Annotated in this window: 105 protein-coding genes, 4 tRNA genes and 1 pseudogene (1 of these 110 only partly in view); 60 read left to right on the forward strand and 50 right to left on the reverse strand. The window is 63.4% G+C overall.

Translation table 11 applies throughout. The features are described from left to right. From JG747_RS18530 to JG747_RS18555, 6 genes are all read left to right on the forward strand, one after another. Nucleotides 1–113, forward strand: partial view of an MFS transporter gene (locus JG747_RS18530; RefSeq protein ID WP_202359777.1) — the 3' end only. 1048 nt of this gene lie to the left of the window's left edge; 113 of the gene's 1161 nt are visible here — the last part of the coding sequence; its start codon lies off the left edge, out of view; its stop codon occupies nt 111–113. 78 nt (nt 114–191) lie between these two features. After that, nucleotides 192–2255, forward strand: coding sequence for a prolyl oligopeptidase family serine peptidase (locus JG747_RS18535; RefSeq protein ID WP_202359778.1), 2064 nt, complete (start codon nt 192–194; stop codon nt 2253–2255). A gap of 152 nt (nt 2256–2407) precedes the next feature. Further along, nucleotides 2408–2533 (forward strand): capsid protein, encoded by a 126-nt coding sequence (locus JG747_RS18540; RefSeq protein WP_080643747.1) that lies wholly within the window; start codon nt 2408–2410, stop codon nt 2531–2533. Between the two features lie 50 nt (nt 2534–2583). Continuing rightward, on the forward strand, nt 2584–3963 hold the full coding sequence (locus tag JG747_RS18545) for an aspartate aminotransferase family protein (protein WP_038647369.1): 1380 nt from the start codon (nt 2584–2586) through the stop codon (nt 3961–3963). A 138-nt stretch (nt 3964–4101) separates the two neighbouring features. Further along, the gene (locus JG747_RS18550; RefSeq protein ID WP_202359779.1) at nt 4102–4467 is read left to right on the forward strand and encodes a hypothetical protein; all 366 of its coding nucleotides are present in this window, start codon (nt 4102–4104) and stop codon (nt 4465–4467) included. An 85-nt stretch (nt 4468–4552) separates the two neighbouring features. Continuing rightward, complete coding sequence (locus JG747_RS18555) at nt 4553–5197, forward strand: cytochrome c oxidase assembly factor Coa1 family protein (protein WP_202359780.1); 645 nt, start codon at nt 4553–4555, stop codon at nt 5195–5197. 282 nt (nt 5198–5479) lie between these two features. Here JG747_RS18555 and mmsB read toward each other — a convergent pair whose 3' ends face one another. After that, nucleotides 5480–6364 carry a 3-hydroxyisobutyrate dehydrogenase gene (gene mmsB, locus JG747_RS18560; protein WP_202359781.1) on the reverse strand — a complete coding sequence of 295 codons (885 nt, stop codon included), beginning with the start codon at nt 6362–6364 and terminating at the stop codon, nt 5480–5482. A gap of 26 nt (nt 6365–6390) precedes the next feature. After that, nucleotides 6391–7557 carry an isobutyryl-CoA dehydrogenase gene (locus JG747_RS18565; RefSeq protein WP_019858667.1) on the reverse strand — a complete coding sequence of 389 codons (1167 nt, stop codon included), beginning with the start codon at nt 7555–7557 and terminating at the stop codon, nt 6391–6393. A 142-nt stretch (nt 7558–7699) separates the two neighbouring features. Here JG747_RS18565 and JG747_RS18570 point away from each other — a divergent pair, with 142 nt between their 5' ends. Together JG747_RS18570 and JG747_RS18575 are read left to right on the forward strand one after the other, a co-directional pair. After that, nucleotides 7700–8314, forward strand: a complete 615-nt coding sequence (locus JG747_RS18570; RefSeq protein ID WP_019858666.1) for a dimethylsulfonioproprionate lyase family protein — start codon at nt 7700–7702, stop codon at nt 8312–8314. Beyond that, a complete protein-coding gene (locus tag JG747_RS18575; protein ID WP_038647365.1) occupies nt 8314–9789 on the forward strand; it encodes a cobyric acid synthase in 1476 nt (491 codons plus the stop codon). The genes JG747_RS18570 and JG747_RS18575 overlap by 1 nt, the downstream gene beginning before the upstream one ends. 150 nt (nt 9790–9939) lie before the next feature. Here the strand turns inward: JG747_RS18575 and JG747_RS18580 are convergent, their stop codons facing one another. The 4 genes from JG747_RS18580 to JG747_RS18595 form a co-directional block, all read right to left on the reverse strand. Next, nucleotides 9940–10359 (reverse strand): VOC family protein, encoded by a 420-nt coding sequence (locus tag JG747_RS18580; RefSeq protein ID WP_027046941.1) that lies wholly within the window; start codon nt 10357–10359, stop codon nt 9940–9942. A 72-nt stretch (nt 10360–10431) separates the two neighbouring features. Beyond that, entirely contained in the window at nt 10432–11262 is an 831-nt protein-coding gene (locus JG747_RS18585) for a helix-turn-helix domain-containing protein (protein WP_019858663.1), read from the reverse strand. Nucleotides 11263–11363: 101 nt separating this feature from the next. Beyond that, a complete protein-coding gene (locus JG747_RS18590) occupies nt 11364–11534 on the reverse strand; it encodes a hypothetical protein (protein ID WP_080511798.1) in 171 nt (56 codons plus the stop codon). A gap of 51 nt (nt 11535–11585) precedes the next feature. After that, a complete protein-coding gene (locus JG747_RS18595; RefSeq protein ID WP_038647361.1) occupies nt 11586–12371 on the reverse strand; it encodes a TSUP family transporter in 786 nt (261 codons plus the stop codon). A 136-nt stretch (nt 12372–12507) separates the two neighbouring features. Here JG747_RS18595 and JG747_RS18600 point away from each other — a divergent pair, with 136 nt between their 5' ends. Both JG747_RS18600 and JG747_RS18605 read left to right on the forward strand, forming a co-directional pair. Continuing rightward, on the forward strand, nt 12508–12939 hold the full coding sequence (locus JG747_RS18600) for a TerB family tellurite resistance protein (RefSeq protein ID WP_027046940.1): 432 nt from the start codon (nt 12508–12510) through the stop codon (nt 12937–12939). A 34-nt stretch (nt 12940–12973) separates the two neighbouring features. Then, a complete protein-coding gene (locus tag JG747_RS18605) occupies nt 12974–13459 on the forward strand; it encodes an NUDIX domain-containing protein (protein ID WP_019858659.1) in 486 nt (161 codons plus the stop codon). Nucleotides 13460–13463: 4 nt separating this feature from the next. Here JG747_RS18605 and JG747_RS18610 read toward each other — a convergent pair whose 3' ends face one another. From JG747_RS18610 to JG747_RS18630, 5 genes are all read right to left on the reverse strand, one after another. Next, on the reverse strand, nt 13464–15086 hold the full coding sequence (locus tag JG747_RS18610; RefSeq protein WP_202359782.1) for an ABC transporter ATP-binding protein: 1623 nt from the start codon (nt 15084–15086) through the stop codon (nt 13464–13466). After that, entirely contained in the window at nt 15083–15952 is an 870-nt protein-coding gene (locus JG747_RS18615) for an ABC transporter permease (RefSeq protein WP_202359783.1), read from the reverse strand. The genes JG747_RS18610 and JG747_RS18615 overlap by 4 nt, the downstream gene beginning before the upstream one ends. Continuing rightward, a complete protein-coding gene (locus tag JG747_RS18620; RefSeq protein ID WP_069092359.1) occupies nt 15949–16896 on the reverse strand; it encodes an ABC transporter permease in 948 nt (315 codons plus the stop codon). Before JG747_RS18620 ends, JG747_RS18615 begins: the two co-directional genes overlap by 4 nt. 252 nt (nt 16897–17148) lie before the next feature. Further along, the gene (locus JG747_RS18625) at nt 17149–18627 is read right to left on the reverse strand and encodes an ABC transporter substrate-binding protein (RefSeq protein WP_027046939.1); all 1479 of its coding nucleotides are present in this window, start codon (nt 18625–18627) and stop codon (nt 17149–17151) included. Between the two features lie 124 nt (nt 18628–18751). After that, nucleotides 18752–20029 carry an acetylornithine deacetylase/succinyl-diaminopimelate desuccinylase family protein gene (locus JG747_RS18630; protein ID WP_064984075.1) on the reverse strand — a complete coding sequence of 426 codons (1278 nt, stop codon included), beginning with the start codon at nt 20027–20029 and terminating at the stop codon, nt 18752–18754. A 220-nt stretch (nt 20030–20249) separates the two neighbouring features. On the opposite strand from JG747_RS18630, the gene JG747_RS18635 reads away from it, so the two are divergent. The 3 genes from JG747_RS18635 to JG747_RS18645 all read left to right on the forward strand — a co-directional run bounded on the left by JG747_RS18635 (nt 20250) and on the right by JG747_RS18645 (nt 23448). After that, nucleotides 20250–20681 carry a L,D-transpeptidase gene (locus JG747_RS18635; RefSeq protein ID WP_019858653.1) on the forward strand — a complete coding sequence of 144 codons (432 nt, stop codon included), beginning with the start codon at nt 20250–20252 and terminating at the stop codon, nt 20679–20681. 282 nt (nt 20682–20963) lie between these two features. Then, on the forward strand, nt 20964–22229 hold the full coding sequence (locus JG747_RS18640; protein ID WP_244748131.1) for a carboxylate--amine ligase: 1266 nt from the start codon (nt 20964–20966) through the stop codon (nt 22227–22229). A gap of 1 nt (nt 22230) precedes the next feature. Next, nucleotides 22231–23448 (forward strand): NAD(P)-binding domain-containing protein, encoded by a 1218-nt coding sequence (locus JG747_RS18645; RefSeq protein ID WP_202359785.1) that lies wholly within the window; start codon nt 22231–22233, stop codon nt 23446–23448. Here the strand turns inward: JG747_RS18645 and JG747_RS18650 are convergent. From JG747_RS18650 to JG747_RS18700, 11 genes are all read right to left on the reverse strand, one after another. Next, nucleotides 23433–24089, reverse strand: coding sequence for a class I SAM-dependent methyltransferase (locus JG747_RS18650; protein ID WP_244748134.1), 657 nt, complete (start codon nt 24087–24089; stop codon nt 23433–23435). The genes JG747_RS18645 and JG747_RS18650 overlap by 16 nt on opposite strands. 334 nt (nt 24090–24423) lie before the next feature. Further along, nucleotides 24424–25410, reverse strand: coding sequence for a lipid A biosynthesis lauroyl acyltransferase (locus tag JG747_RS18655; protein ID WP_032921115.1), 987 nt, complete (start codon nt 25408–25410; stop codon nt 24424–24426). A gap of 13 nt (nt 25411–25423) precedes the next feature. Further along, nucleotides 25424–26452, reverse strand: coding sequence for a zinc-binding dehydrogenase (locus JG747_RS18660; RefSeq protein ID WP_038647345.1), 1029 nt, complete (start codon nt 26450–26452; stop codon nt 25424–25426). A 37-nt stretch (nt 26453–26489) separates the two neighbouring features. Continuing rightward, the gene (locus JG747_RS18665) at nt 26490–27761 is read right to left on the reverse strand and encodes a beta-ketoacyl-ACP synthase (protein WP_038647343.1); all 1272 of its coding nucleotides are present in this window, start codon (nt 27759–27761) and stop codon (nt 26490–26492) included. Nucleotides 27762–27808: 47 nt separating this feature from the next. Then, nucleotides 27809–28999: a beta-ketoacyl-ACP synthase gene (locus JG747_RS18670; protein ID WP_038647341.1), complete on the reverse strand. Its 1191-nt coding sequence runs from the start codon at nt 28997–28999 to the stop codon at nt 27809–27811. Nucleotides 29000–29055: 56 nt separating this feature from the next. After that, nucleotides 29056–29337, reverse strand: a complete 282-nt coding sequence (locus JG747_RS18675; protein WP_010909964.1) for an acyl carrier protein — start codon at nt 29335–29337, stop codon at nt 29056–29058. A gap of 233 nt (nt 29338–29570) precedes the next feature. Beyond that, nucleotides 29571–30713, reverse strand: coding sequence for a slipin family protein (locus JG747_RS18680; protein ID WP_019858643.1), 1143 nt, complete (start codon nt 30711–30713; stop codon nt 29571–29573). A 361-nt stretch (nt 30714–31074) separates the two neighbouring features. After that, a tRNA-Asn gene (locus JG747_RS18685) sits at nt 31075–31142 on the reverse strand. Nucleotide 31143: 1 nt separating this feature from the next. Beyond that, a tRNA-OTHER gene (locus JG747_RS18690) sits at nt 31144–31219 on the reverse strand. Nucleotides 31220–31448: 229 nt separating this feature from the next. Beyond that, nucleotides 31449–31997, reverse strand: a complete 549-nt coding sequence (locus tag JG747_RS18695; RefSeq protein WP_019858642.1) for a histidine phosphatase family protein — start codon at nt 31995–31997, stop codon at nt 31449–31451. A 98-nt stretch (nt 31998–32095) separates the two neighbouring features. After that, nucleotides 32096–35116 (reverse strand): caspase family protein, encoded by a 3021-nt coding sequence (locus JG747_RS18700; RefSeq protein ID WP_202359786.1) that lies wholly within the window; start codon nt 35114–35116, stop codon nt 32096–32098. A gap of 111 nt (nt 35117–35227) precedes the next feature. Between JG747_RS18700 and JG747_RS18705 the strand changes: the two genes are divergently transcribed. From JG747_RS18705 to JG747_RS18715, 3 genes are all read left to right on the forward strand, one after another. After that, entirely contained in the window at nt 35228–36178 is a 951-nt protein-coding gene (locus JG747_RS18705) for an AEC family transporter (protein WP_202359787.1), read from the forward strand. A 201-nt stretch (nt 36179–36379) separates the two neighbouring features. Further along, the gene (locus JG747_RS18710) at nt 36380–37837 is read left to right on the forward strand and encodes an NAD-dependent succinate-semialdehyde dehydrogenase (RefSeq protein ID WP_019858638.1); all 1458 of its coding nucleotides are present in this window, start codon (nt 36380–36382) and stop codon (nt 37835–37837) included. 91 nt (nt 37838–37928) lie between these two features. After that, nucleotides 37929–38951: an aldose epimerase family protein gene (locus JG747_RS18715; protein ID WP_202359788.1), complete on the forward strand. Its 1023-nt coding sequence runs from the start codon at nt 37929–37931 to the stop codon at nt 38949–38951. A 12-nt stretch (nt 38952–38963) separates the two neighbouring features. Here the strand turns inward: JG747_RS18715 and JG747_RS18720 are convergent, their stop codons facing one another. Further along, the gene (locus JG747_RS18720) at nt 38964–39884 is read right to left on the reverse strand and encodes a sugar kinase (RefSeq protein ID WP_202359789.1); all 921 of its coding nucleotides are present in this window, start codon (nt 39882–39884) and stop codon (nt 38964–38966) included. Between the two features lie 151 nt (nt 39885–40035). Here JG747_RS18720 and JG747_RS18725 point away from each other — a divergent pair, with 151 nt between their 5' ends. Next, entirely contained in the window at nt 40036–40485 is a 450-nt protein-coding gene (locus tag JG747_RS18725) for a FixH family protein (RefSeq protein WP_027046936.1), read from the forward strand. Nucleotides 40486–40492: 7 nt separating this feature from the next. Continuing rightward, entirely contained in the window at nt 40493–41692 is a 1200-nt protein-coding gene (locus JG747_RS18730; RefSeq protein ID WP_019858634.1) for a cytochrome-c peroxidase, read from the forward strand. A gap of 57 nt (nt 41693–41749) precedes the next feature. On the opposite strand, the gene JG747_RS18735 is transcribed toward JG747_RS18730, so the two are convergent. Beyond that, nucleotides 41750–42202 carry an Lrp/AsnC family transcriptional regulator gene (locus tag JG747_RS18735; RefSeq protein WP_027046935.1) on the reverse strand — a complete coding sequence of 151 codons (453 nt, stop codon included), beginning with the start codon at nt 42200–42202 and terminating at the stop codon, nt 41750–41752. A 163-nt stretch (nt 42203–42365) separates the two neighbouring features. Between JG747_RS18735 and putA the strand changes: the two genes are divergently transcribed. Further along, nucleotides 42366–45974 carry a bifunctional proline dehydrogenase/L-glutamate gamma-semialdehyde dehydrogenase PutA gene (gene putA, locus JG747_RS18740; RefSeq protein WP_202359790.1) on the forward strand — a complete coding sequence of 1203 codons (3609 nt, stop codon included), beginning with the start codon at nt 42366–42368 and terminating at the stop codon, nt 45972–45974. Between the two features lie 12 nt (nt 45975–45986). Here the strand turns inward: putA and JG747_RS18745 are convergent, their stop codons facing one another. The 4 genes and pseudogenes from JG747_RS18745 to JG747_RS18760 form a co-directional block, all read right to left on the reverse strand. Further along, nucleotides 45987–46301: an antibiotic biosynthesis monooxygenase family protein gene (locus JG747_RS18745; RefSeq protein WP_019858631.1), complete on the reverse strand. Its 315-nt coding sequence runs from the start codon at nt 46299–46301 to the stop codon at nt 45987–45989. Nucleotides 46302–46358: 57 nt separating this feature from the next. Then, nucleotides 46359–47387: a TonB family protein gene (locus JG747_RS18750; RefSeq protein ID WP_236952031.1), complete on the reverse strand. Its 1029-nt coding sequence runs from the start codon at nt 47385–47387 to the stop codon at nt 46359–46361. Between the two features lie 98 nt (nt 47388–47485). Beyond that, nucleotides 47486–47930: pseudogene (locus JG747_RS18755) on the reverse strand (hypothetical protein). A gap of 4 nt (nt 47931–47934) precedes the next feature. Continuing rightward, nucleotides 47935–50124: a TonB-dependent hemoglobin/transferrin/lactoferrin family receptor gene (locus tag JG747_RS18760; RefSeq protein WP_027046932.1), complete on the reverse strand. Its 2190-nt coding sequence runs from the start codon at nt 50122–50124 to the stop codon at nt 47935–47937. Between the two features lie 200 nt (nt 50125–50324). Between JG747_RS18760 and hemP the strand changes: the two genes are divergently transcribed. The 5 genes from hemP to JG747_RS18785 are packed head-to-tail and all read left to right on the forward strand — an operon-like array spanning nt 50325 to nt 54459. Further along, complete coding sequence (gene hemP, locus JG747_RS18765; RefSeq protein WP_019858627.1) at nt 50325–50531, forward strand: hemin uptake protein HemP; 207 nt, start codon at nt 50325–50327, stop codon at nt 50529–50531. Between the two features lie 22 nt (nt 50532–50553). Then, complete coding sequence (locus JG747_RS18770) at nt 50554–51615, forward strand: hemin-degrading factor (RefSeq protein ID WP_019858626.1); 1062 nt, start codon at nt 50554–50556, stop codon at nt 51613–51615. Between the two features lie 11 nt (nt 51616–51626). Continuing rightward, nucleotides 51627–52529 (forward strand): heme/hemin ABC transporter substrate-binding protein, encoded by a 903-nt coding sequence (locus JG747_RS18775; protein WP_019858625.1) that lies wholly within the window; start codon nt 51627–51629, stop codon nt 52527–52529. A gap of 11 nt (nt 52530–52540) precedes the next feature. After that, the gene (locus JG747_RS18780) at nt 52541–53644 is read left to right on the forward strand and encodes a FecCD family ABC transporter permease (protein ID WP_202359791.1); all 1104 of its coding nucleotides are present in this window, start codon (nt 52541–52543) and stop codon (nt 53642–53644) included. Nucleotides 53645–53667: 23 nt separating this feature from the next. Then, nucleotides 53668–54459, forward strand: coding sequence for a heme ABC transporter ATP-binding protein (locus tag JG747_RS18785; RefSeq protein WP_202359792.1), 792 nt, complete (start codon nt 53668–53670; stop codon nt 54457–54459). Nucleotides 54460–54613: 154 nt separating this feature from the next. Here JG747_RS18785 and rirA read toward each other — a convergent pair whose 3' ends face one another. Then, on the reverse strand, nt 54614–55075 hold the full coding sequence (rirA, locus tag JG747_RS18790) for an iron-responsive transcriptional regulator RirA (RefSeq protein ID WP_019858621.1): 462 nt from the start codon (nt 55073–55075) through the stop codon (nt 54614–54616). A gap of 312 nt (nt 55076–55387) precedes the next feature. Here rirA and JG747_RS18795 point away from each other — a divergent pair, with 312 nt between their 5' ends. From JG747_RS18795 to JG747_RS18805, 3 genes are all read left to right on the forward strand, one after another. Further along, complete coding sequence (locus JG747_RS18795) at nt 55388–56683, forward strand: DUF445 domain-containing protein (protein ID WP_202359793.1); 1296 nt, start codon at nt 55388–55390, stop codon at nt 56681–56683. Between the two features lie 100 nt (nt 56684–56783). Further along, nucleotides 56784–57212 (forward strand): phasin family protein, encoded by a 429-nt coding sequence (locus JG747_RS18800; RefSeq protein ID WP_202359794.1) that lies wholly within the window; start codon nt 56784–56786, stop codon nt 57210–57212. 258 nt (nt 57213–57470) lie between these two features. Continuing rightward, nucleotides 57471–57968: a MaoC family dehydratase gene (locus tag JG747_RS18805; protein ID WP_019858617.1), complete on the forward strand. Its 498-nt coding sequence runs from the start codon at nt 57471–57473 to the stop codon at nt 57966–57968. A 192-nt stretch (nt 57969–58160) separates the two neighbouring features. On the opposite strand, the gene JG747_RS18810 is transcribed toward JG747_RS18805, so the two are convergent. Further along, nucleotides 58161–59621 (reverse strand): MFS transporter, encoded by a 1461-nt coding sequence (locus tag JG747_RS18810; RefSeq protein WP_202359795.1) that lies wholly within the window; start codon nt 59619–59621, stop codon nt 58161–58163. Nucleotides 59622–59749: 128 nt separating this feature from the next. Between JG747_RS18810 and JG747_RS18815 the strand changes: the two genes are divergently transcribed. Then, on the forward strand, nt 59750–60640 hold the full coding sequence (locus tag JG747_RS18815) for a LysR family transcriptional regulator (protein WP_202359796.1): 891 nt from the start codon (nt 59750–59752) through the stop codon (nt 60638–60640). Between the two features lie 2 nt (nt 60641–60642). Here the strand turns inward: JG747_RS18815 and JG747_RS18820 are convergent, their stop codons facing one another. Next, nucleotides 60643–62061 (reverse strand): aminotransferase-like domain-containing protein, encoded by a 1419-nt coding sequence (locus JG747_RS18820; RefSeq protein ID WP_069092342.1) that lies wholly within the window; start codon nt 62059–62061, stop codon nt 60643–60645. A gap of 106 nt (nt 62062–62167) precedes the next feature. Between JG747_RS18820 and JG747_RS18825 the strand changes: the two genes are divergently transcribed. Then, nucleotides 62168–63031 (forward strand): DMT family transporter, encoded by an 864-nt coding sequence (locus JG747_RS18825; protein WP_038647307.1) that lies wholly within the window; start codon nt 62168–62170, stop codon nt 63029–63031. 21 nt (nt 63032–63052) lie between these two features. Here the strand turns inward: JG747_RS18825 and JG747_RS18830 are convergent, their stop codons facing one another. After that, a complete protein-coding gene (locus JG747_RS18830) occupies nt 63053–64093 on the reverse strand; it encodes a zinc-dependent alcohol dehydrogenase family protein (protein ID WP_202359797.1) in 1041 nt (346 codons plus the stop codon). Between the two features lie 207 nt (nt 64094–64300). Continuing rightward, the gene (locus JG747_RS18835; protein WP_202359798.1) at nt 64301–64762 is read right to left on the reverse strand and encodes a winged helix-turn-helix transcriptional regulator; all 462 of its coding nucleotides are present in this window, start codon (nt 64760–64762) and stop codon (nt 64301–64303) included. Nucleotides 64763–64861: 99 nt separating this feature from the next. Between JG747_RS18835 and JG747_RS18840 the strand changes: the two genes are divergently transcribed. Beyond that, the gene (locus tag JG747_RS18840) at nt 64862–66106 is read left to right on the forward strand and encodes an MFS transporter (protein ID WP_202359799.1); all 1245 of its coding nucleotides are present in this window, start codon (nt 64862–64864) and stop codon (nt 66104–66106) included. Between the two features lie 3 nt (nt 66107–66109). Here the strand turns inward: JG747_RS18840 and maiA are convergent, their stop codons facing one another. Then, on the reverse strand, nt 66110–66760 hold the full coding sequence (gene maiA, locus JG747_RS18845) for a maleylacetoacetate isomerase (protein WP_064984329.1): 651 nt from the start codon (nt 66758–66760) through the stop codon (nt 66110–66112). 11 nt (nt 66761–66771) lie between these two features. Next, nucleotides 66772–67470, reverse strand: a complete 699-nt coding sequence (locus JG747_RS18850; RefSeq protein WP_202362312.1) for a fumarylacetoacetate hydrolase family protein — start codon at nt 67468–67470, stop codon at nt 66772–66774. A gap of 226 nt (nt 67471–67696) precedes the next feature. Between JG747_RS18850 and JG747_RS18855 the strand changes: the two genes are divergently transcribed. After that, nucleotides 67697–68380, forward strand: a complete 684-nt coding sequence (locus tag JG747_RS18855; RefSeq protein ID WP_064984109.1) for a response regulator — start codon at nt 67697–67699, stop codon at nt 68378–68380. A 35-nt stretch (nt 68381–68415) separates the two neighbouring features. Here JG747_RS18855 and JG747_RS18860 read toward each other — a convergent pair whose 3' ends face one another. Continuing rightward, nucleotides 68416–69756, reverse strand: a complete 1341-nt coding sequence (locus tag JG747_RS18860) for an ATP-binding response regulator (RefSeq protein ID WP_202359800.1) — start codon at nt 69754–69756, stop codon at nt 68416–68418. An 18-nt stretch (nt 69757–69774) separates the two neighbouring features. Beyond that, nucleotides 69775–70911, reverse strand: coding sequence for an FIST signal transduction protein (locus tag JG747_RS18865; protein ID WP_019858603.1), 1137 nt, complete (start codon nt 70909–70911; stop codon nt 69775–69777). 314 nt (nt 70912–71225) lie between these two features. Between JG747_RS18865 and JG747_RS18870 the strand changes: the two genes are divergently transcribed. From JG747_RS18870 to JG747_RS18885, 4 genes are all read left to right on the forward strand, one after another. Beyond that, nucleotides 71226–71726, forward strand: coding sequence for a (2Fe-2S)-binding protein (locus JG747_RS18870; RefSeq protein ID WP_064984114.1), 501 nt, complete (start codon nt 71226–71228; stop codon nt 71724–71726). Between the two features lie 110 nt (nt 71727–71836). Beyond that, nucleotides 71837–74185: a xanthine dehydrogenase family protein molybdopterin-binding subunit gene (locus JG747_RS18875; protein ID WP_019858601.1), complete on the forward strand. Its 2349-nt coding sequence runs from the start codon at nt 71837–71839 to the stop codon at nt 74183–74185. A gap of 12 nt (nt 74186–74197) precedes the next feature. Next, a complete protein-coding gene (locus JG747_RS18880) occupies nt 74198–74995 on the forward strand; it encodes an FAD binding domain-containing protein (RefSeq protein ID WP_019858600.1) in 798 nt (265 codons plus the stop codon). A gap of 271 nt (nt 74996–75266) precedes the next feature. Continuing rightward, a complete protein-coding gene (locus tag JG747_RS18885) occupies nt 75267–76289 on the forward strand; it encodes an acyltransferase family protein (protein WP_202359801.1) in 1023 nt (340 codons plus the stop codon). Nucleotide 76290: 1 nt separating this feature from the next. Here the strand turns inward: JG747_RS18885 and JG747_RS18890 are convergent, their stop codons facing one another. The 3 genes from JG747_RS18890 to JG747_RS18900 form a co-directional block, all read right to left on the reverse strand. Continuing rightward, nucleotides 76291–76788, reverse strand: coding sequence for an SRPBCC family protein (locus JG747_RS18890; RefSeq protein ID WP_064984119.1), 498 nt, complete (start codon nt 76786–76788; stop codon nt 76291–76293). A 62-nt stretch (nt 76789–76850) separates the two neighbouring features. Then, entirely contained in the window at nt 76851–77339 is a 489-nt protein-coding gene (locus JG747_RS18895; RefSeq protein WP_202359802.1) for a GNAT family N-acetyltransferase, read from the reverse strand. After that, nucleotides 77336–78094, reverse strand: coding sequence for a copper homeostasis protein CutC (locus tag JG747_RS18900; RefSeq protein ID WP_027046922.1), 759 nt, complete (start codon nt 78092–78094; stop codon nt 77336–77338). Before JG747_RS18900 ends, JG747_RS18895 begins: the two co-directional genes overlap by 4 nt. Nucleotides 78095–78367: 273 nt before the next feature. On the opposite strand from JG747_RS18900, the gene JG747_RS18905 reads away from it, so the two are divergent. Beyond that, nucleotides 78368–78823, forward strand: a complete 456-nt coding sequence (locus JG747_RS18905; protein WP_019858596.1) for a carboxymuconolactone decarboxylase family protein — start codon at nt 78368–78370, stop codon at nt 78821–78823. A 101-nt stretch (nt 78824–78924) separates the two neighbouring features. On the opposite strand, the gene JG747_RS18910 is transcribed toward JG747_RS18905, so the two are convergent. Continuing rightward, nucleotides 78925–79356, reverse strand: coding sequence for a cupin domain-containing protein (locus JG747_RS18910; protein ID WP_038652857.1), 432 nt, complete (start codon nt 79354–79356; stop codon nt 78925–78927). Between the two features lie 228 nt (nt 79357–79584). Here JG747_RS18910 and JG747_RS18915 point away from each other — a divergent pair, with 228 nt between their 5' ends. Beyond that, a complete protein-coding gene (locus tag JG747_RS18915; protein WP_202359803.1) occupies nt 79585–79944 on the forward strand; it encodes a hypothetical protein in 360 nt (119 codons plus the stop codon). Between the two features lie 202 nt (nt 79945–80146). Here JG747_RS18915 and JG747_RS18920 read toward each other — a convergent pair whose 3' ends face one another. The 4 genes from JG747_RS18920 to JG747_RS18935 form a co-directional block, all read right to left on the reverse strand. Next, nucleotides 80147–80455, reverse strand: coding sequence for a hypothetical protein (locus JG747_RS18920; RefSeq protein WP_171880381.1), 309 nt, complete (start codon nt 80453–80455; stop codon nt 80147–80149). Between the two features lie 1324 nt (nt 80456–81779). Next, nucleotides 81780–82004 (reverse strand): hypothetical protein, encoded by a 225-nt coding sequence (locus JG747_RS18925; protein ID WP_019858589.1) that lies wholly within the window; start codon nt 82002–82004, stop codon nt 81780–81782. 283 nt (nt 82005–82287) lie between these two features. Next, a complete protein-coding gene (locus JG747_RS18930; RefSeq protein WP_148307390.1) occupies nt 82288–82485 on the reverse strand; it encodes a hypothetical protein in 198 nt (65 codons plus the stop codon). Nucleotides 82486–82658: 173 nt separating this feature from the next. Next, nucleotides 82659–82733, reverse strand: a tRNA-Asn gene (locus tag JG747_RS18935). A 222-nt stretch (nt 82734–82955) separates the two neighbouring features. Here JG747_RS18935 and JG747_RS18940 point away from each other — a divergent pair. The 6 genes from JG747_RS18940 (at nt 82956) to JG747_RS18965 (ending at nt 87271) form a co-directional block, all read left to right on the forward strand. Beyond that, on the forward strand, nt 82956–83243 hold the full coding sequence (locus tag JG747_RS18940; protein WP_019858587.1) for a hypothetical protein: 288 nt from the start codon (nt 82956–82958) through the stop codon (nt 83241–83243). After that, nucleotides 83212–83580: a hypothetical protein gene (locus JG747_RS18945; protein ID WP_202362392.1), complete on the forward strand. Its 369-nt coding sequence runs from the start codon at nt 83212–83214 to the stop codon at nt 83578–83580. The genes JG747_RS18940 and JG747_RS18945 overlap by 32 nt, the downstream gene beginning before the upstream one ends. A gap of 155 nt (nt 83581–83735) precedes the next feature. Next, nucleotides 83736–83809 (forward strand) — tRNA-Cys (locus tag JG747_RS18950). Between the two features lie 91 nt (nt 83810–83900). After that, a complete protein-coding gene (locus JG747_RS18955) occupies nt 83901–84569 on the forward strand; it encodes a protein-L-isoaspartate O-methyltransferase family protein (RefSeq protein ID WP_038647265.1) in 669 nt (222 codons plus the stop codon). Between the two features lie 179 nt (nt 84570–84748). Further along, on the forward strand, nt 84749–86134 hold the full coding sequence (locus tag JG747_RS18960) for a TolC family outer membrane protein (protein ID WP_027046920.1): 1386 nt from the start codon (nt 84749–84751) through the stop codon (nt 86132–86134). A 303-nt stretch (nt 86135–86437) separates the two neighbouring features. Next, nucleotides 86438–87271: a PopZ family protein gene (locus JG747_RS18965; protein WP_202359804.1), complete on the forward strand. Its 834-nt coding sequence runs from the start codon at nt 86438–86440 to the stop codon at nt 87269–87271. A 59-nt stretch (nt 87272–87330) separates the two neighbouring features. Here the strand turns inward: JG747_RS18965 and JG747_RS18970 are convergent, their stop codons facing one another. Beyond that, nucleotides 87331–87963 carry a bleomycin resistance protein gene (locus tag JG747_RS18970; RefSeq protein WP_019858581.1) on the reverse strand — a complete coding sequence of 211 codons (633 nt, stop codon included), beginning with the start codon at nt 87961–87963 and terminating at the stop codon, nt 87331–87333. A gap of 265 nt (nt 87964–88228) precedes the next feature. On the opposite strand from JG747_RS18970, the gene JG747_RS18975 reads away from it, so the two are divergent. The 5 genes from JG747_RS18975 to JG747_RS18995 all read left to right on the forward strand — a co-directional run bounded on the left by JG747_RS18975 (nt 88229) and on the right by JG747_RS18995 (nt 97053). After that, the gene (locus JG747_RS18975) at nt 88229–91012 is read left to right on the forward strand and encodes a valine--tRNA ligase (RefSeq protein WP_202359805.1); all 2784 of its coding nucleotides are present in this window, start codon (nt 88229–88231) and stop codon (nt 91010–91012) included. 359 nt (nt 91013–91371) lie between these two features. Beyond that, a complete protein-coding gene (locus tag JG747_RS18980) occupies nt 91372–92538 on the forward strand; it encodes an outer membrane protein transport protein (protein WP_019858578.1) in 1167 nt (388 codons plus the stop codon). A 390-nt stretch (nt 92539–92928) separates the two neighbouring features. After that, nucleotides 92929–94221 (forward strand): OmpP1/FadL family transporter, encoded by a 1293-nt coding sequence (locus JG747_RS18985; RefSeq protein ID WP_064984132.1) that lies wholly within the window; start codon nt 92929–92931, stop codon nt 94219–94221. Nucleotides 94222–94511: 290 nt separating this feature from the next. Further along, a complete protein-coding gene (gene ilvD, locus JG747_RS18990; RefSeq protein WP_038647257.1) occupies nt 94512–96236 on the forward strand; it encodes a dihydroxy-acid dehydratase in 1725 nt (574 codons plus the stop codon). After that, nucleotides 96223–97053, forward strand: coding sequence for a tetratricopeptide repeat protein (locus tag JG747_RS18995; RefSeq protein WP_019858575.1), 831 nt, complete (start codon nt 96223–96225; stop codon nt 97051–97053). The genes ilvD and JG747_RS18995 overlap by 14 nt, the downstream gene beginning before the upstream one ends. Before the next feature lie 49 nt (nt 97054–97102). Here JG747_RS18995 and JG747_RS19000 read toward each other — a convergent pair whose 3' ends face one another. From JG747_RS19000 to erpA, 4 genes are all read right to left on the reverse strand, one after another. Next, nucleotides 97103–97420 (reverse strand): hypothetical protein, encoded by a 318-nt coding sequence (locus JG747_RS19000; protein WP_038647255.1) that lies wholly within the window; start codon nt 97418–97420, stop codon nt 97103–97105. Between the two features lie 72 nt (nt 97421–97492). Then, nucleotides 97493–98287 (reverse strand): exodeoxyribonuclease III, encoded by a 795-nt coding sequence (xth, locus tag JG747_RS19005; RefSeq protein ID WP_202359806.1) that lies wholly within the window; start codon nt 98285–98287, stop codon nt 97493–97495. 7 nt (nt 98288–98294) lie between these two features. Then, nucleotides 98295–98687, reverse strand: coding sequence for a VOC family protein (locus JG747_RS19010; protein ID WP_019858571.1), 393 nt, complete (start codon nt 98685–98687; stop codon nt 98295–98297). A 4-nt stretch (nt 98688–98691) separates the two neighbouring features. After that, the gene (gene erpA / locus JG747_RS19015) at nt 98692–99039 is read right to left on the reverse strand and encodes an iron-sulfur cluster insertion protein ErpA (RefSeq protein ID WP_019858570.1); all 348 of its coding nucleotides are present in this window, start codon (nt 99037–99039) and stop codon (nt 98692–98694) included. A 76-nt stretch (nt 99040–99115) separates the two neighbouring features. Between erpA and JG747_RS19020 the strand changes: the two genes are divergently transcribed. The 12 genes from JG747_RS19020 to JG747_RS19075 all read left to right on the forward strand — a co-directional run bounded on the left by JG747_RS19020 (nt 99116) and on the right by JG747_RS19075 (nt 113370). Then, nucleotides 99116–100330, forward strand: a complete 1215-nt coding sequence (locus tag JG747_RS19020) for a deoxyguanosinetriphosphate triphosphohydrolase (protein ID WP_019858568.1) — start codon at nt 99116–99118, stop codon at nt 100328–100330. Between the two features lie 61 nt (nt 100331–100391). Then, nucleotides 100392–102149 (forward strand): arginine--tRNA ligase, encoded by a 1758-nt coding sequence (argS, locus tag JG747_RS19025; RefSeq protein WP_038647249.1) that lies wholly within the window; start codon nt 100392–100394, stop codon nt 102147–102149. 103 nt (nt 102150–102252) lie between these two features. After that, entirely contained in the window at nt 102253–105687 is a 3435-nt protein-coding gene (locus JG747_RS19030) for an SPOR domain-containing protein (RefSeq protein ID WP_202359807.1), read from the forward strand. A gap of 151 nt (nt 105688–105838) precedes the next feature. Beyond that, the gene (gene nagZ, locus JG747_RS19035; RefSeq protein WP_019858565.1) at nt 105839–106858 is read left to right on the forward strand and encodes a beta-N-acetylhexosaminidase; all 1020 of its coding nucleotides are present in this window, start codon (nt 105839–105841) and stop codon (nt 106856–106858) included. Nucleotides 106859–106921: 63 nt separating this feature from the next. Further along, nucleotides 106922–107725: a segregation and condensation protein A gene (locus tag JG747_RS19040; protein ID WP_027046916.1), complete on the forward strand. Its 804-nt coding sequence runs from the start codon at nt 106922–106924 to the stop codon at nt 107723–107725. Next, on the forward strand, nt 107722–108486 hold the full coding sequence (gene scpB, locus JG747_RS19045) for an SMC-Scp complex subunit ScpB (protein WP_202359808.1): 765 nt from the start codon (nt 107722–107724) through the stop codon (nt 108484–108486). Before JG747_RS19040 ends, scpB begins: the two co-directional genes overlap by 4 nt. 180 nt (nt 108487–108666) lie before the next feature. Further along, entirely contained in the window at nt 108667–108888 is a 222-nt protein-coding gene (locus JG747_RS19050; RefSeq protein ID WP_015317533.1) for a twin-arginine translocase TatA/TatE family subunit, read from the forward strand. Nucleotides 108889–108919: 31 nt separating this feature from the next. After that, complete coding sequence (gene tatB, locus JG747_RS19055) at nt 108920–109681, forward strand: Sec-independent protein translocase protein TatB (protein ID WP_202359809.1); 762 nt, start codon at nt 108920–108922, stop codon at nt 109679–109681. Continuing rightward, a complete protein-coding gene (gene tatC / locus JG747_RS19060; protein ID WP_202359810.1) occupies nt 109678–110553 on the forward strand; it encodes a twin-arginine translocase subunit TatC in 876 nt (291 codons plus the stop codon). Before tatB ends, tatC begins: the two co-directional genes overlap by 4 nt. 104 nt (nt 110554–110657) lie before the next feature. Then, on the forward strand, nt 110658–111962 hold the full coding sequence (gene serS / locus JG747_RS19065; RefSeq protein ID WP_202359811.1) for a serine--tRNA ligase: 1305 nt from the start codon (nt 110658–110660) through the stop codon (nt 111960–111962). Further along, nucleotides 111962–112720, forward strand: a complete 759-nt coding sequence (surE, locus tag JG747_RS19070; protein ID WP_202359812.1) for a 5'/3'-nucleotidase SurE — start codon at nt 111962–111964, stop codon at nt 112718–112720. The genes serS and surE overlap by 1 nt, the downstream gene beginning before the upstream one ends. Further along, on the forward strand, nt 112717–113370 hold the full coding sequence (locus JG747_RS19075) for a protein-L-isoaspartate(D-aspartate) O-methyltransferase (protein ID WP_064984145.1): 654 nt from the start codon (nt 112717–112719) through the stop codon (nt 113368–113370). The genes surE and JG747_RS19075 overlap by 4 nt, the downstream gene beginning before the upstream one ends. The last annotated feature ends 17 nt before the right edge of the window (nt 113371–113387 follow it).

Consider the following 113387-nt stretch of genomic DNA (forward strand, 5'->3'; position numbering starts at 1 on the left):
CGCTGGCCGGCAGCGCCATGGATATACTGGGTGCGAGAGGCCTGCCGATCACGCTTTGCCTCATGTGCCTGGCCCTGACGGTCGCGAGCCTCGCTGGTCGCGCGAAGGCCTAAATCCTTGGCTGCAACTCTTGAATATCGGACGCGGCATGTCGATGTTGCATGCCCAAGCATTGCCTATTTGGAGATTCCATGACCAAGCCCATCGCCAAGCCAGAAGCCGATACCGCGGACCCCTTCCTCTGGCTGGAGGACAGGACCAGCAAACAGTCGCTCGACTGGGTGCATGGCCAGAACGAGATCGCGGTTGGCGAATTGCAGGGCGATCCTTCGTATCAGGCGTCGTTCCAGACGGCACTCGACCTGATGACGGCCGAGGACAACATCGCCGTCGGCGCGGCTGTAGCCGGCCACGTCTATAATTTCTGGCAGGACAAGACCAATGCGCTCGGCCTGTGGCGCCGCACGACGGTCGCTTCCTACAAGACCGAGAAGCCGGTCTGGGAAACGATCATCGACTTCGACGAGCTTGCGGCGAAGGAGGGGATAAAATGGGTGTTCAGCGGTGCCAGCCGGCTCTATCCGGACTTCAGCCGCTGCCTGCTGTCGATGTCGCCGGACGGCGGCGACGCCAGCGAGATGCGCGAATTCGACATCGAAACCAGATTGTTCATCGAGGGCGGGTTCCGTGCGCCGGCTTCCAAGTCGGGTTTCGGCTGGCTGGACAAGGACACGGTCATCGTCTCGGCGGCGTTCGAGGAATCCGACAAGACCGAGTCCGGCTACCCGCGTGTGATCAAGCTCTGGAAACGCGGCACGGCGCTGGAAGAGGCGACGCCGATCTTCGAGGCGCAGAAAGACGATCTCGCCGCAGGAGCCGGCGTCGAGTTCGACGGCGAGAAGCGTCACGTGTTCCTGGCGCGGGCTATCAATTTCTTCGCGTCGCACAGTTTCCTGCATCTCCCATCTGGCGAAAACAGGCGCATTCCGCTGCCCGACGACGCCACCGACACATCGCTTTTCAAGGACCAGCTGGTGTTCGGGGTGCGCACGCCATGGATGGCACCGGATGGCACGGTGTGCAAACCGGACGGGCTCTATTCGCTCGATTTCGCGCACTGGATCGAAAGCGGCGGTTTCGGCGCCATCGAAACCTTGCTGGCGCCGGCGCATCGCGTGTCCATCGCCGGGCTCGCCAGAACGCAGGACCGGCTGTTCGTCAGCCTGATGGACAACGTGCGCGGCAAGGTTCTCGTCTGCGAGCGCAAGAATGGCGCCTGGTCGCTGAAGCCGGTCGCGTTGCCTGAGAACGGCACTGTCGGCATCAGCCATGCCGAGCGCTTCGGCTCCAGCGTGTCCTTCTCCTTCACGGATTTCCTGACGCCGAGCTCGATCATCTGGTCGGATGACGACGGCGAGACGCTTGCCACGGTGAAGTCGCAGCCGGCGCGCTTCGATGCCGCGCCGCTGATCTCGGAACAGTTCGAGGCGCGCTCGAAGGACGGCACGATGATCCCATACTTCGTCGTCCGGCGCCGTGACCAGAAAGGGCCGGTGCCTACGCTGCTCTACGGTTATGGCGGCTTCGAAGTGCCGCTCTTGCCGGGCTATGCCGGCGTGCGCGGCAGGCTGTGGCTGGAGAAGGGCAATGCCTATGTGCAGGCCTGCATTCGCGGTGGCGGCGAGTTCGGGCCCGCCTGGCACCAGGCGGCGCTGAAAGGCAATCGCCAGAACGGTTTTGACGATTTCGCCGCGGTGGCCGAGGACGTCGTCAGGCGCGGCATCGCGACGGCTGCCTCGCTCGGTATCCAGGGCGGCTCGAATGGCGGCCTGCTGACCGGCGTTTCGCTGACGCAGCGCCCGGAACTCTTCGGCGCCGTCATCATCGAGGTGCCGCTGCTCGACATGCTGCGCTACACCGAATTGCCGCCCGGCGCCTCATGGATCGCCGAGTATGGCGATCCGTCGAAGCCGGAAGACGCCAGGTGGCTGTCCGCTTATTCGCCCTACCAGCATGTCAGGGCGGGTGCCGCCTATCCGCCGGTGCTGCTGACGACCTCGACCGCCGATGACCGCGTCCATCCCGGCCATGCGCGCAAGATGGCGGCTCGCCTGCAGGAGGCCGGCCACGCCAGGACACTGTTCTTCGAGGAGACCGAAGGCGGCCACGGCGGACGGGGCGACCGCCGGCCGCAGGCGGCGCAGACGGCGATGAAATATGTGTTCCTACAGCGGGCACTGAGAGCCAAGGTATAAGGCGCGTCGCGACGCGCTTTATGCCTTTGTTTTCGTGCATGTCGTTCTCCTAAGACCGGGACCACCTTTGGGCGACATGCATAGAAGTATTCCGTCATGGGCCAAGCAAAGGGTGGTTCACCTCGGCCAGCCTTTGCTCTAAGGTGCCGGGCATGGCTCCTGCTATGATCTTTGTCTGCACGTTCGGGGTCGCGGTGACACCGTCGCCGCGCACGCTGCGCGCGGAGCTTTTGCGACTGTGCGCCCGCATCGGTTATTCGCCGCCCGCCAGCCTCTGATGCATTCGCCCCGGCGCCAGCCGGACTGAATCCAGAGGAAAGAATCAAACATGACCTATCAGAATTATTCGCTGAAGCAGCTTCAGCAGATCGACGCCGCGCACCATCTCCATCCCTTCACCGACCACAAGGAATTGCGTGAAGCGGGTTCGCGCATCATCACCCACGCCAATGGCCCGTTCATCTACGATTCCGAAGGGTTGGAATTGCTCGACGGCATGGCCGGCCTGTGGTGCGTCAACATCGGCTATGGCCGCGACGAACTCGCCGAGGCCGCCTACGCCCAGATGAAGGAACTGCCTTACTACAATTCCTTCTTCAAATGCTCGACGCCGACGCCGGTGCTGTTGTCCAAGAAGCTGGCCGAGATCGCGCCGAAGAACGTCAACCAGGTGTTCTACGGCTCCTCCGGCTCGGAAGCCAACGACACCGCCTTGCGTCTTGTACGCCACTACTGGGTGATCGAGGGCAAGCCGGAGAAGAACCGCATCATCTCGCGCAAAATGGCCTATCACGGCTCGACCATCGCCGCCACGTCGCTCGGCGGCATGGATGCCATGCACAAGCAGCTCAACGGGCCTGTGCCCAACATCGTGCATGTGATGATGCCCTATGCCTATGAGCTGGCGCTGCCGGGCGAGAGCGATCATGATTTCGGCCTGCGCGCGGCCAAATCGGTCGAGGACGCTATCCTCGAGGCCGGCGCCGACAAGGTCGCGGCCTTTATCGGCGAGCCGGTGATGGGCGCGGGCGGCGTCAAGATCCCGCCGGCGAGCTACTGGCCCGAAGTGCAGCGCATCTGCCGCAAATATGATGTGCTTTTGATGCTGGACGAGGTCATCACCGGCTATGGTCGCACCGGCGAGTGGTTCGCGGCCCAGACCTTCGGCATCGAACCGGACACCATCACCACGGCCAAGGCGCTGACCTCGGGCTATCAGCCGCTGTCGGCGCTGCTGGTCGGCGACCGCATCACCTCGACGCTGGTCGAGAAGGGCGGCGAGTTCAACCACGGCTACACCTATTCCGGGCATCCGGTGGCCTGCGCCGTGGCCTTGAAAAACCTCGAGATCATCGAGCAGGAAGGCCTGGTCGAGCGCGTCAGGAACGACACCGGGCCTTATTTCGCCAAGGCCTTGCAGGAGCGCATCGCCGGGCATGACCTGGTCGGCGAGGTGCGTTCGATCGGCCTGATGGGCGCGATCGAGATCGTCAAGGACAAGGCGACCAAGGAGCGGTTCCTGCCGTCGGGAAGTGCCGCGGTGACGGTGCGTGACCATGCCATCGCCAATGGCATGATGCTGCGCGCCACTGGCGACACCATGATCCTGTCGCCGCCGCTGATCTGGACCCGCGACACGATCGACATGGCCTGCGAGCGGATCGGCAAGGCGCTGGATCTGGCGCAGGCCGATCTGCGCAAGCGGTAAGGCGAACCTCGACCGGGCGTTTCTTCAGGGGAACGCCCGCCCTCGAGAAACATACTGCCTCCATGGGGAACAAACTTCACCCTCCGCGCGTAGTGTGTGGGGCGGCAGCCATCCGGCTGTAGCAAGGGGTTCATTTCCATGAGAAAAACCGGCAAGAGCCGACGCGCGCGAGAAGCGGCCAGCATCGGCGCTGACCTGATGTTGGCGCCGATGGTGGCGATGATGCGCCTGCCGTTGATGGCGATGGACGCCGGCAGCAGCCAGCCCTGGGGCACCGAAAGCGCGCGTGCGGTGAACGAGAAGACCGCGGCAATCGCCGAGGGCGCGTTCGCGGCGCAAATGTCCTTCCTGCAGTCGGCATCGCGATTCTGGCCGGAACTCCTTTCCGGTCGCACGCCGTCGCTGTTCAACGGCGTCGCGGCCGAACTGTCGATCAGCGCCGCGCTCAAGCCCGCCAGCCGCGCGGTGAAGGCGAATTTTCGCCGGCTGTCGTCAAAGGCTTGAAATAGACCCTGCCGAACTTTGATTTTGCGCATTGTCGAAATCATGGTCTAGAACCAATCGGCATACGCACCGATGGGGGGACATCATGGCCGGACAACCGCTCAACCAGCCGGCTGAAATCCCGGCCGAGCTCGACCGTTGGAACTGGGGTGCCTTCTTCCTCAACTGGATCTGGGGCATCGGCAACAGCACTTTCATCGCGCTGCTGGCACTGATCCCGGTCGTCAATCTCGTCATGATCTTCGTGCTCGGCGCACGCGGCAGCCGCTGGGCCTGGCAGAGCCGGGCCTGGCGCGACGCGGAGCAGTTCCGCAAGACGCAGCGCAACTGGGCAATCGCCGGCCTTGCTATCTGGGTGCTCAGTATCGGGGGCTGTGCGACGGCGGTCGGCAGCATCCCCTTCATGTTCAAAGGCAGTGACGCCTACCACATGACCATGGACGCCGTGCGTGCCGATACCCGGGTCAAGGCGGCCATTGGCGACGACGTAACCGACAATTTCTGGGTCGGCGGCCATCTCAACGTCAGTGCGAATGGAACGGGCGACGCCCAGTTCAGCATTCCCGTCCACGGCGCCAAGGGCAAAGCCACCGTGTTTTCCCATATGGTCCGCAATGCCGGCACGTGGAGCATCCGCCTGCTCGTGGTCAGGGTTGATGGAGTGGACGCGCCGATCGTGCTGACCAACGAAGATCATGTGCCAATCCCGAATGCGGCGATTGGAATATAGACATGAGCCTTGAGTGAGCGCGGCAGAAATGCAAAAACCGCGCTCCATCGGGAACGCGGCTTTGCCAGATACGCATGGCGTTTCGCTACGCAAACACTTGGCGAAACTTACGGGCTCCGGTACGCGAGACCTGATCCGGAGCGCCGGGCGGATGCGATATGTCCGCCTCGCAGTCTGTTTTATAGCGACATCGTTACCGCAGAGTTATCGAGAGCTTAAGCAATTCTAAATTTGCGGTTCTTCTGGCGGGATGATCCGGAAAAAACCCGTCAAATCCGTTGGTTACGCTGGGTTACCCCTGAGAAAATTAATTATGCCGGAGAAATCGGCGCCGCCATGCCCCTGGGCGTTGAACAGGGCGTAGAGCTGTGCCGCCTCGGCGCCAAGCGGGGTCACCGCGCCCGCGCTCTGTGCGGCTTCCTGCGACAATTTCAGGTCTTTCAGCATAAGGGCAGCGGCAAAGCCCGGTCTGTAATCCCTGTTGGCGGGCGAGGTCGGCACCGGGCCGGGCACCGGACAATAGGTGGTCAAGGACCAGCATTGGCCCGAAGAGGTCGAAGCGACCTCGAACAGCGCCTGATGCGACAGGCCGAGCTTTTCGGCCAGCACGAAGGCCTCGGCGACGCCGATCATCGAAATGCCGAGGATCATGTTGTTGCAGATCTTCGCCGCCTGGCCGGCGCCGTCGCCGCCGCAATGAACGATGCGCCCGGCCATCGGCTTCAGGGCCGGCTCGGCGGCGGCGAAGGCGTCCTGCGAGCCGCCGGCCATGAAAGTCAGCGTGCCGGCCGCCGCCCCGCCGGTGCCGCCCGAAACGGGCGCGTCGATGGAGAGCAGGCCGTGTCTGGCGGCAATCGCATGCGCCTTGCGCGCCGACTCGACGTCGATCGTCGAGGAATCGATGAACAGCGCACCTTTTTTGGCCCCTGGCGCGATGTCCTCGTAGACCGACAGCACGTGCTTGCCGGCAGGGAGCATGGTGATGACCACATCAGCGTCCTTCACCGCCGCCAAGGCATTGGCCATGATCGTCACGCCATGTTCTTTTGCCACTGTCAGGTTTTCCGGCACTAGGTCGAAACCGTTTACCGCATGCCCAGCCTTGACCAGGTTGGCGGCCATCGGGTTGCCCATGTTGCCAAGACCGATGAAGGCGATCGTCGTCATTGTCTCACTCCCGGAGTTTGCTGGCTTCAGCGACCAATCAAGGCACGCGCGATGATGACGCGCATGATCTCGTTGGTGCCTTCGAGGATCTGGTGCACCCTGAGGTCGCGCACCAGCTTCTCGATGCCGTAGTCGTGCAGATAGCCGTAGCCGCCGAGCAGCTGCAGTGCATTGTTGGCGACGTTGAAGCCGGTGTCGGTGACGAAGCGCTTGGCCATGGCCGACCATTTACCGGCATCCGGCGCCTTGCGGTCGAGCTTGGAGGCGGCGGCATAGAGGAAGATGCGCGCTGCCTGCAGCTCGGTCTCCATGTCCGCCAGCCTGAACTGCAGCGCCTGGAATTGATTGATCTTCGAGCCGAAGGCCTTGCGCTCGGCGGTGTAGGACAGCGCCTTGTCGAGCGCAGACTGGGCGCCGCCCAGCGAACAGGCGGCGATGTTCAGCCGGCCGCCATCGAGCCCGGCCATGGCGATGCCGAAGCCCGCGCCTTCACCCGACAGGAGGTTTTCCGCCGGCACCTTGCAGTCCTCGAAGATGACCTGGCGGGTCGACTGCATGTGCCAGCCCATCTTGTGCTCGTTGGCGCCGAAGGAAAGGCCGGGCGCATCTTTCGGCACCACGATGGTGGAAATGCCTTTCGGCCCGTCGGCGCCGGTGCGCACCATGACGGCATAGACGTCGCTGTCGCCAGCGCCCGAGATGAATTGTTTGGCGCCGTTGAGGACATAGTCGCCGCCGCTCTTCGCCGCGCGTGTCTTCAGCGCCGCGGCGTCCGATCCGGAGCCCGGCTCGGTCAGGCAGTAGCTGGCCAGCCATTCCATCGAGGTGAGCTTCGGCAGGAAGCGCTGGCGCTGCTCGTCGTTGCCGAAGCGGTCGATCATCGAGGCCACCATATTGTGGATCGAGATGAAGGACGAAAAGCCCGGATCGGCATGCGACAGCGCCTCGAAGATCAGCACAGCGTCGAGGCGGCCGAGCGCCGAGCCGCCGACATCGTCCCTGACATAGATGCCACCGAGGCCGAGCGGCCCGGTCTCGCGGATCACATCGGCCGGGAAATGCTTCCTGCGATCCCAGTCGAGCGCATTCGGCGCGACGCGGTCGGCGGCGAAGGCCTGCGCCATCTCCTGGATGGCGCGCTGTTCCTCGTTGAGTTCGAACTGGCTGGTGCTCGCATCGACCGCGGCGTCCATGGCGTTCTCTCCCTATATGCCAGCTAGCCCGCTGGCCTGTCGTTTTTGGCTTTGCGCGCGCATCAATCTAGACCAATGATGCCGCCGCGCAACCCGACCCGCTGCGGAGCGGCTGTGCACCAATGCATGCCCGGAGCGAGATGTGACGACAAAATTCGATGAGCTGCTTCGGCAATTCCACGCCTATCTCGCTTGCGTGGACAATGCCCTGGTGCGCGACGCCGTGGCCAGCATCGGCTGGGATATGCCGGCCAGCGCGCTGGAGCCGCATAGGATCAGCTGCGTGCGCCATCTCGACCGTGCCGCCGAGCTGGCGCCACCTGCTGCGAAAGCGTTGGTGCAATGGCTGGTGGAGCATCGCAACGGATTGCACTGGGGGCAGACGTACACCGAGACGGATTTCGGCAAGGCCTTCATCGACAATTATGGCTGGCTGGAAGTGTTCGGCACGCGCGGCCATTTTGCCAATGACGAAGTGGCCGCCGGCCTGCTGATCCTTGGGCCGGAGATCGTCTACCCCGACCATCATCACGTCGCCGAGGAGATCTACATTCCGCTGACGGGCGGTACGGAATGGCGCATGGGCGAGGGCGGTTTTCGCGTGCGGGAGGCGGGCGAGGTCGTCCACCACGCCTCGAATGTCAACCACGCGATGCGAACCGGCAAAGAGCCGCTTCTGGCGCTCTACATCTGGCGCGGCGGGCCGCTGGCGCAGAAATCCACGATCACCGGAACCGCCACGCAGGGCCGAAGCTGATGGCCAGGGCGATCATGCTGCAAGGCACGGGTTCGGATGTCGGCAAGACGGTGCTGGTCGCCGGCCTGTGCCGCGCCGCGAAGAAGCGCGGGCTCAAGGTGCGGCCGTTCAAGCCGCAGAACATGTCGAACAACGCCGCGGTCGCCGACATTCCCGGCGACAACAGCAAAAGCGGCGGCGAGATCGGCCGCGCGCAGTGGCTGCAGGCGATCGCTTGCGGCGTTGCGCCATCGGTGCACATGAATCCGGTTCTGCTCAAGCCGCAGACCGATATCGGCGCGCAGGTCATCGTGCAAGGCAAGGTGTTCGGCGAGGCGCGCGCGCGCGATTACCAGGCGCTGAAGGCCCGATTGATGGACGCCGTGCTGGACTCCTGGGGCAAGGTCGGCGAGGGCGCCGATCTGGTCATCGTCGAGGGCGCCGGTTCGCCGGCCGAAATCAACCTCAGAAGCCGCGACATCGCCAATATGGGCTTTGCCACGCGTGCCGATGTGCCGGTTGTGCTGGTCGGCGACATCGATCGCGGCGGCGTCATCGCCTCGGTCGCGGGCACGCATCTGATCCTGCCGGAAGAAGACCGCCGCATGATCGTCGGCTACCTCATCAACAAGTTCCGCGGCGATGTCTCGCTGTTCGATGACGGCCTCAAGGCGATCGAGAGATTCACCGGCTGGCGCTGCTTTGGCGTCGTGCCGTGGCTCAAGGCGGCGGCGCGGCTGCCTTCGGAGGATTCGGTGGTGCTGGAGCGGCTGGCATCCGGCGAGGCGCGGGCGCTGAAGGTGGCGGTGCCGATGCTTGGCCGCATCGCCAATTTCGACGATCTCGATCCGCTCAAGGCCGAACCGCAGGTCGAGGTGGTGTTCGTGCCGCCGGGAAAGCCGCTGCCGGCCGACGCCGGGCTGGTGGTCATTCCCGGCTCCAAATCGACGATCGGCGATCTCATAAGATTCCGCGAGAATGGCTGGGACCGGGATCTTGCCGCGCATCGCAAGCGCGGCGGCCATGTCGTCGGCATTTGCGGCGGCTTTCAGATGCTTGGTCGCAGGGTGCGCGATCCCGACGGCATCGAAGGCAGTGTCACCGAGGCCGAAGGGCTTGGCCTGCTCGATATCGAAACGGTGATGGAGCCGGAGAAGACGGTGCGCAATGTCAGCGCCCGCTCGGTCCAATTCGACCTGCCGCTCGAAGGCTACGAAATCCATCTCGGCCGCACCTCCGGCCCGGACACGATGCGGCCGTCGGCGATCATCAACGGCGTTGCAGACGGTGCGATCTCCGCTGATGGCAAGGTGTCAGGCACCTATATGCACGGCCTGTTCGGCGCCGACGCTTTTCGCGGAAAATTCCTCGAAAGCCTCGGCATAAAGGGCGCCGGCATCGACTACCGCGCCGACGTCGAACGGGCGCTAGACGACGTCGCGGCCGAGCTGGAGAGCCACCTCGACTGCGACGCGATCTTCGGCCTGGCTCGGTGAGGCGTGCCGATACTCAGGTGAGGCCGGCCTGCAAATGCCGGTTTCCTGTGCTTCCGGTGCTCACCTACTTGAGTACGCTCCGCTCCGGTTCTCGGTATCAGTCATTTTTCGGCTCGGCCTGACCTGAATCTCGGCACGCCTCAGGCCAGCTCACGCCTTCTCCCCCGCCTTCGGCCAGTAGGTGCCGAACGACCAGACGCTGCCTTCCGGATCGCGGCAGATGAACTCGCGGCTGCCATAGTCGCGGTCGGTCAGTTCCTGGACGATCGTGGCGCCGGCGTTCCTGGCCTTGGCATAGGCGGCATCGGCGTCGTCGACGGCGACATAGATCGACTTGCCGCCGCCGGTGCCGGGTTCGCCGACCATCTTGCCGTAATCGTCGTCGCGTGCGCTGCCCAGCATGATCATCGAGGCACCAAAGACCAGTTCGGCATGGTGCACGACATCGCCTTCGCCATAGCGGGCACGGACGCTGAAGCCGAAGGCCTCGCAGAGCCAGTCAATCATTTTTGCCGCGTTTTTGTAGCGCAGGGCAGGGTAAAGGCGCGGGGCTTCGGTGGTGATGGGCATGGGAACCTCCTTGATCTGGGTCGGTCGATAACCCACTCTGTTCGAAGGCCGCTCCAGCGTCTTGAAGAAATGTTACCTGACCGAGAGCGCCGTCGGCGTCTCGCCGGCAAGGTCGCGGAACTCGCGCACCAGATGCGCCTGGTCGGCATAGCCGCAATCGGCGGCGATATCGGCCCAATCGGCGGTCTGCTGCCGTGACAGGCCAAGCGCCCGGTTGAAGCGGACGATGCGCGACAATGTCTTCGGGCCGATGCCGATCGCATTGGAAAAGCTGCCGGCGAGATGCTTTCGGCTCCAGCCCAGTTTTTCGGCGATGGCGGAAATGCGGGCCCGGCCGCCGGAGGCGATGATGCGGTCATAGGCCCAGGCGATTTCCAGTGGCGTTTCGGCGGCGCGCTCAAGCCGGGCGGTGACGAATGCTTCCGCAAGGTCGAAACGCGACGCCCAGTCCGGCGCATTGCCGAGCTGTTCACGCAGCGCCATGCCCTCGGCGCCCAGCACGTCGTCGAGGACGACCATGCTGTCGGTCAGTTCGCTCATCGGCAAGCGGAAGAAACGGCGCGCCCCAAGCGGCGTAAAGTTGACCTGTATGCAGCAGGCGGTGCCGAAGGATTCGATCATCACCGGTCCGGCAAAAAGCCCGGCTGCGAAACTGGCGAAGCGGTCATTGTCGTCGGGCGCCTTGCCGAGGCCGATGGCAAAGGGCTCGGCGAAACTGAACACCAAAGGCACGGTGAGCGAAGCGTATTCGACGTTGCGGAAGTGGCCTGCCGCTGTTTCGCGATAGCCACAAATATCTGACACAATGCCGTCAAGTGCAGGATCAGGAAGGCGCCGGCGCATCTCGAAGCGCCCCGCGATGGAGCAATCCTGTTCCTTCCGTTGCTGCATCTCGATCGGCATCGGCCATCCTTCCGCCGGACAAATCTATCAGCCGTTGGTCAGAATCAAAAGCGCCCGGCTTTTGGCCGGGCGCTCTCTGTCCCCACTTCAAGGGAAACTTGTCAGGCGCCGCGCATCAGGCAGCCGGCGGCGAGCACGATGTAGGCAATGAGAACGATCCACACCGATGCGAGCGGGATAAATGCAAGAACGCCAAGGGCGGCAAGAATGCCGATGATGGCGATGACCAGGGAAATTATGAAAACGATCTGGGTAGGCGCGCTGAGATTCATGTGTGGCTCCTCCAACATGATTCGAACAGCGCCATAGTAACAGGCGCGTGATCACACACCAATCATGACACGCAGCGGGTTGGCCGGATCGGCCAGCAGCTTTACGGCCAGCGCCAGGCAGACGACCACCAGCAGCGGCTTGATCAGTCTGGCGCCGATGCGCATGGCGAGGCTTGCACCGAAGCGGGCACCGAGGAACTGGGCAACGCCCATCATCAGGCCGATTTTCCAGGAGATGACACCGACAGCGGCGAAGACGATGAAGCCGCCGATGTTGGAGGCGAAGTTGAGCAGCTTGGTGTGCGCCGTCGCCTTAAGCACGCCGTAGCCGGCAAGGGCGACGAAGGCCAGCATATAGAAGGAGCCGGCGCCGGGGCCGAACAAGCCGTCATAGAAGCCGATTGCCGGAACCAGGGTCAGCCCGAACAGGAAGGGCGACAGGCGCTCGGCCCGGTCGACATCGTTCATGTTGGGCTTGAGGGCGAAATAGAGCGCAATGGCGATCAGCACCAGCGGCAGCAGGGCGCGCAGAAGATCGCCCGGAACGATGGTGGCCAGCAAGGCGCCAATGACACCGCCTGCAGCCGCCAGCAGCGCCGACGGCAACTGCCGACGCAGGTCGACATGGCCCTTGGAGGCATAGTGGATGGTGGCCGAGCCGGAGCCGAACATGCCTTGCAGCTTGTTGGTTCCAAGCGCTTCGACCGGCGAGAAGCCGGCAAGCAAAAGTGCCGGAATGGTGATCAGCCCACCGCCGCCGGCAATCGAATCGACAAAGCCCGCCGCGAAGGCGGCGAAGGCGAGCATGATGATTGTCTGGGTGGTGAGGTCGATCATCTGATGTACGGAGACGTCCGGTCGGCGGGATAACGGCGTTCGACCACGACAGCCCTGTTTGCGCAAGGCCGATTCCGCGCTACCTCTATCCAAGCGCAATGCGCTTGGATTTGGTTAACCCGGAAAGAGGCCCCTGATGGCATTCGCATTGCTGGACCAGATACGCTCCATCTTCGACGGCGACCCGGGCGTGCGCAAGGTCGCCGACGATCCTGTCCTGTCGGCCGAACTGCTGATGCTGTTCCGCATGATCCTGGCCGACGGGACGGTCAGCGAGAGCGAGATGGTTGCCTTCCGGCGCATCTGCAAGGACGCCTTCGGCATTCAGGAAACCAGTATCGACGCCGTCATCGAATATCTCAACGAGTTCGGCTACGAGACCAACGGCTCGCAGGCGATCGCGCTGTTTCGCGATCTCGACGTGGAACGGCGCAAGCAATTGGCCCAGCATATGGCAGAGATCGCCAAGGCGGATTCGCAGCTGGCCGAGAGCGAGGTGCGCCTCTTGCGCCGCACGCTCGACCTGCTCGACATCAGCCCTGTCGATGTGGTGAAGCCGGAAGAGTAGGGCGCAGTTCGCTGGCGTCGAGGAGCGCATTTGAATGGCCTTTGCCGACAGCTATCTGGGACAGTTGCGAGAGTTGATCGGGAATCGCCTGGTGCTGATGCCGGGCGCGCGCGTCGTCATCGAGCGCGACGACGGCCGAATCCTGTTGCAGAAACGGACTGATTTCGGCTTGTGGGGCTTGCCTGGCGGTAATGCCGAGGAAGGCGAGGGTCTGGAAGCGGTGGCGGCCAGGGAGGTGGTCGAGGAAACTGGCCTGATCGTCAGGGGCATCGAGCCGTTCGGGTTCGGCTGCGACCCGCAGTATGAAACCTTCCAGTTTCCGAATGGCGACCGCACCCAGTTCTTCGCGCTGATGTTCTATGCGCGCTCCTTTGAAGGCGAGCCGGCCGTCATGGACGACGAGAGTAGTGCCGTTGGCTGGTTCTCTGTCGATAAACTGCCTGAAATGCTGCCCAATATGGTGCGCAGCATCGAAGCCTACCTTCGATTCAGGGCTACCGGAAAATTCCAGATGATCTGAGAGTTCAACCCTGTTCTTGCATCCGCCGAGCAATTGCCCGGTGCAGGTCTGGCGCGGCCGCGACCAGCGCCCTTGCGGCCTCGGATTGCGGATGATCGAGCACTTCGCTCGTCTTGCCGCGCTCGACGATCCTGCTGTCATGCATGACCAGCACCTCGTCCGTGATGGCCCGCGCAACGGTCAGGTCATGGGTGATGAAGAGGTAGGCGATGCCGAGCTTCTGGTTGAGTTCGGCGAACAGGTCGAGAATCTGGGCGCGAATCGAAACGTCGAGCGCCGAGACCGGCTCGTCGGCGACGACCAGCTTGGGGCGGGTGATGATGGCGCGGGCGATCGACAGGCGCTGCCGCTGGCCGCCCGAAAATTCGTGCGGGTATTTGTCCATGTCGCGCTGATCGAGGCCGACCTCGTGCAGTGCGTGCGCCACCATCTCGCGGCGCTCGGCCCGCGTCGGCTTCTTGTCCAGCACATGCAAGGGCTCCGCGACCAGTTTCTCGACCTTCTGGCGCGGATCGAAGGAGCCGTACGGGTCCTGGAAGACAACCTGCATGTCGCGCCGGGCGGGTTTCAACTCGGCCTCGCTCTTGCCGGTGACGGCCTCGCCGCGAAACCGGATCGTGCCCGAACTAGGCTTGTCCAGTGCCAGGATCATGCGGGCGAGCGTTGACTTACCGCAGCCGGAGCGGCCGACCAGTGCCACCGACTGGCCCGGCTGCATCGACAGGGAGACATTGTCGACGGCGCGAATAGAGGCAGCCCGTTTGAACAGGGAGGTGCGCCGCCCGCGATAATCGCGGGTCACGCTTTCGACCTGGAGCAGAGGCTTGCTTTGGCTTGCGTCATGCGTTCTGGCGCGTGCTGGCACATGCATCGAGGCCTGCGCCAGCTGGCGCGTGTAGGGATGGAGCTGTTCGGACAGCGTGCGGGCGGTGTCGCCGGCTTCCATCACCTCGCCGCGGCGTAGGATGGTGATGCGGTCGGCCATCTCGGTCACCACCGCGAGATCGTGCGAGATCAGGAGCAGTCCCATGCGGCTCTCGGCGACGAGGTCGCGCAGGAGGTCGAGGATCTGCGCCTGCAGCACCACGTCGAGCGCCGTTGTCGGCTCGTCGGCGATCAAGAGCTTCGGCTTCAGCGCGCAGGCGATGGCGATGACGACGCGCTGGCGCTGGCCGCCCGACAGTTCGTGCGGGTAGCGCGACATCGGGAATTTTGCTTGCGGCAGGCCAACGCGGTCGAGCATTTTTCGCGCCCGCTCTTCAGCCGCGGCGCGTGTGGCCTTGGTGTGCCAGCGTATGCCTTCGGCGACCTGCTCGCCGATGGTCTTGACGGGGTTGAGCGCCGTCATCGGCTCCTGGAACACCATGCCGATGTCGTCACCGCGCAGCGCGCACATCTGATCCTCGGTTGCTGCGAGGATGTCGATGCCGTCGAATGTCAGGCGCCCGGTGGCGCGCGCGGCATGGGGCAAAAGCCGCATCACCGTCAGCGCCGTCATCGATTTGCCGGAGCCGGATTCGCCGACCAGCCCCATCACTTCACCGGGGGCGACGGAAAGCTCCATGTCTTTCAGGATTTGCGTGTCGCCGATGGTGAGCGACAGGTTGTCGATTTCCAGCAGGCTCATCGCTGCCGCCGCGATCTCGGGTCGAGAATGTCGGCGATGCCGTCGCCCAGGAGATTGAGCCCGAGCACGGTGATGACGATCGCCATGCCGGGAAAGATCGCCATCCATGGCGCCACCACCATGCGGGTCTGGGCGTCGAACAGCATGCGGCCCCAACTCGGCATTGGCGGCTGCGCGCCGAGGCCGAGATAGGAAAGCCCGGCTTCGGCGAGGATGCCCAGCGCGAACTGGATGGTGCCTTGCACCAGGAGCAGCGTGGCGATGTTGGGCAGCACATGTTCGATCGATATCTGCGTGCTGCTTTTTCCTGCGGCGCGCGCGGCCAGGATGAATTCGCGCGGCCAGATGGCCAGCGCTCCGGCGCGGGCGACGCGGGCAAAGACCGGGATGTTGAAGATGCCGATGGCGATGATGGCGTTGACGGCGCCCGGCCCGAAGATGGCGGTAATCATGATGGCCGACAGCAGCGCAGGGAAAGCAAAGACGAGGTCGTTGACGCGCATCAGCGCCTCGTCGACGAGGCCGCCGCGCGCGGCCGCAAAAGCGCCGAGCGGCACGCCGACGCCCATGCCGATGCCGACCGCGACCAGCGCCACGGCGATCGAATTGCGGGCGCCGACCATGATCATCGACAGGATGTCGCGGCCGAAGTGGTCGGTGCCGAACCAATGTGCCAGCGAGGGGCCTTGCGTCTTATCGGCTATGACCAGCTTCGTCACATCGTAGGGCGTCCAGACATAGGAGATGACAGCCATCGCCAGGATCAGCACGGTGATGACGAAGCCGGTGACGAAAGCCGTGTTCCGGAACGCCTTGGCCAGAATGCCACTGAGTGTCTCTTCAGGGATGTCGATGTGCAGGGTCATTGCCGGCCTCTCAGGCGGGGATCGACCACCGCATAGGAAAGGTCGACGACGAGGTTGACGGCTATGACGGCGGCGACCAGCAGCATGACGACGCTTTCGACGACGATCAGGTCGCGTTGGGTGATGGCCTGGAACACCAGTCGGCCGAGGCCGGGGAGATAAAAAACATTCTCGATGATGATGGTGCCGGCGAGCAGGAAGGCGAATTGGAGGCCAAGAATGGTCAGGACCGGGATCATGGCGTTGCGCAGCGCGTGCCGCCAGAGAACGGCGCGGTAGGGCAGGCCCTTGGCGCGGGCGGTGCGGATATAGTCCTCGTTCAGCACCTCGATCAGTGCCGAGCGGGTGACGCGCGCCAGGATGGCTGCCTGCGGCAAGGCCAGCGCCACCGCCGGCAGCAGCAGCGATTTCAGCGCCGGCCATATGCCGGCGCTCCAGCCGGGAAAGCCGCCGGCCGGCACCAGCCGCAGCCAGACGGCGAAGACATAGATCAGCATCAGCGCGAACCAGAAATTGGGCACGGCGACGCCAAGCTGGGCCGCGCCCATGGAAATCGTATCGCCGGCCCGGCCGCGCCGGCTGGCGGAAAACAGGCCGACCGGAATGGCGATGGCCGTGGAGAGCGCAAGCGCGATCAGCGCCAGCGGCAGCGACACGGCAAGCCGTTCACGCACGAGATCGATGACCGGCACCGAATAAGTATAGGAGCGGCCGAAATCGAGGCTGAGCAGGCCGCCGACCCAGTGCAGGTAACGCAAGAGGAGAGGCGCATTAAGGCCCATCTGGTTGCGCAAGAGTTCGACCTGGTCGGCGCTGGCGTTCATGCCGAGCATCAGCCGCGCCGGGTCGCCCGGCAGGATTTCCAGCACGGCGAACACCACGATGGAGGCCAGCACCAGCGTGGCAAGCGAGATGGCGAGGCGCTTGAGGAGGTAGGCGGTCATGGACACGGGACGACAGAGGTGTCGTCATCCTGGGACGAAGCAGGAGCGAAGCTCCGTCGCGTAGACCCCAGGATCCATTCCGTGACAGAGGTCGAAGAGCGCGACGGTCCAGAACCAGCCTCGCGCCTCCCTGTTTCCACTGCCACGTCTCCCAGATTCTGCACCGCGGGGGCGCTCGTAAGTCACGGAATGGATCCTAGGGTCTGCGCAGTCGCTGCGCGCCTGCTTCGCCCTAGGATGACGAAACGAACCTCACTCGCTCCACTTCACCTTGGTCAGGTCGTTGGCGGGGATCGGTGCGCTTTCCCACAACCCTTGCAGCTTGGCGTCCCAGACTCCGACCTTGGGCAGTTCGTAGAGGAAACCGACCACGGCATCGTCGGCCAGGATCTTCTGCGCCTGGGCATACAGTTCCTTGCGTTTGGCCTCGTCGGACGTCAGTTCCAGATCAGCGATCACCTTGTTGAAGGCAGGGTTGGCGTAATTGAAGTAGTAGTCCTTGCGCGAATAGATATCGATGTCATTCGGCTCGGTATGGGACACGATGGTCAGGTCGTAGTCCTTCTTGGTGAACACCTGGTCCAGCCACTGCGCCCACTCGACGGGGATGATCTCGAGGTTGATGCCGACATCGCGGAGCTGCGAGGCGATGATCTCGCCCCCGAGCCGCGCATAGGTCGTCGGCGGCAGCTTCAACGTGGCCTTGAAGCCGTTCTCCAGTCCCGCTTCCTTCAGCAGTTCCTTGGCCTTGGCCACGTCGTGCGGATAGCGGCCGGTGAGGTCGACATAGTATTTGTTGGCCGGCGACATATGCGAGCCGATCGGCAGGCCGAGCCCGGCCGATGCGCCGTCGATGATCGCCTTGCGGTCGAGCGCATAGGAAATCGCCTGCCTGACCTGCAATTTGTCGAAGGGCGGCTTCTTGTTGTTGATCGACAGGATGGTCTCGCCTTCGGTCGCGCCCACCACCACCTTGAAGCGCGGATCATCCTTGACCTGGGAGACGCTGTCGGGATCGAAGAAGGGGAAGGCCTGGATGTCGCCGGAAAGCAGGGCCGGCACTGCCGCCGCGGCATCGGGAACGATGCGGAACTCGACCTTTTCGAGGAAGACAGGGGCGCCCCAGTAGTGATCCGATTTGAGCAGGGTGATCGATGAACCCTTGGCCCAGTTGCCGAACTTGAAGGGGCCGGTGCCAACAGGTTTTTCCTTGTTGGTGTCGGCGGATTTCGGCGACACGATCACCGCGTCGCCCCAGCCCATATTGTAGAGGAACGAGCCTTGCGGGTGGGTCAGCGTCACCTTCACGGTGGCGGGGTCGACCACGTCGACCTTGTCGATGGCGGCAAAGAGCTGCTTTTGCGCGTTGACGGAGTTTTCCGCGCGGGCACGGTCGAGCGAGAACTTCACGTCTTCGGCGCTGAAATCGGCGCCGTCGTGGAATTTCACGCCGCTGTGCAGCTTGAAGGTATAAACCTTGCCGTCATCGGAAATGGTCCAGCTTTCGGCGAGATCCGGCAAGACTTCGCCATTGGGGCCGATCCGGGTCAGGCCCTCGAACACGTTGGCGTAGGTGACCTCCCTGATTGCCGCGGCCGCTCCCGCCGTCGGGTCGAGATGCGGGGGTTCAAGCGGAATGCCAATGACGAGATCGGTTCGGGCGGCAAACGCCGAAGTGGCGGTTGCGACCGCCAGCACGGCAGCGGCCAGAAGGGTCTTCCAAAGTTTCATCGCTGAACTCCCCATGTGCTCAAATGCTCAAGCCCGGGGATAGAAGCGTGATTTCGCGCGGGAGTAAATTGCGTTTCGTGCTGTCGCGCCGCGCCAGGAGAAATGTTTTTGCGCCGCGGGCCGGTCATCCGGTCGTGCCGCGCAGCAGCACGTTGAGGCCGATCGCCATCACCTTGGCCGATTCCATCATGTCCTCTATGCCGACCCACTCGTCCGGCCGGTGGGCGAGATCGAGAATGCCGGGGCCATAGGCGATGCAGTCGTAGATATGGCCGATGCGGGCAATGTGCTTCTGGTCGTAGGTGCCGGGCGAAATGACGTAGTCGGGCTCGCGGTCGAAGATCGCATGAATGCCTTGCGCCACCGCCTGTACCACCGGCGCGTCGCGCTCGGTCATCAGCGGCAGCACTTCCATCAGGTCGCGGATCTCGTAGTCGAACTTTTTGCGCTCGCGCTTCAGCCGCTCGAGAATACCGGTCACTTCGCCTTTGACCGTGGCGAGGTCCTCCTCGAGCAGGAAGCGGCGGTCGATGGTCAGCCGGCAGGAATCGGGCACGTTGGGCGAGGGCAGGCCAGGCCGGAAATCCTCGGTCTGGCCGCCATGGATGGAATTGATGTTCATGGTCGAGCGCCTGGCGCCTTCGGGCACCACCGGCATGCGCGTCATCTTGCGGTCGAGCGCCGGGAACAGTTCGTCCTCGAAAGCCTGCAGCACGGCGCCCATATGGCGCACCGCATTGTCGCCGAGAAACGGCATCGAGCCATGCGCGATCTCGCCCTTGGTCTCGATCTCGGCCCACCAGACGCCGCGATGGCCAAGGCAGATGCGGTCCTTGTTCAGCGGCTCGGGGATGATGACGTGGTCGACCCTGGGTTTGGAGAAATAGCCGAGCCTGGCCAGATGCGCGACACCGCCAAAGCCGCCGGACTCCTCGTCGACCGTGCCGGATACCTCGATGGCGCCGGGAAAGTCGGGATAGACCTCCATGAAGGCTTCGGCGGCGATGATCGACGCGGCCAGGCCGCCCTTCATGTCGCAGGCGCCGCGTCCATAGACCCTGCCGTCCCTGACGACGCCGGCAAAGGGATCGACTGTCCAGCCGTCGCCGGCCTCCACGACGTCGATATGCGAGTTGAAGTGGACGCAGGCGCCGGGTGACCGGCCATCGAAGCGGGCCACGACATTGACGCGTGGGTAGCGATCGGTGTCGCCGGGCGTGCCTTCGGCGCGGATGAATTCGGTTTCAAAACCACGCTTCTTCAGCCGCGTGCCGATAAATTCCGCACATGGCCGGTAGGCTTCGCCGGGCGGATTGATGGTCGGAAACCGGATCAGGTCAGCGGTCAGCGCGACGACATCGTCGCGCCTGTCGTCGATTGCTTGAAGGAGTCGCTTGTTCATCAGGAGAGTTGAGCAACGAACGACGTTGCATTGCAAGCCCGCCGGCAATCAAGCCGGTGCGGCGTGTCGTGGTGGCAACTATCGCGGGAAATCGTTCAAATTCGCTGCTTCGGATTGGCAAATTGATCAAGGAGTGTGTGCTATTCGTTCACCGCCATTAAAAAGGTGAAAAACAACGTGATGGCAAGACGGCAAGGGGCAATCAAAGGGGTTTGATCGCATGAAGAAGTTCTTTCTCGTAGCAGCGGCGATGTTGGCAACCGCGCTGTTTGGTACGCCGTCCGCTAGTTACGCGGCGATGTTGGAAGCAAATATCGACGTGTCGTCACAGACGATGACGGTGCGGTATGGGTCGGAGGTTTATCGCTGGGTCGTATCGACTGCCCGTCCGGGCTATTTCACGCCGCGTGGCACCTATCGGCCGCAGCGGACCGCACGCATGTGGTATTCGCGCAAATACGAGATGTCGCCGATGCCTTATTCGGTGTTCTTCCATGGCGGCTATGCCATCCATGGGACAGGCGCCGTCAGGCAACTCGGCCGTCCGGCCTCGCATGGCTGCGTGCGGCTGCACACGGCCAATGCCGCGACCTTCTATTCCATGGTGCGGGAAGTGGGCTTCGGCAACACGCGCATCGTCGTGACGAACTAACCGCACGCCCAAATCTCGTTGCCGGGCGGAGCCCGGCGCGAGACTTTTTACTGACGGCATCAACAATCGGCCAAGGTTTACCCTGTTCCGAGAAGGACGGCTATTGCCGAGGGATAAGGGGTGTGCTTTCCATGCCAATGTCTGGCTGAGGACAATCGGCAGTATCGGGCGGTTTGAATTATTAGGGGTAGCTTAAATATTGCCGGCTGATCAATCGGTTCGCCGGGAAAGCTGCCATTGCGTGCCGTTTGCTGGAATTGACAGATGCATCCCCAGTCACAGATGGACGATCGTCTTCCCAGCCGGCCCGCCGGGGCGCTCATTCTTGGCGGGGCGCACGGGACGCTGGCGCTGGCCAGAAGCTTCGGCGCTCAAGAAGTGCCTGTCTGGCTGGTGAGCAACGACACGCCGTTGCCCAGCTTTTCGCGATATGCCCAGCGGACAATGACGTGGCCCGGCCCCGACGACGGTGGTGCCGTTGCCTTCCTGCTCGATCTGGCCAAGGTTCATGGGCTGGGCGGTTTTCTGCTGATCGCCGGCGGCGATCCAGAAGTTCGCTTCGTATCGCAGTCGATCGACCAGTTGTCCGCCTCGTTCGACGTTGTGCTGCCGCCTTGGCAGCAATTGAAATGGGTCTGCGAAAAGCCGCTGCTGTATCGCCGGGCGGGCGAACTGGGGCTTGCCGTTCCGCTGACCTATGAGATCAATTCGCTCGATCAGGCAGAGGCAGCCGAACTTCGCTTTCCCGTGATCCTGAAGCCGAACATGGGCGGGCGCAGCCGTTTTGCGCGTGCCAAGGCCGTTCTCGCCAATGACAAAGCAGCGTTTTTGACAGCCTATATCTGGGCTGCCGACGAGATCGGCAGCGAGAACGTCGTCATTCAGGAAATGATACCGGGCGGAGGCGAGGGCCAGTTCTCTTACGCAGCGCTCTGGAACGAGGGCGCGCCGGTGGCGGAATTCACCGCCCGCCGCACGCGGCAATATCCGGTCGATTTCGGCTACACCAGCACCTTCGTGGAGGTAGTCGACGAACCGCAATTGATCGACGCCGCGCGCCGGCTGCTTGGATCGATCGCGCATCACGGACTGGTGGAGGTCGAATTCAAGCGCGATGCGCGCGATGGCTCGATGAAGGTGCTCGACGTCAATCCACGGCCGTGGACATGGTTTGGGCTGGGCGCCGCCGCCGGCGTCGACCTCGGCGCCATGCTTTGGGCGATCAAATCGGGCCAGACGGTAAGGACAGCTTCAGCGCGGCCCGCCACGTCGTGGATGTATCTGGTTCGGGATATTGTGGCGGCCGGCAAGCTGATCTCGAGCGGCCGGTTGGCAAAACGCGCCTATTTCAGCTCATTCACAGAAGTACGGGCATGGGCGACATTCCAGGAGAATGACCCGATGCCGGGCCTGATCGACGTGCCGTTGACTGGCTGGAGAGTGCTGACGCGACGGATGCTTTCTGCAATCTTAACCGGGAAATGTTTAGGACGGCGGCGTGACGGAGTGAGTTCCACGGCTGCAGAACCAGACAGGCGAGACCGCTGACATGACCGTTTTTACGCCCAGGACGGACTGCGAGGTGGCCGTGATCGGTGCCGGCCCATTCGGGCTGGCCGTCGCTTCCGCCCTTAAGGGAGCAGGTGTCGATACGCTCACGCTTGGCGGCGCGATGTCCTTCTGGCGCGACCATATGCCGAGAGGCATGAGGCTGCGCTCGCCCTGGCACGCGACCTATATCGGCCACACCAAAGGTCCGCTCTCGCTCGATTCCTATGCAAAGGTCCTCGGAATCTCGCCCCGCGAACCGCTGCTGCTCGAAAACTTCGTCGACTATGGATTGTGGATCCAGGCCCAGACGGTTCCGGATCTGGACACGCGCAAGGTGGACCGCGTCGAGAAGGCGAACGGCGGATTTCGTCTGGCACTGGCCGATGGCGATGCCTTGAAGGCGCGTCGCGTCGTCGTTGCCACCGGCCTGATGAACCAGCAACTGATCCCCGCTGTCTTCAACGGCATCCCAAAAGAACTGGTCAGCCATGCCAGTGAACATACTGGTTATGAGGCCTTCCGCGGCAAGCGCGTTGCCGTCATCGGACGTGGGCAAAGCGCCTGCGAATCCGCCGTGCTGCTCAAACGCAGCGGCGCTGAGGTCGAACTCATCTGCCATGGCGACATTCATTGGCTGGGCTATCGGGCGCTGTCGGGAAAGCAGAGCTGGAGCTTGCGCGACTTCCTGTCGGAGCGGCTCGCATCGCCATCCAGGGTCGGCCCGTTCCCGATTTCCTGGCTGGTCGAAGTCCCAGGCTTCGTGCACCGGTTCCCGGAGCCAGCCCGGGCAGGGCTCAACAGGCGCAGCCTCGGCGCCGGCGCGACGGGCTGGCTGAAGCCGGACTTCGATGGGATAGAGATCAGGGCCGGCAGCAGGATCATCGGTGCATCCGCCAAGGACAATGGCATCGAACTGCGGTTCGAGAAGGATGCCGCCAGCTTCGATCACGTCCTGCTCGGCACGGGTTACCGGATCGATATTGCCAAGCTCGGTCTGTTCGCGCCCGCCATGCTTGCCGCGATTGCCCGCCGGGACGGGTTGCCACTGCTTTCCGCTGGGTTCGAATCCAGAATCCCAGGCCTGCATTTCGTCGGCGCGAGCGCGGTCGGCAGTTTCGGCCCGCTGATGCGGTTCACCGCCGGCACGCCGTTTGCCGCGCGCACCGTCGCGCGGTTCATTCAGAAAACCAAAGACAGACGTTACACGGCGGCCTGAACCTGGAAGACCGCATAGTCGATGGTGCGGACCGCATCGAGGAAGCTGGGCATGGCCGGCACGGACAATTCCCGGAAATTACCGGTTTCGCGGATGGTGGGCCTTGCCCAGTCGATGGCGCGATGGCTCGAGCTGCCATAGATGATGAAACAATCGCGAGGGTGGCGTTCGAGCGACGACAAGAGATTCTTCAGGACGATATCGAAGACGTCCTTCGAAAAGGGATTGTAGAAATAGACCACCAGGGGCACTTGCGGAAAATCGTAGGCCGCCGCATCCGCCTCAACGACGCTGAGCGCCCGGCATTTCTGCGTCGGGTCGCTTAAGCGCTCGATGTTACTGCGGGCGATCTCCACCAGTTCGCGTGCGAACTCCACGCCGATGATCTCGGCGAACGGATATCGCGAGGCCAGCAGCAGGGTTCGCGACTTTCCGGAGCCGATGTCGATGAACGTATGGTTGTGGAGATCGCGGGGCAGCGACTTCATGATGAAGTCGAAGGTTCTGGGCGATGTGCAGACGGCTTCATTGCCCATGGCGCGGTGCGGGCCGACGATATTGAGGGCGCGGAGCTGGATCGAGCCGGCCGTATCGACGCCGTGCCGGCGATCCCATTTCCGGGCGAGACGGTCGGCGAGCATATGCCTGATGTTGCGCTGTTGCGCTGGACAAAGCCAAGGCTTGTGCCGAGCCCATGCCGGCGGATGAGCCTTATCGGCTCCAGCAGGCCATGCCGACGGAGATGGGACCACGCCCGGCCAAGACGGCCGAAGGAGCGATCCTCGAGGCCATCCCGATCCAGGCGCGGCATTTCGATATTCGTCATGCCACGGGTTCCATCCCAGTCGATGAACATCTCCTGGGGTATGTGCGCCCTGGTCGTTTAAGATTCCCTGACCAGTAACGTTACGAATGTCTGGATCGCAGGCCCAAGAGTGCCGGAAATGGAAGCGGCAAACACTGCAGCGGAAGAGATCAACTGTTCGCGGCCGGGGCCTTTGCCTGCGGCTGCTTTTTACGCCGCGAGTTGCTGATCTCCCACCTTTTGTGGAACCACATCCATTGGCCGGGATCCTCGCGCACCCAGCGCTCGACCACGTCGTTCAGCATCTGGGTGGTGGCGTGGACGTCGACGCTGCCATCGGCGGTGCGCGGCAAGACCAGTCTGTCCTCGATCTCGAGGCGGAAGCGGTTGCCGGGCAATCTGATGCAACGCGCCGGGTAGACGTCGCAGTCATAGTGACGGGCAAGCGTGCCCAGCACACGGTTGCTCTGGCAGGGGCGGCCGAAGAATGTCGTGTCCAGGCCGTTGGAGAATTTCTGGTCGACGAGGACGCCGATATTGCCGCCGTTTTCCAGCACTCCGGCCAATGCGAATGAGGCGCCGGCCATCGACGGCAGCAGCGCCCCCATGGTCGAGCGCCGCGTCGAAAGGATGTAGTCGGCAAGGTAGGGGTTATTCGGCGGACGAAACAGCGCCGTGATGTTCATGCCGAAGGTCGCCGCCGCCACCGGCAGCAGCTCGAAATTGCCGAGATGGCCGGTGAAGACGATGTGCGGCTGCTTCTCCGCGGCGATCTCGACGAAGTGCTCTATTCCCTTGACCTCGACGCGGCCGGGCTTGCTGGCGGCCGGGTCGTAGTCGAACAGGGCGTCGAGGAAGATGTATTCGGCGGCAAGGCGGGCCATGTTGCCCCACATATCGGAGGCGATGGCCTGGATTTCGTCCTCGCTCTTTTCAGGATAGGCCTTGCGCAGATTGTCGATGGCGACCTGGTGGCGTCCGACCCTGGGACCAATGAACCGCGCGACGCGGTCGGCGAAATTCAGCGCGCTGTCGACCGGCAGCAGGCGCAGCACCGAAATGATGATCATCGCCGCGCGGGCAACTAGCCAGTAGTTCAGCTGGCGCAGCTGCCTGCCATAGCGAAATCTGAGATCGCGGCGAAACTTCTTGAGCACCGAAGTCAACGCCTCAGGCGACGCGCAGGATGATCTTGCCGAAAACATCGCGGCCTTCCATGCGCTTCAGCGCTGCGTCGATATCGTCGAAGCCGACTTCGGTGTCGATGACCGGCGCGACCTGTCCCGCCGCCATTTTCTGCATGGCGTTGGCCATGTTCTCCATGCGGCAGCCGAAGGAGCCGAGCAGCTTCAATTGCTGCTGGAAGAGCTGCATCAGGTTGATCTGCGTCGACACGCCCGAGGTCGAGCCGCAGGTCACCAGGCGGCCGCCGCGCTTCAGGCACAGCATCGAGCCGGCAAAAGTGTCGGCGCCGACATGTTCGAAGACGACATCGACGCCCTTCTTCTTGGTCAGCTTGCGCACGACGCCTTCGAAGCGGTCTTCGCGGTAGTTGATGACGTGGTCGGCGCCGAGCGCCTTGGCCTTGTCGATCTTGTCGTTGGAACCGACCGTGGTGATGATGGTGCAGCCCATCCGCTTCGCCAGCTGGATGGCCGCCGAACCAATGCCGGAGCCGCCGGCATGGACGAGGATGGTTTCGCCGGGCTGCAGTCTCGCATTGTCGAACAGCATGTGCTCGACCGTGCCGAAGGTGACGGGGGCCACCGCGGCGCCGATGTCGCTCACGCCGGGCGGGGCGGGGACCAGCAGGCGCGCCGGCAGGTTGATCTTCTCCTGGGCAAAACCGTCGAGATGGAAGCCGTGGACGCCGGAAACATGTTCACAGAGATTGTCGCGGCCTTCGCGGCAGGCGCGGCAAAGGCCGCAGGTGCGCGCGCCGTAGATCGACACCAATTGTCCGGGCAGCAGGCTGGACACGCCGGGACCGACCGCCTCGACCTCGCCGGAGGCTTCGGCGCCGATGACCAACGGCAGCTTGCGCTTGGCGAAGGCCATGCCGCGCCAGCCCCAGACGTCGATATGGTTCAGCGCCACCGCCTTGATGCGCAGCGTGACTTCGCCGAGTGCGGGTGGCGGGGGAGGCGGCAGGTCCACCGTCTCAAGACGGCGGTCCTCGATAAGTTGCAGTGCGCGCATAAGGCCTGTCGGTTCTGTTCGAGCGGAAGTGGCTCGCTTAGACCGGTTCCCGCGCCATGACAAGGCAAGTGTTCTGGCCGCCGAAGCCGAAGGAGTTCGACAGAACGCTGCGAACCTCGGCGTTGCGCTTCTTGTTCGGCACCACGTCGAGCACGATCGCCGGGTCGGGATTGTCGTAGTTGATGGTCGGCGGAATGACGCTTTCGCGCATCGTCATCAGCGAGAACGCCGCCTCGACGGCGCCCGCCGCGGACAGCGTGTGGCCGATCATCGACTTGTTCGACGAGACCGGCATCGAGCCGATGCGCTCGCCGAACACGGTCGACAGCGACAGATGCTCCATCTTGTCGTTTTCCGGCGTCGAGGTGCCATGGGCGTTGACGTAGTCGATCTCGTCCTTGCTCAGGCCCGCATCCGCAAGGGCGGCGCGAACCGCCGCGATTGCCGGCGAACCGTCAGGCTTGGAGCGGGTGCGGTGGAAATCGTCGGCCTTTTCGCCGCAGCCGCGCAGGATGCCAAGAACGGTGGCGCCACGGGCAAGGGCTGCCTCCAGTGATTCCAGCACCAGCGCGCCCGAACCTTCGGCGAGGACAAAACCATCGCGGTCCTTGGAAAACGGTTTTGACGCCTTTTCCGGGATGTCGTTGTGGGTCGACAGCGCCGACAGCAGCGAGAAGCGGATCAGCGCCTCCGCGGTCGCCGAGCCGTCGGCACCGATCGACAGCGCCCGGTCACATTCGCCGCGGCGGATCGCCTCGACGCCGAGCTGGATGGCGGTGGCGCCCGAGGCGCAGGCGGTCGACAGCGTGATCGGCAGACCACGCGTGCCGAACCGGTCGGCGAGCCTGTCGGCGATCGAGCCGAACTGGGTGGTCTCGAAGATGTCGAGTTCCTTCAATCCGCGCGCCACCCGCAGCAGCCTTTCGGCGCCGGCGTCCTGTTTGTCGGAATTGTAGAGCGAGAAGCGTTCGTGCCAGTCGAGCTCGACGGGCGGCGAGGCGAGGAAGAGGGGACCGCCGAAATCACTGGAATCGAGGCCGGATTCGGCCACGGCTTCATGCGCGGCGGTTTCGGCCAGCTCGTAGGTGAGGGGGCTGGCGCCCTTCGCGCTTGAGTCCAGGAAGTCGACCATACCGGAAATGCGGGTGTTGAGGTGGTCGACCGGAAAGCGGGTGATCGGGTGGATGCCCGACTTGCCCGAGGTCAGCGCCGCCCAATTGTCAGCCTTGCCGACGCCAAGCGAAGTCACCACGCCGATGCCGGTGACGGCGACGATGGGTCTGCCCATGTGATCTCTGAAATTGGTCATCGGGAAGCCCTCGAGCGGTTCATCTCTGCAACATGGCTGGCGCCGCCTTACGCCGACTTGACCAGCGCCATGCCCTCGAATTGGTGATAGCCGATCGCCGTTGCAAGGACGCTTGCGGGAATGCCTTCGAACGGCTTCTCGGCTGCGGCGTCAAAGACGGGGTAGGCGGCCTTGCGGTCGACGGCGAGTGCGGCAAGCGCCACGGCGAACGGAAACTGCGCTTCCTTCATGTGTCCGGTCAGCGTCGAGAAGCCGCGTGCGGCAATTGTCCCGTCGGCATCGAGCGCTGTTTTCTCGGCTGATGTTGCCGCATGCGCGCCCGAGGCACCCGAAAGCGCCAGCAGCTTGCCGTTCGGCAGCGCCGCCTGGCTCAGCAAGCCGGCGATTTCGGCGTCGAGTTCTCCACGCGACCGCCTGGCCCGGCCGGAGACGACCGGTCCGAGCTCGGCATAGATTTTGCGCCCACGGCTTTCCGCGTGTTCACGCTGTTCCAGCACCAGGAAGGCGCCGCCGGAGCCGGAGACCACGCCGCCACCCTCGGCACCCTGCCTTTGCCAGACAGGCTTCCAGGGGCCGCGATGCAGATAGCCGGCAAGCTCGTAGCCGAGCAGCATGTCGGAATGTTCGGTCTGGAACGCGCCGCCGACCAGGACATGTGTGGACTGGCCCGAGCGGATGCGGGCAGCGGCCGTCTCGACGGCGGAAACACCTGCGCCTTCCTCGCCCATGAAGGTGCGCGAGGAGCCCGTCACCTTATGGACGATGGAGATGTTGCCGGCGAGCAGGTTGGAAAGCTGCGCCAGGAACAAGGTCGGCCGCAATTCGGTGGTCAGCTTCTCGTTGAGCAACACGTCGCGGTCGTTGCGGCTTTCCGAAGCGGCAAGGATGGCGGCATCGACCGCCTCGTCGCGCTCGCCGCCACCGGCGGCCACCACCATGTCCATGGTCGCGCAGAGCTCGTCATTGCCCTTGATACCGGCGTCATCGAGCGCAAGGCCGGCGGCATAGGTGCCGAGCCGTTGCCATGTCTCCATCTGCCGCTGGTCGCCGCGCTTGGCGATCTGCAGGTTCCAGTCGATCTCCGGCAGCGGATGAACGGTATAGGGCGCGAAGCGCGCGGCTTCGAGCACCGGCTGCAGGCCCGGTTGCGCGAGCTTCTGCCAGTGGGCGTCAGGGCCTTCTCCCAGCGAGGAGACAAGGCCGATACCAGTGATGACGACGTCGCGGGGGCTACTCATGGGCGGCTTTGTGGGTCAGGCGGCAAAGCGCGTCAAGGTTGCGCGCTCAACTGATGTCAGGCGGTCTTGGCGGCGACCAGCGCGTCGATCTTGGCGCACAGGTTCTTCATGACGAAGTAGTCGTCCGTCGAAGCCTTGCCGTCATTGACTTCCTGGGTCCACTTTTCCAACGGCACCTTGATGCCGAATTCCTTGTCGATGGCAAAGACGATGTCGAGGAAATCGAGGCTGTCGATGCCGAGATCGTCGATCGTGTGGCTCTCGGGCGTGATGGTGTCGATATCGATCTCGCTGGTGTCGGCAATGATCTTGGCGACTTTGTCGAACGTGGTGGACAAGGGCTTTTCCTTCTTTGCGGGCGGAATCTGTCCGCATCCTGTTTGGGCGCTGTCTAATCGGTTTTTCCCGGCAGGAAAAGGCCTGATAGTCCGGGCGCAGATGGGAAGCGTGCCCAAGAAACGCAAGAAGGGCCGCCGGTCAACCCGGCGGCCCTTCCCATTACGTCAGGTTAGTCTCGGTTTCGATGCATGTCGTTTTCCCAAAACCGGGAACCACTTTTGGGCGACATGCATCAGCTGTCACGGAGCTTGACCAGGTCGTTCAGCAGCCCGCCCGTTCCGTTGTGGACGGTCAGCCGCTCGACCTTGCCGGCGATGGTTTCCAGAGCCTCGAGCTCCTTCAGTCGCAGCATCACCGGGTTCTCCGCCATCACCCTGGCCGTGTTGAGCAGGGAACGCGTGGCGTTCGTCTCCTCGCGGCGGCGGATGATGTTGGCCTCGGCCTGCTTTTCGGCCGAAACCACCTGGTTGAGGATCTCGCGCATCTCGCCCGGCAGGATCACATCCTTGAGCGCGATATCGCTGACCTCGACGCCGATCTCGGCCATGTCGGCACGGACCTTGGCCGCGGCTTCCTCGTCGACCGTCACCTTCTTTTCAAGGATCTGGTCGAGCGTCAGCGCGCCCAGCGTCTTGCGGAAGGCGTATTGCAGGGCGCGATAAAGGGCTTCGGAGAAGTCCTTCACGGCGCTCACCGCCTTGACCGGGTCGACGACCCGGTATTCGGCGGCGATGTTGACGCGGATCGTCACGCGATCCTTGGTCAGCACTTCCTGCCCGGCGACATCGAGCGACTGGCGCTTGAGGTCGACGACCTTCACCTGCACCATGCGTCCGACGTTCCAGAAGCCATGCGCGCCCGCGGCAAGCGTCCGCACCAGGACACCGTCGACGAACAGCAGCCCCGCCTGGCCATCGACGACCGGATGGACCGACATCAACTCCGCCTTCCGGGCCTGGCCGAGCCGGCGCATGACCGCCGGATCGATGGCGAGATCGGCCGACGCGTCGATCACGGCCACCGTCCACGGCCCGGCATCCGTCCACAGCACCAGCTTGCGGTCCGGCGCCAGCACGGCATGCAGATTGCCGTCACGCTCGATGATGGCGACATCCGTGCGCCCGGTGCGAACGACGGTGAAATGACGCGCGGCCACATCCGGTAGCTTGTCGAACAACGCCTTCTCGTATGCCGAAACGAATTCCGGGTTCTTCAGATCGTGCCTTGACACTTCCAGGCTCCCGCGCCGGTTGGCGAGCCAGTGCTCGCCCGGCATCAGGACGGCCTTGATCTCACCCTTGTGGAGGGTGAGGGCACGTTCGTTTTCCCTTACGAGGACGCGCTCGCGTCCAAGAACCTTGTCGAGAACAGTCATTGTCTTACTCCTGTCGGGCATGGCCCCATGCGAGGCGTCAACTCATGCGTCGATCTTCCCTTCGTTTCTCGTTTCACATCGTCTTCCGGCACGAATGATCCGGGGACCGGTGGCATCGATCCGTGGCGGGCCCTCGGGAGCGGATCGCGGGGCAGCGAAGCGGGCGCCGGAGGCCGAAGCCTCCCTTGCCGGCGACGATGCGCCTTGACCATCACCGCGGACCTGGCCGCGAGCCGATGGCGTCGGACCTTTCGAAACGGCCTTGGCCCGAAGGCTTCGGCCGTCCGTCAGGTCTTCAGCATTCCGGTCCCCGGACCGTTTTCTGGATAACACCACCCAAAGGTGTCGGCTTATCAGGCCGTTGGAGAAGGAATCGAACCTTCGACAGTCAGATTAACAATCTGATGCTCTAACCAAACTGAGCTATCCGTGGTGCAGACAGCAGGATTCGAACCTGCGACCTCCGGATCCAAATCCGGCGCTCTCCCAGACTGAGCTACATCCGCGATCCCAATCCCCAAAGCGGCGCCGTATACAGGGCGGCAATGCCGCCTGCACGGGCGGAGACGAAAGCTCCAACCGTTGTGCTCACTTCGGTTCTCGTGACCGGGAGCGCGGCTATAGAGCCTGCGACGGGTTGTCGCAAGCGGCATTGTCGCGGCCAATTCGTGGCTTCGTTCAGCAGTGGTATTTCGGCAACACTCGCATCCAACGTTGGAGGCGCGGATCGGTTCGTTAGAAGGTGACGCGGCCGAGCACGCGCAGACCGTCGCCTTGCGGCTCGACCACCACGGCTTCGCCTTCGCGCGGGGAAACACCGGTCAGCGCCACGATGTCTTCCAGATGGGTGACCATGACCAGATTGTCGGAGCCGGAATAGGCGCGGATTTCCTTCATGATGGCGGCGATCTGTGCTGCCTTCTGCGCATCGTCGCCCTTCAGGAGATCGAGCGGGGCGAACAGTTCCGGTTCGGCCTCGAAGGCGATACGCGCGGTGTCGAGGCAGCGGCAGTAGCGGCTGGACAGCACGCGTTCGATCGGCGCGGCGCGGGCGGCAAACAAGGCGCCGATCTTGCTCGCCTGCTGCTTGCCGCGCGCCGACAGATTGATCTGGGTGGCGCAGCTGTCGATGTCGAAATTGGCGGGGTCGGAGGTGCCGGTGACCATGGCATGGCGCAGCAGCACGACATGGCCGCCATCGCGCAGCAGCGCCCAGCCGGCATCCGTGGCATGGGCCGCGACGGGAACGACGAACAGCAACAGGGCCAGGGCAAATCGGATCATCGCAGTCCTTCAGGAGCCCGTCATCGGGTTCCGGTCATTCGCATATAGGGATCGGAACCCCGGCACAAAGACAAGCGGGCGTTGCAGACGTCCCAGCCTCACTTTTTGGCGATCTGCTTCTTCACCAGATCGATCTTCTGGTCGGTAAGCGGGATGGGGACGGTGTAGCCGGCTTCGGTAAAGCCCTGCTTGGCATTCTCGAAGAACGCGATAGCCCTGAGATACTCGGCCTTGCCGCCGCCATAGCTGGCGCGGTTCCAGTGGATGTCGCCGAGATTGTTCTGCTCGAAGGCCCACTGCAGGGGCTGGCTTTCCCTGGTGAAGACCTTCAGCGTTGCCGTGAAAGCCGCCTCGGCCTCGTCGAGATATTTTCCGGTCCGTTCGATATTGCCGAGATTGAGCAGGCTCATGCCGATGCCGTTCTGGGCGTTGGCCCAGTCGACGGGTGCGGTCTCGATGGTCAGCACTTCGAGTGCTGCCCGCCGCGCGGCGATCGAATCCCGCAGGATTTTGGGATCGGCATTGCTCATGCTGAGCCAGTGCAGCGTCGAGCCGAGGCCGGCCTGGGCCAGCGCCCATTGCCGCGGGTTTGTCTCGCGCTTATACTCGCGCAACGCATTGCTGTAGGCGTCGACTGCCTCGCTGTAGTGCTCGGGCTTGTCCGTCACGCCGCCAAGCAACTGCAGCGTGTTGCCGAGATTGTAATAGCTCATGGCCCAATCCTGCGGGAATTTCCGCCTGACATAAACCTGCCGCGCCGCCTGGAATGCTGCCACCGACTGTTCGAGCCTGGCCGCGTCGCGGGTCCGCTGGCCAAGCGTCTGGTAGATCGAGCCGAGATTGTTCTGCGCCGACGCCCAGTCCATCGGGAAGCGCTGCCGGGTAAACACCGTCAACGCATCGTCATAGGCCGCGGCGGCCTCTTCGAGCGTGTCGGTGCCCATGTCGAAGCGGGCGACGCCGCTCAGCGCGTTGCCGAGGTTGAGCCGGCTGGTCGCCCAGGAGACCGGGAAGGTCTCACGGGTTCGCACCTTCAGCGCGGCGCGGAAGGCATCGGCCGCCTCGTTGATCTTGGCCTTGTCGTTGAGCTGGATGCCAAGCGTCACCAGCGTGTTGCCGAGATTGTTCTCGACCATCGCCCATTCCACGGGGGCTTTCTCGCGCGTGTACTCTTCAAGCGCCAGCCGGTAGGCGGCTTCGGCGTCCTTCAGATGCTCGCCGGCGGGTTCGCGCTGGGAGAGCGCATAGAGCGCGAGGCCGAGATTGTTCTGCGAAGCGGCCCAGTCGAGCGGCAGCTTGTCGCGAGGGCGCTTTTCCAACGTGGCGCGCATCGCCGCCACTGCCTCATTGAGCCGCTTCGGGTCGCTCTCGCGTTCGCCGATCTTCAAGAGGACATTGGCGAGGTTGTTTTGCGCCGCCGCCCAGTTGGGGTCGTCCTTCTCGCGCTCGAAGACGACGAGCGAATCGCGGAAGATCTGCGCGGCTTCTTCCAAATGCGCGGTCTCGGTCTCGCGCTCGCCGATGGTCTGCAGCACCACCGCCATGTTGTTGCGGGTGATGGCCCAATCCTTGTTCTGCTCGCCATTGGGAATGAAGTTCAGGATAACGTGATAGGCTTCGATCGCGTGCTGCAGTGCATCGAGATCGCCGGTGGCGGAACCGTGGGCGTTGAGTGCCTCGGCTTCCTGATTCTTGTAGTTCCAGCGCAGCTTGTCGTCCCATTTCTCGACCAGCGAGAAGGCCTTGGCATAGTCGTTGGCGGCGGATTTGTAGTCGAAGACCAGCGCTGCGGCGTCGGCGCGCTTGGCATAGATGGCGGCGTCGGCGATGCGCTTCTGCCTGACCAGTTCCTCGGCCTCGTCGACCGCACCGCTGTTCTGCTCGACCCTGCCGACCGCATCGTCGAGGAATTTGCGCGCCGTCACCATCGCTCCCTGGCCGATGGCCTTGTCGGCCGAGGCAACCAGCCGCTTGATCTCGGGATCGTCGGTGCGCAGTGCCGCGCGCTCGGACATCATCTTCTTCAGGCGCTCGGCCTGGGCGTCGAGCACCTTCTGCAGGTCGGTCGGATCCTCGGGGATCTTGTCCGTACCCAGCGCCCTCAGCACGCCATAGAGCGCGTCGAGCGGCACGCCGTCTTGCAGCGAGGCCAGTTCCACCTGCGCCCGCTTCGGGTCGGGCAGGTCGGAGATGGTCAAGAGTAGCTGCCGCCTTTCGCCGGTGATCAGCCCGTCGTCACCGGTCGGCTCCGGCGGCGCGATGCCGAAATAAAGCAGCCGGCGCAGGCTTTCGTTGACCCAGGGGCGCTGCTTGGCCTTGGTGTCGAGATAGACTTCCTCGGTCACCATGCGCATGACGGAGCCGAACTCCGTGCCTTTCATCGCCGCGAGGTGGCGCAGCAGGGCGGCGGCATAGGGACTGTTTTCGCCGACCGCTCCGTCCAGCGCCGGGCGACCCGGTTCGGCGGCAAAGCCGACCACCGTGCCCAGGCTCGCATCCTGCGCCGACGCATTGGCAAGCGCCTTGGCGCCGCGCACCGGTTCCAGCCCGCCAGCGCCGATCGGCTCGGCGGAAGCGGTCGGCGCCCGGCGCACCAAAGCGTCCGCCGGAAACGGATTGGTGCGGCAGGCATCGAGCAGCATGATCGTCACCGGCACGGTCTTTTTCAACTCGTCCATGACGGCGGAAATCGGCACCAGCGCGTTATCGGCATCCTTCAGCGACGAGATGTCGGCATCGACCGGAACCAGATAATTCTCGCCGCCGGCCTCGATGCCGTGGCCGGAGTAATAGATGAGGGCGACGTCGGCTCCCTCGGCATCCTCGACGAAACGTTCGAGGTCGCGCTTCAGCTTGGCGGCATCGCGATCGGTGACGTTGCGGGCGTCGAAGCCGAGGTCGGTCAGCATCTTGGCCATGTCGCGGGCGTCATTGGCCGGGTTGGGCAGGGCGGCGATGTGCAGGTAATTCGACTGGCCGACGATCAGCGCCACGCCCTTGAGGCTTTTCGTCTCGGCCAATGCAAACGCCGTCGCGGCAAGACAAAATAGCGCGGCGACGAAAGCCGTCAGCCACACACGCGCAAGAAGGTTGCGTCCTGAGGTTTCGACAAAGGTCATTTGTCGTTCGTGCCCGCCCTGATACTCCAAACCCTCTATAACGCTGCCAGCCTACCATGATCAAATTCGGGCGCGATTGCGCCGCGCGCGTGGCTCGCCTATCCCTGAAAAATGTCTCTGCTTACAGAAACCGTGCTTTTCGTCTTCAGCCTGGTCGCGCTCGGCTATATCGCCGGGTTGACCGGCTATCTCAGACCGGCGAGCGGCGAGGGGATATCGGATTTCGCGGTCTCGGTGGCGATGCCGCTGCTTCTGTTCCAGACCATGGTGAAGGCCGATTTCCACGGCGTCGCGCCGTGGCCGTTGTGGGGCGCTTATTTCACGGCGGCGGCAATCACCTGGGCCGCCGGCCATCTCGTCACCACCCGGATATTCGGGCGCGACGCGCGCGCCGGTGTCGTCGGCGGCGTGTCGTCGGCCTATTCCAATGTCGTGCTGCTGGGCGCTCCGTTCATCCTTGGCATATTCGGCCCGAGCGGCTTCGAAGTGCTGTCGCTGCTGGTCTCGGTGCACCTGCCGGTCATGATGATGGCCTCGATCGTGCTGTTCGAGATGTTCGGCCGGGGCGGTGGCGAACATGTGCATCCGCAGCGGGTGCTGCGCAGCTTCTTGCGGCGGATGTTCATCAATCCGCTGATCATCGGTATCCTGCTCGGCTTGGCATGGCGGCTGAGCGGCGTGCCGCTGCCCAGCCTCGTCATGCGGCTGGTCGATGCGCTGGCCAACACGGCAGGGCCGGTGGCGCTGTTTGCCATGGGGCTCAGCCTGCGCCGCTTCGGCATCTCCGGCAATGTCCGGCCGGCGCTGGCGCTTTCGGCGCTGAAATTGTTCCTGATGCCGGCGCTGGTTCTCGCCTTCGTCTGGCTGCTCGGCCTGCCGCCCCTGACCGCCAAGGTGGCGGTCGTGGTGGCGGCCCTGCCGTCGGGCATCAACTCCTATCTCATCGCGGTACAGTTCAACACGGGCCAGGCGCTGGCATCGAACCAGATGACCATCGCCACCGCCTCTGCCGCCGTCACCACGGCTTTCTGGCTGACGATTGTCCTGCATGTCTTCGGCTAGACCATGCGCAAATCGAGGCGAGGCGGCAAAGCTTGCTCTCGTCCCGGGCTGGCCCAACCCCTATATGCCATCTTGCGATTGCTTGCGGGCCTTGCCCTAGGTAAAGAGCAGTGGCTCCGGCGTGCCGGCTTCAATTCATGGCGCACGCTCACCGAAGATTTCACAGACCGGCCCGTCAGTGCGCCGAACGGAGGATAGACCATGCTTCAGAAAACCAGCCATTTCATGCGGCAGGCCAATCTCATCAACGGCGAATGGGTGCAGGCCGACAGCGGCCAGACGGTCGACGTCAACAACCCCGCCACCGGCCTCAAGATCGGCACCGTGCCGAAGTCGGGCAAGGCCGAGACCCGCCGCGCCATCGAGGCCGCGGACGCCGCCTTCAAGACCTGGCGCAAGACGACCGCGCTCGAGCGTTCGAAGCTCTTGCGCAAGCTGCACGATGCGATGATGGACAATCAGGACGTGCTCGCCGAGCTCTTGACCATCGAGCAGGGCAAGTCACTGTTCGAATCGAAGGGCGAGATCGGTTCGGCCGCGGCCTACATTCTATGGTTCGCCGAGGAAGGCCGCCGCACCTATGGCGACGTCGTGCCCTCGCCATGGGCGGACCGCCGCATCCTGGTGACCAAGGAACCGGTCGGCGTCATCGCCGCCATCACGCCGTGGAATTTCCCGTCCTCGATGCTGGCCCGCAAGCTCGGTCCCGCGCTCGCCGCCGGCTGCACCGCCGTGGTGAAGCCCGCCTCGCAGACGCCTTACTCAGGCCTCGCCTGGGGCGCGCTTGCCGAGGAAGTCGGCTTCCCCAAAGGCGTCGTCAACATCCTGACCGGTTCGGCCAGCGAGATCGGCGACGAGATCTGCGCCAATCCGCTGGTGTCCAAGATCACTTTCACCGGATCGACCGAAGTCGGCAAGCTTCTCATCCAGAAGTCGTCGGTCACCGTGAAGAAGGTGTCGATGGAGCTTGGCGGCAACGCGCCGTTCATCGTCTTCGACGACGCCGATATCGACCGTGCCGTCGCCGGCGCCATCACCGCCAAGTACCGCAATTCGGGCCAGACCTGCGTCTGCACCAACCGCTTCCTCGTCCAGGCCGGCGTCTATGACAGGTTCGTCGAGAAGCTGGCTGTGGCCAGCAACGGGCTGAAGGTCGGTTCCGGCCTCGAGGAAGGCGTGCAGCAGGGACCGCTGATCGACGAGAAGGCGGTCGAGAAGGTGGAAGAGCTGATCGCAGACGCAACCTCGAAAGGCGGCAAGATCGTCGCTGGCGGCAAGCGTCATGCGCTGGGCGGTTCGTTCTTCCAGCCGACGGTCATCGCCGATGCGACGCCCAAGATGCGCTTCATGAAGGAAGAGATCTTTGGCCCGGTCGCCCCGGTGTTCAAGTTTGAGACCGAAGCGGAAGCCATCGCGCTCGCCAACGACACCGAATTCGGCCTTGCCTGCTATTTCTACACCGGCGATCTCGGCCGCGCCTTCCGCGTCATGGAGGGGCTGAAATACGGCATGGTCGGTGTAAATGAAGGCCTGATCACCACGCCGGAGGCGCCGTTCGGCGGCGTCAAGGAATCGGGCCTCGGCAAAGAAGGCGGACATCAGGGCATCGAGGATTACCTCGATACCAAATATGTCTGTATCGGCGGCCTCGGCCTCTGATACCTTATCCCCGAGGTCGACGGGCCTAGCCCGCCGACCTCGGGTTGAGAAAACCTGCCGAAATCCTTTGGATCAACTGACGTTTGCGGGCATGGCAATGAAGGACGGCGAGGTTTTCGGCACGACGCAGGCAGGCGAGCCGGTGCGCCGCTTCACCATCAGGGGCGGTGGCCTCACCGCCAACATCATCGGGCTCGGCGCCATCATCCAGGATTTGCGCCTGACCGGCCATGATGCGCCGCTAGTGCTCGGCTACGACACGCTGGAAGCCTACGAGGCCGACAACGCCTTCTTCGGCGCGGTGGTCGGCCGCTATGCCAACCGCATCCGCGACGGCCGCTTCACCATTAACGGCACCCGCTACCAGACCGAGCAAAATTTCCTCGGCAAGCATACGCTCCATGGCGGCTCGCAGGGCTATTCGCACCGGCCGTGGGCGGTTTCGCTGCATGGCCGGGACTTCGTTACGCTGACGCTACACGATCCCGACGGCGCGATGGGCTTTCCCGGCGCCCTCGACGTCACCTGCACCTACCGGCTGAAAATCCCCGGCACGCTGAGCGTCGAGTTGACGGCGACCTGCGAGGAGCCGACGCCGTGCAATCTCACCCAACATTCCTATTTCAACCTGGATGATGGCGGCGCCGGCGACATTCTCGACCACAGGATGATGCTGAACGCCGGCGCCTATCTGCCGGTCGACAGCGACATGATCCCGACCGGCGTGGTCAAGCCGGTTGACGGTACGCCCTTCGATTTCCGCCAGGCGCGGCCGCTGCGCATGGAAACCGAGGGCGAGCAACTGCCTTACGACCAGAACTTCTGCCTCGCCGCGGCGCGCGGGCCGCTGCGGCAAGCGGCATGGACGCAAGGGGCGAGTTCCGGCGTCGAGATGGAGGTCTGGACCACGGAGCCTGGCGTTCAGCTCTATACCGGCCAGTATGTGACGCCGCGCAAGGGGCTCGAAGGCCGCGACTACAAGGCTTTTTCCGCCTTCTGCCTGGAACCGCAAATATGGCCGGATGCGCCGAACCGGCCGTATTTCCCGCAGGCGACGCTATGGCCCGGCGCGATCTATCACCATGTGACGGAATATCGTTTCCGCCTTCTATAGGTCTCCAGGCGGCTAGTTTTCGAACGCCGCCCGCAGCGTCTCGAATGGCGCCAGGGCGCCGCGGACCTGCACCACGGCAGCGGCAACGCGATGTGCCCGACTTGCCGCTTCGCGCGGGCCATGGCCGGCAAGTCGCGCCGCGAGATAGCCGCCATTGAAGGAATCGCCGGCGCCGGTGGTGTCGACGGCGGCCGCGACATGGATCGCCGGCACGTCGTGAAGAGTACCGTTTTCAGCAATGAGCGCCGGCTGTTCGCCATTCTTGATGACGACTTCACCGACCCGTTGCCGGAGCCGCTCGGCGGTCGCTTGCGGCGTCGCATCCTCAAACAACATCTGCTCGTCGGGGAAGGTTGGCAGCGCGATGTCGGTGACGCCGAGCGCTTCGACGATAGCCGCCTGCGCGTCCTCGCGAGTTCGCCAGAGCCGTGGCCGGTAATTGGGGTCGAAGGCGATCAGCGAGCCAGCGGCACGCGCCTTGGCCACGGCCGCTAGCAGTGTTTTGCGCGCGGCATCGTCCAGAATTGCCAAAGTGATTCCGGAAAAATACACAAGTGCCTGATTTTCAAGGTTTTTCGACAGTGCAGCGGGATCCGAGGCAAGCTGCCGGGCGGCGGCGTCGCCGCGCCAGTAGGTGAAGGAGCGCTCGGCACCGGTCAAGGTGATCGCATAGAGGCCGGGCCGAGCGCCAGCTATTATCGGACTGGAGCCGATGCCGATGCCGTTTTCGGCGAAGAAGCCGATCTGGCCCTGCGAGAAGGGGTCGTCGCCGAAGGCCGAGACATAGGTCGCTGGCCGGTCTTCGCTCAACGCATGCAGCGCCCACAGCGTGTTGAACGTGTCGCCGGCAAAACCCATGCGCCAGTTCGGGCCGGTCTGGCCCGACAGTTCGAGCATGCATTCGCCGATCGAGGCGACGCCGTTTCCCGCCATCTGCAATCCTCCAGTGATTTCGGTGCTGTAGCTTTTTGCCGGCGGCAGCGCCATGCTTGGCAAGCAGGCTTTTTTGCGCCACAGCGTTTTCCCACAGGCTGGCGGGACGCGATCCACCCGGCCGAGCGTTATCCGCAGAAGAGGAACCGGTTTGGCATCGATATGGCGTTATCTCTTGGCGGGTCTTGGTCTGGCTGCTCTGCTGGTCGGCGTTCTTGCGGTCGTCTATCTGACCGCGCCGCAATCGGCGCAGATGGTCGGCCCGGATGTCTCGCGGACGAAGAAAACCGACAACGGGCTGTACATGGCGAGCTTCGTACCGGAACGGGGCGTGGTGCGGCAGGGCGAACTGGAATCCTGGCTGCTGACGCTGAAAACAAAGACGGGGGCTTCGGTGGAGCGCGCCGCGATCGCCATCTCCGGCGGCATGCCGCAACACAATCACGGCCTGCCGACCAGCCCGCAGGTGACCGACTATCTCGGCGATGGCCGCTACCGCATCGAGGGGCTGAAATTCACGATGAGCGGCTGGTGGCAACTTCGGTTCGCCATCTCGTCGGGCGCCGGCTCCGATACAGTGCTGTTCAACGTGGTGCTGTGAGCGATCGATGAAGCGCCTTTTCTGCTTTCTGGCGCTGATGGTCGCCGTCATCCTCGTCGGCTGCGGCAAGCCGGATTTTTCCGACGCGGAGAAGAAGACCATAGCCTCGCTGGCGTTGAACACGCTGCCGTCGCTGAAGCCCGACACCACCAATCGCTTCGCCGACGTGCCGGCCGCCGCCGCCCTTGGCTCGACGCTGTTCTTCGATCTTGGGATGAGCCGCGACGGCACGGTGTCGTGCTCGACCTGCCACAAGATAGACCGCCAGTTCCAGGACGACCTGCCGCAAGCGGTCGGCGTCGGCCATACCAACCGGCGCACCATGCCACTGGCCGGCGTGGCGCGCGATCCGTGGTTCTTCTGGGACGGCCGCCGCGACAGCCTGTGGGCACAAGCGCTGACGCCGCTGGAAAACCCTCTGGAGCAGGCAGGAAACCGTACTGCCTACGCGCACTACATCAAGGCACGCTTCGGCGAGCGCTATGAGCGCATTTTCGGGCCGCTGCCCGATTTTGCCGGCATTCCGCTGAATGCCAGCCCGCTTGGCAACGATGCCGAAAGGGCTGCCTGGAACGCGATGAGCGATGCGCAGCGCGACGCCATCAACCGCGTTTACGCCAATATCGGCAAGGCGATCGCGGCCTTCGAACGCTCGATCGAGCCGGCGCAGACGCGCTTCGATCGCTTTGCCCTGGACCTTGCCACCGGCGCCGAGCCGAAGAGCGATGCCGTCTTCACGCGGGAAGAAATCCTCGGGCTGAAACTGTTCATCGGCAAAGCCAATTGCGTGACCTGCCACAATGGCCCGCGCTTCACCGACAACGGTTTTCACAACACTGGCGTGCCACCCGTCACGGACCTGCCGCCGGACCGGGGGCGCGTCGATGCGGTGGCACAGGTCGAAGCCGATCCGTTCAACTGTTTTGGCGCCTATCGCGACGGCGACGTCAGCGCCTGCGGGGAACTGCGCTTCATGGTCAAGGATGGGCCGCAGCTGATCCGGGCTTACAAGACACCGTCGCTGCGCGGCGTGGCCACGCGGCCGCCCTATATGCATGCAGGGCAGTTTTCGTCGCTCGACGAGGTGGTGGCGCACTACGCCAAGGCGGCGCCGAGCGTGGAGGGGACAACCGAGATCCACCCGCTGCAGCTGTCGGACCGCGAACGCGCAGCGCTGGTGGCGTTTTTGAAGACGCTGTCGGAGTAGGCTCTTGTTTGACCATCATCTTGTCCGAAAACCGGCATCGACTTTTCGGGATCACGGTCAGCGATCCTTCACCGTCTCCATCGCCACGAAGGTCGAGGTCTGGGCGACATGGGGGAGCGCCGAGATGCGCTCGCCGAGCACGCGGCGGTAGGCAGCGATGTCGCGGGTGCGGACCTTGAGCAGGTAGTCGAAGCTCGACGCCATCATGTGACATTGCTCGATCTCCGGCACGGCCTGCACCGATCGGTTGAAAGCGTCGAGCGCGGCGGAACGGGTGTCGGACAGTTTCACCTGGACGAAGGCGACATGGCCTTCGCCCATGCGCTCACGGTCGATGATCGCCTGATAGCCCCTGATGTATCCGTCCTTCTCCAGCCGCTTGACCCGCGCCTGCACCGGCGTCTTCGAAAGACCGACCTTGGCGGCGAGTTCCGACATGGAAAGCCGACCATTGCCCGCCAGCGCCGACAAGATGTTTCGGTCGATGCGGTCCAATTGGTCTTCTGTCATCAAAATCACCGTACAATCTCTAAGGAACTGGCACAATGATAGATCGATCGGACTATCTCGTCGATTTCTTTGGACCGACTGAAATCCGCGCCTGTGCTAGCTTGCGCCATTCGGTCCGGTGACCGCCGGCCCGCTCCCTGATGCTCGTTCCACGGGACCCGCCATGCCGCTCGACACCATCCGCCAGCAGATCCGCGCCAACTATCTTCCCGACGAAGACGAGGCCGTGAAGCGGCTGGCCGAGGCGACAGGGCTTTCGGCTGGGGATCGCGATGCGATCTCAGCGCGAGCCGCCGATCTGGTGCGGGCGGTGCGCGGCTCGTCCGATCCCCGGCTGATGGAGGTTTTCCTCTCGGCCTACGGCCTCTCCACCAAGGAGGGCGTGGCGCTGATGTGCCTGGCCGAGGCGTTGCTGCGCGTGCCCGACACCGAGACGATGGACGATCTGATCGCCGACAAGATCGCGCCGCATGACTGGTCGGCGCATTCCGGCGGATCGAGCTCGATCTTCGTCAACGCCTCGACCTGGGCGCTGATGCTGACCGGCCGTGTCCTCGACGAGGGCGAGGGCGGTATCGAAGGCACGCTGCGCTCCATGGTGCGCAGGCTGGGCGAGCCGGTCATCCGCAAGGCGGTGGCCGCCGCCATGCGCGAGATGGGCGAACAGTTCGTGCTCGGCCGCACCATCGCGGAAGCCGTCAAGCGCGGCCGGCCGATGACGCAGAAGGGCTACCTCTATTCCTTCGACATGCTGGGCGAGGCGGCCCGCACCGAGGCCGACGCGCTGCGCTACCACAAGGCCTATGCCGACGCGATTTCCTCGCTCGATGCCGGCTCCAACGGTCCCGACATCAGGCAGAACCACGGCATCTCGGTGAAGCTCTCGGCGCTGCATCCGCGCTACGAGGTGGCGCAGAAGGAAGAGATGCTGCCGGTCATGGCCGAGCGGCTGTTGTCGCTGGCACTCGCAGCCAGGCATTCGCGCATGGGTCTCAACATCGACGCAGAAGAGGCCGACCGCCTCGATTTGTCGCTGGATGTCATCGAGCGCGTGCTGGCCGAGCCGGAACTCGCTGGCTGGAACGGCTTTGGTGTGGTGGTGCAAGCGTACGGGCCACGCGCGGCCTTCGTCATCGACTGGCTCTACGCGCTGGCGAAGAAATACGACCGCACAATCATGGTGCGGCTGGTGAAGGGCGCCTACTGGGACACCGAGATCAAGCGAGCGCAGACGCTCGGACTTGCCGGCTATCCCGTCTTCACCCGCAAGGCCAACACCGACGTTTCCTACATGGCTTGCGCGAACAAACTGCTCGGCATGACCGACCGCATCTACCCGCAATTCGCCACCCATAACGCCCACACCGTCGCCGCCATCCTGTCGATGGCCACGAATCGCGATTCCTTCGAATTCCAGCGCCTGCATGGCATGGGCGAGGCGCTGCACGAGACCGTGCGCCAGGCCGAAGGCACGCGCTGCCGCATCTATGCACCGGTCGGCGCGCATTCCGACCTTCTGGCCTATCTGGTGCGCCGCCTGCTGGAAAATGGCGCCAACTCCTCCTTCGTGCACCAGCTGACTGACGAGGATGTCGAGCCGGAAGACATCGCGCGCGATCCGCTCGAGACGGTGGAAAGCCAGGGTCCTGCTGCCAATCCGGCGATTGCCCGGCCTTCTCAGATTTTTGGCGTCGGTCGCCGCAATTCGAAAGGTTTTGACATCACCGACACGGTGACGCTGGCGGCCATCGACAAGGCCAGGGCGGCGTTCGCCGGGCCGGACCGCTGGCACGCCAAGCCGATCACCCGGGCTGCCGGCTATGGCAAGCCACGCCCGGTCGTCAATCCGGCCAAGCCCGATGAAGTGGTCGGAACGGTTCACGAGGCCGCCGCCAAGCAGGTTACGATTGCCGTGCGCATCGCTGTGGAAGCGCAACCGGCCTGGGCAAAGCGTCCCGTTGCCGAACGCGCCGCCATCCTCAACCGCGCAGCCGATCTCTACGAAGCCAATGCGGTCGAGTTCTTCGCGCTCGCCACCCGCGAGGCCGGCAAATCGCTGGCCGACGGGGTGGCGGAAGTGCGCGAGGCGGTCGACTTCCTGCGCTACTACGCCGCCGAGGCGGCCAATGCCGAGACCGGCACGCAGGCGCGCGGCGCGATCGTCTGCATTTCGCCGTGGAATTTTCCGCTCGCCATCTTCACCGGCCAGATCGCGGCAGCACTCGTTACCGGCAATTCGGTCATCGCCAAGCCGGCCGAACAGACACCGCTGATCGCCTTCCGCGCCGTCGAATTGCTGCGCGAGGCCGGCGTGCCGGAAGACATCATCCAGCTGCTGCCCGGCGATGGCCCGTCGGTGGGCGCGCCGCTGACCGCCGACCCACGCATTGCCGGCGTCTGCTTCACCGGCTCGACCGAGGTCGCCAAGCTGATCGAGAAACAGCTGGCCGAGACCGCGGCACCCGACGCCATGCTGATCGCCGAGACCGGCGGTTTGAACGCCATGATCGTCGATTCCACCGCGCTGCCCGAGCAGGCGGTGCGCGACATCCTCGCCTCTGCCTTCCAGAGTGCCGGCCAGCGCTGTTCGGCGCTGCGTGTGCTCTACGTGCAGAAGGACGTCGAGAAGAAGATGCTGGAGATGCTGAAAGGCGCCATGGAAGCGCTCAACATCGGTGATCCCTGGCGGATTTCGACCGATGTCGGTCCGGTCATCGACGATGACGCGCAGTCCTCTATCCGTGACTATTGCACCAAGAAGGGTCTCGAGGGCCGGCTGATCGCCAAGCTCGAGGCGCCGAAGGACGGGCGCTTCGTCGCGCCGCATGTCTTCCGAGTCAAAGGCATAGAGGAGATGGAGCGCGAAGTCTTCGGGCCGGTATTGCATGTCGCCAGCTTCGACGCTGATGAGATCGACGCGGTGATCGCCGCCATCAACCGCAAGGGCTATGGCCTGACGTTCGGCCTGCATACCCGCATCGAAGGCCGCGTCCAGCATTTCGTCGACGGCATCCATGCCGGCAACATCTACGTCAACCGCAACCAGATCGGCGCCGTCGTCGGCTCGCAGCCCTTTGGCGGCGAGGGGCTGTCCGGCACCGGGCCGAAGGCCGGCGGCCCGCACTATCTGCGCCGCTTCCGCAAGGGGCCGGAAGCCGGTACGGAAGTTGGCGATGGCCACAAGGTGACGGCGACCGAACTGGCCGACAATCTGCCCGATCCGGCCCTCCGCGGCTGGTCGACGCGCCCGGACCGGATCGCCATCCTGAGGAAGCATTTGCGCGGCAAGGGCGCGGCTGCCATCGGCGCCGCTGCTGGCATCGATTTCGGTCAGGTCGACCTGCCCGGGCCAACCGGCGAGGCCAACACGCTCTCGCTGTCGCCGCGCGGCCGCGTGTTGTGCCTGGGGCCGGATGCCGAGACGCTGCTTGCCCAGACGATCCAGGCGCTCGCCGCCGGCAATGCGGTGCTGGCCGTTGCCCCAGGGGCGCCGGCCGCATTGTCGGCGCTGACCGGCAAGGGCTTGCCGCTCGCCGCTATCGATGGGCGTCCCGATCCGGTCGAGGCGCGCTCGCTGCGCGTCGATGTCGTCGCTTTTTCGGGCACGCCGGAGGCGGCGCGCATCGTGCGCAAGGTCATCGCCGATAGGACCGGCCCGATCGTGCCGCTGGTCAGCGAGGTGCTCAACCCGGCCGCCTATGCCCATGAGCGCGCGGTCTGTGTCGACACCACGGCCGCGGGCGGCAATGCCAGCCTGCTTGCCGCGGCCTAGTTCAGCCTATTCTCAGGCGCCCTCGACGACCGAAAAGCCCTCGAATTGCGGGTGGCCGAGATAGTGCACCTTCGTCGTGCCGACATTCCTGTGCGCGGCGCGGAAATTCTCCGACTTGGTCCAGGCGACGAAATCGTCCTGGCTCGCCCACACCGTGTGCGAGGCAAACAGTGTGTAGCCTTCGGTCTCGTTGACCGGGCCGCGCAGCAGATGGAATTCCCGAAAACCCTTCATCTCGGCAAGGCTGGAATCGCGGTTCTTCCACACGGCCTCGAAATCGGCTTCCGAGCCGTTCTGCACCTTGAAGCGGTTCATGGCGATGTACATGGGGTTCCTTTCTGAATTGGTGGACTGCTGCGATTGAAGGATGCGGGTTAGCCGCTCTCAGAACGGACCGATCGCACCGGTGAATTCCAGACTGTTGCCGACCTTTGGCGGGATCGGAGGGAAAGGGGCCGCCTTGCGAACGAAACCAAGCACGATCTGGTCGAAAGTTGCCGAGCCCGAGCTTTCAACGACACGCAGCTCATCGATGTTGCCCTGCCGGCCGATGACGAAGGTGACAACGGTGTTGCTGCGCGCCGTCGCTTGCAACGAAGGCGGCACTGCTCGATAGACGCGGCCAAGTTTGCTGATGACGTCGCTTCGGTAGCTGGACTCAGCGGCGGCCCCCGCCTCGTTCTGCCTTCTGCCCTTGCTGGCTGCCTGCGCCAGCCGATCCTGCCCATCTGCCGTGCCGCGCTTCTCGTCCGCTGCTTTTGCATCTGCGCCCGGAGTTGGCCTGGCGCTGGGGATCGGCGGTTGCTCCGGAACGGCGACAGGCATCTCAGCGGTCTCGGCCTGGACGCTCGGCTGTGCCGGTGTTTCGGCCCTGGCAGCCACACTCTGGTCATCACGGTGCGGGGTCGCCGCCACCAGTATGTCAGGTGTTGCCGCAGGCTGTTTGACAGCTTCCGGCAAAGGTTTGGGCGGCGGCTTGGCTGCTTCCGGGATGGGTTGGGGAGTTTGCTTTGCAGCTTCCCGCTCGGGCTGCGAGGGTTTTGTCGGCGGCACCGGTCTGGCCGCCGGCTCCGGTTTGGTCGGCTGCGGTTTTGGCTCCAGCGTGACATTGATCGCTGCTGGATCCTTGTCCAAAGCGGTGCCGGCCACCTTGTCGCCTGCGCGATCGCTGCCTTCCGGTTGCTCCGCATTCCTGGAATCGAATGTGCCGGCGGGCGAGATCAGAAAGAATGCCGCCATGGCGGCGTGAAGCAGGCCGGAGACGACGAGGGCAATCGGCCATCGGGCCGCCGGCCGCGCGGCTGCAAGCGGCTCGGCCGGCGCTATCGCCAGCTCGCTGCCAGCGTCGGGGAGGGGACTGATTTCCTGCATGTCGCGGGCCGGAAATTGCAGCGGCCAGCGGGCAAAAGTCAAATCAAGATCGTTTGCCCCTGGCGTCAGCGATCCGTGGCCGGCCAGCGGCCACGCAACGGTATTTGCTGTGAATGCGGGGTGCAGTCCCAAAGCCGTTCTCAGACGCCGAAGGCGATGCCGGTCTTGGTGTCCGTCTTCAGCCTGCGCATGCAGGCGGCCGGTTCGACGCCGGCGCCTGCGCATTCGGTCGCGCTGTTGATCAGCACGCGGCTGACCTTGGTGCAATCGGTGCCGGCGAGATCAAAGCGGGTCACCTTGGTCTTGCCTGCCGTCAGGTCGTTGAAATCGAGCACGGTCAGCCGGTCGACAACGCCGGCCTCGTTGAACAGGGCGATCTCGAAAGCCGCCTTGGAGAGGTCGGCACCGAGATTGTTGTTGACCAGGAAGGTCAGCCGGCAGCCCTTGTCGGAGGGTTGCGCGGCATTGAGCTCCAGGGTCAGCGCGGGGGCCGGCGCGGACCCCTTCAGCCCACGCCGGAACCATCGCAAGCGACATCGCCAACGTCGAGGGCAGCAGACGAAGGGATGTCGTCAAGCTCGCCATGCCATCAGCCTCCAAATCGCATTGTTGCCGCCAGTTTCAGCGTTATGCCCGGCTCATAGACCGCGACTGTCGTGCTGCCGTTCAGCGGGTTGGCGTATTTGACGTCGAACAGATTGTCGGCGCGGAAATCGACCTTCAGATTGTCTGTCGCCTGGTAGGTGGCGAAGGCATTGACCAGCGTGTAGTCCTCGGCCACCGCATTGCCCTTTGGTTTGCCATTGTACTGAACCTCACCACCAACGGTCAGCTTGTCCTCGAGGAAGCGCAGCCCGAGCTGGGCGGTGACCTGGGAGGACGGGATGGTGGCGAGATCGGCTTCCACACCCTTGTAGGAAATGGTGTGGCCATTGGTGATCGAGGCCGAAAGCCCGGCATAGCCCCATCCGGCGTCGTAGACGCCTTCCAGCTCAAAGCCGTCGATCTTGGCCTGGGCGAAATTCTGATACTGGAAGCAGATCGGAATGCCGGGCCCGAACGGGCAGCCGCTGCCTGGAGCGAACGGCGACAGGGTCACGCCATCGATATAGTCATCGACATTGTTGTGGAAGTAGGCCGCCTTGACGCGAAGCGCGTCGCCGGATTCGAAGATGTCGTTCTGCCTGTAGTTGATGCCGAATTCCGTCGTCTTGCCGGTCTCAGGCCGCAGATTGGGATTGGGCAGGAACGGGAAGGTGACGCCCGCCGGGTGGTTGCCGCTGATCAGCGTCTCCGTCAGCGACGGCGACCGATAGCCTTCGGCGTAGGTGCCGTAGAATTGCAGGCCGGCAAGGCCGGCGCTTTCGAACGGCGAGACGCCGACGGTGATGCGCGGCGACAGCCGGTCGCCCGAGGTCTCGCGCGTGCTGTCCTTCAGGCTGTAATTGTCGTAGCGCAGTCCGGCGATGACTTCGAGCCAGTCCCAGGTGAGCTTGTCCTGGACATAGGCGCCGGACACGTTGCGCTTGCCCGAAGGCGTGTAGAAACTGTCGCCGCCGGCCGTACCGCCCGTCTTCACATCGTCGCCGACCCAGTCGCCGCCATAGGTCAATTCGTGGGCGATGCCACCTGTTTCGAAGCGCGATGTGTTCCAGATGTCGATACCCGTGGTGCCGACGTCGAAAGTCGATTGCGACCCCGCCGGCAGGACAGTGGGAAGACCCGTTATGGGATCAAACCGATTTTGCGGGACAAGGCTGGTCAGGTCGAGATTGGTCTTGTTGTACGAGGTGTTGATGTGGAGATCGAGCCAGCTCTTGTCCTCGTCCGTGATGTTGTAACGGGCGGTGAACGTGTTCGACTTCAGGTCGACGTCGTTGACCGGCACGCCGCCGCTGGTTTCGTCCCAGCCGTCGCTTGAGCCGACCCAGCCCAGTTTCAACTCGCTGTTCTCGGTCGGCCGGATGCTGGTCTTGAGCAGGCCGCTCAGCACGTCGAAGCCGGTGCCGTTGACGGTGTCGCCGCCGCCATCCTTGTAGTTGTCGTAGGTGCGGTAGACGATGTTGCCGAGTGTGTCCCAGTTCTCGTTGAAACGGTAGGCGCCGGTGGCGCTGGTGGTCCAGCCCTTGCCGTTGCTCTCATAGCGTCCGGTTACCGAAGCCCCCCATGTTTCCTCCGGCTTGAGGAAGTCCGCGGCGTCCTTGGTGTCGAAGAAGATCACGCCGCCGATGGCGCCCGATCCATAGGTGTTGGCGACCGGACCACGGATCACATCGACGGATTTGACGAGTTCGGGGTCGATGTAGAAGGTCGACTGGGTGCCATGGTCCGAACGCTGGAAATCCTGGCGTGCGCCATCGACGATGACCGCGACGCGGCCGAAATCCTGGAGGCCGCGAATGTTGATACTGGTGCTGACGCGTCTGGCGTCGGCCTGTGTCGCGACACCGGGCACACCCAGCAGCATCTCGTTCGGCGTCGTCGCCATGCGGCGGGCGAGTTGCTCCTGGTCGACATGGCTGGCCGAGGCCAGTGATTCTATCGCCGTTTCGCCGGTGCGGCTGATAACCAAAATCTTGTCGAGCAGCGTTGCGCCCGCAGGGGCAGCTTTTTCCTGGTCAGCCTGCTGCGACTGATCCGTCTGCTTGCCCGCCGGCTGCGTTGCCTGTTGTGCATGCGCCGATGGTGCCGATAGGGCGATCGCCGCCACGCTCGCCAACAAGGCCGCCACACCGTTCGCCGCCGACCGGCCGCGCAGTTCCCAGTTCAAAAACCCCATGCCCCAACTCCAGATTCCAGGTTTCGTGCTGGCTGGCCTGGGGCTCGCTGGCATTTTTCATCGTGTCCGGCGTCTTAAATGTTGACTCGTTTACTCCGGTATTGCACTGACTAGTAAACATGATTATTCAAGTCAAGAAATGAATCGGCAATTTCGCAACGCTTAGCCAGGTGCCCGGCACAGGAAAGGGATCGACCCAGATGAACACGCACAATCCCAACGATTTTCGCTATCGCGTCCGCCGTTCCGATGATGCCTACAGCCGCTTCGATCGGATCCCGCTGGCGGTGCGAACGCTCTCCAGCAACACGCTGTTCCAGGGCGAGCACGAGATCGGCATCGAGCATCATGGCGCACTCTACCGGCTGAAGATCACCCGGCAGGGCAAGCTCATTCTCAACAAGTAAGGCAAGGCAGTAGGGGTAAGACATGGACCAGCGCGTAAAACCCGCCCCGCATGAAATCCGGCGGGCACGGACAGAAGATCCGAAATCGCGGGAGCGTGACCTGGCCGCCCAACTCGGCATTTCGGAAGCCGAGTTGGTCGCCGCGCATTGCGGCGACGGCGTCGTTCGCATCGAACCGCGCGTCAACGACCTCTTGACCGGGCTCGAGGCGGTCGGCGAGGTGATGGCGCTGACCCGCAACGAAAGCGCCGTTCACGAAAAGATTGGCGTCTACGACAAGGTCGTTGCCGGCAACCACAATGCCATGGTGCTTGGCGAGAATATCGACCTGCGCGTCTTCCCGAAGGTCTGGGCGCATGGCTTTGCCGTGGAGAAGCGCGACGGCGACGAGATCCGCCGCAGCCTGCAGTTCTTCGACGGGGCGGGCGAGGCGGTGCACAAGGTGCATCTGCGGCCGGCCTCCAGCCTCTATGCCTACCAGAAGCTGGTCGCTTCGCTGGAATCGTCCAACCAGGAACCGACGATCGCCATCTCCGGGCATGCCTCCGATAATGAGGGCGAGGCCACGGCGACGACCGCCAACCTTGACGATCTGCGCGACCGCTGGAGCCGGCTGACCGACGTGCACCAGTTCTTCGGCATGCTGAAAACGCTCAAGCTCAGCCGCCGTCAGGCGGTGCGCATGATCGGAACGGACTATGCCTGGCTGCTCGACAATGACGCGGTCCGCGCCATGTTTCACCACGCCGCCGAAGGCGAACTGCCGATCATGTGCTTCGTCGGCAACCGCGGCTGCATCCAGATCCATTCCGGACCGGTCAAGTCGATCAAGCCGATGGGGCCGTGGATCAATGTGCTGGATGAAACCTTCCACCTGCATTTGCGCACCGACCACATCCATGAAGTCTGGGCGGTGCGCAAGCCGACCAAGGATGGCCATGTCACATCGCTCGAGGTCTTTGGCGCCGAAGGCGAGATGATCATCCAGTTCTTCGGCAAGCGCCATGAAGGCGAAAGCGAGCGCGACGATTGGCGGTTCCTGGCCGAGAACCTGCCGCGTATTCCGAGCCCGACGGCAGCGTGAGGGACAGTGTGATGCGGTTTTTCCCTACCCTGCCGGCGATGCGCCTATCGATGCTTGCGCCGATCGTCGGCCTTTCCGTTGCCGCGCTGCAGCCGGCCGGCGCCGCCGAGGGCGTCTCGGTCTTCTCCGATCCGTCGAAGATCGCCGCCATAGGCGGTTCGATCACCGAAATCGTCTATGCGCTTGGCGAGGAGAAACATCTGGTGGCGCGCGATTCCACCAGCAATTATCCGAAAGCGGCGCTCGCCTTGCCCGATGTCGGCTATATGCGCGCGCTGTCGCCGGAAGGCGTGCTGTCGGTCAATCCGACCGGCATCCTGGCGCTGCACGGCAGTGGCCCCAAGGAAGCCGTCGACGTGCTGAAGAAGGCCAGCATCCCCTTCATCGAGGTGCCTGAACATTATAGCCACGACGGCATCCTCGAGAAGGTCCGCATCGTCGGCAAGGCGCTTGGCGTCGATGCCAAGGCCGAGGTGCTGGCCAAGGAACTCGATGCCAAGCTGATATCAGCCGAAAAGCAGACGGCGTCGATCAAGGAGCGCAAGCGCATTCTGTTCGTGCTGTCGGTACAGGGCGGCAAGATCCTGGCGGCCGGCAGCGAAACCGCGGCCGACGGCATGGTCAAGCTGGCGGGCGGAGTCAACGCCGTCGACGGTTTCTCCGGCTACAAGCAGATGTCCGACGAGGCAATCATCACCGCCAGGCCCGACGTGATCCTGATGATGAGCAATGCCGGGCCGCCAGTGTCGGACGACGAATTGTTCGGCAACCCGTCTGTTGCCTCGACGCCGGCAGGGGTCGCGCGCAAGCTGATCCGCATCGATGGCGGCTATCTGCTCGGCTTCGGGCCGCGCACCGCCGACGCCATTCACGACCTCGCCGTCTCGCTCTATGGCGCTGAAGTCACGGACTGAGCGGGCGGATCATGGTCGATCAATCGATCGCCGGCCCGGTGAAGGTGATGGCGAATGCATCCGAGGGCGACCGCTCGGGCCGCGCCCGCATCGTCATCCTGTTGCTGTGCCTCGGGCTCGCGGCCGCCATATCTTTGTCGCTCACGTCGGGGGCATCAGATGCTTCGGCCGTCAGCGTCCTCGGGGACTGGCTGCTTGGGGCCATTCCGAGCGATGCGGCGCTGAGCACCCGTGACAGCCTGATCATCTACGACATCCGTTTGCCGCGCATCATCCTCGGCATGCTGGTCGGTGCGGCGCTCGCGGTCTCGGGCGCCGTCATGCAGGGGCTGTTTCGCAATCCGCTGGCCGATCCCGGCCTGATCGGCGTTTCCGCCGGCTCCAGCCTCGGCGCGGTGGCCATCATCGTGCTCGGCATCACGGTGCTGGCGCCGGTGACGGCCTTGCTCGGCACGCTTGCGCTGCCGCTGGCGGCCTTCTTCGGTGGCCTTGCCTCGACCCTGGTGCTTTATCAGGTCGCGACGCGACGTGGCCAAACCTCGGTCGCCACCATGCTGCTCGCCGGCATCGCGCTGGCAGCCCTTGCCATGGCGTTGACGGGCATCCTCATCTTCATGGCCGACGATCGCCAGCTGCGCGACCTGACATTCTGGTCACTCGGATCGCTGGGCGGCGCGACATGGGCGAAGATCGGTTCAGTCGGGCCGATCATTATACTGGCGCTAGGGGCGATGCCATTCCTGGCGCGCGGCCTCAATGCGCTGGCGCTGGGCGAGGCGACCGCCGGCCATCTCGGCATACCGGTGCAGCGGCTGAAATACACGGCGATCATCGGTGTCTCGGCGGCGGTCGGCGCCTCCGTCGCGGTCAGCGGCGGCATCGGCTTTGTCGGCATCGTCGTGCCGCATCTGCTGCGGCTGCTGATCGGTCCGGACAATCGCTATCTGCTGCCTGCCTCGGCGCTGCTCGGTGCCTCGCTGCTGCTGTTGGCCGATGCCGTTGCACGAACCGTCGTGGCGCCGGCCGAATTGCCGATCGGCATCGTCACCGCGATCGTGGGTGCGCCGTTCTTCCTGTGGATACTGCTGCGCAAGCGCGTCGTGGTCGATCTCTAAGACCTGGAACCTGTGAGGCTTTGATGATCGAGGCAAGGGACGTTTCCGTCGATATCGCCGGCAAGCGCATCGTCGGTGGTGTCGATTTCGATGCGCGGCCTGGCGAAATAGCGGCCATCGTCGGTCCCAACGGTTCGGGCAAGACGACCTTCCTGAAGGCGTTGTCGGGCGAGCGCGCCTCTACCGGGCGCGTCGCTCTCAACGGCCGAAATCTTTCGTCGATGAAGCCGGCCGAGATGGCGGTGCATCGCGCGGTGCTGCCGCAGGCGACGACGCTTTCCTTCCCGTTCACGGTGCGCGAGGTGGTCAGGCTCGGCCTTGTCGGCGGGCGCTCGGGCACCTTGCCGGGCGAGGATGCTCGGCTGCCGGAGCGGGCGCTGGCGCGCGTTGACCTCGACGGTTTTGCCGGACGTTTCTACCAGGAGCTTTCGGGCGGCGAGCAGCAGCGCGTCCAGCTTGCGCGCGTGCTGTGCCAGGTCTGGGCGCCGGTGCTCGACGGCAAGCCGCGCTACCTGTTCCTCGACGAGCCGGTTTCCAGCCTCGACATCAAGCATCAGCTGATCATCATGAACATCGCCCGTGATTTTGCCAAAAGGGGCGGGGGCGTGGTCGCCATCCTGCACGACCTCAATCTGACGGCCATGTATGCCGACCGGATCTTCGTCATGCATCGCGGCCGGCTCGTGGCCACCGGTTCACCACAGGACGTGCTGAGCGATGACCTGATCGAAAAAGTGTTCGATTGCCGGCTCAGGGTCGGCGTGCTGCCGGTCGGCAACATGCCGTTCGTGTTGCCTCAATCAGCGGTCTATTGATATTCAGGTGAGGCCGGCCTGCGAATGGCGGTTTCCTGCGCTTCCAGTACTCACGTCCCCAAACGTACGCTCCGTTCCGGTTCTCGGAACCCGCCATTCTCGACTCGGCCTGACCTGAATCTCAACAGACCTAGCCAGACGCGGGGAGACTTGCTCACGCGGCCGGGGCGCGGCGCTCCAGCATGTCGATGCCGAGCAGGTTGCGCACGTTCGGCCTTGCCGCCACCATGTCCGCGATCGTGTAGCGGGCGAGCACGGCGAAGAAGGCGTTGAGGGCCTCGCGCAGCGCCGAATTCAGCGCGCAGCTGTCGACCAGCGGGCATTCGGCGGCATCGTTCTCGAAGCATTCGGCCATGGCGAAGCTTTCCTCGGTAACGCGCACGACGTCGAAGAGGCTGATCGCCTCAGCCGCGCGGCCAAGCCTGACGCCGCCATTCCGGCCGCGCACCGTCTCGACCAGTCCATTCTCGACCAGCGGCTGCAGGATCTTGAACAGGAACAGTTCCGACACCGAATAGGCGGCCGCGATTTCGGGAATGCGGCTCAACCGGTCATTGTTGGCGGCACAGTACATCAGGATGCGCATGGCATAATTGGTCTGGCGTGTAAGCCGCATTTCGTCCTCACTACGCGCCGGCGCGGTGCAACCATGCCGGATTCCCGAACTTCGCCGCCGCGGCTCTGATCCCGGAGTTTCGGATTCGCCGCGCTGGCCTCGATCCGAATATGGCCTATACCTTGGAACAATTCCAGACTAGCCGGGCATCATAGATGAATATTCTCGTCAACTTTATGTGCGCAGCCCGGCCAAACGCTGGGAAAACCGGCCACAACGGGCATTCCGGCTGATGAAACCCTAGATAGGCCCGAGATCGACCCCCGAGATCGACCTGAGGTCGACCTGAGATCGACGAGGAGCAGTTCATCCATGTCACAATCGGCTCCGTCCCTGGCGCCTGTCCGTTTCGATGCTGACGCGGCCGTCAAGCTCTCGGCGTTGCGCCGCACCAAATTCATCGCCACGGCGGCGCTGGGGCTTTGCGTGCTGTTGTTCGCCTTGGCCAAGTCGTTCCAAAGCACCTATCCGTGGCTGGGGTTCGTCGCCGCCTTCGCCGAGGCGGCGACCATTGGCGGTCTTGCCGACTGGTACGCGGTGGTGGCGTTGTTCAGGCGCCCGCTCGGGCTGCCGATCCCGCACACCGCCATCATCCCGGAAAACCAGAATCGCATCGCCGACAATCTCGGCCGCTTCATCGAGGCCAATTTCCTGGCGCCTGAGCCGGTGCGGGAAAAGCTTGCCGAGGTCGATTTTGCGGCACTCGTCGCCGATTGGCTGACCGATGCCGAACGCGCCGCCGGCCTGTCGCGCTTCGTCGTTCGGCTGGTGCCGCAGACACTTGCCGCGGTCGAGCAGTCCGGCCTGCGCGGCTTCGTCACCAGCCGCATGCTCGAGCAGATCGAAAAGGTGCCGCTGGCGCCGCTGGCGGCGGAACTGCTGTCGGCGCTTACCGATGACCGCCGTCATCAAAAACTGTTCGACGAGTTCATCAAGGTGGTCGGCCGCTTCCTCAACGACGAGCAGGCGCTGGCGACGATGCGCGAGAAGATCCGCGAGGAGCTGCCGTCGCTGTTCAACCTGTTCAGGGCCGATGCCTATCTCCTGAAGAAGATCGTCGCCTCGGCGGGTTCCTTGCTCGACGAGGTGCGCGCCGATCCCGACCACCCGATGCGCGCCGAGTTCGATCGTTTTGCGCAAGGCTTCGTCGAGCGACTGCGGACGTCCAGGCAATATGCAAAGCGTGCCGAGAAGATGAAGCATGATTTCCTCGCCCGACCCGAAGTCAGGGCGCTGGCCGGCGATATGTGGCAGAGCCTCAGCCTGTTCATCGAGCAGGATGCCAAGGCGCCGAATTCGGTGATCCGGGCGCATCTCGCCAACATGTTCGTCGAGGTCGGCCGCCATCTCGCCGGCGATGCGCAGATCCGGGCCGACATGAACCAGGGGTTCGTCGTGGCGCTGGCCTCCTTCGTCGAAAGCCAGAAGAGCGGTGTGTCGAAATTCATCGCCGATCAGGTCAAACGCTGGGACCTGGCGCAACTGACGCGGCTGATCGAGATGAACATCGGCCGGGACCTGCAATATATCCGCTTCAACGGCATGATCATCGGCGGGCTGGCGGGTATCGTGCTCTACACGATCGAGCTGCTGCTCCCGGTCAATTGATGCGCATTGATCGTCAGGCCCGTCTTCGAAATGGACACACGGCAGCCGAGTGCTATGCTCCCGGCGAGGGTATCCGCATTTGCGGCTAAGGGGAGACATCATGGCAAAACAACCGGAATCCGATTCCTTCATGGACATGTTCGGCAGGTTCGGCCGCGACCTGAAGGTGCCCAATGTCGATGTCGAGGCGATCCTTGCCCATCACCGCAAGAACCTCGAAGCGTTGGAGAAATCGGCGCGAGCGGGCGCCGCCGGCGCGACCTCGCTGTTGTCGAGGCAGCGTGAACTGCTGCAGGACACACTGCGCGAAATCGCCGACATGGCGCAGAGCTACCGCGCGCCGGGCAATCCGCAGGAACTGATGGCCAAGCAGACGGAGTTCGCCCGGAAATCGTTCGAGGCGGCGCTTAAGAATGCCGGTGAAGTGGCTGAACTGGCTCGCAAATCCGGAACCGAATCGATCGAAATCCTGCGTGCACGCATCAAGGAGGCGATGGAGGAAATCCGCGCCGGCTACGGGCAGAAATAGGCTTCCGCGGCCTGTCGTTTCGTCTTGGGCGGGACATGCCGGTTTGCAGTTTCGCAACCCTGCGCATAGTTGCATTCGCGCCACGTTATAAGCGTCGGCGCCCCTGGAACGTGCGAAAATCCGAATTCGGCCTGCCATTGCGCGGCAAGGCATGGCACGGTTCAGCCGGAGTTCGACGGAACCGATTCACAAGGGGTGAATTGACAGGGGCCATCCGTTCGTGGTCCGGAGGCACGGCAAGCGATCGGGAAAGCAGGAATGAACGAAATACGGCCTAAAACGCCGCCGACCTATGAGCAGTTGAGAACGATGTCCGGGCAGGAGCTCGGCGTCTCGGAATGGACCACGGTCGATCAGGACCGTATCAACCAGTTCGCCGAATGCACCGGCGACCACCAATGGATCCATGTCGACCCTGAACGCGCGCGGCGACAAAGCCCGTTTCGCACCACGATCGCGCATGGCTATCTGACGCTGTCGATCATCGGCGCGCTGGCGCTCGGCATGGGCATCGTGCCGGAAAACACCCAGGCCGCCTTCAACTATGGCTTCGACAAGGTGCGTTTCCTGGCGCCCGTGAGGGTCGGCGCCCGCATCAGGCTGCGTACGGTCCTGCTTTCCATGGAAGACAGGGGGCCTGGCCAATATCTGATGAAGGCAGCCAACACGGTCGAGATCGAAGGCGAGGAAAAGCCGGCGCTGACGGCGGAAACGCTGGTCATGCTCTATGAGCGCCGCAAACGGGCAGGGGCCTGAGAGCCTGCTTGGAAATTCTACTCTGGCGGCCATCTGATGGCGTTTTCTGCGCTTCCGGTGCTCACGGACCAAAAGTCCGCTGCGCTCCGGTTCTCGAAACCACCACCATATGACTCGCCAGAGCGAATTTCGAAACAGTCTCTGCGCGGCATCTGACGGACATTACGCTTCCATCGCCAAGCAGATCGTGCCTCATGAAACTACGGACTCCACGCGACCTGCGACACGGGCCGAGAGCAGCGCGAGCAGCAATGCCACCAGCGCCAGCGCCGTTGCCGTCTCGAAGGTGACCTGCATGCCACGGGCGGCTGCGGCGGAACTCAGAACATCCTGTCCTGTTCCTTGTCGGGCACCGGCCGACGCAGCCGCGAAGATGGCGCCCATCAGGGATGCGCCGGTGACGAGGCCGAGATTGCGCGACAGGTTGAGCAGGCCGGATATGACACCGCGTTCGCCAGCGCCGACACCGCTCATGACGGCCGCATTGTTGGAAGTCTGGAACAGGGCGTAGCCGAAGCAGGTGACAGTGATGGGAACGACATAGCTGGCAATGCCAAGCCTAGTCAGCGAAAGCGACAGGAGGAATGTGCCCGTGGTGAGGCTGAGCAAGCCTGCGACCATTGTCCTGTGGGCTCCAAAGCGATCGGAGAGCCGCCCGGCCAGCAGCGCCGACAGGGCCGAGACAAGCGGCCCGGTCGAAAGCACCACGCCGACCATCGCGGCATCGAGTCCCAACCCACGCGACAGATAGAAGGGAGCGACCACTAGGGTCGCCATCATCACCGTGGCGACGATCAGGCTCATGACCAGGCTGGCGCTGAGCCGCTGATCCCGGAAGCTGGCGAGTTGGACCAATGGGTTCTTCACCCGTTTCTGGGCGATGGCGAATAGACTGATGCCGAGAGCGGCAGCGACCAGCAGGCCGATGTTGAGCGGACCGAAATGGCCCCGGCCAAGCGTCATGGCCAATGCATAGGCGGCCAGCGTCAGTGCCAACAGGACGGTGCCCATCGCATCGAACTTGCCTTGAGCGGCCTGCGCGTTCTTGTTGCCGACCGGCAAGGCACGCCAGGCGAGGGCGAAGGTCAGCAGGCCCAGCGGGACATTGACCAGGAAAATCGCGCGCCAGCCGAGGCCGGCGATCAGCAGGCCGCCGAGCGAAGGGCCGAGCGTCGTGCCGATCGCCGACATGGCGCCGAGCAGGCCCATGGCGCTGCCGGTCCGCTCTTTGCTCACCGTCTCCGCGACAAAGGCCAGCGTCAGCGCCATCATCAGCGCCGCGCCCAGCCCCTGCACGGCCCGTGCAGCGATCAGCAGCCAAAGCGTTGGCGCCAGGCCGCAGAGCACCGATGCCGATGTGAACAGCGCGATGCCGCCGAGCAGCAACGGCCGGCGCCCGAACATGTCAGCCAGCCGCCCGGCGCTGACGATCAACGTGGTGATGGCGAGGAGATAGGCCAGAACCACCCATTGCACGGCCTGGAACGACGCTGCGAACGTCTGCATCAGCGAGGGCAGCCCGACGCTGGCAATGCTGGTTCCCAGCGACGACAGCAGCGTGGCGAGCGACAGGCTTGCCAGCGCCCAGGCGATCGATTGGTTCTGTTGCTGAGCTGACACCAGCCCAACCGGATTTTGCGCGGCGACTGCCATGCGATCTCCTTTCCGTTCGCTCCGAAAGCGGAGCCAATGGTGATCTAGTCTCGCAGCTGATATGGCGGAAGGCGCAGCATTTGCATCATATCAGTGCATGAGACGCCATATGATGCTAGGATCCGCAAATGACGACGCCCGATCTCAATCTGCTCTTTGCTCTCGACGTGCTGCTGGCGGAAGGCAGCGTGGCCCGCGCAGCACGCCGTCTGCGGCTCAGCCCCTCGGCGATGAGCCGGACGCTGGCGCGGCTGCGCGAGGCAACGGGCGATCCTCTGCTGGTGCGGGCCGGCCGCGGCCTGGTGGCGACGCCGCGCGCGGAGGAGTTGCGCCGCCAAGTCGGTCCTGTCGTCCAGGACGCGGAGGCGCTGCTGCGCCCAGCCGAATTGCTTGATCTTTCAAGCCTGGACAGGGTGTTCACGCTGCGCACCAACGACGGGTTCGTCGAGGAGTTCGGGCCTCGCCTTGTCGCCCGCATCGGGGCCGAAGCGCCTGGCGTGCGGCTACGTTTCGCGCCGAAGTCTGACAAGGATGTGATGTCGCTGCGCGAGGCGGCGATCGACCTGGAAATCGGCGTCGCCGGCGAAACCGGACCCGAAGTGCGCATCCAGGCGCTGTTTCGCGACCGCTTCATCGGCGCTGTCCGATCAGGCCATCCGCTGAGCGAGGGCATTGTGACGCCCGAGCGCTATGCGGCGGGCCGGCACATCAGTGTTTCGCGGCGCGGCCGCGAGAAGGGACCGATCGACGAGGCGCTGGGCGGGCTTGGCTTGCAGCGGACGGTGGTGTGCATGGTCTCGGGTTTCTCGGCCGCGCTCGCCATGGCGCGCGCCTCGGAACTGATCGCCAGCGTGCCCGAGCGGCACACGGCCGGCGCGCGCGCCGGCATGCACAGTTTTCCGCTGCCGGTCACTACGGTGGAAGTCACCATTTCGATGCTCTGGCATCCGCGCCTCGATGCCGACCCGGCGCAACGTTGGTTGCGTGACTGCGTGCGGGAGGTCTGTGCAAGTCGCTGAGATCAGCGCGCCATTGCCGCCTCGAGCACCTTGAAGATCCGCTGATCTTCGCACTGGGCGACGTTGAAGCGCAGGAAACGGCTGGCCGTCCGCGACAGGCTGAACGCGTTGCCGGGCGCCAGCACGACATTGTCGCTGAGCGCCCGGCGTGCGACTTCGGCCGCGTCAACGCCGTCGGGCAGGCCGCACCACAGGAACAGACCGGCCGGCTGGTCGATCCACGGCGTGATGCCGATCGCCCTCAGGCGGGCGACGGTCTCGGCCATGGCGCGCGCGAGCCTGGCGCGCAGCAGATCCATGTGCTTGCGGTAGCTGCCATCCTTCAGCAGCATCAGGACCAGTTCGGCGGCCAGCCGTCCGCCTCCGAAGGTCGTGGCGATTTTGAGGTCGGTCAGGCCCTCGATCCAGTCGCGGGGCGCTGCGATGAAGCCGCAGCGCACCGACGCCGACAGCGTCTTGGTAAAACTGCCGATCTGGACGACGCGGTTCAGGCCATCGAAGGCCGCCAGCCTCGGGGCAGGGGCATGTTCGAAATCGGCGAAGATGTCGTCCTCGACAATGGTCAGGTCCGACTGGTCGGCGAGCTTCAGCAAGCGGTGCGCGGTGACCGGCGACAGGATCGCCCCGGTCGGGTTGTGGATCGCGGCGTTGGTGATGTAGAGGCGCGGCCGATGCTCGGCGAGCGCATGCGCGAACAGTTCGATATCTGGCCCAGACGGTGTGTAGGGAACGCTGACCACCTTGGCGCGGTGGGCGCGCAGCAAAGCGTGGAAATTGAAATAGCAGGGGTCGTCGACCAGCACCGTGTCGCCGGGCTCGATCAGGAGCCGGCACAACAGGTCGATGGCCTGCGTGCCCGAGTCCGTCAGCATGATCTGTTCAGGCGAGACTTCGATGCCATGCCCGGCCATGCGCCGCGCCAAGAGTTGCCGCAGCGGCGGCAGGCCAAGCGGCGTGCCGTAATCGGCAAGCGCGGCATCGTCGGCGCGCGCTGCCGTGCGCAGTGCCCGCCGCAGCGCGGCCTGCGGCATCCAGGAGGCCGGCAGCCAGCCGCAGCCGGGTTTCAACACCTCGTCGCCGGCATCCAGCGACTGGCGCGATACCCAGAGCGGATCGACGGCACGGTCGAGCCGGGGACCGATCTCGGCCAGCGACAGCGGCGCCAGCGAGCCGGCGGCATAGAAACCCGAGCCCCGCCGGGAGCGGATCGTGCCCTCGGCGACGAGCCGCTCATAGGCTTCGACCACGGTGGATTTGGACACCTGCATGGATTGGGCGAAGGCGCGGATCGACGGCAACCGGGCTCCCGGTGTCAGGCTGCGCGCGGCAATCCGCTGGCGAATGGTCGCCATGACGCTTTCGACCAGAGTGGGGGTACCCAGGGTTCGCGCGCCATCAGTTTCCAAGGCGAGGCCAGTCATCTGTACTGCTCAATATGCCATTACAGTTTCGTGAAATTGTACCGCATTGTCTCTAGCCGCGCCATGGGCATCCGCCCGATAGAGGGCGAAAGCAATGGAGCGTGCAATGGACAAGACCGCGAGCGGCTGGGTGAACGGATTTATCGGCGTGCTGATCTTCTCGGGCTCGCTGCCGGCGACGCGTGTGGCGGTCATGGATTTCGATCCGACCTTCGTGACATCAGCCCGGGCCGCGATTGCCGGAATGCTTGGGCTGGCGATGCTGCTGCTGTTTCGGGAGAAACGTCCGCAGCGCGGCGATCTCGTGTCGCTGGTGATCGTGGCGCTAGGCGTGGTCGTCGGCTTTCCCTTGTTGACCGCCTTGGCGCTCAAGCACATCACCTCGGCCCATTCCATCATCTTCATCGGCCTGCTGCCGCTGGCGACCGCGATCTTCGGCGTCCTGCGTGGCGGCGATCGCCCCCGTCCGGCGTTCTGGCTGTTTTCGTGCATCGGCAGCGCGCTGGTCGCGGGCTTCGCGCTGACGCAGGGCGTGACCGCCTCGCCGGTCGGCGACGGCCTGATGCTCGCCGCCGTCGTCGTTTGCGGCCTGGGCTATGCCGAGGGCGCCGCGCTGTCGCGAAGGCTCGGCGGCTGGCAAGTGATCTGCTGGGCGCTGACGTTGTCGCTGCCGATCATGCTGGTGCTGAGTTTCGCGACCCTGCCGCAATCCTTTGCCGCCGTCGGCTCCCACGCCTGGATCGGGCTCGCCTATGTCTCGCTGTTCAGCATGCTGATCGGCTTCGTCTTCTGGTACCGCGGCCTGGCGCAAGGCGGCATCGCGGCGGTCGGCCAATTGCAGTTGTTGCAGCCCTTCTTCGGCCTGGCGCTTGCGGCGAGCCTGCTGCACGAGCAGGTCAGCCCGCTGATGGTGGTTGTCACGCTCGGCGTGGTAGCCTGCGTGTTCGGGGCGAAGAAGTTCGCGCGTTAGTTCGGGAAGCGAGCCCCGCGCCTAGAACTTCGTCACCACCCCGATGCCAATGCCCTCGAAGCCACCCATCGCCATCAGCGCCGCGGGCGCCTCGTCGAGGCTGATCTTCTTGCCGACCAGAAGTTCGGGCTTGAGCTTGCCGTTGCGGATCATCTCCATCATCGCCTGGTAGCGGTAGGCCTGCATTCCGTGGCTGCCGAGGATTTCGAGCTCGAAGGCGATGATCTTGTCCATCGGCACTTGCGGGCGGGCGTGCTCGCCCAGCATCAGGCCGACCTGCACATGGCGGCCGCGCCGGCGCAGATTGGCGATCGAGTTGAACGAGGTGGTGGGGTGGCCGAGCGCGTCCATCGACATATGCGCGCCGCCATTGGTGATTTGCTTGACCGCCTTGACCACATTCGGCGTCGTCGACGCATTGATCGTCGCTACGGCGCCGATCTTTTTGGCGAACTCCAGCTTCTCGTCGGTGAGGTCGATGGCGATCACATTGGCGCCCATCGAACTGGCGATCATGATTGCCGACAGGCCGACGCCGCCGCAGCCATGCACCGCCACCCATTCGCCGGGCTTGACCCGCCCCTGGTCGACGGTGGCGCGAAACGAGGTGACGAAGCGGCAGCCGAGGCTGGCGGCGGTGGCGTATTCCATCTCCTCGGGCAAGCGCACCAGGTTGGTGTCGGCATGCTCTATGCCGACATATTCGGCGAACGAGCCCCAGCCGGTGAAGCCGGGCTGCGTCTGGTGCTCGCAGACCTGATGATTGCCCGAGCTGCATTCGAAGCAGCGGCCGCAGCCGACGGCAAACGGCACCGTCACGCGGTCGCCGGCCTTCCAGCGGCTGACCTGCTTGCCGGCGGCGACGACGACGCCCGCCAGCTCATGGCCCGGGACGTGCGGCAAGGTGATGCCGTCATCATGGCCCATCCAGCCATGCCAGTCGCTGCGGCAGAGCCCCGTCGCCTCGACCTTGATGACGACGCCATCGGTGGCCGGCTTCGGATCGGGAACGGTCTGGATCGTCGGCGCTTCGCCGAATTTCTCGAAGACGACGGCTTTCATCGGTCACTCCACCTGCGCGATAGATCGGTTCTTCGTTTCATGGAAACGAAGAACCGATCTATCTCATTGTTTTGACGCAATCCCTGTGGGAAAACCGCATCACACTTTTCCTGGAATTGCTCTGGGGAAACGATAGCCGATTCCCTGGCCGGTCAAACGGAAATCGATTCCGCCAGCCTGGCCAGTCCGCCGAACGTGCCAGGGCGGTCAGCCGTTTTCCTGGTCGCGGAAATCGGCGAGCCTTGTGTCGCCGGGCGCCAGCAGCCGCCCGTCCTCGGCATGCACCTCCAGGCGCCTGATCGGCCGGCCGCTCCGCGTATCGACCATGAAGGTGTAGGGCTCGCCCGGCCCGGAGAAATAGGTCTCACCCCATTGCCGCAAGGCGACCAGGACATAGAACAGGCCGCGCCCTTTCTGCGTCAGCACATATTCGTGGTGCGCGCTGCCGTCGGGCGCGGGAACCGTTTCCAGTATGTCGTGTGCGACCAGATTGCGCAGCCGCGCCGACAGGATGTTCTTGGCGACGCCGAGGCTCTTCTGGAACTCGCCGAAGCGGCGCAAGCCGTCAAAGGCATCGCGCACGATGAGCAGCGACCACCAGTCGCCGATCGCGTCCAGCGGCCGCGCGATCAGGCAATCCGCTTCGTGGTGGCTCGTTCGTTTCACCATGGCAATCGTTGGTCCAGATAGATCATTCTGGTTGCAAGATAAAACTGTTCTGCCTATCCAGCAAGTGGTTTCAAGTTGAAACCTATTGTGGAGAGCGACATGAATCTGCAGGTGGTGAACGGCGTGGCAGCAGGAGCGGAGCGGTCCGACAGGCTGCTGCAGGCAACACCAGCGTCACCACTGGGACTGTCCGGCATGACGGCGCTGGTCTTCGCCATTGCCTGTGGCCTGAGTGTTGCCAACGTCTATTTCGCTCATCCGCTGCTCGATGCCATCGCGCATGATTTCGCCATCGCGCCCGCCTCGGTCGGCATCGTGGTGACGGTCACGCAGATCGGCTATGCGCTCGGCCTGTTCTTCATCGTGCCGCTGGGCGACCTGTTCGATCGTCGCAAGCTGATCGCGGTTCAGGCAGTCCTGTCCGCCGTCGCGCTGAGTGCTGTCGGGATTGCACCGAGCGCTGCAATGCTGCTGACAGGCCTTGCTGTCGTCGGACTGCTTGCCGTTGTGGTTCAGGTGCTGGTGGCCTACGCCGCCGACCTCGCCGTGCCGTCCGAGCGGGGGCGGGCGGTCGGCACCGTCACCAGCGGCGTCATCCTTGGCATCCTGCTTGCCCGCTTCGTTGCCGGCGTCATCGCCGACTTCGCTGGCTGGCGCTGGGTCTATCTGGTCTCGGCGGCGCTGACGCTCATCATGGCGCTGGTACTCTACCTCATCCTGCCGCGCCACGAGGCGGAGCGCCCACGCACGCCCTATCCGCGCCTGCTCGGCTCGGTGGTGCTACTGTTTGTGCAGGAGCCGCTGCTGCGCGTGCGCGCGGTGCTCGCCATGCTGATCTTCGCCAGCTTCAACGTGCTGTGGGCGCCACTGGTGCTGCCGCTGAGCGCCGCGCCATTTTCACTCTCGCATACCGAGATCGGGCTGTTCGGCCTTGCCGGGGTCGCCGGCGCTCTCGGTGCTCGCTGGACAGGCGGCCTCGTCGATCGCGGGCGCGGCCAGATGGTCACCGGTCTCAGCCTGCTTTTGATGATGGCGGCCTGGCTGCCGATCGCCTTCATGGGCGTGTCGCTGTGGCTGCTTGTCGCCGGCATCGTCATGCTGGATCTGGCGATCCAGGCCGTCCACGTCACCAATCAGAGCCTGATTTTTTCGCGCCGGCCTCATGCACGCAGCCGCCTGGTGGGCGGCTACATGATCTTTTATTCGCTCGGCAGCGCGCTCGGCTCCATCGCCTCGACCATGACCTATGGCGCCATGGGCTGGAGCGGCGTCTGTGTGCTGGGCGCCAGCATCGGCCTGCTGGCGTTGCTGGTCTGGGCACTGACGCTGCGCGTTGGCCAGTAGGCCTTACTCCGCATCGATCTGGTTCTGCGGCGCGGCCTTCTGGAAGGCCGGCAGCGCCATGCAGGCGGCGTTGATGCGGGTGATCGTCGGGTAGGGCGTCAGGTCGACGCCGAAACGGGCGTTGCTGGTGATCTGTGCCGCCAGGCAGATATCGGCGAGCCCCGGCGCCTCGCCGTGGCAGAATGTTCCGGTCTGAGGTGAGGACGCTAGGATCTTTTCAAGCGGCTGAAAGCCTTCGTTCACCCAGTGGCGGAACCAGTTGGTGATGTCCTGGTCGCCGGCGCCGAACAAGGTGCGCAGCGAGGTCAGCACCCGCAGATTGTTCACCGGGTGGATGTCGCAGGCGATCATCTGCGCCAGCATTCTCACGCGCGCCCGGCCAAGCGAGTCCTTCGGCAGCAGCGGCGGCGTGGGCTGGACCTCGTCGAGATATTCGATGATCGCCAGCGACTGCGTCAATAGCGTGCCGTCGTCGAGCACCAATGCCGGCACCAGCCCCTGCGGGTTGACCGCGAGATAGGCCGGTTCCAGATGCTCGCCATGGCGCAGATGGTGCGGGACGTAGTCATAGCTCAGCCCCTTCATCTCCAGCGCGATCCGCACTCTGTAGGAGGTGGAGGAACGGTAATAATTGTGCAGGACGATGTCGCTCATGGCTTTGTCGTTCACGACCGCGGTTGGCCGATCGTCACTTCGATCGTGCCGATGCCGTCGACGCCGCCGGTCATCGTCTCACCGCGCTTGACCGCGCCGACGCCGGCGGGCGTGCCGGTGAAGATCAGGTCGCCGGCTTGCAATTCGACTGCTTCGCTGCAGATTGAGACAATGTCTGCTATCGGCCAGATCAGCTCGCTAAGGTCGGCATCCTGTTTCACCGCGCCGTTTACGGCAAGCCAGATACGCCCCTTCGTCGGGTGCCCCGATTTCTGCGCGGGCACCAGCGGGCCGCAAGGGGCGGAATGGTCGAAGGCCTTAGACCAGTCCCAGGGCCGCGCCGCCTTCTTGGCCTCATCCTGGAGGTCGCGGCGGGTGAGGTCGATGCCGACGCCGTAACCCCAGACGTGGTCCAGCGCCCGCTCACGCGCAATGCGGAAGCCTGTTTTTCCGATCGCGGCCACCAGCTCGATTTCGTGGTGCAGATTGGCCGTCAGCGGCGGGTAGGGGATCACGGTGCCGGAATCGACCACGGCGTCGGATGGCTTGGTGAAGAAGAAGGGCGGATCGCGCTCGTCATTGCCGAACTCGCGCGCATGCGCCGCATAGTTGCGGCCGACGCAGAAAATCCGCCGCACGGCAAAGCGCTCGGCCGACCCGCTGATGGCGACTGAAGGCGTTGGCGGCACGGGAAGGACAAAGGCGGTCATGGCGGTCTCTGCGTTGGCTATTGGGATGATGGCGGCACCTTCGGCCGATTTCGGGAACCGGGCAAGGCGTCGCTTTTCATAAAGCATGGGCTTTGCCGGGGCCGTGTAAGTAATTCAGGGTTCCCATCACCTTTGCAGCGGCCTATCAACCGGCGATAGACTATTTGCTAATAATCCGACCATGGTCGCGGGGCTATGGTGTGGCAGGTAAACCGGAACGAGCCACATGACAGTACCCAACGATCGCGCCCGGTTCCTGATCATCGACGACCATCCGCTGTTTCGCGAGGCGCTGCACAGCGCCGTGCAGATGGCCTATCCGGAGGTCGACACGGTCGAGGCGCGCTCGATCGCCGAGGCGCTCGATCTGCTGGCCGACGCCAAGCCTTTCGACCTTGCGCTGCTGGACCTCAGCATGCCCGACGTGCACGGCTTCGACGGGCTGCTGCAACTCAGGACCCGCTATCCGCGCCTGCCGGTGGTAATCGTGTCGGGATATGAGGAGCCGCGGATCATTTCCGAGGCGCTGTCCTATGGCGCCGCCGGCTTCATCCCGAAATCGGCGCGCAAGAGCGATCTTGCCGCCGCCATCCGCTCGGTGATGGACGGCGCGATCTATGTGCCGGAAACCTATGAAGGCCAGCCGGCCGACGCCGACAGCGTCGATCGCGCCGACATGGTCCAGCGCCTGTCCAAGCTGACGCCGCAGCAGCTGCGCGTGCTGCAAATGCTGCGCCAGGGCCTGCTCAACAAGCAGATCGCGTATGAGCTGCAGGTGGGCGAGACCACGGTCAAGGCGCATGTCTCGGAGATATTGCGCAAGCTCAATGTCTACAGCCGCACGCAAGCGGTGATCGAGGTCTCGAAGCTGGACAATGCGGAGCTTTTCAGGGATCAGGCGGGGTTTTGAGCTTTTACCCTCCCCCTCGTGGGGAGGGTATGGAGCTAAGCCAGCAAATGCGCCAGGAGTGCCCGCAGTTGCGCCGGCTTCAGTGGTTTGCGCATCAGTTCGATGCCGTCGGCGCGCGCTGCCTTGGCGACGGCTTCGGAACTGTCGGCGGTGACGATCAGCGCTGGCACTGCGCGGCCGAGATAGTCGCGGACCTCCGATATGGTGGCGGTGCCGAGGTCGCCGCCGTCGAGATGCTGGTCGGCAATGACGATGTCGGGCACCCAGTCGGTGTCGCCGAGCAGGTCAAGCGCGTCGTCGGTCGAGGTCGCGGCCCGCACCAGGCACTGCCAGCGCTCGAGCAGGAAGGTCATGGCCTGCAGCACCTCCGCGTCGTTTTCGACCAGCAGCACCTTGGTGCCGAACAGGCCGTAGCCGCGTGACCGCTCCAGGGCGGTGGCGCTGGCGATCGCGTCGGCGGGGGCACCGATGCCGACGGGGACATCGATATGGAAGATCGTGCCGCGCCCGACCTTCGACGAGAAGGTCACGGGGTGGCCGAGCGCGCCGGCCATGCGGCGCACGATGGCAAGCCCGAGCCCAAGGCCGCCGCCGTCGAGCCCGGCATTGGCGGGCAAGGTGCCGCGATGGAATTCCTCGAACACCGCCTCGCGCTGGTCCTCGGGGATGCCGCAGCCGGTATCGGCGACATCGATGCGGATCGTATCGCCGCGATGCCTGGTGCCGACGAGCACGCCGCCCGAGCGTGTATAGCCCAGCGCGTTGGAGAGGATGTTCTGCAGGATGCGGCGCAGCAGGGTGCGGTCGGAGCGGACCACGGCGTTGACCGGTCGGAACTTCAGCGACAGGCGTTTCATTTCCGCGACCGGCTGGAAATCCGAGCGCAGCGACGAGAACAGCGCCTCCAGGCTGACGTCGCCGATGTCGGGGTGCACCACGCCGGCATCGAGCTTGGAAATGTCGAGCAGGGTGCGCAGCAGGTCCTCCATCGTCTCCAGCGAGCGCTCGACCTGCCGCACCAGTTTCCTGCCTTCGTCGCTGGTCTGCACCTCGGCGAGCGCCGAGACGGACAGGTGAGCCGCGTTCAGCGGCTGCAGCACGTCATGGCTGGCGGCGGCAAGGAACCTCGTCTTGGACAGGTTCGCGAACTCGGCGTTTTCCTTGGCGGCGCTGAGGTCGATGTTGGACTGTTCCAGCCGCCGCAAGGTCGAGTGCAACTCCTCGGTGCGCATGCGCACCCGGTTCTCGAGCGAGATGGCGGTCTGGAAAAGCGAGAAGGCGTTGCCTTGCTGGTCCATCGAGCGCTCGACGCGGCTGACTAGGGCGGCGTTGATCTTCTTCAGCTTGTCGAGGTCGTTTATATCCTTGAGCGGCATCTTGTTACTCTGCGGCCCCTATTCCGCCGCTTGCCGTTCGCCAAAGGCAATGCCGGTGAAGGTCTGGTTCAAATGCATCGACCGGTACTGTTCGCCATACGTGCCGAAGCCGACGACATTGTTGACCCGGTAGAGTTCCGAAATGTCACGAAAAACTTGCCGGTTGCGCGCATCGAGCCGGCGTAGCACGCAGTCGAAGCCGAGGATCAGGTCGATGCCGCCAAGCCTCTCCTCGACCTCGCGCAAGGCCGCGCGTGTCGATTCCACCATGTCCTTGGGCTGGGCGATCGACAATACGACGCCGTCGTCTATGGCGCAGAAGAACGACAGCGAGCCGTCGGCGTGCATCCTCTGGATCGAGCGGCAGTAATATTCACCGCCCACCTTCACCACCACCGGGTGCGAGGCGAAGCTCAGCGGCGTCAGGGTGTGCGGGACGATACCGACGGAAGCGGCATATTCTTCCGCCGCATTGGTGGCGTTGAACTCGCGTACGATGCGGTGATCGGCATCGGACGCCGTGACCACCAGCTTTTCGTCGGTCGGAACGAAATTGTCGGTCTTGAAGACGTGGAACGGAATTTCCGTGGCGATCAGCACGATGATGGCGCTGTCCGAGGTGACCCTGCCGTTCGAGATCAGCCGCGTCGTCTCAAATTTCAGATCGTCGCCGGCCGAGCCGCCGAGCAGAGGTATGTCGTCAAGGCCCCAGTGGATGGCCGAACTGACCGCTTCCTCTGCATAGGACAGCCCATCGATGAAGCAGAGCGCGAAGGTGTTCCTAGTCCGCTCCCCGCCGACCCGGACGCGCAGCGTGCGCCGCAGGGCCTCGACCTCGCCGGTGATCCTGTCCATGCCCGACGAGGATAGATTGTCGACCATGGCGCTGACCGCGGTGAACGACGCCGAGGGAAGCAGCATCGCCAGCATGTGACCTTCCTCTAGCCCCTGCGGCGTGATCTCGCCGGCAGTGGAGCAGCCGGCATGGTGGAGCCCTGGCGCATGCGCCGATAGCGCCCGTGACAGAGCGCCGGCCTCGACAAGGCTCTGGGAGAAGAACACGAGGGCAAAGCCGGCGTCGATTGCCGCGGCCTCGCTGGCCACCGCGCGAGCGAAAGCATCCAGGTCGGGCTCGTCCGTGGTCAGCGCCGACAAGCCGCAGGCGTAGCGCGTCCGTGAACTGGTCAGCGGCGTTCTCCCGCATTTCCTCCGACGCTGTTTTTATACGCGGCTGTTTTTACAGGCTTCTGGCGCGCGGGCGTCGAAGGATATTGTTGCTTCCAATCGGCGTTTTGGCAATGGGGCGAGGGGAATGCACCTTCGGCCTTGGCCATGACCGAAAGTACAATGATCCGCCTTTTCCGTCGCGCTGTTTTTTGTGCGTTGTGCAGTGTACGAATAACGCATGGCCGAAGTGCCAGCGGCGCGTCGGCAGCGTGATGACCAAGGTTGATACCCAGGGAGGATTCATGTCGGACGTTTCGTTGATGGTGAACGGCAGGCGGGTCAGCGGGGCCGCCGAGGACCGAACGCTGCTGGTTCACTTCCTGCGCGAGAATCTCGGCCTGACCGGCACGCATGTCGGCTGCGACACCTCGCAATGCGGGGCCTGCGTCGTCCATGTCGACGGCAAGGCGGTGAAGTCCTGCACCATGCTCGCGGTACAGGCGTCCGGCTCGAGCATTGTAACGATCGAAGGTCTCGCCAATGGCGCCGACCTGCATCCCGTGCAGGCCGCCTTCAAGGAACATCACGGCCTGCAATGCGGTTTCTGCACGCCTGGCATGATCATGGCGGCAACCGACATGATCAACCGTCATCCCGAAGGCCTCGACGAGGCGACGGTGCGAGCCGAACTGGAAGGCAATATCTGCCGCTGCACCGGCTACCACAACATCGTCAAGGCGATCCTCGCCGCATCGAAGACGATGGCAAAAGGGGCCAAGGGCAAGGCGAAACAAGCTGCGTGAACGAGCGGTAGGCAGTAGGCAGTAAGGCAGTAGGGAACCGGAACCAGTTTTTCCCTACTGCCGTACTGCCCAACTCACCTGCTCCCCTGCAATCTCGGGAGGAATTTCTGATGGGCATTGAAGGTGTTGGCGCTCGGGTCGCGCGCAAGGAAGACAAAAGATTCATCACCGGCGCCGGCCGCTATGTCGACGACATGGTGGTTCCCGGAATGAAGCATGCCGCCTTCGTGCGCAGCCCGCACGCGCATGCGCAGATCAAGAAGATCGACGTCAAGCGAGCGCAAGCCATGCCCGGCGTCATCGGCGTGCTGACCGGCAAGGAGCTCAAGGCCGATGGCATCGGCAACCTCATCTGCGGCTGGATGATCCATTCTAAGGACGGTTCGCCGATGAAGATGGGCGCCTGGTCGCCGTTGGCCGTCGACAAGGTGCGCTATGTCGGTGACGCCGTCGTCGTCGTCGTGGCCGAGACCAAGGGGCAGGCCCGTGATGCGGCAGAGGCGGTCGAGATCACCTACAAGGAATTGAAGGCCGTCGTCGAAGCCACCAAGGCGCTCGAAAAGGGCGCGCCGCAGATCCATGCCGAGGCCGAGAACAATCTGATATTCGACTGGGAGATCGGCGATGCCAAGGCGACCGACGCGGCGATCAAGGCAGCCGCGCATGTCACCCGCATGAAGATCGTCAACAACCGGCTGGTGCCGAATGCCATGGAGCCGCGCGCGGCTCTCGGCCACTACGACAAGGCCGAGGACCATTACACCTGCTGGACGACATCGCAGAACCCGCATGTCGCGCGGCTGGTGATGAGCGCCTTCTACAATGTCGCGCCGGAAAACAAGCTGCGCGTCATCGCGCCGGATGTCGGCGGCGGCTTCGGCTCCAAGATCTACATCTATCCCGAAGAGATCGTCTGCCTGTGGGCTTCCAAGAAAACCGGCGTGCCGGTCAAATGGGTCGCCGACCGCACCGAGAGTTTTCTCTCCGACGCGCATGGCCGCGACCATGTCTCGACGGTGGAAATGGCTTTCGACAAGAACAACAGGATCACCGGGCTGAAGGTCGACACGATCGCCAATCTCGGCGCCTATATGTCGCTGTTCTCGTCCTGCGTGCCGACCTATCTCTACGCGACGCTGCTTTCGGGCCAGTACGACATTCCGGCCATCCACGCCAATGTGCGCACGGTCTATACCAACACGGCGCCTGTCGATGCCTATCGCGGGGCAGGGCGGCCGGAAGCCACCTATCTCCTGGAACGCACGATGGAAGCGGCCGCGCGCGAGCTTGGCGTGTCGCCTGCCGAATTGCGGCGCAAGAACTTCATCACCTCCTTCCCGCACCAGACACCGGTGATCATGAACTATGACGCCGGCGACTACGGCGCCTCGCTCGACGCGGCCATGAAAGCTTCGGACTATGCCGGCTTTGCCAAACGCAAGGCGGCGGCCGCCAAGAAGGGCCTGCTGCGCGGGATCGGCATGAGCTGTTACATCGAGGCCTGCGGCATCGCGCCGTCGGCGGCGGTCGGCTCGCTCGGCGCCGGTGTCGGCCTTTGGGAATCGGCCGAAGTGCGCGTCAACGCCGTCGGCACGATCGAGGTGCTGACCGGCTCGCACAGCCATGGCCAGGGCCACGAGACGACCTTCGCGCAACTGGTCAACCAGCGTTTCGGCGTGCCGATTGATTCGGTTTCGATCGTCCATGGCGACACCGACAAGGTGCAGATGGGCATGGGCACTTACGGTTCGCGCTCGGGCGCGGTCGGCATGTCGGCGATATCAAAGGCACTCGACAAGGTTGAGGCCAAGGCCAAGAAGATCGCCGCCCACTTGCTCGAAGCCGACGAGGGCGACATCGTCATCGAGAACGGTGCGCTGAAGGTTGCCGGTACCGACAAGAACGTGCCGTGGTTCCAGGTGGCGCTGGCCGCCTATACCGCCCACAATCTGCCGGCAGGGATGGAGCCCGGATTGAAGGAAACGGCCTTCTACGATCCGTCGAACTTCACCTTCCCGGCGGGCTGCTACATCTGCGAGGTCGAGATCGAACCGGAGACCGGAACGACAGAGATCGTCCAGTTCGTGGCCGCCGATGATTTCGGCAACATCATCAATCCGATGATCGTCGAGGGCCAGGTGCATGGCGGCATCGCGCAAGGGATTGGCCAGGCGCTGCTGGAAGGCGCCCATTACGATGCCAGCGGACAGCTGCTGACCGCGAGCTACATGGATTACACCATGCCGCGCGCGGGCGACCTGCCGTCGTTCAAGGTCTCGACCTCGAACACGCCATGCCCGGGCAATCCGCTCGGCATCAAGGGTTGCGGCGAGGCCGGCGCCATCGGCTCGCCGCCGGCGGTGATCAACGCCATCACCGATGCCATCGGCATCGCCGATATCGCCATGCCCGCCTCGCCGCCCACCGTGTGGGCCGCGATCCGCGCCGCGAAGCACTGAGGAGGAACAGCCATGTATTCGGTCAACTACCATCGCGCCGCCTCGGTCGCGGATGCCGCCAAGCTGGTGAAGAGCGGCGACGCCAAACTGCTGTCCGGCGGCATGACGCTGATACCTGCCATGAAGACGCGGCTGGCGGCTCCTTCCGATCTCGTCGATCTGTCGCGCATCAAGGAGATGCAGGGCGTCAAGGTGTCGGGAAAGACGGTCACCATCGGCGCGGCCACCACGCATTTCGACGTCTCCAACGACGAGAAGCTTAAGAAGGCCTGCCCGGCAATTGCCCATCTGGCGTCGCTGATCGGTGACCCGGCGGTGCGCTACAAGGGCACGATCGGCGGTTCGATCGCCAACAACGATCCGGCGGCCGACTATCCGGCGGCCCTTCTGGCATTGGGCGCCACCATCGTCACCAACAAGCGCGAGATATCGGCCGACAAGTTCTTCAAAGGGCTGTTCGAAACGGCCTTGAAGGATGGCGAGATCATCACGGCGGTCTCCTTCACCGCGCCGGCCAAGGCGGCTTATGAAAAGTTCCGCAACCCGGCTTCTCGCTATGCAATCGTCGGCGTGTTCGTGGCCAAGGGCAAGGACGGCGTCAGCGTTGCGGTGACCGGCGCCGGTGACGACGGCGTGTTCCGCTCGAAGGAGATCGAGGCAGCCCTTGCGAAGAACTTCGACGCCGCGTCTCTCGCCGGCGTGAAAGTGCCGGCGAAGAACCTGATGAGCGACATCCACGCTTCCGCCGACTACCGCGCCAATTTGATCGCGGTCATGGCCAAGCGCGCGGTGGCGGCAGCCAACGCCTGACAGCATCGGTTGCCGACATCAAAGGGGCCATCTTGGCCCCTTTTTCGTACGCGATGGTGTGTAGCCGTGCGGCTCGTGAAGGAATTTCGCCACGCGACTGGTCTTTTGCTCGAAGCATTTCCGGCAGTTTGCTGCCCAAGGAACCGCATCGCCGCCAATCTCGCACTTGCACAAACTTATATTGCACTGCAGTATGGGTTGGGGCGGGAATGCGAGCCGGGTTCGGATATTTACCGCCGTGCCCTTTCGCATGCCAATGCGAAGGATCGGCATGTCCGAAATTACCGCGACCCAGATGGTTCCGTCCCGATCCGCCGTCGACCGATCGGCTAGGACTAGACTGGCCTATCTCGACGGCTGGCGCGGCCTGTCGATCGCCCTGGTGCTGATCGGCCATTTTTTCCCGGTGCCCGGAATCAATCTGGGCGTGCTTGGCGTCGAATTCTTCTTCGTGCTCAGCGGCCGGCTGATGGCCGAGATCCTGTTCATCGAACGCTACCCGCTGAAGAAGTTCTTCAAGCGCCGCTTCTCGCGCATCTACCCGGCGCTTCTGGTCTTCGTCATCATCGCCATGATCGCGCTCTCCGGCACGTTCATCGCCTTCAAATGGAAGGCCGCGCTGACGGCGCTGACATTCACCTACAATTACGCCGGAATTCTCGTCACCCGCGCCGGAGCGCTCGACCATATCTGGTCGCTTTGTGTCGAGGAGCATGCCTACATCATCCTGGCGTTGATCAGCGCGCTCGTCTCCAGCCGCAATCGCGTCATTCCTTTGCTGGTGACGCTCGCCTTGCTCGCAATGGCCAATGGCGCGGTGTCGTACTGGGTGTTCAGGCTGGACTACGAGGCCACTTACTGGCGCACCGATGTGCACATCGCTTCGATCCTGCTTTCGGCTTCGATCTGCCTGCTTAAGGCCGAAGGCCGCCTGCCGGCGGTGCTGAAGGGGCCTTATGTCGCCCTGGCAGCGGCGGCGGTCGCGGTTTTGCTGTTCATGGACCCGGTGCCGACGCCGATCCACTATCTCCTTGCGGTGCCGCTGCTGGCGCTGGCTGTCAATGCGCTCGATTTCAGCACGCCAATCTTTTCCAAATTGCTCTCGTCCTGGCCCATGGCGACGTTGGGCCTGTGGTCATACTCACTCTATCTGTGGCAGCAGCCCTTCTACAAATTCGTCTATGAACAAGGCATCAGCCCGTGGCCGATGCTGGCCGGGGTCTTTGCCTGCGCGCTCTGCAGCTATTACCTCATCGAGCGGCCGGGGCGTGAATGGTTGAACCGCAACTGGTGATTCAGGCGTCATCGCGCCGAGGCACTGTTGTTGCGAGCCTGAGATAGCGCCGCAGGCCGGCTTCGCCACGCGGCGTTGTCCAGCGATGGTTCCAGGCGAAGGCCGGCCGCAGCAGGGGTGCCAGGAATTTGAGGATCGGCCGCTCGACCGTGACCTGCCAGGTCAGTTGGACATGGGTGCCGCTGCCTGACGGCGACAGTTCGGCCCGCCATAGCCCGTCGAAGTCGCCAAAGGTTTTCACGACGACCAGCCTGCCAGGCTCGAGTTCGGCGGCCTCGATGATGAAGTTCAGCTCATAGGGCAGGGCGCCGCGCGCCCGTGCCCTTGCCCGCGAGCCGACTGATGCCTTGCCCTTGCGGTCGAGCGGAACCACTTCCTTGTAGACCTCGCCCCACCAGAGCGGGAGCAATTCGGCGTCGGAGAGCACGTCCCACACTTGCTGCGGCGTGCCTTCGGGAATGTCCCAGCTTTCGTCGAAGCGGAAGACGTTGCTAGGCATCGCGGTTCCTCCATTTTGGCGGAACGCTTATATTAGGAGAATCTTCTTTATTCGGCCAGCAATCAGGTGACGATCTGCTTGACGTAATAACGCACCGCTTTCTTGCCACCGTGGATCACCGCTTCGCCGACCTCGGCAAAGCCCAGCGCGGCGTGGAAGGCATCCGAGACGGGGTTGGGCGGATCGGCGTTGACCTCGCAGGTGACCAGCGTGTGGCCGGCGCGTTCGGCATGTTCGAACAGATCCTGATAGAGCCGGCGCGCATGGCCGCGGCCCCTTGCATGCGCCGCCACGACGACGCGGTCGACATAGATGAAGCGTTCGTAGCGTTCGCGGAACCAGATGAAGTTCGGGCTGTCGTAGTTGGCTTCCTGGTCGAAGGTCATGATGAAGGCTTCGAGATCGCCGATGCGCCGTGCGTAGAACGCCTCGCCGAGCAGGAACGACAGCCGCTCGGCTTCGAGCCAGGACAGTTCGGCGGCATGCTCGTTGTTGAGCGCCAGTACGTCCGCTTCGTCGCCTTGCGCTATGCGGTCTATCGGGGCGGTCATGCCTTGGCCGCCGCGATCGTCGCCGCTACCTGCGGTGTGTCGGTCACTGTGTTGCGGTATTCGCGATCGAGATCGGAGCCGCCCATGCCAACCTTGGGATTGCGGTAGTGCATCGCGCTTGGCACGTCCTTCAGCGCTGCAAAGTGCATTTCGGCCAGTCCGGTCCTTTGGCGCACCTCGGCGATGTTGCCGAGATCGAGCCCGCCGCAACCGAGGATGATGATGCGGTCGCCGGCCTGCCGCACGAGATCCGCCAGTAAGGACAAGCCTTCGATCGCGGTGTCGCGTTGGCCGCTGGTCAGCACGCGGCCGACCTTGCAGCGGATCAGCGCTTCCAGCGCCTCGGCCGGATCGCGTGTCATGTCGAAGGCACGATGGCAGGTGACGTTCAGGGAGCCGGCGGCCTCGGTCAATTCGCTCATGCGCTCTTCGTCGATGGTGCCGTCGGCGTTCAGGCAGCCGAACACCACGCCCGGCACGCCGAGATCGCGCAGCGCCGCGACATCGGCGAGCATCGAGCGGTATTCGGTCTCGCTGTAGAGAAAATCGCCGCCGCGCGGCCGCACCATGACGTGAAACGGCACGGTCGCCTGGTCGAGAGCCGCGCGCACCGTGCCGAGGCTTGGCGTGATGCCGCCCTCGACCAGGCTGGCGCACAGTTCGACCCGGTCGGCGCCGGCGGCCTGCGCGGCGAGCAGGCCATCGATGCCTTCGACACAGATTTCGATCAGCGGTGGGCGTGTTTCCGTGGTCAAGGGGCGATCCAGTCCATGATGTTGCGCAAAGCCCTAGCACCCGGGCGGCTGGCGCGAAAGCGTGAACGGCGCACCGCCATTTGGACCAGCCGCACATTTCCCCGCTTGACAGTCTTATAACTGTGTAGTTATGAATAACCCATAGCTATACGGTTATGGATTGACCGTTGGCCGTGCGGCGGCAGCCGAAATTCCATCTGCTGAAATCCCGGATGCGCTGCTTCCGGGCTCGGCAAAACACGTCCTGACGAAACGCCTAAAAAGGAGAAGGCCATGCAAGCCAGACTCAAGAATCCCGTGATGCTCATCCCAGGCGCCCTGCAGGCGCTGCTGGCGTTGGACAAGTCGACCGAGGCGGCCGACATACCCTATGTGACGCGCAAGCTCATTCATCTGCGCGCCAGCCAGATCAATGCCTGCAGCCTCTGCGTCGACATGCACGCGCGCGAACTGAAGAAGGCCGGCGAGAAGGACGAGCGCATTTTTGCGCTGGCGGCATGGCGCGAGACGCCCTACTTCACCGACGCCGAACGGGCGGCCCTGGCGCTGGCCGAGGCCGGCACGAGGCTCGCCGACCGGCCCGACGCCGTGCCGGACGATGTCTGGGACGAAGCCGCCCGCCACTATGATGAAAAGGCGCTTGCCGCGCTGGTTGTCCAGATCGCCCTGATCAACGCCTTCAACCGGCTGAATGCGACGACACGACAGATGGTCGGCAGCTGGGGCTGAGCACTGGTCCTGCGCTGGGGGCAGGATGGTTATCCGTTACGGAGCGGGTAGGCGGGCGGCGTGTTGCCTCTCGCTTTTCGGCACATGAGCATGACGCTTGGCTACTGCCGCAATTCCGTGTTCTTGGCGCCTTGCTCGACCTGGTCGATCACCAGGAGCTTGACCGGGCCATCGCCGATGTTCGTGGCCTGATGCCACTGGCCGATCATCTCGATGATGAAATCGCCTGTTTTGTAGGTGTTGCTGTTGCCGGACTCGACATTGGTGACCTTCAGCGTTCCGGCCTCGACATAGGCATAGCGCGGGAAGGGGTGCCGGTGCACCGGCAAGGTCGCGCCCGGCGCGATGTCATAGGTCGACACCAGCACCTGCACGTTCTTCTGCGGCAGCGTGATCGGCTGGCCGGAAGCGGTGGTCGTGCGTGATGCGAGCGGGGTGACGACGACAGGCGTGCTGCTGCTGTCCAGTGCCAGAGCGCAATTCGCGTAAAGCGCAACCGCGGCCAGCAGAACCGAAACCAGGATTTTGCGCATGATGCCTCCCTGAACCGAGGCATCTATGGCGCGGCGGACATCCGCGCGCAAGCGGGAGCGGGGCGACATCGCGATGAATTGGCTCCTTCGACCCACCAGCTGGAGTCCTTCCTCATGCTCCGCGGAGGCAATGCCGGTTTTCGACGTTGCCGAAATTTGACGCAGAACAATGTGCCACTGGATCGCCCGCCCTACAGAATTGCGTTCAGTCGTAGGAGATCGGACTTGATGTTTGATGCAATGACAAGACGCACGGTGGTACGCACGATGGTCTCCTTTCCGCGTATAGGGGCCGCTGCACCGGAAGAGATTTTTGCCGCAAACTCGAACGAAAGTCCCATCCTGGCGGGTTTTCGGCGCTGGGAGGCAATGATGAATTCGATCTCCCTGGACATTTCCGACCGCGATCTGAAACGCGTCTATCAAGACATATCGGAGATTGCGAAGGCCATGCTCGCCAAACCGGCCACAAATACGCGCGAGTTCGCGGCGCAGTTCCTGGTTGTTTGCAGCGGCGACGCGATCGAATACCGGCGGGCCGCCCAACATCTCCATGCCCATGCGCAGAGCATTGTCGGTATGGCGTGAGGGGGCACCGTGGGAAGGCTCCGCAGGCTTCGACAACTTCAACGCAAAGATTGACCTCGCTGTTAGGCCCCCACGTGATCCATCGCAAGCTCCTTAGGAAGCAATGGTGAAACGTCGATTTTTATAGCGCTCGCCCCGGGCTGCCCTCTCGTCTCCGCCGGCTTTGATCTACCTTTAGCGCGCGATCGAAGACGGGTCCGCTTCATTTAATTGATGGATGAAGGCTAATATGAGCAAGTGCTAATAGACGCTCACGTCCTATGTTTTGCAGAGGCTCGCTGGTGGGTGGCCCAATATGACCAAGACGACACTCATTGCTATCGCTGTCCTTGCCATCAGCATCGGCTATGCGGATGCCAAGGACAAGGACCGGCCGGCTTGCACCGCGTCGAGCCCACTCTTCAAAGTTCTCGGTAACAAATGTTTTCTCGTCAAGGGTTCGATGATCTATGGCGACATTGCCGAGCTTTCCCAGATAGTTCGCTTGGGCTGGTAGCCAGGCCAGCGGCATGTTTCGCCATCCTCTTTGCCCTTAAGGTCGAGCATCGTTCGACCACAAACTCAACCTTGCTCACTTTCGGAAGTGGTTGACGATTTGAGATGATGGCGCCGGCGAACTCGCCTTGGTGGAAACGTCTGATTGCCAGTTTGATCTGGCGCGGCCTCTTTGCGCGTCATTCGCAGGAGCTTGTCAAAGCGAGCATGGTTTTCCACCGTTAACTCTTTGGATCGAGTTTTCTTGCTGGCGCTTCGGTGACTCGTTTATTAGAGACTCCTTATGGAGAGACGGCACGCAATCCGAAGAATCAGCGATGGGCTCTGGGAGGTCTACGACATAGACAACAACAAGGTTGTACGCGTGGGTGGAGTGCCCTTGACAAACTTGTTGGATGAAGACGCGCTCGACGCGTTGGACCTGATAAGGGATGGCTTCCTGAACCCGGGCCAGTCCAGGAGGACAAAGGCCTAAGCAAGGTGCCAGTTCAGGGCGACTAGTCAGGCGGCGGAAGTTGCAATCCCAAATGCAACGCTGATTCACAGCGAAAGCGACGGCATCGGACTCACGTTCGAAGGCTCTGGAATAGGTGTTGCCGTCCGTTGTTACGATCCTAACAACCCACTCGCCTAGGGATTGGCTGATTTCCACAGTTGGGGGCGACGGTTTGGTGTCGGCCATGCTCCTGCTTCAAAAACTGATGGTTTCGGAATGCCTCACGAAGTCGGTCGCCCCTCATATTAGCGTTAATAAATACAATGCCATAGATGGCTGGGATTCTCCAAATCGTGCGCAAGCCGGCTTCCATCGTCACCGAGATCAGAAACATGATCCTCCGATTGCCGCGCCCCCCAAGGGAGATCGCCGTGCCTCTCGAGACTCTCGCCCATACACTTGCCGCACGCGAAAGCGTCTACGTCGACTGCAGCCATTCCATGTGCTGCCGATCGGCCAAACTCGATATACAAGCGCTCACAGGCCGCCTTGAACCCGGCCACCGCTCAATGCAACAGGATCTTGTCGGGCTGTTCGTCTGCTCGCACTGCAAGGCCGCGGGCCGCGATCGGCGCCCGGTGTTCTTGCATTCCTGAGGGACAGCAACGGGAGCGGAGCCGCGACTGGAAACCGACTTTCGAGCGACGATGAAAGGTGGCCGACGCCTGGTTGGGCGGGGGGCGTTGGGGTAAAAGGCGCCGGCCAGGCGGAAGCATGTCCGCCACAAGGACATGCTAATATGCGGTTGCCGCCGGCGCCTATGGTGCGATCGCGGAAGGCGCAGGCCGGCAACAAACAGCACCAACGGGCCTTCTGCGATTGCGGGTTTCCAATCAAGAAGACCTCATGGCTTCCTGATCCTCACCCCAGCGCCGCCGCCATTTTCGGTGGTGAACTCGACGCCGGCCGATTCGAGGACGCCCTGAGCAGCTCTGATCACGGCCTTGCGGCTGTTACCGTGTTTTAGGATCAACTCCCAGACCAGGTCCGCAGTCAAACCGTTCTCTGAAGCGAAACTTTCGACCTGATGGTCGTGAATAATATCATGCCAGGCCTTATAGCCGCCCATTTGGGTCTCCGCTCTAGGCGCCGCATGGCAAGTATATGCCGCAATGCTAATATAGGAGAAACATGCGAACGAAGGACGTAATCAGGCCCATGGCGCGTTCTAGGAGGCTGTTCAGACGCTTCTCGACTGACTGGCGCCATCGCGCGGGTTCATCCGCGCCGGCATACCGAAAAGTCCCAACGTTCTGACGTGAGCGGTCATTGGGCGATCTCCCGCTTTGCTTGGTCTATGACGCGGTCCCCTGCGGCGCCTAGAACGTTCGCGATCCGGAGCAGTCGAACGGCTAGGCGAATTTTCGGCCTGGCAGGGAAGTGTCCTTGTTTTCTCCTGCCAAAATCGAAAGCTCGACTTTGACCATCTCGATGTCGAGCTCTCGGTTTTTGTCGAGGTATCCGAAAGCACCGGTGGTGACGGTCCCGCCAATCCCGACGACGCCCCCAACTGCCGCAGACGCAACGGCGTTCCAAACCTTGGACGGCATCGCGCTAGCCCCTTTCATTGAAAGTTGGATAGTCGCGCAGGAACGCGTGCGAAAGCAATATCACGACCGGAAGGGATGGGGAGATTGGCGATTGTAGCCCAGACGTAGCCCCATAAGGCAAAAGCGCAATTTCGCGCTCACGCAGGCATCATGGCCAAGTGTTTGAAAATGTTTGGCTCCCCGGGCCGGATTCGAACCAGCGACCAACCGGTTAACAGCCGGTTGCTCTACCACTGAGCTACCGGGGAACGGATGCTCTTCAGCAAGTGGCGCAGCCTATAGCAAACACCTTTCGCCTTTGCAAAGAAGCATTTCGCTTTTTTCCGAGACTTTTTCGCGCGGCGGGTTTCTCGCAATCGGCGGCGTCCGCCCTCATATTAGCCGTCTTGGCGATGGGCGCGGAACCGAAACGGCGGTCGCGGCTTTGGTAAACAGGCTTTTTCGAGCGACCAGATGGACAGCCATTGGCGATGACGGCAGCAGACGAAAACCGGATACCGGCACGAAAGATCTCGATTTTCGGGCGCGAATTCACCATGCCGCAATCGCGCGGCCTCAGAATCACGATCGGCATTCTCTTGACCATCGGCGGCATTCTTGGCTTTCTGCCGATCCTTGGCTTCTGGATGGTTCCGATCGGATTGCTGGTGCTCTCCTATGAATTCGCCATGGTGCGGCGCCACCGGCGTCGCTTCGTCGTCTGGTGGGAGCGGCGGCGTCGGCCGGATGGAACGACGGGCACCAAACCGGGCGTTTGACCATGCCGTTCTTCCGCTGCGTTATGCCCTTGTTCGGGTTTCGGATTTTGGCGAATCCGCTTTTCGGTTCGCACCTCTTCCCAAATCCTCGCGGATTTCCCTGAGAACGGCGGCAGCCGAGGCCAGGCGCGCGCGGTCGCGCGGCGAAAGCCTGGCGGTGCCATCTATCGCCAGGCAGTCGATGGCATGGCGCAGCAACGCCTCGCATGCTGATCGCGACAAGCCGTCCCAGGCGTTCGTTCCGGTGTTGGGTGTTGCCGGCCGCATGGCGATGTCCTCCTCATTTCTCAACGGTGGCGAGGGCGTGGAGTTTCTCGTGATCTCCTGGTATACTTAATGATCGTCTAATATGCGTCGTGACCCATTGTGACCACGACGATCGATGTGGAGGGTCGGATTCTTGCAGAGGAAACCGCGCCGAATGCGTGGTGGCCGCTTGACGCCATTTTCGCCGCAACCTATTGGAACCGGGTGGAACGCCGGGAGCAACGAGGCCTCGTGGCGGAGTGGTTACGCAGAGGACTGCAAATCCTTGCACCCCGGTTCGATTCCGGGCGAGGCCTCCAATACCCGGGCTCCCGCGCGCTCAGCGCCGGAGCCTGACGTTCTCATCGAAATGAACCGCGGTTCTGGCGCGGCAAGCGGATTGGTTGGAACATGAGCGCTGATTTCTCCGAGCTTCGCGTCAAGATGGTCGACGGTCAGGTTCGCACCACCGACGTGACCAGCGCCCCGCTGCTGGAGGCCATGCTTACCGTGCCGCGCGAGGTCTTCGTCGCCGACCGCCAGCGCGATCTCGCCTATATCGACGAGGACATCCGCATTGCCGACGGCGCCGATGGTGCGCGCTATCTGATGGAAGCGTCGCCGCTGGCCAAGCTGATGCAGCTGGCCGAGATCAATGCGACCGATTCGGCGCTCGACGTCGGCTGTGGCACCGGATACGCCTCAGCCATCCTGTCGCGGCTGGCGAGGTCGGTCGTGGCGCTCGAAAGCGATTCGACGCTGGCGCAAACCGCGGCATCGACGCTTTCCGGCCTTGGCTGCGGCAATGTGACCGTGGTCCAGGGCGCGCTGGCGCAGGGTCATGCGGCCAAGGCACCCTATGACGTCATCTTCATCGGCGGCAGCGTCGAGAAAGTGCCGGCGCCGTTGCTCGATCAGCTCGCCGAAGGCGGCCGACTCGTCGCGGTCGAAGGGCGGGGCAATTCCGGCGTTGCGCGACTTTTTTTCAAGGCCGGGGGGGTTGTAACCGGGAGAAGGGCATTTAATGCGGCAATTAAGCCACTACCTGGATTCGAACGTGAGCATGCTTTTGAATTCTGAATGATTTTGCCTTGCAGCAGAGGCTTTGTCATGGTCGCTTGCATTTGAACAATCGTTGCGATCCCAGACTGGGGGCACTTTGGGACCGAGCGACAGGGAATGAAACACGCCACTCCGGCTGCTCTAACGAGAAGCTGGAGCGGCGTAGTTCCCATGGGAAACGAATGAGGGATATACCCGTGCCGTCTGTATCCAAGAGCTTTTTTGCCGCCGTCCTCGTCTCCGCGACCGCGCTGTCCCCACTAACCGCTTCGGCGGAAACCATCACAGGCGCGCTCGCCAAGGCTTATCAATACAATTCCACGCTGAATTCATCCCGCGCCGGTGTACGCGTCACCGACGAAGGCGTGGCGATTGCCAAATCAGGCTGGCGCCCAACGATTACTGGATCGGCTTCCATCGACTATACAAACACGCGCCAGGCAAATGGCGGCGGTAATTCGAAGCTGACGAGTGGCGGTTACGGCATTCAGATCAACCAGTCGCTGTTTGACGGCTTTCAGACGAAAAACAACGTGGCGGCGGCTGAAGCCCAGGTAAAGGCATCGGTCGAGAGCCTGCGCAATACCGAAGAGAACACGCTGTTCAGCGCAGCCACGGCCTATATGGACGTGATCCGGGATCGGCAGATCGCGGTGCTGACGGAGCAGAACCTGCAGTTCCTGACCGAGCAGGCGCGTGCCGCGCGCTCGCGTTTCGAGGTTGGTGAGGGCACGCGCACCGATGTCGCGCAGGCCGATGCCTCGCGTGCCTCGGCGGTGGCCTCGCTGAGTGCCGCCCGCGCGCAGGCGCTGGCCAGTGCCGCGACCTACCACCAGGTCGTCGGCGACGAGCCGGGCAAGCTCAAGCCCGCTTCGCCGTTGGGCAGGCTGCTGCCGTCGAGCCTCGATGCGGCGATTGCGATCGGGGCTAATGAACACCCGGCCATTCTCGCTACGCAGCATCTGGTCGACGCGGCGGCGTTCTCGGTGAAGTCAGCGGAAGGCGCGCTGTTGCCACAGCTGTCCGCGTCGGCCGGCATTTCGGAAAACTACCGCAACGCCATCCCCGACCTTTCCGGTTCCAACGGCAATTCGACCTCGGCCAATATCGGTGCGACGCTGACCATTCCGATCTATTCGGGCGGTCGGACCTCGGCGGTCGTGCGGCAGAACAAGGAATCGCTTGGCCAGGCCCGCATCCAGGTCGACGTCAGCCGCGACCAGGTTCGCCAGGCCGTTGCCACCGCATGGTCGCAATACACCGCCGCGCAGCAGAGCGTCTCGGCCAACAAGCAAGTGATCGACGCCGCGCAACTGGCGCTGAACGGCGTCATCGAAGAGCGCAATGTCGGCCAGAGGACCACCCTCGACGTCCTCAACGCGCAGGCCGCCGTCATCACCGCCAAGATCAACCAGGCCAATTCCGAACACGATGTGGTGGTGGCGAGCTATGCCATCCTGTCGGCGATGGGTCGCCTGTCGGTCGATCGGCTTGCCTTGCAGGTTACCAAGTACAAGCCCGAAGAGCACTACAACGCCGTCAAGGACAAGTGGATCGGCGTGCGTACGCCGGACGGCCGCTAAACGCCTGAGGCTCGACTTGTGTCGGGCCCGTCCGAGCGGAACCTGGCTTGAAACCGGTTCCGCTCTGGTTTCCTGCTCTATTCCTTTGCATTGACGCAATTCCCGAGGGAAAGCGCTATGCGCTTTCCCGGGAAAGCCGTTTTCACACTTTTCCCGGAATTGCTTCTAATCTGTTGAAATCCCACATGTCCCCAGATTGGGGATTCTCGTGCAGCGATCCGTCGGTTACGCTGTCGCCATGATTCGAATCCGGCTTCTGCCGGAGCGGAAGACTAACAGGTCACAAGGGCGGCGGATGTGACGATGGCAACGGCAAGCAGCGCACAGCGCGAACCTTCCATGGAAGAGATACTGGCTTCCATCAGGAGGATCATCGAGGACAGCGACAACGGTCGCAAGCAGCCGGGCGAGACCGAAGAGCTGCGGCAGGATCTTGAGCCGTCGCCGGGCGAGGCTCCCGCCGCCGATGTCGATGCTTTTCGCGCCGAGTTGCATGCTGCCCCCGAAACCAGGAAGCCGGTCGCGCTCGCGGAAGTCCAGGCGCCATCGCCCGAGCCGGTGATTGCGCGCATGGAATCGCAGACGCGCGCCGATCCCGTGCCGCTCAAGCCGTCGATGACGCTTGCCGAGGTCAGCGCCAGGATCGCCGCGGAGCCGCCGCCCGTCACAGCGACCGAAGCGCCGGCCGCCCCGCAGGCCAGCGCGACAAGCGATGCCATCGTTGCCGATTGGCGGCGCGAGATCGCGGCGGTCGGAGAGCAGGCGAAAGCGATACCGGGCATCCGCAAGCCGGTCGCCCAGCCCGAAGCGCCGGCGAGTGAACCGGTGGTGGAGGCTGCGTTCGAACGGCCGTCTTCAAACGAGGCTCCGGCAGACGACGCCCAGGCGCGCGCGGGGGCAAATGAGGCGCCCGCGGCGCGCCCGGCAATCCTCTCCGAACACACGGGCCGGCAGGTCGCGGCGGCCTTCGGCGAGTTGTCCGATGCCTTTGCCAGCCGCAGCAAGAAGACATTCGACGAGATGGCCGAGGAGATGCTGCGGCCGATGCTGCAGGACTGGTTGGACAACAATCTGCCGACGCTGGTCGAGCGCCTGGTGCGCGAGGAGATCGAGCGCGTGGCGCGCGGCGCGCAGTAATCTCCTCCAACGATCACTCTCGAAACGCCGCCCGTGAGGCGGCGTTTTTGTCGATGAGGTCAGCCCGCGCTGGTCGCGAAGCAGATGAGGTTGCCGTCGAGGTCCTTGACGATGAACGTGCGAGCGCCCCAGGGTTCGGTCCGCAATGTCTGGTGAAACGGGGCCGTGGCCGCCTGACACTCCAGAAACAGGGCCTTGATGTTGTCGACGACGATCGTCGCCGCCAGTAGGTCATCGGTCGAATTGGCGGCGAGTGGAGGCTTGTCGACATGGCGCAGGTTGAGCCGTGCGCCATCGCGGATGATTTGGGCGTAGAAGGGCGGCTCGCCATAGGTGAAGCGCGTCTCGAAGCCGAGCTTTTGCCGATAGAAATTACAGGCCGCTACGATGTCGCTGACAAACAGCTGTGGCTCGGCAAAGGCGAGATGCGGTTTCGCGGCGTCTGTTGCTGCATGATCGGTCACGGTTTGAAGGCCTTCCTTCAGCGCCTGCCAGCTCTCGAAACCTGACTTTCTGGCGACGAGTTCCTGGGCATCGGCAAGCTTGAAGCCGTGATCGAGGATCTGGCTGTCGCTGAGATCGTGAAAACGCGGCAAGAGCCATCCAATCACAGCGGCGACGGGATAGTACCGCTCGCGGTGCCATTTGAGATAGAGCTTGGCCTGTTTCTTGTGGTGTTCGAGGGTCGGCATGGGCGCATTGCGGGGTTGAGGTGGCGTAGGCGGGCAATGCCCCTCCGGCCGGAAGCCGATGCGCCCTACTGCAGCGTCCGCACGGTATGGCTACGACGCCCGGTGGTCAAGCTGCGAGTGCCGAGCGCCACGACCCTCCGTTGAAATGTGGGCGGGAGCGACTATTTGCTTCTGGTGAACCGAGGCGGCCCTTGCGGTTGACTTGGCCAAGACCTTCCGATTTACACCGAACCAGCAAAATCCCGACAGCGCGGACCGTTTCCCCATGCTTGAAAAGACCTACGACGCAAAGACCGTCGAGCCGAAGATCGCCAAAGTGTGGGAAGAGGCGGACGCCTTCCGCGCCGGCGCCGGGGCGGAAGAGGGGGCCGAAGCCTTCACCATCGTCATTCCGCCGCCCAACGTCACCGGCTCGCTGCATATGGGCCATGCGCTCAACAACACGCTGCAGGACATTCTGGTGCGCTTCGAGCGCATGCGCGGCAAGAACGTGTTGTGGCAGCCGGGCATGGACCATGCCGGCATCGCCACGCAGATGGTGGTCGAGCGGCAGCTGATGGAGAAGCAGATTCACCGCCGCGACCTGACGCGCGAGCAGTTCATCGAGAAAGTGTGGGAGTGGAAGGCCGAATCCGGCGGCACCATCTTCAACCAGCTAAAGCGGCTCGGCGCCTCGGCCGACTGGTCGCGCGAGCGCTTCACCATGGATGAAGGCCTGTCCAAGGCCGTGCTCGAAGTCTTCGTCACCCTCTACAAGGAAGGGCTGATCTACAAGGACAAGCGCCTTGTGAACTGGGACCCGAGACTTTTAACCGCGATCTCCGACCTCGAGGTCGAGCAGCACGAGGTCAACGGCAATCTCTGGCACTTCCGCTATCCCTTGGAGGGCGAGACCTTCGATCCGGAAAATCCGAAAACCTTCATCACGGTCGCGACCACGCGCCCGGAAACGATGCTGGGCGATACGGCGGTGGCGGTGCATCCGGATGACGAGCGGTACCGGCATCTGGTCGGCAAGAACGTCGTGCTGCCGATCGTCGGCAGAAAAATCCCAGTGGTCGCGGACGAGTATTCAGACCCCGAAAAGGGCTCGGGCGCGGTCAAGATCACGCCGGCGCATGATTTCAACGACTTCGAGGTCGGCAAGCGCCACAAGCTGCCGGCGATCAACATCCTGACCATCGAAGCCGCCATCAAGTTGAAGGACAATGAAGACTTCCTCGCCGGTCTCGATGCGACGCCGGAGCGCCAGGCCGTCTGGGACGAGCTTGACGGGCTCGACCGTTTCGTCGCGCGCAAGAAGATCGTTGATCTGATGGAAGAAGGCGGCTTCCTGGAAAAGGTCGAGCCACATCGCCATGCCGTGCCGCATGGCGACCGCGGCGGCGTGCCGATCGAGCCGTTCCTGACCGAGCAGTGGTACGCCAACGCGGCGGAACTGGCCAAGCCGGCGATCGCCTCCGCGCGCGAAGGCCGTACCAACTTCGTGCCGAAGAATTGGGAAAAGACCTATTTCGACTGGATGGAGAACATCCAGCCCTGGTGCATCTCGCGCCAGCTGTGGTGGGGCCATCAGATTCCGGCCTGGTACGGGCCGGATGGGCGCGTCTTCGTCGAGAAGACCGAGGAAGAGGCGCTGAGCGCGGCGATCGAATATTACCTGGCGCTCGAAGGCCCGTGGAAGGCCTGGGTCGAGGACAAGCTGGAAAACTTCCAGCCGGGCGAGATCCTGAACCGCGACGAGGATGTGCTCGACACCTGGTTCTCCTCGGCGCTGTGGCCATTCTCGACTTTGGGCTGGCCGGACCAGACGCCGGAGCTGAAGACCTATTACCAGACCGACGTGCTGGTGACCGGCTTCGACATCATCTTCTTCTGGGTTGCCCGCATGATGATGATGGGCTTGCATTTCATGGACGAGGAGCCGTTCCACACCGTCTATGTTCACGCGTTGGTGCGCGACAAGAACGGTGCCAAGATGTCGAAGTCGAAAGGCAACGTCATCGATCCGCTCGACCTCATCGATGAATATGGCGCCGATGCGTTGCGCTTCACCTTGACCGTGATGGCGGCACAAGGGCGCGACGTGAAGCTCGACCCGGCGCGCATCGCCGGCTACCGCAATTTCGGCACCAAGCTGTGGAACGCGACGCGCTTCGCCGAGATGAACGAAGTCGCGCGCAACGACGATTTCTGGCTGAATGATGCCAAGCTTGCGGTCAACCGCTGGATCCTGACCGAGTTGACGCGGGCCGCGCGCGAGATCACCGACGGCATCACTTCATACCGCTTCAACGAAGCGGCAGGATCTGCCTACCGCTTCGTCTGGAACCTGTTCTGCGACTGGTATCTGGAACTCTTGAAGCCGGTGTTCATGGGCACGGACGAGGCGGCCAAGGCCGAGAGCCGCGCCTGCGTCGCCTTCGTGCTCGACGAAATCTACAAGCTCCTGCATCCGATGATGCCGTTCATGACGGAAGAGCTGTGGGCGCAGACGGCGGGCGAGGGCAAGGAGCGCGATTCGCTGTTGTGTCACGCCGCCTGGCCGTCGCCCGACTTCGAGGACGCGGATGCCGCCGCCGACATCAACTGGCTGGTCGACCTGGTCTCCGGCATCCGCTCGGTGCGTTCCGAGATGAACGTGCCGCCGGCGGCGATCGCGCCGCTGGTCGTGGTCGGCGCCAATGATGTGACGCGCGAGCGGCTGGTTCGCGAGGACTCGGCGATCAAGCGGCTGGCCCGCGTCGGCGACATCTCGTTGGCCGACACGGCTCCCAAGGGCGCGGCGCAGATCGTCCTCAACGAGGCGACAATCTGCCTGCCGCTCGGCAGCCTGATCGATCTCTCCGCCGAGGCTGCCCGGCTGCAGAAGGAACTGGCCAAGGTGACCGAGGAGATCGCGCGCCTGCACAAGAAGCTGTCGAATGAAAGATTCGTCGCCAGCGCCCCGGCCGAGATCGTCGACGCCGAGCGCGAAAAGCTCGCCGAATATCGCGACGCGCAGGACAAGCTCTCGGTGGCGTTGACCAGGGTTCGCGATGCCGGTTGAGGATAGATTCGCTGGACCTTAGTCATCTCTAAAATGACAATCCTTTTGCCTCGAAAGTAGGCATTCCGTTGCGTTAATTTTGACGTAAACGGAAGTTTTAGCCCCATTGTTGCCATAATGTAACAATGGGGCCGAAAGCCCCTGAAAATGGCTATTTTTGAGCCTTTTGAAACGAATCTTCCTCATTTTTCGGTCGGATAAGCACGCGCAGGACCGTTTTTCGGCCTTGCGATACCTAACTGCATTTTGTCGAAAATGCCTTTGGCGAGCATGTACATGTACGCCCCGCGAATTCGTTATTGCACCGTTAACCTGAATTGGCTCTAGCTTGACGCACTAGTTATTCGGGGAGGACATCCATGAACAATTTGCGTCTGAAAGCACTGCTGGGGGCAGGGTGCTTTTCGCTGACTTTGATGGGCTCGGCGCACGCTGGCGGTTTTTCGCGCGGCACCGCCGATACCGATATTCTTTTTGAAGACGGCAATTTCAATATGCGCACCAGCGTGACCTATGTCGCGCCGACCCGGAAATATTCGGTGAACCCGATGAATCCCTATCTGGTCGGGGAGAACTACGCGGACAGTTACGCCATTCCATCGGCCGCCGTTAAGTTCAAGCTGTCAGACAGTCTCTCCTGTGCCGGCACTCTCACGCAATCATATGGCGGTAACGCGACGTGGTCGCGTTCGAGCGGCACGCTCGGCAAGCTGAATGAAGACTTCACCATGTATGAATATGGTGCGACTTGCGGGTTGAAGTTCGATCTCAGCAAAGGCCGTATCTGGCTTATTGGTGGCGTCTACAACGAAGTCACCGACTACCGGCTCGTTGCCGGTGCTCCTTTGGGGACAAGCATACCCGTCCTTGGCGTCAGCCTGCATGACAGCAATATCGGTTGGCGTGCCGGCATTGCTTATGAAATTCCGGAAATCGCGCTCCGCACCCAATTGATGTACCGCTCTGGCGTCGACATCAATGCCTCCGGTACGGCAAGCTTTCTGGGAGGGGCTCTTCCCGGCGGAGCAACGGGGGAAGCCAACTTTCCCCAATCAGTCGAATTCAAGGCGCAAACTGGTATCGCTCCGGGCTGGCTCGCCTACGGTAGCGTGAAGTGGACGGATTGGTCTGTTACGGAAACGCTGATGCTGAACGTGCCGGCGTTGGCGTTGAACAGCGGCAATCTGTATTTCTGGCGTGACGGTTGGACGGTCACCGGCGGCATCGGTCATAAGTTCAACGATCAGATCTCAGGGACTGTTTTTGCATCCTATGACCGCGGCGTTAGCACTGGTTGGGACCTGACTGGCGACAGCTATACGATCGGCACGGGTGTTTCGATGAAGGACAAGTTGGGTGGCGAATTGCGCCTGGGTGTAGCGGCAGTCTATCTGGCCTCCGTTTCCGAGACCCAATACAACAACAGTTATGTTCCTGGCAGCCCCGACCCCCGAAATGGCTTCAACCGTTCCGTGGACGGTGATTGGGGCTATGCACTCTCGGCTGGTTACAGCATCAAGTGGTAACGCCTTTGATCTGTTGAGCAAAAGGCCGGGCATTGCCCGGCCTTTTCTTTTCGGCCTCCGACTCCCATGGATGCGCCGTCGCTCCAAAAGCAGTTGCTTAACTAAGGTGATCTTGACGTAAACGGAAGCTTTTTTGGCACGATGTTGCCATAATGCTACAGCGCCCAGATTGGCCTTCAGGACACCTTTTTGCGCGGTTTTGGCTGATTTTCTCCGGATTTTTATGGGGATGCACTCGAAAATCGGCAATTTTACTTGGTTCATGTCGCCCGACACCGCGACGCAGAACGCAATCGCTGAATACGTACGTGTACGCCTCTTGAAATCGTTGTTGTGTTAGCCGTGCAAGTGGTTTTGCTTGGGTCGTGCTCGAATTCGGGGAGGCGATTCATGTACAATCTGCGTCTGAAAGCACTGCTGGGGGCGGGGTGCTTTTCGCTTGCTTTGGTCGGCACCACGATAAACGGGGCGCATGCCGGCGGCATTGAACGAGGTGGCTACGACATCGATCTGCTGTTCGATCCGGCGCCGTTTACCGTGAACACTGACGCGACCTATGTTTCACCACACCGCAAACTAAAGAACGCGGTCGACACGTCGGGAAACCCGGCCCCGCTTAGCGGCAATAGCTCGACGCGCAACACGGACGACTATTGGGTGCCTTACTTTGGCGTAAAGGCGTCACTCGGCCACGGCGTGGACTGCCTGCTTGATTACTCGCAGCCATGGGGGGCGAGTTCGAGCCCGGGTATTTGGAACGGCTCGTATTCCAACATCGAAACCAACATCAAGAGCAACAATTACGCTGGCACCTGCTCTTACAAGATGGATGTCGGCAAGGGCCAGCTTCGCTTCATCGGCGGCGCGTTCTATCAAGAAGTCTACGGCTTCAAGACAAGCTATATTGGCGGTGTTCCTGACCTGTCAGGCGTCTTCCCTGTCCCCGCCAATTTCGTCGGTCGTGTCGATCTGAAGGCAGACGGCTGGGGATGGCGAGCCGGTATCGCCTACGAAATTCCCGACATCGCTTTGCGTGCCAGTCTCGTTTACAATTCGCAGGTCAAACTCGACAACATTTCGGGCACGCTCGATACCACATCCTTGGCTCCGATCGCGGCTTTCCTGCCTCCTGGTTCTTCGGCTGTGACAGACATTTACGGTTCGGCGAAGATGCCGGATTCCGTGGAATTAAAGCTTCAATCAGGCATCGCTCCTGGCTGGCTCGCTTTCGGTTCGATCAAGTGGGTCAATTGGAGCGTGCTGCAAAGTATTCCGATCTGCTCAACGGCAAGCAAAGGTATCGCACCCTGTACGTCAGTTTCCCCCAGCCCTGTCAGGCTAACCTCGCTCGACTTGATGTACCGTGATGGCTGGACGGTCACCGGCGGCATTGGTCATCAGTTCAATGAGCAATGGAGCGGCGCCGTGCAGATTTCATGGGACCGGGGTACGTCGCATGGTTACGGTGATCAGAGCGATACCTGGACGTTGGGCGGCGGGGTGGCCTACACGCCGCGACCGAACATCGAACTTCGCCTGGCAGGCGCGATAGGTGTGCTGACCAGCGGCCATTCCGGGGTGCTCACGGATGAGAACGGTTATCCGGCCGGCACCGACGTCAGCTATGACTTCGGCAACGATCTGGTCACGGCGATTTCCGGGGGTCTCAAGATCAAGTTCTAAGATATTGAAAATCCTTTTAAAAGGCCGGGCATTGCCCGGCCTTTTTCGTCTGGGCCGGCATCGTCGGTGATTCCGGTATCCAAGCTGCGTTGCATATAAGCCGCACCGGGACCGCCTCGTGCGATTGTGACGTTTTGGCAACACTTTCTGAACAACCCCTGCGCTAGAAGTCAGGCCGGGGAGATTGCCTATTTCCCGCCATAAACCCGGCGCACCTCGAACTTGTCTCGGGACACGCGCCAAAAGGCTCGGCGATGGGGCAGGCCGCACCGCCCGCGGCAAGGATGAGAATGGACGCCAAGGTCATTTCAAAGGCTAAGCTCCCTAGCCGCTATGTGACTGTCGGTCCGGCGCGTGCGCCGCACCGGTCCTATCTCTATGCCATGGGGCTTTCCGCCGCCGAGATCGCGCAGCCGCTGGTCGGCGTTGCCTCCTGCTGGAACGAAGCCGCCCCCTGCAACATCTCGTTGATGCGCCAGGCGCAAGTGGTCAAGAAGGGCGTCGCCGCCGCCAATGGAACGCCGCGCGAATTCTGCACCATCACCGTCACCGACGGCATTGCCATGGGCCACCAGGGCATGAAGTCGTCGCTGGTGTCGCGCGAGGTCATCGCCGATTCGGTCGAACTCACCATGCGCGGCCATTGCTACGATGCGCTGGTCGGCCTCGCCGGCTGCGACAAGTCGCTGCCCGGCATGATGATGGCCATGGTGCGGCTCAACGTGCCGTCGATCTTCATCTATGGCGGTTCGATCCTGCCCGGCAGCTATCGCGGCCGCCAGATCACCGTGCAGGATGTGTTCGAGGCGGTCGGCCAGCATTCGGTCGGCACGATCGGCGATGCCGAACTGCTCGAGATCGAGCAGGCCGCCTGTCCGTCGGCCGGTTCCTGCGGCGCCCAGTTCACCGCCAACACCATGGCGACCGTCGCCGAGGCGATCGGCCTGGCGCTGCCATATTCCTGCGGCGCGCCGGCGCCTTACGAAATGCGCGACCGCTTCAATTTCGCCTCCGGCGAAAAGATCATGGAGCTGATTGCCAAAAACATCCGGCCGCGCGACATCGTCACGCTGAAGGCGCTGGAGAACGCGGCGACCGTGGTTTCCGCCACCGGCGGCTCGACCAATGCTGCCCTGCATCTGCCGGCGATCGCACATGAGGCAGGCATCAAATTCGATCTCTTCGATGTCGCGAAGATTTTCGAGAAGACGCCCTACATTGCCGACCTCAAGCCTGGCGGCAAATATGTCGCCAAGGACATGTTCGAGGCCGGCGGCATTCCGCTGTTGATGAAGACGTTGCTCGACCACGGCTATCTGCACGGCGATTGCCTGACGGTCACTGGCCGCACTTTGGCCGAAAACATGGAGCACGTTGCCTGGAATGAACACCAGGATGTGGTCCGCCCGGCCAACAGACCAATTACCCAAACCGGCGGCGTCGTGGGCTTGAAGGGAAACCTTGCCCCCGAAGGCGCGATCGTGAAGGTCGCGGGCATGGCGGAGTTGAAATTCTCCGGCCCGGCGCGCTGCTTCGATTCGGAAGAGGAATGTTTCGAGGCGGTGACGCATCGCAACTACAGGGAAGGCGAGGTTCTGGTCATTCGCTACGAAGGGCCGCGCGGCGGTCCCGGCATGCGCGAGATGCTGTCGACGACGGCAGCGCTCTACGGCCAGGGCATGGGCGGCAAGGTGGCGCTGATCACCGACGGCCGCTTCTCGGGCGCGACGCGCGGCTTCTGCATCGGTCATGTCGGACCGGAAGCGGCGGTGGGCGGCCCGATCGGCCTGATCCGGGATGGTGACGTGATTTCGATCGACGCCGTGAACGGCACGATCGAAGTGGCGCTGTCGGATAGCGAACTGGCGGCGCGGGCCAAGACATGGAAGGCACGCACGACTGACTACCAGTCGGGCGCGATATGGAAATACGCACAGACGGTCGGGTCGGCCAGAGATGGCGCGGTCACCCATCCGGGCGGTGCGAAAGAAACACACTGCTATGCGGATATCTGAGTTGTTGAGGTCATCTGTCCTTCCGGCACTGGTCGCTGCGGCGATCTTTGGCGCCGTGGGCCAGGCTGTGGCCTTTGACGACAAGGTGTTCGACGACAAGACCGGCGTGAAGCCGCAGTCCAGCCCCTGGGCGGTGTTCCAGTTCGGCTTCTCCGCCTACAAGAACGGCCACAAGGAACAGGCCGCCGAAGCCTATAAATACGCCGCCGAAAACGGCCAGATCGGCGCCACCTGGAAACTTGCCCGCATGTATGCAGAGGGCGACGGCGTGGCGCGCGACGACTATGAGGCGTTCAAGTTCTTCTCCGAGATCGTCGACCAGGATGTCGAGCCCGGTTCGCCGGAAGAGAGCTACGTCTCCGACGCGCTGGTGGCGCTCGGCGATTATCTGCGCAAGGGCATTCCGGGCAGCCCGGTCACCGAGAACGAGGTGGCGGCACAGGAATATTACATGCGCGCCGCCGCCAACTACCGCAACCCGAACGCCCAGTTCGAGATGGGGCAGATGTTCCTGAAGGGCGAGGGCGGCGTGAAGGCCAGCGTCAAGCAGGCCGGGCGCTGGTTCCAGCTCGCCGCCGAAAAGGGCCATGCCGGCGCGCAGGCGACGCTTGGCCATCTCTTGTTCCAGAGCGGCAAGATCGTTCGCGGCCTGGCGATGATGACCGCCGCACTCGAGCGCGCGTCCCCTGCCGATCAGCCCTGGATCCGTGGCATGCAGGAAGAGGCTTTTGCTGCCGCCGGCGAGGCCGACCGGCGCACGGCGATTTCGCTGGCCGATGACATCCTGACCAAGGGCACCACCAACGCAGACCAATAAGGTCGTCTGCCGTTCTCCTCCAACAGGGGGAGATCAGTCAGTCAGAAAATCAATTCTCGGTTGGCTCCGTCGGCACCATGCTGGGCGCGGGCGTCGAGATCGGCGTTACGTGCAGGTGCGGCGCCATCGTGTTTCCGGGGCAGCTGTCGCCGATCTTCGTCCAGGATGTGTTGTTGAGCACCATCTCGCAGCGCGCCAGATGGCTCTGGTCGGCAACCGTCAGGCAGGCGACCTGGCCGACCGGATAGGACTTTCCATTGGCAAGACATTCCGGGGCGGCGAAAGCAGGCACCATGGCGGCCGTGGCAAATGCCAAGCCGATCGGACAAGCAACAAATCGAATGGTCATGGGAACCCCAGCCGCCATGATGATTGTCCATCATGCGCCCGATTTGTGGCGATACAACGTCCAGACAAATCGACGGCAGAAGGACCCCGGTCAGGCCGGCTGCAGGGCGAGATCGATCGCCACCGGCACGTGATCGGACGGTTTTTCCCAGGCGCGCACATGCTTTTCGATCGCGGCCGACGAGAAGCGGTTGGCGGCTTCCGGCGACAGCAGCAGATGGTCGATGCGGATGCCGTTGTTCTTCTGCCAGGCGCCGGCCTGATAGTCCCAGAAGGTGTAGGTGTCGGGTGCATCGGTGACCGCGCGCACCGCTTCGGTGAAACCGAGATTGAGCAGCCGGCGGAAGGCCTGCCGCGTCTGCGGCTGGAACAGCGCGTCGCCCAGCCAGTTCTCCGGAAAGCGTGCGTCGATCGGCTCGGGAATGACGTTGTAGTCGCCGGCCAGCACAAGCGCCTCTTCCAGCCTCAGCCGCTCTTCGGCCCAGCGCTCCAGCCGCTCCATCCAGTTCAGCTTGTAGGGGAATTTTTTGTCGTCATCGATCGGATTGCCGTTCGGCAGATAGAGCGAGGCGACGCGCAACGCGCCCTTGTCGGTCGAGAACACACCTTCGATGAAGCGCGCCTGTTCGTCGGCCTCGTCGCCCGGCAGGCCTCTGGTGACCTCGTCAAAGCGCAGTTTCGATAGCAGCGCCACGCCGTTGAAACCTTTCTGGCCATGGGTTTCGACATTGTAGCCAAGCGCCTCGATCTCGGCGCGCGGGAACTGCTCGTCGACCGTCTTGATCTCCTGCAGGCAGACGATGTCGGGCGCGCTCTCGGTCAGCCAATGAGTGAGATTGCCGATGCGGGCGCGAACGCCGTTGATGTTCCAGGTGACGATTTTCATGGCGGCCTTATTCTTCCTGCGACGGGTGGCGTTCGACCAGGCCGATCGTATTGCCTGCCGGGTCCTTTAGGAAGGCCATCCACTCGCTTTCCCCCGGCGGTCCGAAGGTGCCTTCGGTATCGCGATGCACGAGCGCCGGTGGCGCGGTGAAGGGGACGCCCGCGGCTTTCGCCTTGGCGTGGAAGGCTTCGAGGCCCCTAATGTCGAGATAGACTATGCCGGCCGGAACGCCGTCGGTGAACAGCAGCCTCACATTGCCGGCCATGATGAAGGCAATGCCCGGCGGATCATAGCGGGCATGAACGCCCATGCCGAGCACGTCACGCCAGAAGGCCAGCGTCGAATCAAGATCGCGTCCAGCCGACAGCGCGACCTGACGGACCGCGCCGATGGCAGGCATGCCGTTAGACGGAGAAGCTCGTGCCGCAGCCGCAGGAGGCGACGGCGTTCGGATTGCGGATCTGGAAGGACTGGCCCATCAGATCGTCGACGAAATCGATCACCGAGCCGCCCATATAGACCAGCGACAAATCGTCGATCAGCACGGTCGCGCCGTCCTTCTCGATGGCGACGTCGTCGTCGTTGCGCGTGTCGACCAGATCGAATTTGTAGGAAAATCCGGAGCAGCCGCCGCCTTCGACGGAAACGCGCAGCGCCGTCTTGCCGGCCTCGCCAGAGACAATCTTGGCGATCCGCCTGGCGGCGGCCTCGGTCATGTCGACTTTCATCGCGGTCTTGGCATCAGCGCCCATGGGCGTCACCTTGCTTTCGGTTTCACATGATAGGTATGAAGCGCGAGGGGCCAAGTCAACTGCGGCAGCATCAGCCATGACCAATGAGTTGGGCGACATCGGGTTCGGTTATCGGCCGCGCGCGGCCTATGCCACAGATCCGGCGAAGTCGCGCGGACGGCTGTTCGACGAGGTCGAGAGCCCGACCCGCACGCCGTTCCAGCGCGACCGCGACCGCATCATCCACTCCACGGCGTTCCGGCGGCTCAAGCACAAGACGCAAGTCTTCATCGCCCATGAAGGCGACCATTACCGCACAAGGCTGACCCATTCGATCGAAGTGGCGCAGATCGCGCGTGCGCTGGCGCGGGCACTGCGCGGCGACGAGGATCTCGCCGAGGCGGTGGCGCTGGTGCATGATTTCGGCCACACGCCCTTCGGTCATACGGGCGAGGACGCGCTGAACGACAAGATGGCGGCCTGGGGCGGTTTTGATCACAACGCCCAGTCGCTGCGCATCGTGACGAGGCTGGAGGCGCGCTACGCCGAATTCGACGGGCTGAACCTGACCTGGGAGACGCTGGAGGGCCTAGTCAAGCACAATGGCCCGCTGATGGACAGCACTGGCAAAAGCCTGAAAGGGCCGGTGCCGCAAGCGATCCGCGATTATTCGCAGTTGCAGGATCTCGAACTCGACCGGTTCGCCGGCATCGAGGCGCAGTGCGCGGCGATCGCCGACGACATCGCCTACAACACGCATGACATCGATGACGGGCTGCGGGCAGGGCTGCTGACGCTGGACATGCTGAAAACCGTCTCGCTGCCCGGGAAAATCCTCGAGGGCGTGCGCCAACGCTATCCCAGGCTCGATGACGTGCGCACCGGTCACGAACTGATGCGGCGGCAGATCACCGCCATGGTCGAGGATGTCATCGTTGCCGCGACGGCAAATCTGGAACGCGTCGGGCCGCGCAGCGCCGACGCGGTGAGGGCGGCGGGCGAGACGATGGTGAGCTTTTCCGCTGGGATGGCCGCGGCCGAGAAGGAACTGAAGGCGTTTCTCTACAAGCACCTCTACCGGCACGAGGAGGTGATGCGGGTGCGCGCCGGTGCCGAGCAGATCGTCAGGGATCTGTTCGACGTCTATTTCGCCGACCCGCGCGCCATGCCGGACGGCTGGCGCGAGGGGCTGGACCGGGCCGAGGATCGCATCAAGGCGCGCAGCGTCGCCGATTTCCTGGCAGGGATGACCGACACCTATGCGCTCAAGGAACACAGGCGTTTGTTTGACCGCACCCCGGATTTGAGCTAGGGCGAGCGCGATTTTGCCGGCCAGCGAGCCGGATTCGCCTAAAACCGCCAGAGCAGTACCCATGAACATCTTCGCCGATTTCACCGCGCGAGTCACAAAGGCTGTCGAAGCGCTGGATCTGAAAGACAAGGACGGCGTTTCGCCCGACCTGTCGCGCATTGCCGTCGAACCGCCGCGCGACGCCAGCCATGGCGATCTCGCGACCAATGCGGCGATGGTGCTGGCCAAGCCCACCGGCCAGAACCCGCGCGCTCTGGCTGAAAGGCTGGCGTTGGCGTTGCGCGATGACAAGGATGTCGCCGCCGCCGAGGTTGCCGGCCCCGGCTTTGTCAATCTGCGGCTCAAGGACGGCTTCTGGCAGGCGCATCTGTCGGCGCTTCTGGGCGAGGGGCGCAATTACGGCCGCTCGACGATCGGCGCCGGCCGGAAAACCAATGTCGAATATGTCTCGGCCAACCCGACTGGGCCGATGCATGTCGGCCATTGCCGGGGCGCGGTTGTCGGCGATGCGCTGGCCAATCTGATGGCGTTCGCCGGTTACGACGTGACCAAGGAATATGTCATCAACGATGCCGGCGGACAGATCGACGTGCTCGGCCGGTCGGTCATCCTGCGGTACCGTGAGGCGCTCGGCGACGACATCGGCGAGATTCCGCCCGGCCTTTATCCCGGCGATTATCTGGTTCCTCTCGGCCAGGCGCTGGCGAGAGAGTTCGGCCGCGGCCTGCTCCAGATGCCGGAGGATGAGGCGCTCGCCATCGTCAAGGACCGCGCGATCGACGCGATGATGGCGATGATCCGCGATGACCTGGCGCTGCTCAACGTGCATCACGACGTGTTCTTCTCCGAACGCACGCTGCACGCTGACAATGCCAGGAAGATCCGTTCGGCGATCAACGACCTGACGCTGAAGGGACATATCTACAAGGGCAAGCTGCCGCCGCCCAAAGGCGAGAAGCCGGACGATTGGGAAGATCGCGAGCAGACGCTGTTCCGCTCGACGGCGGTCGGCGACGACATGGACCGGGCGCTGGTCAAGTCGGACGGGTCGTTCACCTATTTCGCCGCCGACGTGGCGTATCTGAAGGACAAGGTCGATCGCGGCTTCGTCGACCTGATCTACGTGCTTGGCGCCGACCATGGCGGCTACGTCAAGCGGCTGGAGGCCTTGGCGCGGGCGATTACCGGCGACAAGGTGAAACTCACGGTCCTGCTTTGCAATCTGGTCAAGCTGTTTCGCGACGGCGAGCCGGTGCGAATGGGAAAAAGGGCTGGGAATTTCGTCACGGCGCGGGAAGTCATTGAAGAGGTGGGCCGTGACGCGGTGCGGTTCATGATGCTGTTCCGCAAGAATGACGCGCCGCTGGATTTCGATTTCGCCAAAGTCACCGAACAGTCCAAGGACAATCCGGTGTTTTACGTGCAGTACGCTTCGGCGCGCTGCCATTCGGTGTTCCGGCAGGCAAGCGAGCAACTGGGCGAGGCGAATTTCGATCGCAAAAGCCTGGCTGCCGCGGCGGCTTCGCTGACCGACGAGGGCGAGATCGGCCTGATCCGCAAGCTCGCCGAATATCCACGCCTGATCGAATCCGCGGCTCTTGCGCTGGAGCCGCATAGGCTGGCATTTTACCTTTATGATCTGGCTTCTAGTTTCCACGGACACTGGAACCGGGGTACGGATAATCCGGACTTACGTTTTGTTAAGGTTAACGACCGACAATTGACGCATGCCAGACTAGGGCTGGTGCAGGCTGTTTCGGACGTTCTGACGTCCGGCCTGACGTTGATCGGAGCCGCTGCGCCCACCGAAATGCGTTAGGTTTGACTAAAAAACCTGTCACCTTTTGCCCACATTGCGCTGGTAAGGGCCAACCCTGCGCGACGTCCATGGCGTCCGAATGAGTGCGAGTTCGGGAACAATAATGGCAGACAGAACCCAGCTGAGAGTAGCCGACAACAACGACATCGCTGACGATGATCCGTTCGCGGAACTGACCAGGATCATGGGATTCGACCCACGCCAGCCAGTCAAGCAGCAGGCGCGGGTCGAGCCGCAGGCCGCTGCCACCAGTCAGCCCGTGCAAGAGGACGATTTCGACATCGACCTCGAAAAGGAATTGATGGGCGAGTTCGACGCTGGCGACAGCGTCGCCGCTCCGGCTGTCGAGGCTCATGAGCCGGCCCCCACACACGCGGCCGACGACGAACTTGCGCTGTCGCTCGACGACGATTTCCATCTGGACCTCACGGGTGCCGACGAGCATGGGCCCGTCGCCAGCCATGCCCACCCCGGCGATGCCGAAGCCGCGCCGTCCGTCGAGCCTGCCTTCGACGCCGATTTCGACAATGCCGTTGCCAGTTCGCTCGAAGACGTTTCGCCCTTCGAGGACGACCTGCCGATGGAAGACGAGCTTGCCGCGTCGCTTGACCAGGATTTCCACGTCGAGGACCATGCCGCTGAGATCGAGGACGAAGCCGTCGAGCCCCAGCATGCGGTTGCGGAAATGCCGGTGGCTGTCGAGCCGGCCGGCGCGCACGAATTCGACGACGCGGTGGCGATTTCGCTCGAAGACGAGCTGATGCTTGACGACCATTCGGCGGATCAGCCCCATGCGGCTGCGGCCGCGGTCGACTATCCGGAGCCGGTGCTGGCCGTCGCGAATGAAGCTCCGGCGATTGCCGACGAGGATTTCGAGGGGCATTTCGACGACGCCATGGCGGATGTCGACACGGATTTTGACGTCCAGGCGGACGAGCCCGTGGCCTTTGACGCGGCGGAAGCGCACGAAGTGCCCTCTTATGCCTTGGATGCGAGGGACGAGTTCTCGGGCTCCGAAGCCGTTTCGGAAGATGATTTCGATCGGAACATGGACAACGCGTTTGCCGAGCCTGCCGAAGAGCCGGTCGCCGAGGTTGCCGCTGCCGCGGTCCAGCCGGTAGCTCCGGCAACTCCGGCAGCCATCATGGCTGAGCCGGCACCGGCCCCCGTGGCGGACGAACGTAGCCTCGAAGACGAGTTGAACGCGCTTCTGGGCGCCATGACGGCGCGCACGCTGCCGTCGGTCAAGGAGCCCGAGCCCGTCGCCGCTCAACCCGTTGCGGCTCAGCCGGCCGCTGCTCCCGTTCGGTCGTATGTTCCCGCGCCGGCAAAGGCCGCCGAGGAGCCTGCCGATCTCGACTGGGATCTCGACGAACATGCGACCGAGGATATGCATGCCTCCAGCGCGGCTCACGCCGCCGATGCCGATCTCGACGATCCGCTGGTCGATGAGCTTCAGGGTCACGAGCTGGGCGCGGACGCTGCCGATCATGGTGACATCGATTTCGACGATGATGCGTTCGACGCGGCCCTGGCCGAGAATCTCGATCCGCGCGACGAGGCAGCTTGGCGGCAGGATCAGGCCGATTCCGTCGATTGGCTGGCCGATCGCTCCGCGCCGACCGAGCCGACCCGTTCGTGGAGCCGTGTGACACCGGTTCCCCAGCAGCCTGCATTCGCCGCGCAGCCGGCCGCTTCCATGACGGCAAGGACGACCGCGCCTGAAATGGCCCCGGCGGCGGCTGTGGTGCCGCCCTATCGCGCGCCCGAGCCGGTTGCGGCCGCGCCCTATGCGGCGCCCGTATCCGCGCCGCAGCCGCGACCGTCCTCGCACTACGAAGAAGAGATGCCCGATGTCGAAACGGTGGATGTGCCGGAGCGCGTCGTGGCGCTGGCGGACGATCTCGACATCCCGGAACTGCATTTCGAGGAAGATGAACCGGCCGCATCAGGCTATGACGATCTCGACGCAGAGTTCGCCAGCCTGCTGACGGAAATGAATTCGGTGGAGGTCGCGCCAGCTCCAGCCGCGCCCGCAAGCAGCGCTGCCTATGCCGATGAATCCTTTGATGGCGGATTCAAATCGGCCTATCAGGCGCCGGCATATGAAGAACCCAAACCGGGTTATGACGGGGTCAAACCGGGTTATGGCGGGGTCAAACCGGCCCTTCAGCCGGAAGCGCGGACCTATGCGGCGCGGCCGGCGGAAATGCCCGCCCGTGCTGCAGCGAACACAGGCTATGCAGACGCCGCCGACGGCTTCGACCTCGACAGTCTGCCCGGCAGCCAGCCGGTCTCGCAGGCGGACGATTTCACCGTCGATGAGCTCGACTATGATCCTGAACTGGACGAGGCAATGTCCGTTCCGGGTCTCGGCGAGCGGGAAGCGGCCAGGTCGTCTGGCCGCCGTGGCCTGTTCATCGCGGCAATCGTCGGTGCCGTGGCGGTCGCAGGCGGTCTTGGCGCCTTTGCGCTGTCTTTCGGCGGCAAGGGCGGCAGCGACGCGCCTGTCATCGTCAAGGCCGACAATTCGCCGATCAAGGTCAAGCCGGAAAATCCGGGCGGCACCGTGGTGCCGAACCAGGACAACAAGGTCTACGACGCGGTGGTCAAGGGCGCGAAGCCGGCCGAGCCGGTGCAGCAGAAGCTTGTCACCAACACGGAGGTCCCCGTGGATGTGCAGGCCAAGGATCCGAACCGTGCCGTCGATCTTTCTGCCGGGCAGGGTGCTGCCGTCGGCGGAGCCGATGACGGCAATGCGGCGCCAACCGCCAATGCCGCGCCGGCCGCCAATGCTGCGCCGACCGCCAGTGCTGCGCCGGCTGGCAATCTTGCTCCGGCCGACAATGCGGCGCCCGCGCCCAAGTCAGAGGATCGCATCGCGCAGGTGCTGCAGGATACCGACAAGGGCAACAACACCGATGTCGTCGCCGTCGCACCGCGCAAGGTGAGGACGATGGTGGTCAAATCGGACGGCTCGCTGGTGCCGCGCGAGGATCCGGCGCCGGCCGCGCCGCAGGTGGCGGCCGCTGAGCCGAGCGATCCGGCGCCGCAGCATGTCGCGCCGTCCGCCGATGCAGACCAGACCGGCACCGTGGCGCCCGCCGCGGCCCAGTCGGGCGACGAGCCGGCCCTCAAGCCGGTGGCCAAACCGGCCAAGGCGCAGTCGGCCAACACTCCGGCCAAGGTTGCGATCGCGCCGCAGCGTCCGTCCGACCAGCCCGTCGACGTCGTCGGCGAGGTGAAGCCCGATCAGGTCGCATCCATCGACCCGGCAACGACGGCAACCGGTAGCGGTTCGTGGTCGATGCAGGTTGCTTCGCAGCCGACGGTGGAAAGCGCCCAGTCGACCTACCAGGACCTGCAGCGCCGCTATGGCAGCGTGCTTGCCGGCCGCACCGCCAACATCGTCAAGGCCGAGATAGCCGGCAAGGGCACGTTCTACCGCGTCCGCGTCGTGGCCCAGTCACGCAACGATGCCATCAATTTGTGCACCAGCTACAAGGCCGCCGGCGGCAACTGCTTCGTCTCGCGCTAGGAGCGTTCAACCCATCAAAGCCGGCGCGGCCCAAGGTCGCGCCGGCTTTTTCATGCGCCCAGCGCTTTTTCATGTGGAAGCATTTCCGGCGTTGGACCGCATGTATTTCCAGACGATTCCCTTTGGCCGCGTGAAGCCCTAGACTCCTGATATGACCGAATCAAAATCCATGATCCTCGGCTGTGCCGGGAAATCGCTCACCCGCGAAGAAATCAATTTCTATCGCAATGAATGCCCATGGGCCTTCATCCTGTTTGCCCGCAACATCGGCGAGACCGAACAGATCCGCGATCTCGTCGCCGAGATGCGCGATTGTATCGGGCGCCCGGACGCGCTGGTTTTCATCGACCAGGAAGGCGGCAGGGTACAACGCCTGCGGCCGCCGCTGGCGCCGAACTATCCGGCGGGCGGCGCGCTCGGCGCGCTGTGGCGCGACGATCATGACGCCGGTGCCCGCGCTGCCTGGCTGATGGCGCGCCTGCATGCCTTCGACCTGCTGCGCTACGGCATCACCGCGGATTGCCTGCCGGTGCTCGACGTGCCGATCGAAGGCGCCAGCGACGTCATCGGCGCGCGCGCCTATGGCAAGGAGCCGCGCGCGGTCATCGAACTCGGCCGTGCCGCCGCCGAAGGCCTGATGTCGGGCGGCGTGCTGCCCGTGATGAAACACATTCCGGGGCATGGACGGGCCTTTGCCGACACGCATTTCGAGCTGCCTGTTGTCGACGCCTCGCTCAGCGATTTGCAGCGGCATGACTTTGCCCCGTTCCGGGAGCTCAACGACCTGCCGATGGCGATGACGGCGCATGTGGTCTACAGCGCCATCGATCCCAAGAACCCGGCGACGACATCCGGCAAGGTCATCGACGAGATCATCCGCCGCGACATCGGCTTTGACGGGCTCCTGATGAGCGACGACACCTCGATGAAGGCACTTTCTGGGGATTTCCCGACAAAGGCGGCGTCGATCCTTGCGGCGGGCTGCGATCTGGTCCTTCACTGCAACGGCGTTTTCGAGGAGATGGCAGGCATTGCGTCGCGCACCACGGGGCTTGAAGGCAAGTCGCTGGAGCGTGCAAAGCGGGCGCTGACCTATATAAGGAAACGCGACGCGGCCGAGGAAACCGAGATACGGGCCGAATTCGCCACCTATTTCGATGCGGTGGCCTAACCAAGGGAAGTGACAAAGGCAGTGGCGGAAACATTGGAAAGCAAGGCCGCGAAGGCCGCACCGATGGACCGCCTGTGGGCCGAGAATGACGATTCACGTGTCACCGGCGACCCGTCGTTGGTCGTCGACGTGGCCGGCTTCGAAGGCCCGCTCGATCTTCTGCTGCATCTTGCCCGCACCCAGAAGGTCGACCTGGCGCGCATCTCGATCCTGGCACTGGTCGAGCAGTATCTGGCCTTTGTCGAGACGGCGAGGGCGCTGCGGCTCGAACTTGCGGCGGACTATCTGGTGATGGCGGCATGGCTCGCCTTCCTCAAGTCGAAGTTGTTGATCCCCAAGCAGCCGGGCGAAGAGGGCGAGAGCGGCGAGGAACTGGCGGCCGTGCTGCAGTTCCGATTGAAGCGGCTGGAAGCCATGCGTGACGCGGCGGCGCGCCTGGTCAATCGCAACCGGCTCGGCCGCGACGTGTTCGCGCGCGGCATGCCCGAAATGGTCATCATCGAGAAGCGCAACGCCTATTCGGCGTCGCTCTACGATCTGCTGACCGCCTATGCCCAGCAGCGGCAGAAGCAGGCGATCACCAATGTGACGATCGCTAGGCGGGGCGTTTGGTCGCTCAAGGACGCGCGCGACATCCTGACCCGGCTGATCGGCTCGCTGCGGGACTGGACGGCACTAGACAGCTTCCTCATCCAATACATGACCAGCCCGGAAGAGCGGCGCACGGCGATCGCCAGCTCATTCGCGGCGACACTGGAACTGGTGCGCGAGCGCAAGATGGATCTGCGACAGGACGAGGTGTTCGCGCCGATCTATCTGCGCGATCACCGCGCACCGGCAATCAAGGCAGTCGAGGTGGCATCATGAGCGAACGCGCCAACGCTTCGGTTATCCCCTTCAAGGTGGACGATGACCTGGAAGGCGAGATCGACCAGACTTCGGCCGAGAACCCGGTGCAGAACCCGGCCGAGCGCCTGCATATTGCGGAGGCCATGCGTATGGCGGAGGCAATCGTGTTCGCCAGTGCCGAACCCGTCAGCGAAAAGCAGCTTGCCGCGCGCTTGCCCGACGGCATCAACGTCGCCCTTGCCATGGCCGAGCTGCAGCAGGTCTACGCCCGGCGCGGCGTCAATCTGGTGCGGGTCGGCGACGCGTGGGCATTCCGCACCGCCGGCGATCTCGCCTTCCTGATGAGCCGCGACACGGTGCAGCAGCGCAAGCTGTCGCGTGCGGCGCTCGAAGTGCTGGCGATCATCGCCTATCACCAGCCGGTGACGCGCGCCGAGATCGAGGATATCCGCGGCGTAGAGACGTCGAAGGGCACGCTGGACACGCTGCTCGAGACGGAATGGGTGCGCATGCGCGGCCGCCGCAAGACGCCTGGCCGTCCCGTCACCTATGGCACCACCGAAACCTTCCTCGACCATTTCGCGCTCGAGGAAATCCGCGATCTTCCCGGCATGGAAGAACTGAAGGGGGCGGGCCTGCTCTCGGGCCGCATGCCGTCGAATTTCTCCATCCCGCAGCCGCCGGCCGACCCCGATGTGCTGACCGAGGACGAGGATCCGCTGACCGATATCGATCTCGAGGAACTCGGCCTGCTGACGCCGCGCGTCACGGAAGATTGACCTGTCGGCCTCTGTCCAAGCGCGCCGATAGGTCGTAGATGCGCCGATTGGTAGCGGGCCAGCGAGTCGAAAAAGCGTGACATCCGTCACCCTTTCATAAACTCTGTCGCTGTTGTGTTTGAATCCCAACGCGAAAACGCATAGATCATCGCCAGGGAAAACATTCGAGAGAGATTTGCTATGGGTTCATTTTCGATTTGGCACTGGATGATCGTGCTGGTGATCGTGCTGCTGGTGTTCGGCCGCGGCAAGATTCCCGAGCTGATGGGCGACATGGCCAAAGGCATCAAGAGCTTCAAGAAGGGCATGGCGGACGACGACGTTGCCGACGACAAGCGCACCGTCGAACACCGTGCCGACGAGACCGTTTCGGCCGCGAAGGAAAAAGCCAGCAAGAGCTGAGCCAAAAAAGTTCTAGTCGGAACAGAGTGCCATGTTTGAAGTCGGCTGGACCGAAATGCTGGTGATCGCGATCGTCATGATCGTGGTCGTCGGTCCGAAGGATTTGCCCAATATGCTGCGCACCTTCGGCCGCACGACGGCGAAGCTGCGCTCTATGGCAGCCGACTTCCAGAAACAGTTCAACGAAGCGCTGAAGGAAGCCGAGCTCGACGACGTCAAGAAGTCGGTCGACGAGCTCAGGGGCCTCAGTCCGATGGCCGAGATCAGGAAGCAGCTCAATCCGTTCGAGCAGGCCGCGGCCGATGTGCGCTCCGGCGTCGACGCCGCGATGAAGCCGAAGCCCGCCGCCGATCCGGCAACGCCCGCCGCTTCGACACCGCAGGCGGCCGAGCCGCTGAAGAACGGCGCAACGGAAATGCCTGGCGTCAGCGCCGCGGGAGCCACGCCGCCAACGCCGATTTTCCCGGCCATGACCGATGAATCGGTGGTTGCGGCATCCACGGAACCTGCCGCGGCGCCGAAGGCATCCACGGCCAAGAAGTCCGCCAAGACCGCGCCGGCGGCAAAGGCGCAGCCCAAGGCCTCGACATCCGCGAAGTCGGCGACAGCAAAAGCCGCACCTGTGGTGATGGCAAAAGCTACACCGGCGCCCAAGGCGTCGACAAAGGCCGTGACAGCAGCAAAGCCTGCCGCTGCCAAGGCGACTGCGGCAAAGACCGCGACGAAAGCCGAACCGAAACCTGCGCCAGCGAAGAAGCCGGCGGCCAAGAAGACGGCGGGAGCCGCCAAGTGAGCGTTTCGGACAAGGAAAAGGACGAGATCGAAAAATCGTCGGCGCCGCTGATCGAGCATCTCATCGAGTTGCGCCGCCGGCTGATCTGGTCGCTCGGCGGCTTCTTCGTCGCCTTCCTGGTGTGCTTCTTCTTCGCCAAGAAGCTGTTCAACCTTCTGGTCGTTCCGTTCAAATGGGCGACGAAGTGGGCGGGGCTCGACCCGCACAAGGTCGAGTTGATCTACACCGCGCCGCAGGAATTCTTCTTCACGCAGGTCAAGCTCGCCATGTTCGGCGGCATGGTCATCGCCTTTCCGCTGATCGCCACGCAGATCTACAAATTCATCGCGCCCGGCCTCTACAAGAACGAGCGCAACGCCTTCCTGCCGTTCCTGATCGCGTCGCCCATCCTGTTCCTGATGGGCGCCTCGCTGGTCTATTTCTTCTTCACGCCGATGGTGATGTGGTTCTTCCTTGCCATGCAGCAGGCCGGCACCGACGAGCAGGTGCAGATTTCGCTGCTGCCGAAAGTGTCGGAATATCTCAGCCTGATCATGACGCTGATCTTCTCCTTCGGCCTGGTGTTCCAGCTACCGGTGGTGACCAGTCTGATGACGCGTGTCGGCATGCTGTCATCCAAGGCGCTGGCCGAGAAGCGCAAGTGGGCGATCGTCATCGCTTTCGTCGTCGCGGCCGTGCTGACCCCTCCGGATCCGATGAGCCAGATCGGTTTGGCCATCCCGACCATCCTGCTCTACGAGGTCGCCATCTGGTCGGCCCGGCTGATCGAGCGCAGCCAGGAGCGCGAGCGCCTGGCGCGCGAGAAGCAGGAAGCCGGGGAGGCCGTGGCCGACAAGGCACCGGACGAGCCTCCGGCGCCGGCTGCTTCGTAAGCCGTCAGCAGCGGCGGAAAACGACAACCGCCGCCCAGCCTCATCTTGCATCGGTCAAGGATGCGGTTTACGCCCTCGGAGCTTAGCTCAGGAGCGTTCAAACTATGCTTGACATCAAATGGATTCGCGACAACCCGAAGGCCCTTGTCGAGGCGCTGGCCAAGCGCTCGTGGTCGGCGGCAGAGGCGCAGTCCACGGTCGATGATTTGATCGCCAGGGACGAGGCGCGGCGCGAACACGTCACCGAGCTGCAGACCAAGCAGGAGCGCCGCAACGCAGCCTCGAAGGAAATCGGCAACGCCATGCGTTCGGGTGACGCCGCTCTTGCCGAAAAACTCAAGGCCGAAGTCGGCGATATCAAAACCTTCATCCAGAATGGCGAGGCGCGCGAACGCGAGCTCGACAAGGCGCTGAACGACGCGCTGGCGGTGCTGCCCAATGTGCCTCTCGACGATGTGCCGGTCGGCAAGGACGAACACGACAATGTCGTCAAACACATCGTCGGCAAGGTGCCGACGCGGCCGAACTGGGTGAAGGAGCATTTCGAGGTCGGCGAAGCGCTCGGCATGATGGATTTCGAGCGGGCGGCCAAGCTGTCGGGTTCGCGCTTCACCGTGCTGAAGAGCGGCCTGGCACGGATGGAACGCGCGATCGGCCAGTTCATGCTCGACCTGCACACGACCGAGCACGGCTATGAGGAAGTGATCCCGCCGCTGATGGTGCGCGACGAGGTGCTTTTCGGCACCAACCAGCTGCCGAAATTCGAGGAGGACCTGTTCTTCACGCCGCACGGCGAGGGCAGGCTTGGCCTGATCCCGACCGCCGAGGTGCCGCTTACGAACCTCGTGCGCGAGGAAATCACCGCGCATGAAAAACTGCCCCTGCGCTTCACCGCGCTGACGCCGTGCTTCCGCTCGGAGGCAGGTTCGGCCGGCCGCGACACGCGCGGCATGCTGCGCCAGCACCAGTTCTACAAGGTCGAGCTGGTGTCGATCACCGACCAGGAATCCTCGCTCGCCGAGCATGAGCGGATGACGCAATGCGCCGAGGAAGTGCTGAAGCTGCTCGAACTGCCGTTCCGCACCATGGTGCTGTGCACCGGCGACATGGGGTTTGGCGCGCGCAAGACCTATGACATCGAGGTCTGGCTGCCCGGCCAGAACGCCTATCGCGAGATCTCGTCCTGTTCGGTCTGTGGCGACTTCCAGGCGCGCCGCATGGACGCGCGCTACAAGGACAAGGACGGCAAGGGCAATCGCTTCGTCCATACGCTCAATGGTTCGGGCACCGCTGTCGGCCGCGCGCTGATTGCCGTCATCGAAAACTACCAGAACGAGGATGGCAGCGTAACCATTCCTGAAGTGCTGCGGCCTTACATGGGCGGTCTGGCAAAGATCGAAGCGAAGTAATGCGCATTCTTCTGACCAATGACGACGGCATTCACGCCGAGGGCCTGGCGTCGCTCGAACGCGTCGCGCGCACACTGTCCGACAATGTCTGGGTGGTGGCGCCGGAGCAGGACCAGTCCGGCTATGCGCATTCGCTGTCGATCTCGGAGCCGCTGCGGCTGCGCAAGATCGGCGAGAAGCATTTCGCCGTGCGCGGCACGCCGACCGATTGCGTCATCATGGGCGTGAAGAAGATCCTGCCCGGCGCCCCCGACCTGATCCTGTCCGGCATCAATTCCGGCGCCAACATCGCCGACGACGTGACCTATTCGGGAACCGTCGCCGGCGCCATGGAAGGCGCGCTGCTCGGCATCCGCTCGATCGCCCTCAGCCAGGGCTATTCCTATGTCGGCGAGGACCGCACCGTTCCCTATGAGACCACCGAGGCGCTGGCACCGGCGCTGCTGAAGAAGCTCGTCGCGACGCCGCTGCCGGATGGCGTTCTGCTCAACGTCAATTTTCCCAACTGCCTTCCTGAAGAAGTCGTTGGCACGGTGGTCACTATGCAAGGCAAACTCGTGCACAGCCTGTGGGTCGATGAGCGCCGTGACGGGCGCGGCCTGCCTTACTATTGGCTGCGCTTCGGCCGCGAGCCGGTCGAGGGCAAGCAAGGCACCGACCTCCACGCGCTGCGCAACAGATTGGTGTCGGTGACGCCGTTGCAGCTCGACCTCACCGCGCATGAGATCCGTGACCAGCTGAGCAAGGCGCTTGCATGAATTTGCCAATCGATGACCGCGAAGGATTTGCCGCTTTCCTGTTGCGCCTGCGCGGCAGGGGAACCGTGCCGAAGGCGCTGATCGCTGCTTTCGAGGCTACACCACGGCGCGGCTTTCTAGCGCCTCACTTCCACCAGATCGCCTGGTCCGACCGCATGCTGCCGATCGAATGCGGCGAGGCGATCGAAGGCGCCGACATGCAGGCGGCGGTGATCGCGGCCCTTGCCATAGAAGCGGGAAACCGCGTTCTCGAGATCGGCACCGGCACCGGCTATTCGGCGGCGGTGATGTCGCGGCTGGCGGCGCGCATCGTCACCATCGACCGCTACAAGACGCTTGTCGAGCAGGCCAGGCAGCGTTTCGAGGCGCTCGGCATCGGCAATGTAGTCGTGCGCCAGGCTGACGGCTCCGGCGGCCTGCCTGCAGAAGGCCCGTTCGACCGCATTGTCGCCTGGGCGGCCTTCGACAGCCTACCGCGCTTCCTGCTCGACCAATTGTCGAGTGGCGGCATCGTCATTGCGCCGATCGGGCCGGAGGAGGGCGAGCAGGTGCTGGCCAAGCTGACCAAGGTTGGCAGCCGTTTCGAGCGCGAGGATATCGGCCTCGTGCGGCTGCAGCCGATCTTGCGCAGCGTCGCGGCGGTCATCTAGGCGCATTGTTATTCAGG

The sequence above is a fragment of the Mesorhizobium sp. 131-3-5 genome (genome assembly GCF_016756575.1).
GTDB lineage: Bacteria > Pseudomonadota > Alphaproteobacteria > Rhizobiales > Rhizobiaceae > Mesorhizobium > Mesorhizobium jarvisii.

Bases quoted from the DNA above. Each gene is read 5' to 3' on its own strand.
- JG747_RS18920 (WP_171880381.1), bottom strand. From the start codon at position 80,455: ATGCCGCTGGCCTGGCTACCAGCCCAAGCGAACTATCTGGGAAAGCTC.
- JG747_RS18905 (WP_019858596.1), top strand. From the start codon at position 78,368: ATGCAAGCCAGACTCAAGAATCCCGTGATGCTCATCCCAGGCGCCCTG.
- JG747_RS18575 (WP_038647365.1), top strand. From the start codon at position 8,314: ATGGCCAGGGCGATCATGCTGCAAGGCACGGGTTCGGATGTCGGCAAG.
- JG747_RS19010 (WP_019858571.1), bottom strand. From the start codon at position 98,687: ATGCCTGCCATCGGCGCGGTCCGTCAGGTCGCGCTGTCGGCTGGACGC.
- JG747_RS18635 (WP_019858653.1), top strand. From the start codon at position 20,250: ATGAAGAAGTTCTTTCTCGTAGCAGCGGCGATGTTGGCAACCGCGCTG.
- JG747_RS18775 (WP_019858625.1), top strand. From the start codon at position 51,627: ATGCGGTTTTTCCCTACCCTGCCGGCGATGCGCCTATCGATGCTTGCG.
- JG747_RS18915 (WP_202359803.1), top strand. From the start codon at position 79,585: ATGTTTGATGCAATGACAAGACGCACGGTGGTACGCACGATGGTCTCC.
- JG747_RS18940 (WP_019858587.1), top strand. From the start codon at position 82,956: ATGACGGCAGCAGACGAAAACCGGATACCGGCACGAAAGATCTCGATT.
- JG747_RS18550 (WP_202359779.1), top strand. From the start codon at position 4,102: ATGAGAAAAACCGGCAAGAGCCGACGCGCGCGAGAAGCGGCCAGCATC.
- JG747_RS18850 (WP_202362312.1), bottom strand. From the start codon at position 67,470: ATGACCGCCTTTGTCCTTCCCGTGCCGCCAACGCCTTCAGTCGCCATC.
- JG747_RS18815 (WP_202359796.1), top strand. From the start codon at position 59,750: ATGACGACGCCCGATCTCAATCTGCTCTTTGCTCTCGACGTGCTGCTG.
- JG747_RS19030 (WP_202359807.1), top strand. From the start codon at position 102,253: ATGGCAGACAGAACCCAGCTGAGAGTAGCCGACAACAACGACATCGCT.
- JG747_RS18840 (WP_202359799.1), top strand. From the start codon at position 64,862: ATGAATCTGCAGGTGGTGAACGGCGTGGCAGCAGGAGCGGAGCGGTCC.
- JG747_RS19050 (WP_015317533.1), top strand. From the start codon at position 108,667: ATGGGTTCATTTTCGATTTGGCACTGGATGATCGTGCTGGTGATCGTG.
- JG747_RS18595 (WP_038647361.1), bottom strand. From the start codon at position 12,371: ATGATCGACCTCACCACCCAGACAATCATCATGCTCGCCTTCGCCGCC.
- JG747_RS18985 (WP_064984132.1), top strand. From the start codon at position 92,929: ATGTACAATCTGCGTCTGAAAGCACTGCTGGGGGCGGGGTGCTTTTCG.
- JG747_RS18930 (WP_148307390.1), bottom strand. From the start codon at position 82,485: ATGCCGTCCAAGGTTTGGAACGCCGTTGCGTCTGCGGCAGTTGGGGGC.
- JG747_RS18540 (WP_080643747.1), top strand. From the start codon at position 2,408: ATGGCTCCTGCTATGATCTTTGTCTGCACGTTCGGGGTCGCGGTGACA.
- JG747_RS18810 (WP_202359795.1), bottom strand. From the start codon at position 59,621: ATGGCAGTCGCCGCGCAAAATCCGGTTGGGCTGGTGTCAGCTCAGCAA.
- JG747_RS18665 (WP_038647343.1), bottom strand. From the start codon at position 27,761: ATGACCAATTTCAGAGATCACATGGGCAGACCCATCGTCGCCGTCACC.
- JG747_RS18860 (WP_202359800.1), bottom strand. From the start codon at position 69,756: ATGCCGCTCAAGGATATAAACGACCTCGACAAGCTGAAGAAGATCAAC.
- JG747_RS18870 (WP_064984114.1), top strand. From the start codon at position 71,226: ATGTCGGACGTTTCGTTGATGGTGAACGGCAGGCGGGTCAGCGGGGCC.
- JG747_RS19075 (WP_064984145.1), top strand. From the start codon at position 112,717: ATGAATTTGCCAATCGATGACCGCGAAGGATTTGCCGCTTTCCTGTTG.
- erpA (WP_019858570.1), bottom strand. From the start codon at position 99,039: ATGGGCGCTGATGCCAAGACCGCGATGAAAGTCGACATGACCGAGGCC.
- JG747_RS18925 (WP_019858589.1), bottom strand. From the start codon at position 82,004: ATGGGCGGCTATAAGGCCTGGCATGATATTATTCACGACCATCAGGTC.
- argS (WP_038647249.1), top strand. From the start codon at position 100,392: ATGAACATCTTCGCCGATTTCACCGCGCGAGTCACAAAGGCTGTCGAA.
- JG747_RS18650 (WP_244748134.1), bottom strand. From the start codon at position 24,089: ATGCTCGCCGACCGTCTCGCCCGGAAATGGGATCGCCGGCACGGCGTC.
- JG747_RS18660 (WP_038647345.1), bottom strand. From the start codon at position 26,452: ATGCGCGCACTGCAACTTATCGAGGACCGCCGTCTTGAGACGGTGGAC.
- JG747_RS18980 (WP_019858578.1), top strand. From the start codon at position 91,372: ATGAACAATTTGCGTCTGAAAGCACTGCTGGGGGCAGGGTGCTTTTCG.
- JG747_RS18680 (WP_019858643.1), bottom strand. From the start codon at position 30,713: ATGACTGTTCTCGACAAGGTTCTTGGACGCGAGCGCGTCCTCGTAAGG.
- JG747_RS18785 (WP_202359792.1), top strand. From the start codon at position 53,668: ATGATCGAGGCAAGGGACGTTTCCGTCGATATCGCCGGCAAGCGCATC.
- JG747_RS18795 (WP_202359793.1), top strand. From the start codon at position 55,388: ATGTCACAATCGGCTCCGTCCCTGGCGCCTGTCCGTTTCGATGCTGAC.
- JG747_RS18645 (WP_202359785.1), top strand. From the start codon at position 22,231: ATGACCGTTTTTACGCCCAGGACGGACTGCGAGGTGGCCGTGATCGGT.
- JG747_RS18970 (WP_019858581.1), bottom strand. From the start codon at position 87,963: ATGCCGACCCTCGAACACCACAAGAAACAGGCCAAGCTCTATCTCAAA.
- JG747_RS18770 (WP_019858626.1), top strand. From the start codon at position 50,554: ATGGACCAGCGCGTAAAACCCGCCCCGCATGAAATCCGGCGGGCACGG.
- JG747_RS18590 (WP_080511798.1), bottom strand. From the start codon at position 11,534: ATGAATCTCAGCGCGCCTACCCAGATCGTTTTCATAATTTCCCTGGTC.
- serS (WP_202359811.1), top strand. From the start codon at position 110,658: ATGCTTGACATCAAATGGATTCGCGACAACCCGAAGGCCCTTGTCGAG.
- surE (WP_202359812.1), top strand. From the start codon at position 111,962: ATGCGCATTCTTCTGACCAATGACGACGGCATTCACGCCGAGGGCCTG.
- JG747_RS18545 (WP_038647369.1), top strand. From the start codon at position 2,584: ATGACCTATCAGAATTATTCGCTGAAGCAGCTTCAGCAGATCGACGCC.
- JG747_RS18745 (WP_019858631.1), bottom strand. From the start codon at position 46,301: ATGTACATCGCCATGAACCGCTTCAAGGTGCAGAACGGCTCGGAAGCC.
- JG747_RS18820 (WP_069092342.1), bottom strand. From the start codon at position 62,061: ATGACTGGCCTCGCCTTGGAAACTGATGGCGCGCGAACCCTGGGTACC.
- JG747_RS18780 (WP_202359791.1), top strand. From the start codon at position 52,541: ATGGTCGATCAATCGATCGCCGGCCCGGTGAAGGTGATGGCGAATGCA.
- JG747_RS18670 (WP_038647341.1), bottom strand. From the start codon at position 28,999: ATGAGTAGCCCCCGCGACGTCGTCATCACTGGTATCGGCCTTGTCTCC.
- JG747_RS18975 (WP_202359805.1), top strand. From the start codon at position 88,229: ATGCTTGAAAAGACCTACGACGCAAAGACCGTCGAGCCGAAGATCGCC.
- JG747_RS18640 (WP_244748131.1), top strand. From the start codon at position 20,964: ATGGACGATCGTCTTCCCAGCCGGCCCGCCGGGGCGCTCATTCTTGGC.
- JG747_RS18605 (WP_019858659.1), top strand. From the start codon at position 12,974: ATGGCCTTTGCCGACAGCTATCTGGGACAGTTGCGAGAGTTGATCGGG.
- putA (WP_202359790.1), top strand. From the start codon at position 42,366: ATGCCGCTCGACACCATCCGCCAGCAGATCCGCGCCAACTATCTTCCC.
- JG747_RS18995 (WP_019858575.1), top strand. From the start codon at position 96,223: ATGCGGATATCTGAGTTGTTGAGGTCATCTGTCCTTCCGGCACTGGTC.
- JG747_RS18715 (WP_202359788.1), top strand. From the start codon at position 37,929: ATGGCAATGAAGGACGGCGAGGTTTTCGGCACGACGCAGGCAGGCGAG.
- JG747_RS18735 (WP_027046935.1), bottom strand. From the start codon at position 42,202: ATGACAGAAGACCAATTGGACCGCATCGACCGAAACATCTTGTCGGCG.
- JG747_RS18890 (WP_064984119.1), bottom strand. From the start codon at position 76,788: ATGCCTAGCAACGTCTTCCGCTTCGACGAAAGCTGGGACATTCCCGAA.
- maiA (WP_064984329.1), bottom strand. From the start codon at position 66,760: ATGAGCGACATCGTCCTGCACAATTATTACCGTTCCTCCACCTCCTAC.
- JG747_RS18710 (WP_019858638.1), top strand. From the start codon at position 36,380: ATGCTTCAGAAAACCAGCCATTTCATGCGGCAGGCCAATCTCATCAAC.
- JG747_RS18580 (WP_027046941.1), bottom strand. From the start codon at position 10,359: ATGCCCATCACCACCGAAGCCCCGCGCCTTTACCCTGCCCTGCGCTAC.
- JG747_RS18535 (WP_202359778.1), top strand. From the start codon at position 192: ATGACCAAGCCCATCGCCAAGCCAGAAGCCGATACCGCGGACCCCTTC.
- JG747_RS18610 (WP_202359782.1), bottom strand. From the start codon at position 15,086: ATGAGCCTGCTGGAAATCGACAACCTGTCGCTCACCATCGGCGACACG.
- JG747_RS18875 (WP_019858601.1), top strand. From the start codon at position 71,837: ATGGGCATTGAAGGTGTTGGCGCTCGGGTCGCGCGCAAGGAAGACAAA.
- JG747_RS18630 (WP_064984075.1), bottom strand. From the start codon at position 20,029: ATGAACAAGCGACTCCTTCAAGCAATCGACGACAGGCGCGACGATGTC.
- JG747_RS18855 (WP_064984109.1), top strand. From the start codon at position 67,697: ATGACAGTACCCAACGATCGCGCCCGGTTCCTGATCATCGACGACCAT.
- JG747_RS18800 (WP_202359794.1), top strand. From the start codon at position 56,784: ATGGCAAAACAACCGGAATCCGATTCCTTCATGGACATGTTCGGCAGG.
- JG747_RS19000 (WP_038647255.1), bottom strand. From the start codon at position 97,420: ATGGCGGCTGGGGTTCCCATGACCATTCGATTTGTTGCTTGTCCGATC.
- JG747_RS18705 (WP_202359787.1), top strand. From the start codon at position 35,228: ATGTCTCTGCTTACAGAAACCGTGCTTTTCGTCTTCAGCCTGGTCGCG.
- JG747_RS18880 (WP_019858600.1), top strand. From the start codon at position 74,198: ATGTATTCGGTCAACTACCATCGCGCCGCCTCGGTCGCGGATGCCGCC.
- JG747_RS18615 (WP_202359783.1), bottom strand. From the start codon at position 15,952: ATGACCCTGCACATCGACATCCCTGAAGAGACACTCAGTGGCATTCTG.
- JG747_RS18585 (WP_019858663.1), bottom strand. From the start codon at position 11,262: ATGCCGATCGAGATGCAGCAACGGAAGGAACAGGATTGCTCCATCGCG.
- JG747_RS18700 (WP_202359786.1), bottom strand. From the start codon at position 35,116: ATGACCTTTGTCGAAACCTCAGGACGCAACCTTCTTGCGCGTGTGTGG.
- scpB (WP_202359808.1), top strand. From the start codon at position 107,722: ATGAGCGAACGCGCCAACGCTTCGGTTATCCCCTTCAAGGTGGACGAT.
- nagZ (WP_019858565.1), top strand. From the start codon at position 105,839: ATGACCGAATCAAAATCCATGATCCTCGGCTGTGCCGGGAAATCGCTC.
- JG747_RS18695 (WP_019858642.1), bottom strand. From the start codon at position 31,997: ATGATCCGATTTGCCCTGGCCCTGTTGCTGTTCGTCGTTCCCGTCGCG.
- xth (WP_202359806.1), bottom strand. From the start codon at position 98,287: ATGAAAATCGTCACCTGGAACATCAACGGCGTTCGCGCCCGCATCGGC.
- JG747_RS18955 (WP_038647265.1), top strand. From the start codon at position 83,901: ATGAGCGCTGATTTCTCCGAGCTTCGCGTCAAGATGGTCGACGGTCAG.
- JG747_RS18760 (WP_027046932.1), bottom strand. From the start codon at position 50,124: ATGGGGTTTTTGAACTGGGAACTGCGCGGCCGGTCGGCGGCGAACGGT.
- hemP (WP_019858627.1), top strand. From the start codon at position 50,325: ATGAACACGCACAATCCCAACGATTTTCGCTATCGCGTCCGCCGTTCC.
- JG747_RS18805 (WP_019858617.1), top strand. From the start codon at position 57,471: ATGAACGAAATACGGCCTAAAACGCCGCCGACCTATGAGCAGTTGAGA.
- JG747_RS18945 (WP_202362392.1), top strand. From the start codon at position 83,212: ATGGAACGACGGGCACCAAACCGGGCGTTTGACCATGCCGTTCTTCCG.
- ilvD (WP_038647257.1), top strand. From the start codon at position 94,512: ATGGACGCCAAGGTCATTTCAAAGGCTAAGCTCCCTAGCCGCTATGTG.
- tatB (WP_202359809.1), top strand. From the start codon at position 108,920: ATGTTTGAAGTCGGCTGGACCGAAATGCTGGTGATCGCGATCGTCATG.
- JG747_RS18825 (WP_038647307.1), top strand. From the start codon at position 62,168: ATGGACAAGACCGCGAGCGGCTGGGTGAACGGATTTATCGGCGTGCTG.
- JG747_RS18555 (WP_202359780.1), top strand. From the start codon at position 4,553: ATGGCCGGACAACCGCTCAACCAGCCGGCTGAAATCCCGGCCGAGCTC.
- JG747_RS18830 (WP_202359797.1), bottom strand. From the start codon at position 64,093: ATGAAAGCCGTCGTCTTCGAGAAATTCGGCGAAGCGCCGACGATCCAG.
- JG747_RS18565 (WP_019858667.1), bottom strand. From the start codon at position 7,557: ATGGACGCCGCGGTCGATGCGAGCACCAGCCAGTTCGAACTCAACGAG.
- JG747_RS18625 (WP_027046939.1), bottom strand. From the start codon at position 18,627: ATGAAACTTTGGAAGACCCTTCTGGCCGCTGCCGTGCTGGCGGTCGCA.
- JG747_RS18885 (WP_202359801.1), top strand. From the start codon at position 75,267: ATGTCCGAAATTACCGCGACCCAGATGGTTCCGTCCCGATCCGCCGTC.
- JG747_RS18600 (WP_027046940.1), top strand. From the start codon at position 12,508: ATGGCATTCGCATTGCTGGACCAGATACGCTCCATCTTCGACGGCGAC.
- JG747_RS19020 (WP_019858568.1), top strand. From the start codon at position 99,116: ATGACCAATGAGTTGGGCGACATCGGGTTCGGTTATCGGCCGCGCGCG.
- JG747_RS18910 (WP_038652857.1), bottom strand. From the start codon at position 79,356: ATGCGCAAAATCCTGGTTTCGGTTCTGCTGGCCGCGGTTGCGCTTTAC.
- JG747_RS18965 (WP_202359804.1), top strand. From the start codon at position 86,438: ATGGCAACGGCAAGCAGCGCACAGCGCGAACCTTCCATGGAAGAGATA.
- mmsB (WP_202359781.1), bottom strand. From the start codon at position 6,364: ATGACGACGATCGCCTTCATCGGTCTTGGCAACATGGGCAACCCGATG.
- rirA (WP_019858621.1), bottom strand. From the start codon at position 55,075: ATGCGGCTTACACGCCAGACCAATTATGCCATGCGCATCCTGATGTAC.
- JG747_RS19040 (WP_027046916.1), top strand. From the start codon at position 106,922: ATGGACCGCCTGTGGGCCGAGAATGACGATTCACGTGTCACCGGCGAC.
- JG747_RS18720 (WP_202359789.1), bottom strand. From the start codon at position 39,884: ATGGCGGGAAACGGCGTCGCCTCGATCGGCGAATGCATGCTCGAACTG.
- JG747_RS18835 (WP_202359798.1), bottom strand. From the start codon at position 64,762: ATGGTGAAACGAACGAGCCACCACGAAGCGGATTGCCTGATCGCGCGG.
- JG747_RS18895 (WP_202359802.1), bottom strand. From the start codon at position 77,339: ATGACCGCCCCGATAGACCGCATAGCGCAAGGCGACGAAGCGGACGTA.
- JG747_RS18730 (WP_019858634.1), top strand. From the start codon at position 40,493: ATGAAGCGCCTTTTCTGCTTTCTGGCGCTGATGGTCGCCGTCATCCTC.
- JG747_RS18620 (WP_069092359.1), bottom strand. From the start codon at position 16,896: ATGACCGCCTACCTCCTCAAGCGCCTCGCCATCTCGCTTGCCACGCTG.